Origin of the sequence: Caballeronia sordidicola, assembly GCF_000729995.1 — a bacterium.
Lineage (GTDB): Bacteria > Pseudomonadota > Gammaproteobacteria > Burkholderiales > Burkholderiaceae > Caballeronia > Caballeronia sordidicola_A.
Genome location: NZ_JNFG01000012.1, coordinates 55,513 through 170,855, shown reverse-complemented (window position 1 = coordinate 170,855; position 115,343 = coordinate 55,513). Strand labels below are relative to the sequence as shown.

103 protein-coding genes, 2 pseudogenes and 1 riboswitch (2 of these 106 only partly in view) are annotated in these 115,343 nt (G+C 59.5%); of the genes and pseudogenes, 57 read left to right on the top strand and 48 right to left on the bottom strand.

All coding sequences use genetic code 11. The features are described 5' to 3' along the window. The 3 genes from FH08_RS0114030 to FH08_RS0114020 form a co-directional block, all read left to right on the top strand. Positions 1-169 carry the 3' end of an ABC transporter permease gene (locus FH08_RS0114030; RefSeq protein WP_031358927.1) on the top strand. The gene continues 833 nt to the left of window position 1, outside the view, so only the last 169 of its 1,002 coding nucleotides appear in the window; its start codon lies off the left edge, out of view; it ends in the stop codon at positions 167-169. Between the two features lie 200 nt (positions 170-369). Further along, positions 370-1,302 carry a ribokinase gene (rbsK, locus tag FH08_RS0114025; protein ID WP_031358926.1) on the top strand — a complete coding sequence of 311 codons (933 nt, stop codon included), beginning with the start codon at positions 370-372 and terminating at the stop codon, positions 1,300-1,302. Positions 1,303-1,485: 183 nt separating this feature from the next. Next, complete coding sequence (locus FH08_RS0114020; protein ID WP_031358925.1) at positions 1,486-2,592, top strand: nucleoside hydrolase; 1,107 nt, start codon at positions 1,486-1,488, stop codon at positions 2,590-2,592. A 49-nt stretch (positions 2,593-2,641) separates the two neighbouring features. Here FH08_RS0114020 and FH08_RS0114015 read toward each other — a convergent pair whose 3' ends face one another. From FH08_RS0114015 to mdlC, 5 genes are all read right to left on the bottom strand, one after another. After that, on the bottom strand, positions 2,642-3,778 hold the full coding sequence (locus FH08_RS0114015) for an acyltransferase family protein (protein WP_075583334.1): 1,137 nt from the start codon (positions 3,776-3,778) through the stop codon (positions 2,642-2,644). A gap of 218 nt (positions 3,779-3,996) precedes the next feature. Then, entirely contained in the window at positions 3,997-5,136 is a 1,140-nt protein-coding gene (locus tag FH08_RS0114010) for a porin (RefSeq protein WP_031358923.1), read from the bottom strand. 221 nt (positions 5,137-5,357) lie between these two features. Next, positions 5,358-6,698 (bottom strand): MFS transporter, encoded by a 1,341-nt coding sequence (locus FH08_RS0114005; RefSeq protein ID WP_031358922.1) that lies wholly within the window; start codon positions 6,696-6,698, stop codon positions 5,358-5,360. A 312-nt stretch (positions 6,699-7,010) separates the two neighbouring features. Then, the gene (locus FH08_RS0114000; RefSeq protein ID WP_031358921.1) at positions 7,011-8,462 is read right to left on the bottom strand and encodes an aldehyde dehydrogenase; all 1,452 of its coding nucleotides are present in this window, start codon (positions 8,460-8,462) and stop codon (positions 7,011-7,013) included. Between the two features lie 52 nt (positions 8,463-8,514). Next, complete coding sequence (gene mdlC / locus FH08_RS0113995) at positions 8,515-10,134, bottom strand: benzoylformate decarboxylase (RefSeq protein WP_031358920.1); 1,620 nt, start codon at positions 10,132-10,134, stop codon at positions 8,515-8,517. 686 nt (positions 10,135-10,820) lie between these two features. Here mdlC and FH08_RS0113990 point away from each other — a divergent pair. Continuing rightward, a complete protein-coding gene (locus FH08_RS0113990; protein WP_031358919.1) occupies positions 10,821-11,498 on the top strand; it encodes a ferredoxin reductase in 678 nt (225 codons plus the stop codon). Between the two features lie 119 nt (positions 11,499-11,617). Here the strand turns inward: FH08_RS0113990 and FH08_RS0113985 are convergent, their stop codons facing one another. After that, entirely contained in the window at positions 11,618-12,667 is a 1,050-nt protein-coding gene (locus FH08_RS0113985) for an urea transporter (protein ID WP_235210360.1), read from the bottom strand. Positions 12,668-12,981: 314 nt separating this feature from the next. Here FH08_RS0113985 and FH08_RS0113975 point away from each other — a divergent pair, with 314 nt between their 5' ends. Next, positions 12,982-13,890, top strand: a complete 909-nt coding sequence (locus tag FH08_RS0113975; RefSeq protein ID WP_031358917.1) for a LysR family transcriptional regulator — start codon at positions 12,982-12,984, stop codon at positions 13,888-13,890. Positions 13,891-14,006: 116 nt separating this feature from the next. Here FH08_RS0113975 and FH08_RS0113970 read toward each other — a convergent pair whose 3' ends face one another. The 3 genes from FH08_RS0113970 to FH08_RS0113955 all read right to left on the bottom strand — a co-directional run bounded on the left by FH08_RS0113970 (position 14,007) and on the right by FH08_RS0113955 (position 16,929). Then, positions 14,007-14,771 (bottom strand): DUF4410 domain-containing protein, encoded by a 765-nt coding sequence (locus tag FH08_RS0113970; RefSeq protein WP_031358916.1) that lies wholly within the window; start codon positions 14,769-14,771, stop codon positions 14,007-14,009. A gap of 340 nt (positions 14,772-15,111) precedes the next feature. After that, positions 15,112-16,140 carry a GSU2403 family nucleotidyltransferase fold protein gene (locus FH08_RS0113960; protein WP_031358914.1) on the bottom strand — a complete coding sequence of 343 codons (1,029 nt, stop codon included), beginning with the start codon at positions 16,138-16,140 and terminating at the stop codon, positions 15,112-15,114. A gap of 147 nt (positions 16,141-16,287) precedes the next feature. Continuing rightward, a complete protein-coding gene (locus FH08_RS0113955; protein WP_160172470.1) occupies positions 16,288-16,929 on the bottom strand; it encodes a transporter substrate-binding domain-containing protein in 642 nt (213 codons plus the stop codon). Between FH08_RS0113955 and FH08_RS0113950 the strand changes: the two genes are divergently transcribed. From FH08_RS0113950 to FH08_RS0113935, 4 genes are all read left to right on the top strand, one after another. Continuing rightward, the gene (locus FH08_RS0113950; RefSeq protein WP_051888264.1) at positions 16,837-17,199 is read left to right on the top strand and encodes a LysR family substrate-binding domain-containing protein; all 363 of its coding nucleotides are present in this window, start codon (positions 16,837-16,839) and stop codon (positions 17,197-17,199) included. The genes FH08_RS0113955 and FH08_RS0113950 overlap by 93 nt on opposite strands. A 62-nt stretch (positions 17,200-17,261) precedes the next feature. After that, entirely contained in the window at positions 17,262-17,762 is a 501-nt protein-coding gene (locus tag FH08_RS0113945) for an ester cyclase (RefSeq protein ID WP_031358911.1), read from the top strand. Positions 17,763-18,129: 367 nt separating this feature from the next. Further along, positions 18,130-18,852 (top strand): hypothetical protein, encoded by a 723-nt coding sequence (locus FH08_RS0113940; protein WP_031358910.1) that lies wholly within the window; start codon positions 18,130-18,132, stop codon positions 18,850-18,852. A 362-nt stretch (positions 18,853-19,214) separates the two neighbouring features. Further along, positions 19,215-19,865: a hypothetical protein gene (locus FH08_RS0113935; protein WP_235210359.1), complete on the top strand. Its 651-nt coding sequence runs from the start codon at positions 19,215-19,217 to the stop codon at positions 19,863-19,865. 94 nt (positions 19,866-19,959) lie between these two features. Here the strand turns inward: FH08_RS0113935 and flhC are convergent, their stop codons facing one another. Next, the gene (gene flhC, locus FH08_RS0113930; protein WP_081889468.1) at positions 19,960-20,619 is read right to left on the bottom strand and encodes a flagellar transcriptional regulator FlhC; all 660 of its coding nucleotides are present in this window, start codon (positions 20,617-20,619) and stop codon (positions 19,960-19,962) included. A gap of 798 nt (positions 20,620-21,417) precedes the next feature. Here flhC and FH08_RS49500 point away from each other — a divergent pair. After that, positions 21,418-21,798 carry a hypothetical protein gene (locus FH08_RS49500; RefSeq protein WP_051888263.1) on the top strand — a complete coding sequence of 127 codons (381 nt, stop codon included), beginning with the start codon at positions 21,418-21,420 and terminating at the stop codon, positions 21,796-21,798. Between the two features lie 209 nt (positions 21,799-22,007). Here FH08_RS49500 and FH08_RS0113915 read toward each other — a convergent pair whose 3' ends face one another. The 4 genes from FH08_RS0113915 to FH08_RS0113900 form a co-directional block, all read right to left on the bottom strand. Then, entirely contained in the window at positions 22,008-22,643 is a 636-nt protein-coding gene (locus FH08_RS0113915; protein WP_419178002.1) for a flagellar basal body L-ring protein FlgH, read from the bottom strand. Positions 22,644-22,819: 176 nt separating this feature from the next. Beyond that, positions 22,820-22,966: a DUF6726 family protein gene (locus FH08_RS0113910; protein ID WP_326928957.1), complete on the bottom strand. Its 147-nt coding sequence runs from the start codon at positions 22,964-22,966 to the stop codon at positions 22,820-22,822. 70 nt (positions 22,967-23,036) lie between these two features. Then, positions 23,037-23,228, bottom strand: coding sequence for a hypothetical protein (locus tag FH08_RS0113905; protein WP_152602827.1), 192 nt, complete (start codon positions 23,226-23,228; stop codon positions 23,037-23,039). A 239-nt stretch (positions 23,229-23,467) separates the two neighbouring features. Beyond that, positions 23,468-24,187: a hypothetical protein gene (locus FH08_RS0113900; RefSeq protein ID WP_152602826.1), complete on the bottom strand. Its 720-nt coding sequence runs from the start codon at positions 24,185-24,187 to the stop codon at positions 23,468-23,470. A gap of 451 nt (positions 24,188-24,638) precedes the next feature. Between FH08_RS0113900 and FH08_RS0113890 the strand changes: the two genes are divergently transcribed. Next, entirely contained in the window at positions 24,639-24,839 is a 201-nt protein-coding gene (locus FH08_RS0113890; RefSeq protein WP_031358900.1) for a hypothetical protein, read from the top strand. Between the two features lie 136 nt (positions 24,840-24,975). Here the strand turns inward: FH08_RS0113890 and FH08_RS0113885 are convergent, their stop codons facing one another. The 3 genes from FH08_RS0113885 to FH08_RS0113870 all read right to left on the bottom strand — a co-directional run bounded on the left by FH08_RS0113885 (position 24,976) and on the right by FH08_RS0113870 (position 27,564). Continuing rightward, on the bottom strand, positions 24,976-25,203 hold the full coding sequence (locus tag FH08_RS0113885) for a hypothetical protein (RefSeq protein ID WP_031358899.1): 228 nt from the start codon (positions 25,201-25,203) through the stop codon (positions 24,976-24,978). A gap of 106 nt (positions 25,204-25,309) precedes the next feature. Next, on the bottom strand, positions 25,310-25,744 hold the full coding sequence (locus FH08_RS51370; RefSeq protein WP_031358898.1) for a hypothetical protein: 435 nt from the start codon (positions 25,742-25,744) through the stop codon (positions 25,310-25,312). Between the two features lie 569 nt (positions 25,745-26,313). Next, a complete protein-coding gene (locus tag FH08_RS0113870) occupies positions 26,314-27,564 on the bottom strand; it encodes an HD-GYP domain-containing protein (protein ID WP_031358897.1) in 1,251 nt (416 codons plus the stop codon). Between the two features lie 688 nt (positions 27,565-28,252). Between FH08_RS0113870 and FH08_RS0113865 the strand changes: the two genes are divergently transcribed. After that, positions 28,253-28,807 carry a lysozyme inhibitor LprI family protein gene (locus FH08_RS0113865; protein ID WP_031358896.1) on the top strand — a complete coding sequence of 185 codons (555 nt, stop codon included), beginning with the start codon at positions 28,253-28,255 and terminating at the stop codon, positions 28,805-28,807. 146 nt (positions 28,808-28,953) lie between these two features. Here FH08_RS0113865 and FH08_RS0113860 read toward each other — a convergent pair whose 3' ends face one another. Beyond that, complete coding sequence (locus FH08_RS0113860) at positions 28,954-29,424, bottom strand: hypothetical protein (protein ID WP_031358895.1); 471 nt, start codon at positions 29,422-29,424, stop codon at positions 28,954-28,956. A 317-nt stretch (positions 29,425-29,741) separates the two neighbouring features. Between FH08_RS0113860 and FH08_RS0113855 the strand changes: the two genes are divergently transcribed. From FH08_RS0113855 to FH08_RS0113845, 3 genes are all read left to right on the top strand, one after another. Further along, the gene (locus FH08_RS0113855) at positions 29,742-31,193 is read left to right on the top strand and encodes an NfeD family protein (RefSeq protein WP_081889467.1); all 1,452 of its coding nucleotides are present in this window, start codon (positions 29,742-29,744) and stop codon (positions 31,191-31,193) included. Next, positions 31,193-31,969 carry a slipin family protein gene (locus tag FH08_RS0113850; protein ID WP_031358893.1) on the top strand — a complete coding sequence of 259 codons (777 nt, stop codon included), beginning with the start codon at positions 31,193-31,195 and terminating at the stop codon, positions 31,967-31,969. Before FH08_RS0113855 ends, FH08_RS0113850 begins: the two co-directional genes overlap by 1 nt. Positions 31,970-32,191: 222 nt before the next feature. Continuing rightward, a complete protein-coding gene (locus FH08_RS0113845; RefSeq protein ID WP_031358892.1) occupies positions 32,192-33,526 on the top strand; it encodes a chloride channel protein in 1,335 nt (444 codons plus the stop codon). Between the two features lie 40 nt (positions 33,527-33,566). Here FH08_RS0113845 and FH08_RS0113840 read toward each other — a convergent pair whose 3' ends face one another. Next, complete coding sequence (locus FH08_RS0113840; RefSeq protein WP_031358891.1) at positions 33,567-34,499, bottom strand: LysR family transcriptional regulator; 933 nt, start codon at positions 34,497-34,499, stop codon at positions 33,567-33,569. Positions 34,500-34,604: 105 nt separating this feature from the next. Between FH08_RS0113840 and FH08_RS0113835 the strand changes: the two genes are divergently transcribed. Both FH08_RS0113835 and FH08_RS0113830 read left to right on the top strand, forming a co-directional pair. Further along, on the top strand, positions 34,605-35,753 hold the full coding sequence (locus tag FH08_RS0113835) for an alkene reductase (protein WP_051888270.1): 1,149 nt from the start codon (positions 34,605-34,607) through the stop codon (positions 35,751-35,753). Between the two features lie 65 nt (positions 35,754-35,818). Further along, complete coding sequence (locus FH08_RS0113830; protein WP_031358889.1) at positions 35,819-36,061, top strand: hypothetical protein; 243 nt, start codon at positions 35,819-35,821, stop codon at positions 36,059-36,061. Between the two features lie 231 nt (positions 36,062-36,292). Here the strand turns inward: FH08_RS0113830 and FH08_RS0113825 are convergent, their stop codons facing one another. Together FH08_RS0113825 and FH08_RS0113820 are read right to left on the bottom strand one after the other, a co-directional pair. Further along, positions 36,293-37,654, bottom strand: coding sequence for an MFS transporter (locus FH08_RS0113825; RefSeq protein ID WP_031358888.1), 1,362 nt, complete (start codon positions 37,652-37,654; stop codon positions 36,293-36,295). A gap of 452 nt (positions 37,655-38,106) precedes the next feature. Further along, positions 38,107-39,261, bottom strand: a complete 1,155-nt coding sequence (locus FH08_RS0113820; protein WP_031358887.1) for a peptidyl-alpha-hydroxyglycine alpha-amidating lyase family protein — start codon at positions 39,259-39,261, stop codon at positions 38,107-38,109. A gap of 496 nt (positions 39,262-39,757) precedes the next feature. Here FH08_RS0113820 and FH08_RS0113810 point away from each other — a divergent pair, with 496 nt between their 5' ends. Then, the gene (locus FH08_RS0113810; protein WP_031358885.1) at positions 39,758-40,498 is read left to right on the top strand and encodes a DUF899 family protein; all 741 of its coding nucleotides are present in this window, start codon (positions 39,758-39,760) and stop codon (positions 40,496-40,498) included. Between the two features lie 49 nt (positions 40,499-40,547). Continuing rightward, on the top strand, positions 40,548-41,753 hold the full coding sequence (locus FH08_RS0113805; protein WP_031358884.1) for a multidrug effflux MFS transporter: 1,206 nt from the start codon (positions 40,548-40,550) through the stop codon (positions 41,751-41,753). 63 nt (positions 41,754-41,816) lie between these two features. Here FH08_RS0113805 and FH08_RS0113800 read toward each other — a convergent pair whose 3' ends face one another. Continuing rightward, the gene (locus FH08_RS0113800) at positions 41,817-42,275 is read right to left on the bottom strand and encodes a hypothetical protein (protein WP_235210357.1); all 459 of its coding nucleotides are present in this window, start codon (positions 42,273-42,275) and stop codon (positions 41,817-41,819) included. Between the two features lie 861 nt (positions 42,276-43,136). Here FH08_RS0113800 and glpK point away from each other — a divergent pair. Further along, positions 43,137-44,636 (top strand): glycerol kinase GlpK, encoded by a 1,500-nt coding sequence (glpK, locus tag FH08_RS0113795; RefSeq protein ID WP_031358882.1) that lies wholly within the window; start codon positions 43,137-43,139, stop codon positions 44,634-44,636. A gap of 103 nt (positions 44,637-44,739) precedes the next feature. Further along, the gene (locus FH08_RS0113790) at positions 44,740-45,600 is read left to right on the top strand and encodes an MIP/aquaporin family protein (protein WP_051888262.1); all 861 of its coding nucleotides are present in this window, start codon (positions 44,740-44,742) and stop codon (positions 45,598-45,600) included. Between the two features lie 265 nt (positions 45,601-45,865). Here the strand turns inward: FH08_RS0113790 and FH08_RS0113785 are convergent, their stop codons facing one another. Beyond that, a complete protein-coding gene (locus FH08_RS0113785; protein WP_031358880.1) occupies positions 45,866-46,171 on the bottom strand; it encodes a DUF4148 domain-containing protein in 306 nt (101 codons plus the stop codon). A gap of 278 nt (positions 46,172-46,449) precedes the next feature. Between FH08_RS0113785 and FH08_RS0113780 the strand changes: the two genes are divergently transcribed. Genes FH08_RS0113780 through FH08_RS0113770 form a run of 3 tightly spaced genes read left to right on the top strand, consistent with a single transcriptional unit; the run spans position 46,450 to position 52,312 of the window. Then, on the top strand, positions 46,450-49,641 hold the full coding sequence (locus FH08_RS0113780) for an efflux RND transporter permease subunit (protein ID WP_031358879.1): 3,192 nt from the start codon (positions 46,450-46,452) through the stop codon (positions 49,639-49,641). Positions 49,642-49,682: 41 nt separating this feature from the next. Beyond that, complete coding sequence (locus FH08_RS0113775) at positions 49,683-50,870, top strand: efflux RND transporter periplasmic adaptor subunit (RefSeq protein WP_235210363.1); 1,188 nt, start codon at positions 49,683-49,685, stop codon at positions 50,868-50,870. A gap of 11 nt (positions 50,871-50,881) precedes the next feature. Then, positions 50,882-52,312, top strand: coding sequence for an efflux transporter outer membrane subunit (locus tag FH08_RS0113770; RefSeq protein ID WP_031358877.1), 1,431 nt, complete (start codon positions 50,882-50,884; stop codon positions 52,310-52,312). Positions 52,313-52,668: 356 nt separating this feature from the next. Here FH08_RS0113770 and FH08_RS0113760 read toward each other — a convergent pair whose 3' ends face one another. Beyond that, a complete protein-coding gene (locus FH08_RS0113760) occupies positions 52,669-53,376 on the bottom strand; it encodes an MgtC/SapB family protein (RefSeq protein WP_031358876.1) in 708 nt (235 codons plus the stop codon). 402 nt (positions 53,377-53,778) lie between these two features. Beyond that, positions 53,779-55,254, bottom strand: a complete 1,476-nt coding sequence (locus FH08_RS0113755; RefSeq protein WP_031358875.1) for a PLP-dependent aminotransferase family protein — start codon at positions 55,252-55,254, stop codon at positions 53,779-53,781. 212 nt (positions 55,255-55,466) lie between these two features. On the opposite strand from FH08_RS0113755, the gene FH08_RS49495 reads away from it, so the two are divergent. Beyond that, positions 55,467-55,829 carry a hypothetical protein gene (locus FH08_RS49495; RefSeq protein ID WP_051888261.1) on the top strand — a complete coding sequence of 121 codons (363 nt, stop codon included), beginning with the start codon at positions 55,467-55,469 and terminating at the stop codon, positions 55,827-55,829. 13 nt (positions 55,830-55,842) lie between these two features. Here FH08_RS49495 and FH08_RS0113745 read toward each other — a convergent pair whose 3' ends face one another. The 4 genes and pseudogenes from FH08_RS0113745 to FH08_RS53375 form a co-directional block, all read right to left on the bottom strand. Next, positions 55,843-56,304 (bottom strand): MEKHLA domain-containing protein, encoded by a 462-nt coding sequence (locus FH08_RS0113745; protein WP_031358873.1) that lies wholly within the window; start codon positions 56,302-56,304, stop codon positions 55,843-55,845. Positions 56,305-56,486: 182 nt separating this feature from the next. Beyond that, positions 56,487-57,752, bottom strand: a complete 1,266-nt coding sequence (locus FH08_RS0113740) for a DUF3443 domain-containing protein (RefSeq protein WP_051888260.1) — start codon at positions 57,750-57,752, stop codon at positions 56,487-56,489. An 18-nt stretch (positions 57,753-57,770) separates the two neighbouring features. Further along, positions 57,771-58,310 carry a DUF2844 domain-containing protein gene (locus FH08_RS0113735; RefSeq protein ID WP_419178001.1) on the bottom strand — a complete coding sequence of 180 codons (540 nt, stop codon included), beginning with the start codon at positions 58,308-58,310 and terminating at the stop codon, positions 57,771-57,773. Between the two features lie 29 nt (positions 58,311-58,339). After that, a pseudogene (locus tag FH08_RS53375) lies at positions 58,340-58,756 on the bottom strand (beta-glucosidase); the annotation flags it as partial. A 477-nt stretch (positions 58,757-59,233) separates the two neighbouring features. On the opposite strand from FH08_RS53375, the gene FH08_RS53370 reads away from it, so the two are divergent. The 11 genes from FH08_RS53370 to FH08_RS0113675 all read left to right on the top strand — a co-directional run bounded on the left by FH08_RS53370 (position 59,234) and on the right by FH08_RS0113675 (position 72,587). Next, complete coding sequence (locus FH08_RS53370) at positions 59,234-59,455, top strand: hypothetical protein (protein ID WP_235210356.1); 222 nt, start codon at positions 59,234-59,236, stop codon at positions 59,453-59,455. A gap of 22 nt (positions 59,456-59,477) precedes the next feature. After that, the gene (locus FH08_RS48405) at positions 59,478-60,209 is read left to right on the top strand and encodes a glycerophosphodiester phosphodiesterase family protein (RefSeq protein ID WP_235210355.1); all 732 of its coding nucleotides are present in this window, start codon (positions 59,478-59,480) and stop codon (positions 60,207-60,209) included. A 203-nt stretch (positions 60,210-60,412) separates the two neighbouring features. Next, positions 60,413-60,520, top strand: a riboswitch (guanidine-I (ykkC/yxkD leader). Positions 60,521-60,578: 58 nt separating this feature from the next. Next, entirely contained in the window at positions 60,579-61,649 is a 1,071-nt protein-coding gene (locus FH08_RS0113715) for a putative urea ABC transporter substrate-binding protein (RefSeq protein WP_031358869.1), read from the top strand. A 21-nt stretch (positions 61,650-61,670) separates the two neighbouring features. Further along, positions 61,671-62,486 (top strand): ABC transporter permease, encoded by an 816-nt coding sequence (locus tag FH08_RS0113710; protein ID WP_031358868.1) that lies wholly within the window; start codon positions 61,671-61,673, stop codon positions 62,484-62,486. Continuing rightward, positions 62,483-63,274 carry an ABC transporter ATP-binding protein gene (locus FH08_RS0113705; RefSeq protein WP_031358867.1) on the top strand — a complete coding sequence of 264 codons (792 nt, stop codon included), beginning with the start codon at positions 62,483-62,485 and terminating at the stop codon, positions 63,272-63,274. Before FH08_RS0113710 ends, FH08_RS0113705 begins: the two co-directional genes overlap by 4 nt. A gap of 12 nt (positions 63,275-63,286) precedes the next feature. Further along, on the top strand, positions 63,287-63,991 hold the full coding sequence (locus FH08_RS0113700) for an urea amidolyase associated protein UAAP1 (RefSeq protein ID WP_031358866.1): 705 nt from the start codon (positions 63,287-63,289) through the stop codon (positions 63,989-63,991). A gap of 14 nt (positions 63,992-64,005) precedes the next feature. Next, positions 64,006-64,647 carry an urea amidolyase associated protein UAAP2 gene (locus FH08_RS0113695; RefSeq protein ID WP_031358865.1) on the top strand — a complete coding sequence of 214 codons (642 nt, stop codon included), beginning with the start codon at positions 64,006-64,008 and terminating at the stop codon, positions 64,645-64,647. A 189-nt stretch (positions 64,648-64,836) separates the two neighbouring features. Then, on the top strand, positions 64,837-68,436 hold the full coding sequence (gene uca, locus FH08_RS0113690) for an urea carboxylase (RefSeq protein ID WP_031358864.1): 3,600 nt from the start codon (positions 64,837-64,839) through the stop codon (positions 68,434-68,436). Positions 68,437-68,457: 21 nt separating this feature from the next. Next, a complete protein-coding gene (gene atzF, locus FH08_RS0113685) occupies positions 68,458-70,287 on the top strand; it encodes an allophanate hydrolase (protein ID WP_031358863.1) in 1,830 nt (609 codons plus the stop codon). A 233-nt stretch (positions 70,288-70,520) separates the two neighbouring features. Further along, complete coding sequence (gene trpS, locus FH08_RS0113680; RefSeq protein WP_031358862.1) at positions 70,521-71,558, top strand: tryptophan--tRNA ligase; 1,038 nt, start codon at positions 70,521-70,523, stop codon at positions 71,556-71,558. 219 nt (positions 71,559-71,777) lie between these two features. After that, complete coding sequence (locus FH08_RS0113675; RefSeq protein ID WP_031358861.1) at positions 71,778-72,587, top strand: class II aldolase/adducin family protein; 810 nt, start codon at positions 71,778-71,780, stop codon at positions 72,585-72,587. Between the two features lie 52 nt (positions 72,588-72,639). On the opposite strand, the gene FH08_RS0113670 is transcribed toward FH08_RS0113675, so the two are convergent. Then, positions 72,640-73,641, bottom strand: a complete 1,002-nt coding sequence (locus FH08_RS0113670) for an ABC transporter substrate-binding protein (protein WP_031358860.1) — start codon at positions 73,639-73,641, stop codon at positions 72,640-72,642. A 281-nt stretch (positions 73,642-73,922) separates the two neighbouring features. Here FH08_RS0113670 and FH08_RS0113665 point away from each other — a divergent pair, with 281 nt between their 5' ends. The 5 genes from FH08_RS0113665 (at position 73,923) to FH08_RS0113645 (ending at position 79,241) form a co-directional block, all read left to right on the top strand. Further along, entirely contained in the window at positions 73,923-74,639 is a 717-nt protein-coding gene (locus FH08_RS0113665; RefSeq protein ID WP_031358859.1) for a PadR family transcriptional regulator, read from the top strand. A 23-nt stretch (positions 74,640-74,662) separates the two neighbouring features. Further along, positions 74,663-75,478: a siderophore-interacting protein gene (locus tag FH08_RS0113660; protein WP_031358858.1), complete on the top strand. Its 816-nt coding sequence runs from the start codon at positions 74,663-74,665 to the stop codon at positions 75,476-75,478. Positions 75,479-75,530: 52 nt separating this feature from the next. Continuing rightward, the gene (locus tag FH08_RS0113655) at positions 75,531-76,784 is read left to right on the top strand and encodes an MFS transporter (protein WP_031358857.1); all 1,254 of its coding nucleotides are present in this window, start codon (positions 75,531-75,533) and stop codon (positions 76,782-76,784) included. 93 nt (positions 76,785-76,877) lie between these two features. Then, a complete protein-coding gene (locus FH08_RS0113650) occupies positions 76,878-77,867 on the top strand; it encodes a bifunctional helix-turn-helix transcriptional regulator/GNAT family N-acetyltransferase (protein WP_031358856.1) in 990 nt (329 codons plus the stop codon). 504 nt (positions 77,868-78,371) lie between these two features. After that, a complete protein-coding gene (locus tag FH08_RS0113645; RefSeq protein WP_031358855.1) occupies positions 78,372-79,241 on the top strand; it encodes a DMT family transporter in 870 nt (289 codons plus the stop codon). 116 nt (positions 79,242-79,357) lie between these two features. Here the strand turns inward: FH08_RS0113645 and FH08_RS52950 are convergent. Together FH08_RS52950 and FH08_RS0113640 are read right to left on the bottom strand one after the other, a co-directional pair. After that, positions 79,358-79,466, bottom strand: a pseudogene (locus FH08_RS52950) (IS6 family transposase); the annotation flags it as partial. A 10-nt stretch (positions 79,467-79,476) separates the two neighbouring features. After that, positions 79,477-80,367 carry a hypothetical protein gene (locus FH08_RS0113640; protein ID WP_152602825.1) on the bottom strand — a complete coding sequence of 297 codons (891 nt, stop codon included), beginning with the start codon at positions 80,365-80,367 and terminating at the stop codon, positions 79,477-79,479. Positions 80,368-80,637: 270 nt separating this feature from the next. On the opposite strand from FH08_RS0113640, the gene FH08_RS0113635 reads away from it, so the two are divergent. From FH08_RS0113635 to FH08_RS54360, 4 genes are all read left to right on the top strand, one after another. After that, the gene (locus FH08_RS0113635) at positions 80,638-81,126 is read left to right on the top strand and encodes a YHS domain-containing (seleno)protein (protein ID WP_035566173.1); all 489 of its coding nucleotides are present in this window, start codon (positions 80,638-80,640) and stop codon (positions 81,124-81,126) included. A gap of 197 nt (positions 81,127-81,323) precedes the next feature. Further along, positions 81,324-81,794, top strand: a complete 471-nt coding sequence (locus FH08_RS0113630; RefSeq protein ID WP_035566170.1) for a YybH family protein — start codon at positions 81,324-81,326, stop codon at positions 81,792-81,794. A gap of 1,405 nt (positions 81,795-83,199) precedes the next feature. Further along, the gene (locus tag FH08_RS53365) at positions 83,200-83,430 is read left to right on the top strand and encodes a hypothetical protein (RefSeq protein ID WP_031358851.1); all 231 of its coding nucleotides are present in this window, start codon (positions 83,200-83,202) and stop codon (positions 83,428-83,430) included. 188 nt (positions 83,431-83,618) lie between these two features. After that, entirely contained in the window at positions 83,619-83,987 is a 369-nt protein-coding gene (locus FH08_RS54360) for an amidase family protein (RefSeq protein ID WP_419178000.1), read from the top strand. Here FH08_RS54360 and FH08_RS0113610 read toward each other — a convergent pair. From FH08_RS0113610 to manD, 5 genes are all read right to left on the bottom strand, one after another. Then, on the bottom strand, positions 83,980-84,849 hold the full coding sequence (locus tag FH08_RS0113610) for a GntR family transcriptional regulator (RefSeq protein ID WP_035566168.1): 870 nt from the start codon (positions 84,847-84,849) through the stop codon (positions 83,980-83,982). The genes FH08_RS54360 and FH08_RS0113610 overlap by 8 nt on opposite strands. 526 nt (positions 84,850-85,375) lie before the next feature. Then, positions 85,376-86,671, bottom strand: a complete 1,296-nt coding sequence (locus tag FH08_RS0113605; RefSeq protein WP_031358848.1) for an MFS transporter — start codon at positions 86,669-86,671, stop codon at positions 85,376-85,378. A 61-nt stretch (positions 86,672-86,732) separates the two neighbouring features. Further along, on the bottom strand, positions 86,733-87,770 hold the full coding sequence (locus FH08_RS0113600; RefSeq protein WP_031358847.1) for an L-idonate 5-dehydrogenase: 1,038 nt from the start codon (positions 87,768-87,770) through the stop codon (positions 86,733-86,735). A 46-nt stretch (positions 87,771-87,816) separates the two neighbouring features. After that, positions 87,817-89,187: an MFS transporter gene (locus FH08_RS0113595; RefSeq protein ID WP_031358846.1), complete on the bottom strand. Its 1,371-nt coding sequence runs from the start codon at positions 89,185-89,187 to the stop codon at positions 87,817-87,819. A 44-nt stretch (positions 89,188-89,231) separates the two neighbouring features. After that, positions 89,232-90,440, bottom strand: a complete 1,209-nt coding sequence (gene manD / locus FH08_RS0113590; protein ID WP_031358845.1) for a D-mannonate dehydratase ManD — start codon at positions 90,438-90,440, stop codon at positions 89,232-89,234. A gap of 95 nt (positions 90,441-90,535) precedes the next feature. Between manD and FH08_RS0113585 the strand changes: the two genes are divergently transcribed. After that, a complete protein-coding gene (locus tag FH08_RS0113585) occupies positions 90,536-92,011 on the top strand; it encodes a mannitol dehydrogenase family protein (RefSeq protein WP_031358844.1) in 1,476 nt (491 codons plus the stop codon). Between the two features lie 9 nt (positions 92,012-92,020). On the opposite strand, the gene FH08_RS0113580 is transcribed toward FH08_RS0113585, so the two are convergent. Next, positions 92,021-92,950 (bottom strand): DMT family transporter, encoded by a 930-nt coding sequence (locus FH08_RS0113580; RefSeq protein ID WP_031358843.1) that lies wholly within the window; start codon positions 92,948-92,950, stop codon positions 92,021-92,023. 122 nt (positions 92,951-93,072) lie between these two features. On the opposite strand from FH08_RS0113580, the gene FH08_RS0113575 reads away from it, so the two are divergent. Beyond that, positions 93,073-93,993: a LysR family transcriptional regulator gene (locus tag FH08_RS0113575; protein ID WP_031358842.1), complete on the top strand. Its 921-nt coding sequence runs from the start codon at positions 93,073-93,075 to the stop codon at positions 93,991-93,993. A 59-nt stretch (positions 93,994-94,052) separates the two neighbouring features. Here FH08_RS0113575 and FH08_RS0113570 read toward each other — a convergent pair whose 3' ends face one another. Together FH08_RS0113570 and FH08_RS54355 are read right to left on the bottom strand one after the other, a co-directional pair. Beyond that, complete coding sequence (locus FH08_RS0113570; RefSeq protein ID WP_031358841.1) at positions 94,053-94,703, bottom strand: glutathione S-transferase family protein; 651 nt, start codon at positions 94,701-94,703, stop codon at positions 94,053-94,055. 111 nt (positions 94,704-94,814) lie between these two features. Then, complete coding sequence (locus FH08_RS54355; protein WP_419178003.1) at positions 94,815-95,123, bottom strand: DUF2917 domain-containing protein; 309 nt, start codon at positions 95,121-95,123, stop codon at positions 94,815-94,817. Positions 95,124-95,673: 550 nt separating this feature from the next. On the opposite strand from FH08_RS54355, the gene FH08_RS0113560 reads away from it, so the two are divergent. The 3 genes from FH08_RS0113560 to FH08_RS0113550 all read left to right on the top strand — a co-directional run bounded on the left by FH08_RS0113560 (position 95,674) and on the right by FH08_RS0113550 (position 99,541). Next, positions 95,674-96,576, top strand: coding sequence for a LysR substrate-binding domain-containing protein (locus tag FH08_RS0113560; RefSeq protein WP_031358839.1), 903 nt, complete (start codon positions 95,674-95,676; stop codon positions 96,574-96,576). A 206-nt stretch (positions 96,577-96,782) separates the two neighbouring features. Then, complete coding sequence (locus FH08_RS0113555) at positions 96,783-98,060, top strand: dicarboxylate/amino acid:cation symporter (RefSeq protein ID WP_031358838.1); 1,278 nt, start codon at positions 96,783-96,785, stop codon at positions 98,058-98,060. Further along, positions 98,057-99,541, top strand: coding sequence for an aspartate/glutamate racemase family protein (locus FH08_RS0113550; protein WP_031358837.1), 1,485 nt, complete (start codon positions 98,057-98,059; stop codon positions 99,539-99,541). The genes FH08_RS0113555 and FH08_RS0113550 overlap by 4 nt, the downstream gene beginning before the upstream one ends. Positions 99,542-99,658: 117 nt before the next feature. Here the strand turns inward: FH08_RS0113550 and rbsK (FH08_RS0113545) are convergent, their stop codons facing one another. From rbsK (FH08_RS0113545) to FH08_RS0113525, 5 genes are all read right to left on the bottom strand, one after another. Next, positions 99,659-100,585, bottom strand: a complete 927-nt coding sequence (gene rbsK / locus FH08_RS0113545) for a ribokinase (protein ID WP_031358836.1) — start codon at positions 100,583-100,585, stop codon at positions 99,659-99,661. A gap of 172 nt (positions 100,586-100,757) precedes the next feature. After that, a complete protein-coding gene (locus FH08_RS0113540; RefSeq protein WP_031358835.1) occupies positions 100,758-101,945 on the bottom strand; it encodes an ADP-ribosylglycohydrolase family protein in 1,188 nt (395 codons plus the stop codon). Positions 101,946-102,016: 71 nt separating this feature from the next. Then, complete coding sequence (locus tag FH08_RS0113535) at positions 102,017-103,318, bottom strand: sugar MFS transporter (protein WP_031358834.1); 1,302 nt, start codon at positions 103,316-103,318, stop codon at positions 102,017-102,019. 113 nt (positions 103,319-103,431) lie between these two features. Continuing rightward, on the bottom strand, positions 103,432-104,469 hold the full coding sequence (locus FH08_RS0113530; protein ID WP_035566163.1) for a LacI family DNA-binding transcriptional regulator: 1,038 nt from the start codon (positions 104,467-104,469) through the stop codon (positions 103,432-103,434). A 70-nt stretch (positions 104,470-104,539) separates the two neighbouring features. Beyond that, positions 104,540-105,379 carry a LysR substrate-binding domain-containing protein gene (locus FH08_RS0113525; RefSeq protein WP_031358832.1) on the bottom strand — a complete coding sequence of 280 codons (840 nt, stop codon included), beginning with the start codon at positions 105,377-105,379 and terminating at the stop codon, positions 104,540-104,542. Positions 105,380-105,518: 139 nt separating this feature from the next. Between FH08_RS0113525 and FH08_RS0113520 the strand changes: the two genes are divergently transcribed. After that, the gene (locus FH08_RS0113520) at positions 105,519-106,232 is read left to right on the top strand and encodes a haloacid dehalogenase type II (protein ID WP_031358831.1); all 714 of its coding nucleotides are present in this window, start codon (positions 105,519-105,521) and stop codon (positions 106,230-106,232) included. Between the two features lie 22 nt (positions 106,233-106,254). Next, positions 106,255-107,055: an aldolase gene (locus FH08_RS0113515; protein ID WP_031358830.1), complete on the top strand. Its 801-nt coding sequence runs from the start codon at positions 106,255-106,257 to the stop codon at positions 107,053-107,055. Between the two features lie 141 nt (positions 107,056-107,196). Here FH08_RS0113515 and FH08_RS49485 read toward each other — a convergent pair whose 3' ends face one another. The 3 genes from FH08_RS49485 to FH08_RS0113495 all read right to left on the bottom strand — a co-directional run bounded on the left by FH08_RS49485 (position 107,197) and on the right by FH08_RS0113495 (position 109,146). Further along, a complete protein-coding gene (locus FH08_RS49485) occupies positions 107,197-107,388 on the bottom strand; it encodes a LysR family transcriptional regulator (protein ID WP_031358829.1) in 192 nt (63 codons plus the stop codon). 35 nt (positions 107,389-107,423) lie between these two features. Next, positions 107,424-108,083, bottom strand: coding sequence for a M24 family metallopeptidase (locus FH08_RS0113500; RefSeq protein ID WP_031358828.1), 660 nt, complete (start codon positions 108,081-108,083; stop codon positions 107,424-107,426). 187 nt (positions 108,084-108,270) lie between these two features. Beyond that, on the bottom strand, positions 108,271-109,146 hold the full coding sequence (locus FH08_RS0113495) for a LysR substrate-binding domain-containing protein (RefSeq protein WP_031358827.1): 876 nt from the start codon (positions 109,144-109,146) through the stop codon (positions 108,271-108,273). A gap of 288 nt (positions 109,147-109,434) precedes the next feature. Between FH08_RS0113495 and FH08_RS0113490 the strand changes: the two genes are divergently transcribed. The 5 genes from FH08_RS0113490 to FH08_RS0113470 form a co-directional block, all read left to right on the top strand. Continuing rightward, positions 109,435-111,135, top strand: coding sequence for a 5-guanidino-2-oxopentanoate decarboxylase (locus FH08_RS0113490; protein ID WP_031358826.1), 1,701 nt, complete (start codon positions 109,435-109,437; stop codon positions 111,133-111,135). Continuing rightward, positions 111,132-112,607: an aldehyde dehydrogenase family protein gene (locus FH08_RS0113485; protein ID WP_031358825.1), complete on the top strand. Its 1,476-nt coding sequence runs from the start codon at positions 111,132-111,134 to the stop codon at positions 112,605-112,607. The genes FH08_RS0113490 and FH08_RS0113485 overlap by 4 nt, the downstream gene beginning before the upstream one ends. Positions 112,608-112,630: 23 nt before the next feature. Further along, positions 112,631-113,602, top strand: coding sequence for an agmatinase (speB, locus tag FH08_RS0113480; protein ID WP_031358824.1), 972 nt, complete (start codon positions 112,631-112,633; stop codon positions 113,600-113,602). A 239-nt stretch (positions 113,603-113,841) separates the two neighbouring features. Next, a complete protein-coding gene (locus tag FH08_RS0113475; RefSeq protein ID WP_031358823.1) occupies positions 113,842-114,936 on the top strand; it encodes an ABC transporter substrate-binding protein in 1,095 nt (364 codons plus the stop codon). Continuing rightward, positions 114,933-115,343 carry the beginning of an ABC transporter permease gene (locus tag FH08_RS0113470; protein WP_031358822.1) on the top strand. The gene runs 519 nt beyond the window's last position, so only the first 411 of its 930 coding nucleotides appear in the window; its start codon is at positions 114,933-114,935; its stop codon lies beyond the right edge, outside the window. Before FH08_RS0113475 ends, FH08_RS0113470 begins: the two co-directional genes overlap by 4 nt.

Here is a 115,343-nt window from a genome sequence, read left to right as displayed (position 1 = left end):
TCGAGGCTCTGTCATTAGCACGTTCTTCGGCGTCCTGATCATTTCGGTATTGGCGGCAGGCCTCGCGCAAATCGGCGCGAACGAGCCGACCAAGCGGATTATCACCGGTGCGGTGATTGTGGTTGCGGTCGTGCTGGATACGTACCGCAGCAAACGACGCATCATATAAGCGTAGGCGGCGCTCGTGCAGGCGCGCTTCGGATAGTTGATTCGTCCCAGGCAGGCGCGAATTACGGGTGACTGAAGAAAATGCGTCCCTATTATCGGCGACGTCTGTGGCGCCCGGCTTGGGACCAGTGTGCTTATTGCGCGTACTTAACCAAAGCCCAAGCCCGATAATCGATCCGTTCGCCAGCAGGAGAAATTGAAATGTCCAAAGAAAACAAGCAAGGCTCAGTCCTCATCATGGGGAGCATCAATACCGATCTGGTCGCGCGCTCGCCGCACCTGCCCCGTCCGGGCGAAACGATCAGCGGCCATGAGTTCGCGCAGATCTCCGGCGGCAAGGGCGCCAACCAGGCAGTTGCGGCTGCACGTATCGGCGGCCACGTGACCATGGCCGGATGCGTGGGCGGCGACGCCAACGGCACATTGCGGCTGGCAGATCTCGAAGCGGAAGGGATCGATTGCAGCGCAGTCGAAACCGACGCGTCAGTGCCGACCGGCGTGGCAATCGTTACCGTAGCGGACGACGGTCAGAACACGATCGTGGTCGTGCCCGGTAGCAACGGCCAGGTAACGCCCGAGATGGTCAAGCGCCATGAGGCAGTAATCAAGGCCGCTGACGTGGTCGTTTGTCAACTCGAGACCCCATGGGATTCAGTCTATGCCACGCTTCTCACCGCCCGGAAATTCGGTAAGCTAACCGTATTAAATCCGGCGCCGGCAACCGGTCCGCTGCCGCCCGAGTGGCTGCCGTTGGTCGATTATCTGGTTCCGAACGAAGTCGAAGCCGCGATCCTTGCCGGATTGCCGGTCGAGTCGCAAAGCGGCGCGCGCAGGGCAGCGAAAGAACTTCAGCGAGCGGGAGCGCGTAACGTCATCGTGACGCTTGGATCGCAAGGCGCGTATCTGTTGCCCGAAGCAGGCGAAGGCACGCACTACCCCGCGCCCAAGGTGAGCGCGGTGGACACGACTGCTGCCGGCGATACGTTCATCGGCGTCTTTGCCGCTCAGCTGGCCGCACGCCAACCCATAGAGGCTGCGATCAGCCTTGCGCAGCGAGCCGCTGCCATTTCCGTCACACGCGCCGGCGCACAACCTTCCATTCCGACTCGTCAGGAAGTCGACAGCGCGCCTTAAGCCCCTCTCTGTTCCGGGACTTCTCAAGCGTCCCGGGCATTCGATTTAGTTAATCGATTCAGATTGAAGCGTCGAAACCGTGCTGCCCCGTTGCAGGGGCTGGTCACGTCCTCGTCAAGCTGCTGCATGGCTTCATGTGGCAGTTGATTTTCGTCATCCAACTAATCTCGAATGGGAAAAGCAATGAACTCAAGACCCGCGTTTGTCCTGGTGGCTTCCGTGTTTTTGACGGCTTGCGGTGGAAGCGGAAATTCGAACCCCGGGCCCTTGGCGAATGCGCCAAAGGTCATCATGGATTCAGACTTCAATACGATGGGCGATGACGGCCAGCTTTTTGCAATGACCACGCAATTAATGGCGCAAGGGAAAGTCAATTTGCTTGGCTTGACGGTAGTTACCGGCAATGACTGGCTATTGCAGGAACAATCAGACGCGCTGAAAGCCGTGGAACGGATGGGCGTGCAGAACACCGTTGGGGTCTACGCCGGCGCGGATTACCCGCTGCAATACAATGTCGCGAGTATCCGCGCCCAGCAAGCCGCCAACCCTAACGGATATTTTGGCGCGTGGAGCCGCCCTGAACCCACGCAGGCTTCGCAACTCATTGCCCCGCCGGACGGCTTTGCGACGAGCACGAAATTGCAGGCGGAAAACGCGTCCGATTTCATGATCGATACGATCAAGCGTTATCCGAATCAAGTCTCTATTCTTGAAGTCGGGCCGCCGACTAATCTTGCGCTCGCGTTGCAAAAGGCGCCGGAAATTGCGCCGCTTATCAAGCAGATTGTTTATATGGGCGGCGCGATGGCCGTGCCGGGCAATGCGAATGCCGTGGGCGAACTGAACTGGTGGTTTGATCCGCTAGCCGTGCGCACGGTGTTGCAAACGACCATTCCTCAAACCGTCATTCCCCTTGATGTGACCGATACCGTGCCGCTGACACAGAGTGTCTACGACCAGATCGCCAACAATCCGAGCAAGCAGACCGCCGTCACCAAGATTTACGCGACGACCAATGCCAATGCCTTTAGCACCAACACTGACATCTACGACACGCTGACCATCGCGTATTTTCTCGATCCGACCTACGCGACACAGACGAAGAGCGCGTACCTGGATATCGATACGACCAGTGGCGAGGATCAGGGCCATGTGATGGTCTATCCCGATCAACCGGCCGCCGGTGCTTCGCCGCAGAAAATCACCTATGTCACTCAGTTCGATAACAACCGGTTCTTCAGCCTGTATATCGATTTGCTGACACGGCCGGTTCCGGTGACGCTGCCTTAAGCCGCACGCAGCGTTGTCGGACGTGCTAAGGCAAACGGCGATCTGACACCTAGTGCGCGTGCTCAGGTTGCCGGATCGCACGCGGTGAACGCGAGCGCTTATAGGCTGTGCGAAGGTACGCGCATAAGGGCTTTTCAATCGACAGGAAGCTGAAAATCGACACGGCCGTTAGCACAAGTAAAAACCCCATGAATGGCACGGGAGCCGTGGCGACGCTCGGGAACAGCATCTTTGCGTACCGGAAAAGCGGCACGTGCAGGATGTAGAACGCGAAACTCGCTTCCCCTAGCAGGACCATGGGCTTGCTCCCAAGCCAGTCGCTTAGCAATCCTTTCGCGCGTGCCAGACAGTAAAGAAGCAGGATAAAGGCGGGGAACAGCAACGCCTTAGCCAATACGTGATTCGCAAACACGATGACCGCAACTGCGGCAGCCAAAGCTGCGAAAGCAGCTACATCGAAGACCAATGCTTTAGCCACGCCCTGGCTTAGATAAAGACGCGCCATGCATATCCCGGCGATAAACTCGCCTATCCGAAGCACCGGCATAAAGTTGACCAGTTCTCGCAGCCAGTACGCCTGTCCTAATGACGCTGGCAGGAACGAAAGCGTCAACGTGGGGATCACGGAAAATAACCAGCACGCACCGATCAAACTCAACAGCACGCCAACGCTGCGATTTTTCAGGAAAGCAAACAGGAAGGGAAACGACGCGTAGAAGACCGCTTCCGCAGAGAGCGACCATCCCGGGGTATTCCAGGCGTTCGCGGTGGCCGGCGTCCAGGCTTGTAACAGCGTCAGGGAAATCACCCCGTAAAACGCGAGCCGCGCATATAAACCGGCCGAGTGTCCGTGCAAGGAAGCAAGGTTCGAATACACCAGCGGGGCAAATACGATCCAGCCCAACAAATAGATCGGGTAGATTTTAGCAAACCGGGAAAAATAGAACTGTCGTACGGCAGGCGCCTCAGCGCCGCCCATTTCCGGATGCGTGTAGGTGAGGATAAACCCCGAAAGAATGAAGAACAGCTCGACGGGGTCGCCCGAATTCTCATAGAAATAAAATGGCGAAATCCCTAACGACGCGGCGACATCAGGCGAAAGGTGGTAGAGCGCAACGCTCAACGCTGCCAGGAAGCGAACGCCGGTTAGCGCGGGAATGACTGGCCTTCTTGCAACTATTGTCATCGTTCATTGGGTTCGCCGCGTGCCCCAGCGCGCCTGGCCGCCTTATGGTGCACGTTAAAAAAATGGAAAATTAATGCGAAATGGCGGATTTTCGGGAAAATAAAGCCTTCTCGTGGATAGGGCCAGTAATTAACCGGCCCCAGGACGTTGGCGTCTTTGTCATCGGACACGCGCAACCGCTCAGACGCAGACCAGGTAGCGAGCGAGAGCTCGGGCAACTAGAAACTGTGCCGCAATCCGGCCATTACACCGAGTTGCCCAGCGCCTGCAGCAGGCGTCGTGCCGCCACCACCCTGACTCACCGTGTAGGCGGCTTTCGCGCTGTTCGCCAGATACGCCCCCTGCAAATACACAGCCGTACTCTTCGACAGGAAATAGGTCGTGCGCAGCACCTCGATCGTGCCGCGTGTGTCGTCCTGCCGGTTGACGATCCGGTAGACACCGCCGTCCACCACGAACGCGGGCGTAACCGGATACGCGGCCGTCAGATAGAACTGATCCGAGTTCACGTTGGGCGTGGCGGCCGAAACGGTCTCCACCCTTCGCCCAAGCCAGCCGCCCCCGATCTTCAGTTTTCCGATCGCTCCGTAGCCGTTCAACTGCATGCGGATATCTTTGTCGCCCGGATTGGTCAACGCGAATGGTGGGGTGCCGTCGAACAGGTTCGCCGATGCGCCCGGGCCGCCGCGTTGTTCGTCGTAGGCTGCGGCAGCGCCGAATCCCTTCCAGTCATAACGCAGCATGGCCGACCATTCGCGACAGGTTTGAGGGCTGCCCGGGACCGAGCCGACACACGTGCCCTGCCCCGGTGAATTCCCGGTACCAGCCGAATCACGGCCGAAGGAATAGGTCGCACCCGCGGTCAGGCCGTCGAAGGATCCCTTGTACGCAATCGTGTTGTCGCTGCGCGCGCTGGGCAAATATTGGTCGAAGGAACCCGTGCCGCCATAGATGTCCGGCCCGAGCAGATCAGAGTCGAGGATGGCCCAGTACGTCATGGTGTACTGGCGCCCGAACGTCAGGCTGCCATACGGCCCCGTCAAGCCGACCAACGCTTGCCGGCCGAAAAGGCGGCCTCCCTGGTTCAGCGTTCCGGCTTTGGTATTGAAGCCGCTTTCCAACGTGAAGATGGTCGACCAGCCGCCGCCGAGATCCTCGTTGCCGCGTATGCCCCATCGCGATGGCAGTTCACCCGTCACGCCCGGCATCCGTACCACGCTGTTGCCCGATGCATCGGCATGCGTTACAAACTCGACGCCCGTGTCGATAATTCCGTAAAGCGTCACATTGCTCTGCGCAAAAGATGGCGCCGCGTTGATCGAGAGCAGTGCGCCCAACAATGCTATTTTGTATTTCATGGTCTCCGTTTCCCCTTACCTGCGCTTTGGAATGCAGGTTGAAAATTTCTTGTCCCGATGGCAGTCAAGCGTGTTGCGCACTCGACCCTCCTGGTTTTAATCGTTTTGTTTTTGGCCCCGCATCAATATTTAATAGGTATGCTAATTTATTAATATTTCAAGAAATTCGAATTCCGCTTGAACGACGCATTAGAAGATTTGATGCAAGTATGTCCAGCGTTCTATCGGATCGTACTGGGTATATGTCGACGCACGAGCGCAAGCGCGATCATCACCACGGTCATTGCCGCGCCCAGCATCACCAGGTATGACGACGCGCCGCCCGCGGTAATCACCGCGGCTCCGGCGAACGCGCTGACAATGGCGCCTATCCGTCCGAATGCCAACGCCGACGCTGTTCCGGTCGCACGCACTCCCGTCGGGTAGACATAGGCGCAAAGCGCATACATGGTGGACTGCACAGCATTCACGAACAGGCCGTGTGTAAAAAGTCCGAACATCAGCACGCTCACATGCCGGGAGACATCCACTGTCAGCAGCAGCCACGCGCTGGCAGCAGCGCCAGAACAACAAATGATCAACGGCCAGCGTGAACCGAATCGTGCGATGGTGACCGCACACGCCAACGCCCCGATCGCACCGCCAAGGTTATAGGCCGTCAGCCCGTAGCCGGCAAACTGCATCGACAAACCCTCGTTGGCCAGCATGGTCGGCAGCCAGCTGAACGCGGCGTAGACAGCCAGCAAACACATGAAGAATGCGCACCAGATCGCTACGGTGTCCAACGCGCGGCCGTCCTTGAAAAGCGCGGTGAAACCTACGTGCTTCTCTGAATCGCGCTCGCGGGTGTCGGTGAAGCTCGCATCTTTCGCGACCGGGCGCGACATGCGGCCCAAAAGCGCCGCCAATTCGGCCCAGCGGTGCGGGCGACGCGACAAGAAGCGTGGGGACTCAGGCAGCGCGAACAGCAGTAATACCGCCAGCATCAGCGGCAGCACGCCGCCCGTCAGGAACAACGCGCGCCACCCATAGGACGGCAGGATCACGCTGGCGAACAATCCCGCCACCATGCCTCCCAGCGGCACGCAAAGGATCGTGACCGTGACCGCTATGGTGCGCACTCGCGCGGGCGTATATTCCGCCGTCAACGTGGTAGAGGTCGGCAACGCTCCCCCTATTCCCAGCCCGGCGATGAACCGCAGTGCGGCAATCATCGCAAGGTTCGGGGCAACGCTGATCGCGCAGGTCGCGACGCCAAATACCAGCACACTGCCGATCACGGCCCAGCGCCGGCCGAAACGATCCGCGAACAAACCGGCGCAGGCGCTGCCTATTCCCATGCCGATCAGTCCTGCCGCAACCACCGGCGCAAAGGCGTTGCGAGCTATACCCCACTCCTTGATCAGCACGGGGATGGCGAAGCCGATCAATTGGCTGTCGAAACCATCGACAATGATGGAGAGCGCTGCCAGCAGGACAATGAGCTTCTGGAACGTGGTGAATGGACCGTCGTCCAGCACGCGCCCAATGTCCACTGTCTTGCTCGTGCCCTCCAGCTTCATCGTCTGATCATGTTCCGACTGCGCGGTTCCGGCGAACACAGCGGGAGGTACGTAGCTGGGCATATGACTGTCTCCTGTTTTTGCGCAGGTTCGACCCGCACATCTTTATTTTCTTGAGCGAATTATGTGAGCGAGGTTCGCTCTTTTGATATTGCCAATTAGCGTAAAAGTCATGACCTTCTTGCATGACCTTGTCGACTTTCCACTAGCGGGGGTATCCGCCCTCGCTTGTTTTCGATAATTTTTATGAGGATCGCTTAACGATCTTTACCGTCGGTGGACGACGCGGCCGTACGCGCCACGCGTCCCTCATCAGAACGGATAGTGACGAGGCGTGGTTTGCACAGTGATCCAGCGCAGATCGGTGAATTCCGCGATGCCGGCCTTGCCGCCAAAGTGACCGAATCCGCTGCCCTTGACGCCACCAAAAGGCATCTGGGCCTCGTCGTGCACCGTCGGGCCGTTGATGTGACAGATGCCCGACTCAATGCGCCTGGCAACATTCATCGCGCGCGCGATGTCCCCGCTGAACACCGCTGAAGACAAACCGAATTCGTTGTCGTTGGCGCAGGCTATGGCCTGCTCGTCGCCGTCCACGCGCACGATCGCTTTGACTGGTCCAAACGATTCCTCGTGGTAGATCCGCATGTCGGCGCTGACGTGGTCCAGTAGTGTGGCCGGCATCAGTGTGCTGTCGGCCTTGCCGCCGCACGCGAGCTTTGCGCCTTTCGCGAGCGCATCGTCGATCAACGCATTGCATCGCGCGACGGTAGTCATGTCGACAACCGAGCCAAGCACGACCGGTCCGTTGCGCGGATCGCCCAACGGCAGTTCGACCGCCCGGGCGGCGAACCGGGTGACGAACGCGTCGGCCACCTTGCGATCCACCACGATACGTTCCGTCGACATGCAAATTTGTCCCGAGTTGGCGAACGCACCGAACACGGCCGCATTGACTGCGGCGTCAAGATCGGCATCGTCCAGCACGAGCAGCGGCGCCTTGCCGCCAAGCTCCAGGACCGCTGGTTTGAGGTACTTCGCGCAGCTTGCAGCAATGACCTTGCCGACCCGGGTCGAACCCGTGAAGTTGACGCGCCGCACCTTGGGATGAGCAATCATCGCTTCAACGATCGGGCCGGCGTCCGCTGGTGCGTTTGTCACGAAGTTCACTACGCCCGCGGGCAATCCTGCTTCCTGCAAGGCATCAATGATCAGGCCATGCGTTGCCGGACATATCTCGGACCCTTTAAGGACGACCGTGTTGCCGCACGCGAGCGGCAGCGCGATAGCACGAACCGCCAGGATCACCGGCGCGTTCCACGGCGCGATCCCGAGCACGACACCGGCCGCTTGGCGCACGCCCATTGCAAGGCTGCCAGGTACATCGGATGGAATGATTTCGCCAGCAATTTGCGTGGTAAGCGCTGCTGCCTCCATGAGTCCGGACGAAGCCAGATGCACGTTGAACCCGGACCAGATAGCCGACGCCCCGGTTTCTACCGCCATGGCGGACACAAAGGCGGCGTGCTTTTCTTCGATGACTTGCGCGGCACGCATCAACAGTGCGCGTCGCTCGCCCGGCCCTGTAGCGGACCACGCGGGGAACGCACTCGCGGCGGCATCGACCGCGGCGAGCGCGTCGGCCACTGATGCGGCCGGTGCACGCGTGGCGACCTCGCCATCCAGTGGATTCCTGCGCTCGAAGGTCGCGCCGTTAGCTGCCTGGACTGCTTCGCCGTTGATCAACATGGCAATGGTTTTCATCGTCTGTCTCCTGATAATTTTTATGTAAGCCGTGGTCGTTGCACCACGCGCGCTAAGCCACGATGGTTTCTACCAGCATCGGCCCGGCGGTGTGCAAAGCTTCGTTCAATACGTCTTTCAAGCGCGCGGCCTCCCTGACCGCCGCGCCACGACATCCCATGCCGGCAGCAAGCATCACGAAATCCAAACCCGGGAGGTCGGTTCCCTGTACCGGATCGGTCGGTGCAAAGCCAAACACCGGCGCAAAATCCTGCAATGCCGCGTATCGTGAGTTGTTAAGGATGACGAATGTAATAGGCAGATCAAGCTGAACCGCACTCCATATAGCCTGGATCGAGTACATGCTGGAACCATCGCCAATCAGCGCGATTACCCGGGTACCCGGCTTGGCGAGGGCCACACCCACTGCCGCAGGCATGCCGTATCCAAGGCCACCGCTCTCCATGGTCAGGAACGTGCCGCTGCGGGTGAACGGCAGATAGTCCTGCATGACCGGCCGGGCACTCGGCGCTTCTTCAACCACGACATCGGCCGGGTTGCGTATTTCGGCAAGCGTTTGCAGCACGAATGCCACCGACATCAGTGATGAAGCCTCGGCGCGTGGAGGCGCGCGGCGAACTGGCGGCAGCGGACGTGCCCTGGGCGCGGGCCGCGCCAGCAAGTCCGTGACGCCCAGCCGGATGTTCCCGACCGTCGCCGTGCCGGTCGGGGTCCAGGCGGCCACACCGGGGTCATCGATAAGCTGGAATAGTTGCGCGCCCGGGGGGACGTGCGGACCATTGCCTTCCACGTGGTAGGTGAACGCGGGAGCACCGAGCACGCAGATGAGATCATGGCCGTCCAATATCTCGACGATCTTCTCGCGCATGGCGGGAAGGAAACCGGCGAACAGCCGATGATCCTCAGGAAAGCTGCAGCGTCCCGACATGGGCGCCACAAAAACGCGTGCCTGATGACGTTCGGCGAGGCGCACCACTTCGTCCACCGCGCCCGCGCGGTCCACGCCGCCACCGACGACAAACGCAGGCCGAGCGCATTGATCGAGCGCGTCACCCATGCGCGCCAGCATGACAGGATCGGGCCGCGTCACCGTGCTGACGTCGCTCACCGGCACGTAGTCCGCCGGTTGATCCCAATCATCAGCAGGAATAGAAACGAACACTGGTCCACGCGGCTCCTGCATGGCGATGTGATAAGCGCGCGCGATTGCCAGCGGAACGTCGGCAGCGCGCGCCGGTTCAATACTCCATTTCACGTAAGGCTTGGGTAACTCGGTTGCTTGCGTCGACGCCAGGAAGGGGTCGAATGGAAGGATCGAACGGGCCTGTTGTCCGGCGGTCACGACAATCGGTGACCGGTTACGAAATGCCGTAAAAATATTGCCCATCGCGTTGCCGACACCCGCTGCCGAATGCAGGTTCACCAGCGATGCATTACCCGTTGCCTGCGCATAACCGTCGGCCATTCCGACCACAACGGCTTCCTGAAGCCCAAGTACGTAGCGGAAATCGGCCGGAAAATCGCGGAACATCGGCAACTCGGTCGACCCCGGGTTCGCAAATACCGACGTCATTCCCACGCGTCGCATGAAATCGATCACGGCGTCGCGGACCGAAATGCGCGCGCGTTGATCGCGACTTGAACCAGCTTGCTGTGGGGTGCTGCCTGTCATGCAAATGCCTCCTGAAAATCCAGTGAGTGAGCGCTTAATCCGTTGCATGATTATCCAATCGCGCACACATCGTGAATATTGCCTTTTTAAGAGAAAGGCATTACTTTTTCGCATGACTTTGAATCATGGTTTTCGTGGAGGCGCTTCGCGGCGGAGATTATCAAACGCTACCCACGTCATCAGCTTCGGATAGGGGTACTGGAGCAGATACGCACGAGATTCCCTACTCCCGATCCTTCCGCTTTCCACTTCCTCCACATGTTCAACGATCTTTAGCGCTGCCGCCGTCTCTTGTGCAGAAGCGGAATCGCCGCCCGACAAGCAAGATCGCATTTGCGGTATACCTGCAATTCGTCGCGACACCATATCCCCGAGCGTGACAAACCGCTACATTTGAGGAACAGCACGATCGCTCACGAGTATCTTCCGACCGCTATTTAAAGCGGCGCCAGCGACATTCGCACTCAGATTGCCGACCGTCCGGGCAGTGCTTTCCCGGTACGATTTCCCCGTTGCTTTGCTGTGATTCGTCCCTAAACGGATCGCCCGCTTCACTAGACCCATGCGCTCCCATCCGGCCCCGGAAGCGACCGTGTGCGCTGAGTTATTTACAAAAATTCTTTGGATCTGGATGTAAATGAATTATTAATTCTCGATCGCTAACAATTATTGATTAGGAACACGAAATGGATACGCTTTCTGTTGTTGTTCGGAGGAAATGGGCCGTAGCACAGGACATTGTCGGCCTGGAGTTAGTCGCGGACGCACAAGTCAAGCTCCCCGCATTCGCGGCAGGCGCGTACATTGACGTGCACATCCCTCAGCACAAATGTGCTGAAAGCGTCGTTCGTCAGTATTCGCTTTGCAACGGTCCGGCGGACACGGATGCCTACGTACTGGGGATCAAGGAAGATACCCGGTCCCGGGGAGGGTCAGCCACTATTCATCGAGACGTTCTTGAAGGAGACAAACTGTTCATTGGCCTACCGCGTAACAATTTTCAGTTGTTCGACTCTTCGCAGAAGGCGCTCCTGTTCGCTGCAGGTATTGGAATCACACCGTTGCTAGCGATGGCTCAAGAGCTGGCGTTTAATCAGCGCCCATTTGATTTGCACTATTTCGCGCGATCGACCGAGTGTGCTGCGTTTCAGGACCGCTTGAGCGAAATGGAACACAGCGGACACGTCAATTATCACTATGGGCTCACGCCTGAGGCAACCGACCGTGCGGTGGGCTATGCCGTCGAAGCGGCTCCATCGAATACCCACGCCTACTGTTGCGGGCCGACGGCTTTTATGGACGTCGTCGCCGCTCACTTGCGACAATGGATATACCCTCAAAACATCCATTTGGAATATTTCTAGCCGACCCGGCAACGTCGCGTCGCGCGACGTTCGGCATTCGTTGCCTAAGAGACGGTTCGACAAATCGATTCGATGGAGCTTACGCAGGAGCGCCGGATCCAGATGACGCGATGCGGCGATCAGTTTTGTGCGTGAGCGACATGGGAGTCTTTGTTGTTGGCGCGTGCATTGAAGCGCTGCTCGAGCAACTGCACAGCCCACGAAGCCAGCACGAAAGGCGCGGTCATCGCGGGTATGCCAACCGCTGACGCCGCGAGCTCGATCAGCAAGGTCAAACCAATGGCTGAAAGCGCCGCTTTGACACCGAACCGGCACGTCGCGAGCGCCGCTAGCGCAGGATTGAAGCCGCATGTACCGCTCTGCAGCATGCCCGCGGATGTGCCGACAAACGTATATAGCGCAAGTCCGAGCGCGCTACCACCGAGCGCCCATGCGGCGCGTGACGGCCTCGCCACCAGGAGGCCGACGAGAATCAAAGCCCCCGCAGCAGGCCCCGCGGCAAAAGTGATCGGCGCCAGGCCTGCGACAATATCTTGGAGGCCGGGCCGAAGGAATGCAGGGGCGACGCTAAAAAGTACACTGACAAGGCTGTCCGCGTTTGCCGCGGCAACCACTCGCGCTGTCGCATTTGGGACGGATGGGTCCGCGAATAAAGGTAGCCAAGCCCATGTCACAAGCACTGCGGGACTCGAATAGGCCGGCAAATTCCAACGGCTGAGCGCCCGCGTGAGCCTGTTCGACAAACCGGTGGCTAACACGGCCGCGAGGATTGCGACGGCACTCGCGCGCGAATCGTCATGGATGAAGGTAAACGCAGCAAGTGCCGCGAGCCCTCCATTGAAGCCATGCAAGTCGTTGAGCGTTGTCGGCGAACCATGGTCATCGAAGATATGCGCGAGCACATTGCCCGTCAGCGTGCCGATTAACAATGCGCATGCAAGGCGGGGGCTGAAGCACAATAAAGCGAGGACAAGGATCCCGCCTGTTGCTGCGTTTCTCTGCAGCACGATTTGGCCGATGCTCCGCGCGAAGCTGCGGATCTGGATGGTAGCGTCGGTATCGACTCTGATTGCAATTGTCATTGTGAGCGAGGACAGCTTGACACGCGTGGCGATCGTGAGCGCAACGCAGATGAACCGACCGGCAATCAATCGCCGCTCGAATTTCATGCGTCTTGTCTCCGACTCGATCATGTCGAAGCTAGCGAAACTTATCACCGTCAATAGTTTCAACCCATAGCGAGGAAGCTATGCACGATATATTGTTGCGGCGATAGGTCATGCTTCGGCAGCGTCGAAATCCATTCTTCGAGCACCGGAACACGCCCGTTACGTTGACGTCTATGCCGCGTGACATCCAGCTTCCAGAAAGCGGCCTTCATCGGCAAAACCCACTCTCCGGCACGCGTTTTCGTTTTAGCCTTTATTGTTAAGGGAAATTGCGTTGATCTGCTCTCCTTTTAGCCTTCCGCTCCCAAGCAATCATGACCTTTAGTCTTCAGCAGCTTCATGCGTTCACGACAATTGTCGAAAGCAGCAGCCTCGGTCGCGCGGCGGAGGTTCTTCATGTGACGCAGCCGGCTTTGAGCCGGACGATCAAGCGACTGGAGGAAGAGCTCGGCGCCCCTCTGTTCGAACGTCATTCGAAAGGCATGCAGCTGACAGCGATTGGCGAGGCCCTGCTCCCGCACGCCACCCTGCTGCTGCATGAAGCCGACAATGCGCGCGAAGAGATCGACGCGATCCGCGGTCTTGCCAAGGGCACGATCCGGGTAGGCGCCGTGGCGAGCATTGCAACCCTCGTGCTGCCCTTGGCGGTCAGCGGCGTGCTTGCTCGTTGGCCGAACTTGCGCGTGCAGATCATTGAGGGCGTGTGGGACCGGCTCGCCGACAGCCTGCTTAAGCAGGAGATCGACCTTGCGCTCAGCATGGCCGTGCCCGATACGGAGGAGATTACAGCCATATCCGATTGTTGCTGGGAGGACACGAGCTACGTGGTTGCTGCGCTCGATCATCCGCTGCGTTCGAAAACGGAGCTATGCCTGGCGGATACCCTCGATCAGCAGTGGTGCATCCCGCCTCGGGGCACTGGCCCATTCGAGCACATGCAGCGTGTATTTGCCGAGCATGGGCTGCCCATGCCGGAGATCGCGGTCGAGACGCGGTCCATTACTGTCCTGAAGAGTCTTGTCACGCGTGCGGGGTTTTTAAGCTGGATGGCCGCGCCCATGTACGACACTGAAAGCGCGGCCGGCGTGTTCGATACCCTGCCCATTCCAGGGCTCGTCGCGCGCCGCACGCTAACGGCCTTCCGACGTCGCCAGGGCATCCTGCCGCGCCCCGCCGTCATGCTGCTGGAGCAGCTAAGGCAGTTGACCGCGACCGCTGCATAAGCACTGCAATCAAGCTGGATGCCACCGGTTTGTCCATGTTCTCCGGTGCCCGGCAGCTTGATAAAATTCCTATACTGTTTCGCCGAGTTTGATCCTGGACCGGGCGGCCCGGATCACTAGCCCTTGATCCGGTCAGGCGTCATCCAGCCCTCACTCACGCCGACCTGCGCAACCTGCTTCGCGACGGAATCGGCCAGGCGCTTCGCATCCTCCGACACTCCGGCGTGTTTGGTCTCGGACACAGCATGCAGACCCACGCCTGCCGCTGCCGATGTCGCAACGTGTCCGGCAGCGGCACCAATACCCGCTGTTTCCACCACGCCGGGCGCCTTGCCGCTGTCCGCATTGGCTTCGAAACTCTGTACCAGCCTCGGCGTTTCGCCCGCCGGTTGATACACGAGTTGCACGGACGTGCCGACCTGGCTTTTTCCCGCGCCCAGACCAACCAGCATCCGGCGGCGGCGATTCCCGGCATCGATAGTCTCGAAGCTGCCTTGCACGATCAGGATGTTCCGGTCGGTAGGCGCGGGCGAATCCGCACGTACTGCGCGCAGGCCCATTGACTGGAGTTGCTTGACGATTTCATCGGCCACCTGCTCGCGCACTTCAAGCGCATCGTCGGCTTGCTTCTTCATGGTCGACGCACCGTCGAATTGCGTCTTCACCTTCTGGAGCAGACCACCGTCGAGTTTCACCTGCTCCGGCGTGCTCTCAAACGCGTAGACATAAATGGTCTCCGGCCGCACCTGCGCCGCTGCGGGAAAAGCACTCACGTTGGTAACGCCGCCAGCACAGCCGGTCAACAAAACGGCACAAAAAGCCAAGGCGGACAGTGCGCGAAGCGTGCTTCGTCCGGCTAACATCTTAAGAATATTCAGCATGTTCATCCTCTCATCGACACCATCGTGTCTCGATTATTCAATCACGTCGTCCGATGAGACAAACAAGTTTGGATAGCTGATCATCGGCGCTCTCTGCGTGCGGAAAACGCCTGGTTGAATCTGCGTTAGATCTGCGCGTTCTGGCGTTCCTGCAACGAAGTGAAGTATGAATGAATGACCGCGCGATCTCCATTCAACAATTATGTCGCGGGATGTCACGCGCGGCATGGCGCTCGTTTCATCAGATGATTGACTGAGCGCGCCGCTTGGGGTGGCCGGGCTTCTACCTTCGGCCGAGTTATCACCTTTAATTTAAATAGAGGTGATAACTCTTGGCATTTCATCCAGTCAGACTCGCGAGGAAATCCTCGGCTTCGGGGGAAATATCCAACGTCATGGCCACGGCATTACGTGCTCCCGATGCGGCCCGCTTGCGACCCTTCGAGTCGAGAGCCGCCACGGCATCTTCAAGATCGGTCGGATGCTTTTCCAGCACGGCACTGATGAGCGTCACCGCCTGATGCAAATCCTTTTCATCTTTCAATGCGCTCGTTTTCGAGCGAAGCGTGCTGACGATCAGCTTGTGAATGGCGAACCTCGCCGGACTCGGCACCTTCACCGGCACGACATGATCTCGCCCAAGCACAATGCCTGGCACCTTCTCAGCCATCAGATACTTAAAAAAGGGCAGCCCCATTGCATGCGCCTTCAACGCGGGAATCGGCTTGGACGTGTAGGTATCGTCGCCTGCGACGAGTAGATCCACCTTGAGATCTATTCCCCTCACCTTGAAAGACGTTGCGTGTTTCCGCGGATCGAGGCGAGGCACTTCCAAAAATTGAAGACCGCTATTGCGCAAGACCTCAAGAAAGCTCTTGTCTTCCGGGATCGCGACCGTTATTCCTTGAGTCGTGCCGATGTCGACATCGGCGGTCAGATAGTTTTTAGGCGATCGAATACCGAGGCTGTTGATCAGAGTGCCGTAAGCGTGTGTCCCGACAAGCACACCGCCATGCTCGAAGATGCCGGCGTTGTAGATGGACGCGATCGTGAGCGCCGCCGAATTATCGGCGGCAGCGAAGCCAGCCTTGCGTAGCTGGGATGAGCGATGCATCAGCGTCTTCTGCTCGGCTTGAATCGATTCGAGCTTGACGAGTTTATCGGCAGTGGCGGGAGCGTCGGTCCGCCCGAGCAGTTCCTCTTCACGCCTGCCGGCCTTTGTTCTCCGCCAATACACATAGTCGATACCCTTCACCGTCCGCTCGATCTTCAAACCGGGCGACTCAAGTGGAATGACCGCTTGCGACTGTGCGGTGTCTTCCAATTGCGCGAAAAGCGTTTGAAAAGCGAGTTCGTGAAACGATGGCATGGGCGCTCCGAGTTATCACCTTTAATATGATTGTAGGTGATAACTTGCCGCGCGTCACGATCGCAAGAATAGTTTGACGCTTGGCCGCGCTAACCAGCGCACGCTACTCGCGCAGAGAACAATTTTCCCGTCGACCAAGGCACGATCTTAGTCCATAACAACAGGATCGATCTCCGCAGCAGTGAGCCCATAGCGCTCCATCTTGCTTCGATGATCCGGCGACTCGACGTACTTGCGCAGTTGGATATCGAATTCATTGCGCAGATCCACGTTAGCCTTGGCGAATGAGAACGCGCCTTTGGGGGGCACATATGGCGTTGCCGCCGCGAGATCGTGCGAGACGGCAGACAAGGCCGCATTCCCCATGCGTTGCACAAGCGTGCGGTTTCCAAGCGCCGTGCTCGCGTATACGTCGATGCGGCCCTCCAGCAACGCGTCGATCGCTTCTTGCTGGTGCTCGTACTGGTTTATCCGCAACTCGGGTACACCGAAGCGTCTGGCCGCGTCGTGTTGAACCTGACCCGTGATCACGCCCAGCAGCGCGTCACCGGCCCGCGCCAGCCCCTCATAGCTCGTCAGATGCCCTGCGTGTCCGGTGCGAACCAGGAACCCGTCGTACAAGGCCCAGACAGGCACGCTGAACGCAACAAGCTCGGCTCGCTCCGCCGTCACGAACAAAGGGACATTAATATCCCAATGCCCCGCAGCGACGCCGGGCAGCAGCTCGGAAAACGTCGTTACAATGAGTCCTTTATTGCATATCCGCGGCAGGCGGGCGTAGCCGTACACGAGCAAACGGTGGCGTTATGCGCGAAGCGCGGCTTCGAGCCTTACGTGGTCCAGGAAGCGCAGCAGGCGTCCACGCTGATCGGTCTGACAGCAACCGGCCTGGGGATCGCGCTGGTGCCGGCCACACTGAAGGCCATCGCGATACCGTGCGTAGTGTTCAGGGAACTCGACGACGACGATACCAAGACAACGCTTTATATCGCCCATCGTCATGGCGATGTGAACTCACGCGTTCAGCAGTTCGTGGAACTGGCGCTTGCGCTGAGATAACCACTCAGCCTGCAACCTGCCTGCAACCTGCCTGCAGCCTATTACTCAACGGATTTCATATGATGCCCAATACACTCTTCCTTCGCCGCGCGCTCGCGGCTACTGCACTGCTTGCCATGGTCGTGAGCCATGCCGCCTGCGCGGAAGATAGCGCGATGCCGGCCTATACGGGAACGCGCAATCTCGCCCAGGAGGAGAGCAACCGCGCACTGGTCGTGCGTTTCTACGACACGGTATTCAACCAGCACGATCTGAGCATTGCCAGCACCGTGCTCGCGCCGAATTACATTCAGCACAACCCGCATGTGCCAAGCGGGTCGGCGCCGTTTATCAGCTTCTTTACGGAGCGCTTCAAAGCAAACCCCGAGGCACGCTCGCAAATCGTGCGCAGTGCAGCCGATGGCGATCTCGTGTTTCTTCATGTTCACTCGACCGGCAATCCGCAAGATCGGGGCAATGCTATCGTCGATATCTTCCGCGTCGATCACGGCAAGATTGCCGAACATTGGGATGTGATTGAACCGGTGCCCGAGCACGCGGCTAACGACAACACGATGTTCTAACTAAAAATTGGTAAGCAGCGGAAACAGCTCGTAAGCACTGCGGGAAACCGCGCACTCCTTCTCATATCGCACGCCCAAACCCGGTGCGATGATTCGACACGCAATACGCTTCGCCGCGCATCGTTCACCCGCAAGCCCGGGGCTTCGATGCGTGGCGTCGAATAGAAGTTGGGAATCAATGCGCTACGCGAGGCTTATCATGACCCATCACGGCAATCCAGTATTTGCTGGTTTCTCAAACCGGCTTCATGTGCCCACAACGGCCCAATGCGGTCAATGGCCTTCAGCAACGCCGCAAAGCGTCAGGCTCGAGGAACAAACCACAAGCATGTCATTCGATATGCCTGCGTTGGTGATCAACTGAACCATGAAACCCACCCTTCTTGCCTGCGCACTTGCGCTAGCTGCCGGAGTGCTGTCGCTCACTCCGTTCGTCAACGTTCACGCAGACCCGGTCGCGCACGATGCGAGCAGCGCCAGAAGCCAAGCCGCTGATCAGAAAAGGCGCCTTCAAGATACGCCCTTCGAGTTCCGTGGAATTCCTCTCGGCATCACCCTCGACGAATTCCAGGCAGGAGCGACTGTCAGGGCGACCCCGATCGACAGCGTGCCGGTGTGCGAAACCGATGTGATCGCCGGCTCCCTCGGCATGAGCCTGAAGACACGCGAAAGCCTGACGGTTGCCTGCCGCTGGGCGCATCAACAAGCCAGTGGCTGGGCGATATCACGCGCAGTGGTCGACGGTGCGCCGGCGCAGGACCACATGCTGCGCTTCGCACGAGTCAACGGACAAACCACCTTCAGGCTGTACGAAATGTCGTTCGTCATAGACGAAGGCACCGCCGCCGATCTGCGCCACGCGCTTGCGGACCGCTATGGCGCGCCGCGGGCTGGGGCTCACGCATCGGCCTCCACATCTGCAAGCAACGCGCTACCGGTCTACGAATGGGAAAATGCGGTGAGCTCGATCACCTTGCGTTTCCTCCCGGCTACGCGTAATGCCACGCTCGTCTATCTGCTGAAAGCGCCCGACGCCTGGGTTAAGTCCGTTGTGCAGCAATGGAAAACCAGCAGCGTTGATGCGAGCTGACGCAAGTTGGCAAGTGCTCCTCCCGTGCAAGCTGCATGATTTTTCGACCGCTGCGGAAAGGTTGAGAAAGGGCGTGCGGGAGCCGTCTGTTGCTTGCCGTTTCACCGTCGGCTGAAATACGCGACCATGGAATTGCGGTCAGACGATCCATTGCCTTGCACAAGTCGAATCGCAACAAGCGCCCTCTTCATCCCAGGAAGTCAATCATGCAAGTCAGCAGGAATGTCACTTGTCTTTATCGCGGTCATTTCATCATCAAGAGCGCATTGGGTCGAGTCAGCCTTACCGCAAGCGTGCAAGCTCCACACGAATTGCACCTGCTCGCTACCCGCTGAAGAACGCAAACCAGGAGTGGCAGTGTCATGGTTAGCTCGATCGAATGTAGGGTTGAAGGATGCAGTTCGGCCATTGTCGAACCCGTCATTCGCCTCGGCATGACCGAGGTCTTCAAACCAACCGGCGGCATCGCTTGCCGGGTTAATCGATCTCTGCGTAATGTTTCGCTTATCTGCGCCGCGCTCAGCCCATGCTTGTTATCCGGCTGCGCATTGACCGTGATATCCGCGGTCGATGCAGCCGGCTCGGTCGTACAAGCCGGCCTGAGCATTGCGTCCAATCACGCGTCACCCACCGTTATCAATGGTGATCAGGCATCTCTTCATGCCGTTTGCATCGAGTGGAATTCCCTGGTCCCCGTTGGCGACTTTGTCCCCGCATTGCAATACGCGTTGCATAAACGCGGAGTGGAGTCGACCGTGTATGCGCCAGGGACATCACCGCCCAATTGCGAAGCCACACTCGTCTATAGCGCCGCCACGGATTGGGGGCATCGGACATTCACCGACGGATACACCCAGTACCTTTCCGCCATCAACCTCACGTTGCTCCAACGCGGAAAGATCGTGGTCGCTGCGAGCTACGCGACGAGCGGCGCCAAGCTTGACCGCTTCGCGAGCACGGCGACCAAGGTCACGGCGCTTATCGACAAGATGGTGGTTGCAACGTCGGATTGATTCGAGATTGAAGCGCCAATGCGGCCGGAAAGGCCGCACCATCATCACGAGCGCGGTAACACGCACCCGGGACTCGCAGACTCTATAGCGTGGCTCAGGCAGCCTGCCCGTAGGATGCTTCGTGCTGAGCCCGCTCCGCGTCAGCGCAGGCCGATAGAGTCGAACTCAACTCCTCTACGACCTCTGACTTTACCGTGCTGCATTCACCTGCGGTTTCGTCTTCCGTGATTCGCGGAACGGCCTTGGCGCTCTTGCCCGCCCGTGACGGCGGCTGGCAGCTGCCGCACACCGCGCCGTGAGCCGCGTCTTGCTTGCGCGTGACGAACTTGCCCGTGCAGCTGCAGCATCGGGTCAACTGAAGGATGCCGGCATCGAAGAAACGCACGAGCGTCCACGCGCGCGTGAAGCTCAACATAATGTAGCTGTCGTGACGCTCGCAATGCTCGAGATAAAGCTGATAGCCCTTCGTCAATGCATCGAAATGCGAACAGCCCGCAAGATCCTTGAGGAACCTATAGATGTTGTAGAAAAGCGATGCGTGGATATTCGGTGCCCATGTCAGGAACCAGTCGACCGAGAACGGCAACATGCCCTTCGGCGGAGACACGCCCTTTACTTCCTGATAAAGGCGAATCATGCGGTCACGAGAGAGGTTGACTTCACTTTCCAGCACTTGGATACGTGCACCGAGTTCGATCAGGATGGCCGCCCGCATCACGTCCTGAGCGTCTTCAGTAATGCTTTTCTTCGCCATTGGCGTATTCCTCTTCTTATACAAACTGCTCGACGGGTGCATCGGCCAGCGCAATGGCCCTGAGCCCAGGATTCAAGCCCGGGAACCGGGCACTTGCAAGAACGACTCTGCCCTCCGGGTCCGCGCTTCAGCCCGATTATGCGTAATCAAGGTGCCGTTGAGATCGATCACCCGATCCTCAGACGCCCGAAGTCCCAGGAGGAAAAACATAAGCAGAACCCCGGACATGAAACCTACCGCACCGCCGATTAGCAACATGCTCCCTCCGCGAATTTTACAGAGCCTAAAAAATATCGTCGATGAATTGATCAATTGATCGTTTGACGAAAACCTTAGGAGCAGCGTCACATTGTATTGGTAACAAGCTACCCTAAACCAAATGATGCTCCTTTCCTCTCAAGTAAATTGCGTGGAAAAGACAAGGCTTTGCCCTAAGGCTTACGGAGTATTTCCTTTAATTGCATACTATTTCCTAAACGCATGCACTCTCTTTCCCTAAGCGAATAAACGCGGCGAAATTATTTATAAGATTCAGAAAGGACTTGGCGAACGCGCATGTTGCTCGGCATTTCACCGCTAGCGAAAGTGCGCAATCATAACCCTGCAAATTGACGAAGCAATGTGGAGGAATGACTGGATCGCAATCATGCCTCCGCACTATCCTTCGTCAATACGGATACAAGGCTGTCGCCCGTGAGAATGATCAGCAGTGTTGCGAAGTTTGTGACCTGTCGACGGTGAGGTTGCATTGTCATTTCTTACTCGACTTCCGCTTAAGCGAAGTCCTACTCGATAATCATGAAACAACTTACCCAAACTCTCCTCCTCGCAAGCGTCCTCGCAACCGGTGTCGGCAGCGCATTCGCTCAAAGCGCCTCGCCATCCAATCTGGATGACGGCCGAGTTAGCCGCGAAGGATTCGGAGCGACCCTTGCGGTGGTTAATGATCTCCAGCATTTGCAAAGGCTATATGACCTGAACGGCCGGGAAAGCGAGATGAGGGATGTCTACCACGATGTCCTGCTAAAGACGCAGGTCCCGGCGATCCGCCAATACGTCTACGAAGCACTGGCGCGTAACCTGCTCCGCCCGGCCAACGTGGACCAGGCAATTACGACCATTCGCACGAGCCTGGATGAAGATCTGAGCACGTTGACGAAACATCCATCCGCTCCGTGAAGCACTCCGCGAAGCGAGCGCCCGCCATGCGGGTGCTGAACCGGATGCTGTTTTCGGATATGCCGGGACCGGCGGAAAGATAGCCGGTGGTCTTGCATTTCCGGCCGAAATATTCAGGGGAAAGACACGGGCTTGAAGTGCTCAGATGGGATGCCGGAGTGTCCGGCACTAGTGACCCGGCGCCAACCCCGACCGCGACCCTCGCGGGATCAGAACGTCAGCACGCTAAGAAACATTCGCTGCAGCCAGCCCACCGTGGTTGCATCGGCGAGCATCCCGACACCGGCCTGCTCAATACGGGCGTTGGCAACTTTGCTGGACGATACGTAGTTTCCAACCTCGATGTCCTTGGGATTCACGATACCCGACAGCCGCAGGCGATCGCGGTTCTGGTTCATCGCAATGATCTTGTCCCCCGCGACCACAAGATTCCCGGTCGGCAGCGTGGCGATAACCGACACCGCCAGCGTCCCCGTCATCCCGGTCGTGTTCGTCACGGCCCCCTGCCCTTTGAACGTCGTGCTGGCGGACCCGACGTTGAACAGCTTCGCCAGTCGCGCCGCTGCGCCGCTAGACTTGTCTGCAGCTTCAGCGCTGATCTCGCTCGCCCGGTTAGCTGACGCATCGCCGCTGTTATTAGCCGAATAGGACTCCGAGAGACGAATCGTCAATACGTCGCCCACGTGCTGCGCGCGTGGCGTTTCGTACAAGGCCAGCGTGTTGCCACCCTGGAAGATCGCGCCGCCCGTTTCAATATTCAACGGACTTGAGACCACGACCGGCGCGAACGTCGGCATATCGACGATAGAATTCGAGCCGCCGGAGCATCCAGCTAACGAAACCATACTGCTAGCCAGAATCGCAAACTTTAACGAGTTCATGTTTTTAATGGTTAGCCGGAATAAGGGACTTGGCCACGCGCGGCACGATGAAATAATGGCCGTCGTCTGGATTGCCAACTTGCCGCCAAGCCATAAGTCGTGCTCGCCGCTCGTCATGTCTAGCGGCGAGCCGGTCATTGTCAATCGATTGCATCGGCGCATGTATCGAACGGCGCCGCGGCCGCATGCCCCACGGCCGGCACGATCTTGAGCGTGGCCGACACCAGGCGGCACGGCAGTGCAGCCACCGCGCAACCTTCCATCGGCAATATGACCACAACTGCCATCAGGCATGCCGCCAGCCGCACGCAGCGCTTGTAAGACTGCAAATTGAACATAAATGAGACCACTACCCTTTCAGACGCTGGTATTGATGCGTGTGCCAACCAAGCCGTTCGACGGCAGCGTTGGGGGAGTCGCTTGCTCGATCGGCAACGATGGCGAATCGGTTTTAGCGCTATTGCCGGCTGCGCTGCCTGAGCCGCCGCCGGTCGGGCGCATGGGTGTCGGCGCAATACTTTGTGCGGGGCTATAGTTGTTAACATTCATGATCAGGCTCGCTTTCAATAAGGATGAAGGGATCGAGGCAGCCTCAAGCAAACTTGAATGCATGCCAGGTCGCTAGAACTCTCTTTCGACATTGAATGATCACGCGTAACGGCTAACGTTGATTAATGAAAGATCAGCGCCTTTTCTCGACTCCTTACCAGCACTTACCGCACTGTCTCCGCCGCAATTAATGCAAGTGCCCGACTTGCGGTGCCGATGATCATTCGGCACCGCGAAGCCTAAATCTTTACGTCGACTAGCAGTCCGATCGGATCCCATCTGATGCCCTTCGTCTCTTCGCCCAACCCATCAAGAACATCCGCTAACGACACCTCTCCCGCATTACCGTCAGGTGCTACATAGGATTGCAATGCGTTGTCGAGCGTGCCCACAGCTTCAGAAATTGTGGTGCTGTCGCTCGCACTATCATCACTGCCGGACGTGGACCCCAGCGGGTCGTCGAGCTGCCAGTCCCAGGTGTCGGGCGGACTATCGCGACTTATGGAAGTAGACCGGACAGTCTTCGCAAGCTCTTCTATGGACGAACCGAGATCGACATAGGCTGATGTCACCTGGTCCGCTGCCGTAGCATCGCTCTCTTGCTGGGCGGACGCATTGAGGCCGTGTTGCAAGACAAGCGCCTGATACAGCGCTACCAGAAATTGCTTGCCTGCACTTTTGTTCGTCTCGCCGCGCGCTTGGGACTCGGCAGTAGTGCCCGAGTTTCCCGAAAAGGAATCGGTGTCCGTAGAGCTGTCACTGGCTGGCGTGAACCCGCTTGGGTCTAGCCCCAGGCGTTGCAACGTGAGCTTGAGCGCCGCCATCAAGGTGTCACCGCTTCCTGAAGATGTCGTCGATTGCCGCTCGGGAAGCGCGCTGCCAGGCACACTTGCCGATGGCTTGGCGGTGCTGTTGGGAAAATCCGAAGATGAAATTGACATGCTGGAATCGAGTGCCATGGTGTCTCTCGGTTGGTTGTTCCGTGATGCCGAATCGGCTACATGGAGCAAATTCTCAGTGCTGCGTATGATTGATTTGCGAGTGCACGGATTCATTCGCCCAGACGTCATATCGACCTGGCAAGCATGAATCTGTAGTGTTGGAAAGGCGGGGTAAGAAGCTGACACTGGCTAGCTTGACGGCGGTCTTATGGACTAAGCGATGCGGCCATGTCAATGAAAGATGCGGTAACGCGATCATTACATTCCGCTTAGCCGATAGCTTGCGAAGGGTGCAATTTTTTGTAGATGTTGAATGCAATAAATTCGACCTGGCGATCCGGCTATTGAGGGCTTATGTTCCTAAGCAAATAACGTCCTTTAGTCAATTCTCTTACCGGGTCTTTCGTAACCTAAGGTTGTTCGCACCGCTGACGTTATCACTGAGTATTGAACGTACTTGGAGGATGAAATGAATTTTTCCACGATCGGCGAGATTGCTTGCAAAGTGCGCATCAACCCCATCATGCTGGTTAGCGGTCAAGGTGTAGCAAGCCGTGCAATTCGGTATCGCGGTAAACACACGCTGCGAGCGGTGCTGGGATTTCTCGATAGTCAGCGCGAGGTTCGCGCGCTGGTCTTCAGCCACACATCCGACGGAGATATGTTATAGGTCGACATCCAAACCGGGGAGTTAAGAAGCTTTGAGGAGTGGCGATTCGAAGCGGCATGATCGAATGTATCGAGAAGCCGGCTCCCTGCTATGGCTTCCTGTCAACGGCCTCCCCGCGATCAGCGGGGCACGGCATTCAGGTAATAAACACGATCCGATCTCCCACCGTCGAACCGCATTCCACAAAATAGGCAGTACGTGAGGCTCTCACGTCGAGGAGAACGCGTTCGACGCCTTCAACACCGGGGGTATCATGCAAATGCGTTTTAACAATGACTTTCGAGCTTGGCTTGGCTAACTCGTCACGCCGGACTTCCACGAGATACCTGATGGCGTCTCGTTGGTTCATGAAATACAGAATCATTAACAACGTGTCCTTACCGCAGTTGAAGCGGCGCTAATCGACACTGCCTTGCATCGGCCCGAAACGGCACGAGACGCGAGAAAAGCAGGCAGATGCTGGCGCTCTGTTACCGGGCGGAGACTTCACCCGACATGACGTCGATCCAGACAGGTCCCGCTTCAGCCTGGTGGCTATAGACCAGCGCCCGCACCTGGGGTCCCGCTATTCTCAGGAAGCGCAGTATGTCGCCCCTACGTTGCTTGCCGCGATAGGGGACGCGACATACCTTTTGATCGCATTCCATCAGCAATACAACGTCGTTGCGCTTAAGAAGCCGCTCGATCATTGTTTCGCTCAAACCATGCGAGAGCCCGGTTGTCATTGTTTGCTGCATGCCCGGTATGACGCCGTTATCCGCCAGCGAGTGCAGGGGCTCCGGTAGCGAGTGGAACCGAGTGACATTCCCCAGCACCTGGCTCGCATGCTGGGCGTTGTGCCGCGCGATTGAGGCATTGCGGCGGAGAACGTCGCCAGCGCTTGTGCGCTTCGTGGCACGAGTCATTTACATCCAACCGCACAGACAATGGCCGATACGCCCGCCACGGCGCCGACGATTCCGCCAAGGGCAAACGTTTCTACCGAACTGGCGCAAGCTTGAAGATTGAGGATGCAAAAGAGCATCGCGATGAAAATGCAGCGCCGCAAGATTTTTCTCCCTCAACAGTCGTTGCTGCGGTATGGACCGGCCGGAACGCCGAGGCACCTGACGCAGCTTCGCGTCATGGACCTGATGTGCGTTTGAAGGAGCCAACGCAGAAGACTCCAAGCACGCAGAGAGAGATTAGAGCGCTTGGAAGAGGGGCATTTCGGCAATTACGGGCTGTAGATGCCATCTGCTTACCGGGCATTACCTGGACGGGAGCGCGAACGCAACAGGTCCGCTGGCGCTCTTTTCGCGCCGCGCATGGGCAATCAGCCGTGCGTGGTTCCGAGCCTGACGAGAATGAAATTTCGGCGATACGCAGTCAAGCCGGAATGGCGACGTCCGAATGCTCCGCTTAAGCTAACCCGGGGCAGCCCGGATCTGGCGAGACGACGCAATGCAAAGACCCATGGCGCACCCTGCGTGGCCTACACAAAGGGTCCAGCCTGATTCAACCAAAGGTCGTTTAGCTGTGGAAGGTTCCACTGTTTGGGATCTTCAATAGCCACTATCCGGTCGGCACCCTTTGATTTCTTTAGATCTACTATCTGAGGGAAGACCGGTTGATTCGACTTGCAGGAGAAGAATGTCTTGACGGTCGGTGTGAGGATCGACCCGTTGCCCTGATCGAGCACGACAGCAAGATAGCCGGACTCCAGCCGGACCAGCGAGCCCACCGGATAGATGCCCACCGTGCTGACGAAGGCGGCGAGAATGGTCTTGTCGAACTGCCCTTCCCACGACGCCATGCTGCGAAGCGCCTGAGTCGGATGCCAGGACGATTTGTATGGCCGATCCGACGTGACTGCGTCGTACACATCGCAAACCGCTCCCATGCGTGCCAGAAGGGGTATAGCCTTGTCCTTGAGCCCATGCGGATACCCACGGCCATTGACCTTTTCGTGGTGGTGCAGCGCGACCTCCAGCACCGCGTCACTGACATCGGCTGACTGCAGCATCTGCCAGCCGTCGTAGGAATGTTTCTTCGCGACCTCGAACTCTTCCACACTCAGCTTCCCGGGCTTGTTCAGCACGGCGAGCGGCATGAGCGCCTTGCCGAGGTCATGCAGCAAACCGGCCACGCCGGCCTCCAGCACATCCGCCGCGTCAAGTTCGAGTTCGCGCGCCAGCGCCGTCATCAGCGCACATACGGCAACGGAATGCATATACGTGTAGCCGTCGTGGTGCTTCAGGCGCGCCACGCTGGTCAATGCGTACGGGTTGCGCATAACGGACGCAGCAATGCTCTGCACCAACGGCATCATGCTGGCGCCGGACACGGCTCTCCCCATGCGGGCTTGCTGAAATACCATCTTCATCTCATTGGAAGCCGATTCGAAGAGACGCTTTGCGTGCTCAATTTCCTCGCCCACGGGTCTTCGCGGCAAATGCGTGCGCGCTGTGCCCCCCGTCCCAAGTGGCTGGCCGTCCCCCGTCTGGGTGGTCGAACCGGCGGCATCGAACGGGTCGACCGGTTCGCCAAGGCCGTCCTCAGAGGACGACAGACCTCGATCCGTATCGATCACAATGGATGTAATTCCGCTTGCGACGATCTTCTCGATATCGATAGCGGTGAGCAAAAAAGAGTTCTTCCAGAATGGGTGATCAAGCCAGCGCCGATCCAGACTGTGCAAGAACATGCCAGGACGCAATACAGAGGTTGCGACCGTTTTCAACATATGCCAACTCCGATGAGCCATGTTTTGGAACTAGCGAGGGGAGAAGCCACATCACCTTCAGCTTCGGCCTACACTTACGTGCTCCACCAATGCACTGATCAGATCCTTGATTTCTTTCACCCGGCGTCTCGCTTACCCCGGTGAGCGGCTTAGGCCGTCAGGTTCAATCCGGGGCATTGGCCTTGAGCGCCGTATCCTCGATGATAACGACAACCAGCGCGACTCGCTCCACGCTCCACGCTGACGGCAGCCTGTTGCGTCGTGTGCGCTTCTGCCCGTGGCAGATAGGTGACAACTCGCCAACTTGTCTTCCGACATCGAATGATCGCGCTTAACGGCCTGTGATCATCAGAGAATGACCGCAATATTTTGCCGACCCCTTACCCTGACTTACTGCACATTTAATGCGGTGACCGCACATTTCTGACTAGCAGCCGCGTAGCTAGCGGCCAGAAGGTATCGTAAGCCTTAAGTAAAGCTCTTAACCAGCCCTGATCCTGTCCCTAGCGTACCTCACACCGCTTGTTAAAAAAACACGCTAGCCGGCCATTTACGTGTGCCTTGGACAACAGTTGGGTCAATTGGAAATATTTGGTAAGTACAGACCGAACCCCAGTCCTTTTCTTTGCATTCCAAGCATCGAATCCAGCCGAGTATGGGTGAAAAGCCCATTCTTCCAGCGATAACGATGACACTCTTCAAGACCACCCTGATCTCCGTGATTTTATTAGGCAGTCCGCTCGCGGCGCGCGCCACCAGCTTCGATTGCAACCTTGGTCGCTCAGCAACTGAAAAGCTGATCTGTCACAACCCGGATTTATCGAAGCTCGACGATGAGCTCGGAAAGCTCTATTGGAAAGCGCGCCGCGCAGTTGCGGATAAGCGCTCATTCCGTGCGGACAGCGATACCAAATGGAGTTGGCGAGAAGCGCATTGCACGGATGAAGCGTGCCTCACGACCTGGTATTCCGGCCGTATCGGAGAACTTCAGCAACTGGTCGATGACCTGCAATCCATCTCGAAGCCCTCGCCAGTTCGCACAGCCTCCGAGCGGGTGTTGCCGGAACCCACAATTGCCATAGGTCAATGCACCGTTGCCGAGCCCGGCATGATTTCGCTCGACAACTGCAGGTCGCTGATGAAATCCAATATGCATTGGAAATACGACGCGCATGGAGGCGACTGGTTCTGCGGAGTCGCCGTGCTGGATGAATCGAAATTGCCTAAGGTAGCCCTGCAGTGAGCGAGAGGGTTTCCACGCGGCTTTATACCTTGTTGCAAGGAAATGGATCGCGCGGAAGCCCTTTGTTAGCCGGCTAAGGGATTTGCCGGACGAATTATTTAAAAATTTCAATACCCGTATTTCTCAAGTCAAACTCGAGCGGGTGCCTAGCGCCGGTGGCCTCCCCAGAACGCGTGCATGCCGCCGCCAAATTGCAATGGTCCGCCATGAAAGCCGGAACCCATTGGCGCGCCAACGTGCATATGACCCATTTGATGAAAATGGTCGAAGTGGGAATGGTGATGGAAACGATCGACAAAAATAAAGCTCACGCCCGCGCCAATGAACAGCGGCGGCCCCCAATACCACGGGTCGGGATACGGATAGTACGCGACCGGGTACACAAGCATGCTGCCGTCGGGGCTATCGACCATCTGCCACGTTCCATCGCTTTGCAGACATGCCCGTCCCACGACCTGCTGCGTCGAACCGTCAATATCCGCCTGGCCCGCTACGGCCCGGCAATTGGCTCCAGAGTCGACGCCCGGTCCCACGGAGCCATCGTACATTTGTGCAAGCGCGGGCGCCGCAAAACCCAGTGCGGCAAGCACTATTCCCAACCGAAATAACTGGCGCATCATCGTCTCCTGCGTGGACTCGGACGCACCGGCATCGATTGGCGTTTCACCTTGCTGACGCCGCGTGAGTCGCGCTACATGGATTAAACGATTGAAGCCCTGGAAATATTCCGGCATCGCGCGTAACCAACAACAATCGGGCGCGGGTAAGCGAAGCCTTTGCCAGCGCCTGATGTCGCTAAGCGGCTTGTGCTGCTTTATCGTGGAAATCCTTAGAGCGGTCACGCTTGGTATGTGCTTAATTTGGCATAAGCTTAATATCAGGCAACCCTCGTTGAGCCGGCGTCACCCTGTTCGCAGACGCGGCTCTTATCGTGATGGAACGCTATCCGTTTCGCTTGTTTAACCCGGATGCCGTGCGCGCGCTTTCCGGCACAGCGGGCTTGCTGTTGCGCAAAGCAGTGGCCCTTTTTGCGGGGCTGGTGCTCTGCAGCGCCGCAGCCGCGAGCCCGGTTGTCGTGGTCATTCCGCTTAACGGCGCTGTCGGTCCGGCTAGCGCCGACTTCGTCGTTCGCGCGCTTGCCCGCGCGACTGAAGAACACGCTCAACTGGCCGTTCTCGAGATCGATACCCCCGGCGGACTCGACCAGTCGATGCGCTCGATCATCAAGGCAATCCTCGCTTCGCCCGTTCCCGTTGCAGCGTTCATTGCGCCGGGCGGGGCGCGGGCGGCCAGCGCCGGCACGTACATCGTCTATGCAAGCCACATAGCCGCGATGGCGCCGGGCACCAACCTCGGCGCCGCCACGCCTATTCGTATTGGCGCAGGCGGGTCGACCGAGCCTGAGCCGGGCCAGGCAAAGACGGACACGGGCGCGTCTGCATCTGCATCCGCCGGGATGAGCGCGGCATCCACCGAGACCACCAAGCAAGTGCAGGACGCAGCGGCCTACATACGTGGCCTCGCGCAACTGCGCGGCCGCAATGTGCAGTGGGCCGAACGCGCGGTACGCGAAGCGGTCAGCCTGTCAGCGAGCGAAGCGCTCGCGCAGAACGTGATCGACCTGAACGCGTCCGACGTACCCGACCTGCTCGCGAAACTGAACGGCCGGCATGTGCACACGGTCACGGGCGATCATGTTCTCGCCACGTCCGGCGCTGTCGTCATGACGATCCAGCCCGACTGGCGCAGCCGCTTTCTCGCGACCATTACCGATCCGAGCGTAGCGCTCATTCTCATTACGATCGGCATGTACGGCCTGTTCTTCGAGTTCGCGAATCCCGGCCTCGCGTTACCCGGAGTCGCCGGCGCGATCAGCCTGATGCTGGGCCTGTTTGCATTGCAATTGCTGCCCGTCGACTTTGCCGGCCTGGGCCTGATCCTGCTCGGCATTACCTTTCTCGTTGCCGAGATTTTCCTGCCCACATTCGGCACGCTTGGCTTCGGCGGCATTGTCGCGTTTGCGATGGGTGCGCTCATGCTGTTCCGTACCGATACCCCCGGCTATGGCATTCCCGTGGCGCTCGTGGTCGGCCTGACCATTGCCACCGCGCTGTTCGTGTTCGTCGTGTCGAGCATCGCGCTGCGGGCACGCCGGCGGCCCGTGGTAAGCGGAGCGGAAGCGCTGCTTGGCAGCATCGGCGAGATGCTGGAAGACGTGGCGCCAAGCGACAGCGGCTGGGCTCGCGTGCACGGCGAACGCTGGCGTGTGTGCTGTCACGAGACGCCGGCACTGCTCGCGCGCGGGGAGCGCGTCCGCGTGCTCGGGCGTCATGGCCTGATGCTTAGCGTGGCGCGACTGGATGAAATAAAACAAGGAGAAAAATGATGGTCGGATTCACCTTTGGCTTTAGCGGCGTCTTGCTGGCGCTGATCATTCTTATCGTGTTCTCGTCGATCCGCATTTTTCGCGAATACGAGCGCGGTGTCGTCTTCATGCTTGGCCGCTTCTGGAAGGTCAAGGGGCCGGGCCTTGTCCTCATCATTCCGGCAGTGCAGCAAGTCGTGAGAATGGATCTGCGCACCGTTGTCTTCGACGTGCCGCCGCAAGACGTCATCACCCGCGACAACGTGTCTGTGAAGGTGAACGCCGTGGTCTATTTTCGCGTGGTCGACCCGGAGAAGGCTGTGATCCAGGTCGCCCGTTTCTTCGAAGCAACCAGCCAGTTGTCGCAGACGACCTTGCGCGCGATCCTCGGCAAGCATGAACTCGACGAGCTGCTGGCGGAGCGCGAGCGCCTCAACATGGACATTCAAAAGGTGCTCGATGCGCAGACCGATGCATGGGGCATCAAGGTGTCGAATGTCGAGATCAAGGATGTGGACTTGAACGAGACCATGGTGCGCGCCATCGCCCGGCAAGCTGAAGCCGAGCGCGAACGGCGCGCGAAGATCATCCACGCGGAGGGCGAGTTGCAGGCGTCGGAAAAGCTGCTGCAGGCGGCACAAATGCTCGCCAAAGCGCCACAAGCCATGCAACTGCGCTATCTGCAAACACTAACCACCATAGCCGGCGACAAGAATTCGACCATTGTTTTCCCCATGCCGATCGATCTGATCAGTTCGCTTCTTGAACGACTCAAGGGGCCGGAGCAAAGTGGATAGTGACCAACATGTGCATGCTTAGGGGCTGCATAGGGGACTCCATTAGGGGCTCCAATGAAATCATGCGCAAACTACATTAATGAAAAAAATAAATGAATTTGACGCCTGATTCCTCAAGCGGTAGATTCGGGTTCACGCTAATTGAAGTTTTTTGATTACGCTTAGCCGCTGGGCAAAAGGATGCTCAATCGGCCGCCCCTTTCATATTGCTAACATTCTTCGATGCTCGCTCAACGACCCCATCCCGGCGTTCCCGGCAGCCCACTGATCAGATTCGCGGTGGTCACCGTTCTTACCGGGATCGGCGCCGGCTTGGGCGGCATGGCGTTGGGCCTCCTCCTGCATCTAATTCAGCATCTCGCTTACGGCTACAGCATCACGCAACTGGTCGGGCACGAGAGCTTCTATGAGGGCGTCGTGGCAGCATCGGCCGGCCGCAGGGTCGCCGTGCTCGTGCTCTGCGGTCTCATTGCAGGTTGCGGCTGGTTCGTCATCTATCGCTATGCGCGGCCGTTGGTCAGCATCAAGAAGGCCGTTGCATCCGACGACCCGCGCATGCCTCCCGTCACTACGACCGCACATGCGCTGCTCCAGATCATCACCGTTGCACTGGGGTCGCCGCTCGGCCGCGAAGTTGCGCCCCGCGAGATCGGCTCCCTGCTTGCAGGATGGCTGTCGCATTACGCAGGCCTCACCGTCGAGCAAAGCCGCTTGATGGTGGCTTGCGGAGCGGGCGCCGGGCTCGCCGCCGTGTACAACGTGCCGTTTGGAGGAGCGATCTTTGTTCTTGAAGTATTGCTCCGGTCGTTCGAACTGCGTGTTGTGATTCCCGCGCTGGTCACCTCGGTCATCGCGGCGGTCGTCGCGTGGCTCGGCCTTGGCGATGAATCGCAATACGTCGTGCCGCACTTCGGCTTGACCGCGAACCTCGTGACGTGGTCCATTGTCATGGGTCCGCTATTTGGCGTGGCCGCGTTTGCGTTCGTCCAGTTGACAACGAAAGCCCGCGCGGCCGCACCGAAGGGATGGACGCTGCCGCTTCTCTCGCTCGTCAACTTCGCGATCATCGGCGTGCTCGCCGTGTCGTTCCCGCAGATCCTCGGCAACGGCAAGACACCTGCGCAACTGGGTTTCAGCAATGAACTGACCATCGGCCTTGCAGGAACGCTGCTGGTCATCAAGGTAGCCATAACCACCAGCAGCCTGCGCGCGGGTGCCCAAGGCGGCCTGCTCACTCCCGGCATGTCCAACGGCGCGCTGCTGGCTATCGTGCTGGGCGGGATCTGGACGCTGATGTGGCCGGGTACGCCCATGGGTGCGTTCGCAATTGTCGGGGCCACGGCCTTTCTCGCGTCGTCGATGAAAATGCCGATCACTGCGCTCATTCTCATGGTCGAGTTCACGCGTGTGGACCACGATTTCATCGTGGCCATGTTGTGCGCGGTGGCCGGATCGATCGCGACGAATCGCTTGCTTGAACTCAGGATGCAAGCGCAGCAGGCGCGATCTTCAAGCGCGAGTTCCGAGCTCAAAGGCGCCGCCATATCGCGAGGCTGAAGCGGTTCACCCCTGGCAGGCTCGCGCCCAGGCAACTCCGTCAACGCACCGAATCGAGATACGCTTCCAGGTCACCGGATACCGTATCGAAGCGCTCGATCAGGAAGTCGAGGAGCGCGCGCACGCGTGGCGCCATGTATCGGCTACGTTGATACAGGGCATGCACGGGAACATCGGGAGAACGCCACTCCGGCATCAGGATCTGCAGTCGTCCCGCTCGCAAGTCAGCCCCAATATCCCAGACCGACTTCATCACGATGCCGTGACCGTCGACGGCCCACTCCCTCGCGAGCGCGCCGTCGTTCGTTTCCCGCGCACGTTCAAGAGGAACGGTAAAGGTCTCGACTTCGCTGCCGCGGCTGAATCGCCACTCATTCGCAGACCCGGAGGCGGAGCTGAGCACGATGTAGTCGAAGCGATCGAGATCTCTCGGATGATCAGGAATGCCATGTATTGACAGATAGGCCGGCGACGCGCATAAAACACGCCGGTTCGGAGCCAACCGGCGGGCGACAAGCGAGCTATCTGGCGGCACGCCGAAACGGATGACGAGGTCGATGTCGTCCTCCACCAGGTTCGACAAGGAATCCGACAACGCCAAAGCAAACGTAACCTCAGGATACAAAACGTTGAACTCGTCGAGCCAGCGCTTGAGGACATGACGGCCGAAATCCGACGTCGCCGACACCCTCACCTTCCCGCGAACCACGCTTCGACCCGCCTGCAGCGCTGCACGCGCGTCGTCAAGCGCCTGGATGGCCTGCTGACAATGGGCGAGATACATCCGGCCTTCCTCCGTCAGCCGTAACTGCCGCGTCGTGCGCTCAAAGAGCCGGGCATTCAGGCTCGCCTCCAGCTTCACCAGCCGTGCGCTTGCGGCAGCAGGAGATAGCCCGAGCTTGCGGCCCGCCGCCGACAGCCCACCCAGATTCGCCGCCTCCACAAAAAGCCGGATGTCGCCAAGGGTCTCCACGATATTTCCATTCTTTTTGAAAATGCTTCAAATCGTACACCCGTTATCAAAATGCAGCGGGCTTTGCACAATGGGGCCATCGTCAACCAACCCGGATTCGCAATCATGTCGACCACCACCTCGTCACTCTTCACGCCGACCGTCGTAGCCGGCCACACGCTCGCTCATCGCGTGGTCATGGCCCCCATGACGCGTGCGCGCAGCACCCAGCCCGGTGATATTCCCAATGCAATGAACGCGCGCCATTACGCCCAGCGCGCCAGCGCCGCCCTGATCGTGACCGAGGCCACCCAGATCTCGCCCCAGGGCAAGGGTTACTCCTTCACCCCTGGTATTTATAGTCCCGAGCAGGTCGCCGGATGGCGCCTCACGACCGATGCAGTTCACGCAGCCGGCGGCCGGATCTTCGCGCAGCTCTGGCATGTGGGGCGCATGTCCCACCCGGACTTTCACGATGGTCAACTGCCGGTGGCACCGTCCGCCGTTGCCTTCGACGGCCAGATCTGGAAGGTCGATCCAGACACCGGCATAGGCGCGATGGTCGCCAGCCCGACTCCGCGCGCGCTTGCCCTCGAGGAGATCGCGGGAGTGATCGCAGATTTTCGCCGGGCTGCACGTAATGCGATGGAGGCAGGCTTCGACGGTGTTGAAATCCACGGCGCCAATGGTTACCTCATCGACCAGTTCCTGCGTACGACGTCCAACCTTCGCACCGACGAATACGGCGGTTCGCGTGAGAACCGCCTGCGCTTTCTCAAGGAAGTCGTCAATGAGATAGCGAACGAGATCGGCGCTGATCGCACCGCCATTCGCCTCGCCCCGTTCCTGACGGCGCGAGGCATGGACTGCCCCGACATCCTGCCGACGATTCTCGAGGCCGCTGAATTTCTTCAGGCGCGCGGGATTGCTTATCTCCATCTGGTTGAAGCAGACTGGGAGGATGCACCGCAGTTCACCGAGGCATTCCGTCAGGCCATTCGTGCCCGTTACACGCGGCCGATCATTGTTGCGGGTAAATACGACAAGGCACGCGCCGAGTGGGTGCTGTCCAAAGGCTACGCGGACCTGGTTGCCTTCGCACGGCCCTTCGTCGCCAATCCCGACTTTGTGCGCCGGCTCGCCGAGGGCCTGCCACTGGCCGCCTTCGATGCAAGCACGCTGTTTGGCGGCGATGAGCGCGGTTATACCGACTATCCGGCCTTGCCGAAAGCAGAAACCCCGGTCGAAGTCAGTGACGCCGCCGATGTTTTCTGAACGCGCATGCGGTTACTCCCCCGTTCGCGACGTGAATACACATCCACTGTTATAGGGAGCGGGACATGTTTGGTTATCGAGGCTCAACCGTCCTCGACGGGGTATCGACCGAGGTGTCACCCAAAGACATGGATAGTTCGGAATCCGTAGTTAAAAAAACACTCGAAGCCTTCGATCGCAAGAAAGCCGTCGCCTACCCGGGGCGCCCAAGCGTACGAATGGCGACCTGGTTGTCGCGATTGCTTCCTCGCGCGCTTGTCGTCCGCATCGCGGCGATGGCTTCGGGAAAAATGGGGCTCCACGGCTGAACGGCGCCGTAAAGCTAATGCGCAACTCGCCCGTATTGATACAGATCCTTACGCAAGTCTCTGCTCAAGACGTCCGGAATAAATTGGTAAGAAACAGGAGATATGGGGAAAGACCTGTTTCAAACAAAAACGCTTATGCTAGGTCTCGTTCTCGCCGGGTCCCCCTCGTCCCGGCGAGAACGCTCCGTAAGCTTTTACCCGCGCCTTCGAGAGAGGCGCGGGTTTTTTCGTCTAGTGCGATATGGTTCCTATGTCGCTTACCTTGACGGATTCAGCCCGTGGTTGAACGGCTTGTTTGATCAGCAGTGCAATGCATGCCACTACTCCGGCCACCGCCACCACAGCAAAGATGTTTTCGAAACTGAAGTGCTGCCGGGTCAGTTCGGCAACCAGGAACGAGCCCGCGATCCCACCGAACCGGCCGATACCGAGCATCCATGCAACGCCGGTACCGCGCCCCTGGGTTGGATAGAACGCAGCCGCCAGCGCGGGCATCGACGACTGCGCCGTGTTCATCAGCACGCCTGCCACGAACACGACGAGTATCAGCATGCTGATGTTGCCGGCGGAGTGACCAATGCAATACACGCTGACGGCGGTCAACGCATAGCACGCCGCAATAATCCGGTTCGGATTAAATCGATCCATCAGGACGCCGCACAGCACGGCGCCCACGCCGCCAAGCGGGAACAGCGCGGAAATCAACGTAGCGCGCTGCGGGCTCAGGCCTGCCTCCTTCAGCAGTATCGGCATCCAGTTGATCGATGCGTAGAAGATGACGAGTCCCATGAAATAAGTCAGCCAAAGCATCACCGACCCAACGATGTATTCCCGCGACAGCACCAGCCGGATACCGCTTTTTCCCGGCACGGCCTGAGCCTGTTCCGTCATGACGAACGAAGTGGCGTCGGCGGCGCTGCGACCAATACGGCTAAGCGTTGCCCGAATCTTGTCGACGGGATGCGCATGAGCGACCCGGTAACGCACCGACTCCGGAAGCGCGATGAGCAGCAAGACCGCCAGCAACAGTGGCGTTGTTCCGCCGAGCACCAGGACGCTGCGCCATCCGAAAGCGGGAATCATCCATGCCGCGAGAAAACCGCCGAACGCGGCTCCTAGCGGGAAGCCGCAGAACATCAGGTTGATCAGGGTTGCGCGTCGGCGATCCGGACAGAACTCGCTCATGATCGTCACCGCATTCGGCATGGCCGCGCCCAGTCCGAGTCCCGTGATGAACCGCAGTATCGTCAAGTGCGTCAGGTCGCCGGAGAAAGCGGAAGCAAGGCACGCGACGCCGAAAATCACGACCGACGTAATAAGAAGCACGCGCCGTCCCAGGCGGTCGGAAAGCGGACCCGCGAGGAGCGCACCGAACGCCAGTCCGAACAGCGCGGCGCTCAGCACCGGAGCCAGCGCAGGCCTGCTGATATTCCACTCGGTGATCAGCGACGGGGCGATGAACCCGATAGCGGCTGTGTCGAATCCGTCCAGCAGGACGATGACAAAGCACATTGCAAAAATCAGCCACTGAAAACCGCCGAACGGGTGTTCATTGATGAAGGTCTGAACGTCGACTGACGGACTCCTGCTCATGTCTCTTCCTTATATTTTTGTTAGGTCGTCACCGGGCGTGCGATTCTTCCAGTTTATACATACCGCGCTTCTGCGGCGGGGATACTAGTGGCGCGATACCGGCGTCGACTATGCGGGGCAACCCCTAGGTTCTGGGGGGCGCGTCCGGAGCATCGCCGTTGATCCGCTTGGCATAACGCTTCTCAAGCACTATTCAGGATTTGTATAGTGGATATCGCTGGGCGCGGGATAAGTTTGCTGAGGGCCGGCAATTCTTTAAAGCAGCTAGAGGCACCTTGAGAAAGTAAGTAGATAAGAAGCCCTAAGACCTAAGCGAATCAGATCAACTTCGCCCTACGATCGCTAACGCATGTTCCCGATTAGCACAAAGTCCCGAAGAGCAGTCATCGATAAAGTGGCGAGCGTCAGCCCGCCACTTCGGTGAGTCAATCACATCGGTTTCACAGCAAGCGTCACGCGTGCAACACCAGTTTCTGTACACGCCAGTTCAGGAGTTCTGCAACAAACAGCACATTCTCCGACGGACAAGCCATCTGGTGAATCCAGCCGAACTGCTTCAGTTGCTTGCCTGATTCGCCGAGTACGCCCAGCACCTCGCCCTCGAGCGACAGTTTGTAGATGCGCCCGGGGAATGCATCTGAGCTGTACAGCACCTGGTTCGGCCCCGGCGAGATGCAGATGGCCCACGGCGAGCCGGGTGCAAAGGTGCCGGCGGCAATGGCTGCCTCATCTGGCGCATAACCAATGGCCGGCCGTGCTCCGGGAGGCACCGGCACGTCGATAGTGAACTGGAGCTGGAAGTTGCCTTCGCCGTCGAACACCTGGATGCGACGGTTGCTTCGGTCGGCTACATAAACACTCCCCTTGGCATCAAGCGCAATGCTATGCGGCGTGTGGAACTGACCGGGGCCGGTGCCACGCTCGCCCCATGACTTCAGCCAGTTACCGTTCTTGTCGACCTTGGCCACGCGCGAGTTGATATACCCGTCGCTGATGTAGCTGTTGCCGGCGGCGTCCCAGGCCACGTCGGTCACTTGGCGGAAGCGGCCCGGCTCGGCGGGAAGCGGCGGATTCGGATGCTTGAGCGGGCCGGTCTCCTCGTCGGCCGCCTCCTGCTTGCGGCCGAAGACCATCGCTACGCGGCCGTCGGGCGTGAACTTGACTACCATGTCCGAGCCCTTGTCGGTGACCCAGATATTATCCTCGCGATCCACCTTGACCATATGCGCGAAAGACCAGGCATAGAGGTTGTGGCCGATCTCGCGGACAAAGCGGCCGTCGGGTGCGAACTCAAGGAGCTGAGCGGCAGCGGCACCGTAGGCCGGGCCCGTGGTGTTGCCCCGCGACAGCACGAAGATATGGCCTTTGGAGTTCAGCGCGACGCCCGAACATTCACCGAAATAGGTATCACGCGGCAAATGCACTGGATCAGGAACCGAGTCGTAGGCGATGGTGCGGATCGTATCGGTGTCAGCGTAGGCGGAATGCGGTAGCCACGCGAGTGCAGCGGCGCCCTCGGCTGCTAGGGCCAGGAAACGGCGCCGTGTAAGCACGCGGGTGGCTGGATCGCCGCAGCATGGGCAGGATAGTGGATGGGCCTGGATCATTGAATCTCGCTCCTTGTTGTTCTTGTCGATGGCGTTGGACGCCATGTTTATTGAACGGGACCCGAAGGCGAGGTCATGCATCGATGTGATGCATGACAAGGACCTTCCGGTCGTCCCCTGCGTTGGCGCATAGTCTCCTGGTCATCTGAGCGCACCAGCGTGGATTTCACTATAGTGCAGATGATGAACGGCAGATGCGGCGTTCGCGTCCGCTTGACACCGTGATCTCTGACCCGCGCCCTTATGTGACTTCGTTGCTTTTCTCCGCTGCACCCGCCTTCACACCGCCCGACTCCCTTCCGATATGTAAGCCTCGCGTCGCGGCGTGCGTCCTGGTGAATATCGAAATACTTGAAGCAGGCGATGTCGATTTCTCAACGCGTCGTTCGTCATGCATGTAGGGCCGCAATCCGGCAATGCGCCTTTCGACGCGCCGCATCGCGCCCCGATTTCCGCTCATCCCGGTCACTCCCCTTTAACCACGAGGAGATCACTCATGACTTCCGTAAATGGATCTGCACAGACATTGCAGCCGGCCGCAGCGCTGGCTCGGTCACCGCGCCGGTTCCCGGGCGAAAGTACGCAGTACCGCACCGCACGCAACGCGCTGCTGGCAGAGGAAATTGAGTTGCGCCGCCACATCGAGCGGGTGGCCGCGCAGCGCCGGGCGCTTCCAGCCGGCGGCGAGGCGCCACAGGATTACCGCTTCGAGGGCGAGCATGGACCGGCCACGCTTTTCCAAATGTTCGGCGATCATGACACCCTGATTACCTACAACTGGATGTTCGGTCCCAAGCGCGAACGGTCTTGCCCGATGTGCACGTCATTGCTCAGCGCCCTTGACGGAGAGATGCCCGACATCCTGCAACGCGTGGCCTTTGCTGTGATCGCCCGAGGGCCGATCGAGCGGCTGGTGGCGTTCAAGAAGGAGCGCGGCTGGCGCCACCTGCGGTTATATTCGTCGGGCGGCAACAGCTTCAATCGTGATTATGCCAACGAAGATCCGGATGCCGGCGACAACGCCGCGTTCAACGTTTTTACGCGCTCAAGCAATCGCTCAGGCAGCATCTTGCGCCACTTCTGGGGCGACGAGATGGGCCCGCAAACGGCCGACCCGGGCCAGGACCCTCGCGGCGCGCCGGACCCCATGCCGCTATGGCTCATGCTAGACCTGACGCCCGGCGGCCGCAGCACGGACTGGTATCCAAAACTGGAATACGCCGTCATGCGCACGTGACCGGCATGATTTCGATTACCATGCCGCCACTCTTTCCTACCGATAAATGATGACACGACGCTTTCTTCAACTTGCCATTGTGCTGGGCCTGATTACCGCCGTGGGGCCGTTTGCCATCGACATGTACCTGCCCGCACTGCCGTCCATCGGAGGGGCCCTGCACGCCACCCCGGCCGAAGTGCAGATGAGCCTGATGGTGTTTTTTATCACGCTTGGTGTCTGCCAGCTTGTGTACGGCCCGCTCTCGGATATCTTCGGCCGCAAGATGCCGATCTATGTCGGCCTCGCGATTTTTACCATCGGCAGCGTGGGCTGCGCCTTTGCACCGGACATCCACGTGCTGATCGGCTTCCGCGTGCTCCAGGCGTTGGGCGCGTGCGCCGGCATGGTCGTTCCGCGAGCGATCGTACGGGACCTCTTCACCGGTCACGACGCCACCCGGCTCATGTCGCTGCTTATGCTTGTTGTGAGCGTCTCTCCGCTACTGGCGCCGCTGACCGGCAGCTTCATCATTGCGGCATTCGGCTGGCGTGGTGTCTTCTGGGCGCTGACGGTGGCGGGCGGACTTGCCCTCGTGCTGGCAGCTACGCAGTTGAAGGAGACGCGGGAAATCCATCATCGCGCCGACAGCTCGTGGGCGAGTGCGTTCGCGGGTTATCGCAAGTTACTTAGTGATCCGATGTTCCTTGGTCTCACGTTTACCGGTGCGTTCGGCGTCTCGTCGTTTTTTATCTACCTGGCAAGCGCCTCGTTCGTGATCATCAACCACTATGGCTTGTCGCCCACTATGTTCAGCCTGTGCTTCGCACTTAACGCCGCGGCGTTTTTCGGCTTCAGCCAGTTGACAGCACGGCTCACTGCCAGATACGGCCTGCCGCGCGTCATTCGCGTGGCGGTGACCGGCTTCGCGATTTCGATGAGCATCGTCGCGGTGCTGTTTCTGGCGGGCGCCGACAGCCTCGCGCTGATGATGGTTTTCCTGTTTATCGGCTACGGTTTCCTGGGGCTTGTCTTGCCGACTTCCGCGGTGTTGTCGCTTGAAAATCATGGGGCAATCGCGGGTACAGCTTCGGCGTTAATGGGTGCATTGCAGTTTGTCGTGGGCGCTGCGGTGATGGCCGTATCCGGCTTGTTCGCCGGTGGCGCGCCAAAGCCGATGGTCGTCGGAATCGCACTCTCCGCGTTGGTGGCGTTTGCCATCGCCCGCCTCACTCTGCGTGACGAAAACGCAAGGCTGCCAGCGGCGGCAGAGTAAAGTACCTGCATGGCATTGAGTGGCAGCAGACGTCGCAACTTGCACATAGCAGGCGTTGTGACGTCAATGGGCCTTACAAAGAATCGCCGTCATCACCGGTGTGACTTCGTGAACGATAGCGTCGCTGCCTATTTGATGCAGGCGGTCCCTGACGTCGTCCGACGCGCCTGTCACCACGACGCCGTAAGCCCAGTCCCCAACGGGGTCTCCCTTGCCCGGCTTGAAGAGCGGATCGTCCTTCTCATAGCCGAGCACCACGAAGACCGGAAAATCGAACGCCGTCAACTTCACGCCATGGGCGGGCCGGAACGCGTTGATTGAGTTCTTCTCGACATGCATGGGCTTGGACTGTATTTCACCACTGTTCATCAGCGCGCTGATGAACACATGGCCCGTCGATTTGCAATCAAGCTGCTCTTCCACCGCGCTTGCGTGTGCAAGTGTCGACAACAAACCGAGGGGCGCGAGCGCGGCCACGGCAACGATCCGAATAAGCTTGGTGACCTGCCTCGTAACCCGCATGGTTGGCCTCTATTTTTCTCGACATTGCATCAACCGCGCCCAATTTTTCGTCGCGGAGTCTAACTCTACCTGCACCGGTAAATTATTGCCGGGTTGCCCCAATGCCCCTGAACCCCTTACAAACAATCGTGATTCGGTAGCAGACCTGCAGACCGGCACTCGCTTGAATTCCATGAACCGGGCCGTCAGCACGTCCAAACCTTCGCTTGCAGAGTCACCCCTATTGCGGACGCTATTGATTGACGTGTCCGTTCTCTTGCGAACTTTCAAAAATCTTTACCGCCATCGTTTCGAGGTTTTCTACTAACCCCGATGCATCTGACTGCGCGCATGCCAGCGATAAAAATGAGTCTTTACATTTTCGATTTTGTTCACTAGCATTCGAATTCGAACATTATCGATTCGATAGGTTTTCTTAATTGACATGTGCAAATGACGTGAATCAGGACGGGATGGCTTATCTGCTGGTAATTTAACGAAGCATTGACCAGCACAGCATCATGCGCAAAATCGCGCAATTCGCTTTTCACGGTGTTCTTTTTCGAACAAGATGAGTTCGTTTGCAGGCGAAATGGGAACGACAGCGAATCGCTGCGTGGAAATCCTGCTGCATAGGTGAAGCATCAGGCATTCAATGAAATTGCGCGGTGGTTTGCGGATGAAACCACCCCTTCATCCCACCTGTTGGCGGCCCTTACCTCAACCGCATGAAGCGGCTAGCTGGATCTAACGGCGTAATAAAAACGTAATATTTGTAGAAGCACCCGTCTCACCGAAGCCGCAGTCAAAATAAGAAGTCAGCAACGTCGCGAGGCATCATGCACGAAGCGGCGATCCATTTAAAAACCAGTGGAGAAGACAATGCAGGAGCAATACATCCTCGCGCTCGATCAGGGCACGACAAGTTCACGCGCAATGGTGTTCGATCGCCAGGGCAACGTAGTGTCGGTGGCGCAGAAAGAATTTGGCCAGATCTACCCGCAACCAGGCTGGGTTGAGCACGACCCTCAGGAAATCTGGTCGACCCAGGCCGGCGTCGCCGCCGAAGCCGTCACCCGCGCGGGCCTGAACGGTGCATCTATTGCCGCTATCGGCATTACCAACCAGCGCGAGACCACCATTGTCTGGGATCGTGAAACCGGCCAACCGATCTACAACGCCATTGTCTGGCAGGACCGACGCACCGCCGACTTCTGCGACCAGTTGAAGGCGCAGGGCTTGGAAGAAAAGGTCCGTGCCAAGACGGGCTTGCCTATAGATTCCTACTTCTCCGCGACCAAGATCCGCTGGATCCTTGACAACGTGGAAGGCGCGCGCGAGAAAGCGAAACAAGGACGCCTTGCGTTCGGTACGGTCGATAGCTGGCTGGTGTGGAACTTCACGAAACACGGCCTGCATATCACCGACGTCACCAACGCGTCGCGCACCATGCTCTTTAATATCCACACGCTCAAGTGGGACGACGAGCTCCTGGACGCGCTCGACATTCCGCGCAGCATGCTGCCCGAAGTGCGTGCCTCGTCGGATGTGTACGGCCCGACCAAGACCACGGTATTCGCGTCCAAGATTCCGATTGCCGGCATTGCAGGCGACCAGCACGCCGCCCTCTTCGGCCAGATGTGCACGAAGTCCGGCATGGTGAAAAACACCTACGGCACCGGTTGTTTCCTCGTCATGAACACGGGCGACAAGCCCATCGAATCGCGCAACAACCTTGTCACCACCATTGCGTGGCAGATCGGCGACCAAGTCAACTACGCGCTGGAAGGCAGCATCTTTATTGGTGGCGCCGTCGTGCAATGGGTTCGTGACGGACTTGGCATCATCAAGAGCGCGAATGAGATCGAAGCGCTTGCGCGCAGCGTGCCGCATAGCGACGGCGTCTATATGGTGCCCGCTTTCGCCGGCCTGGGTGCGCCGCACTGGAATGCACGCGCACGCGGCACGCTGTTTGGCGTGACACGTGGCACGACCTCCGGCCACATCGCACGGGCGGCACTGGAAAGCATCGCGTTTCAATCAATCGATGTGCTGAAGGCGATGGAAGCCGATTCCGGCATCCGCATTGGCGAATTGCGCGTGGACGGCGGTGCGGTCGCCAACAACCTGCTGATGCAATTCCAGGCCGACATGCTGGGCGTGGATGTGGTGCGTCCGCAGATCAGCGAGACCACTGCGCTAGGCGCGGCGTATCTCGCCGGGCTGGCAGTCGGCTACTGGAAAGATGTGAATGAACTGCAAAGCCAATGGAAGCTGGACCGCCGTTTCTCGCCGGATGTTGCGCCTGACGAGGTCAAGCGCCAGATGCACGGCTGGCAACGCGCGGTGAATGCCGCCAAGGCGTGGGCTGACGCCACCTGAGCTCAGGTTGAACTCACGTTGAACCTGCGTTCAACGTGAGCCTTGGTCACGTCATCCTGGTCTTCATTGCCGCAACGCAGATCTTCTTTTAGGAATCCTCCGTATGTCATCAACTATTGCAAAACCTACCAGCAGGCAATTTGTCGGCGAACTCATATCCGAGGCCATCGCTGTCCTGATCATCATCGCGTTCGGTGATTCAGTGGCATGCATGTACGTGCTATACGATCCCAGCCCGTATGTGAATGCCTACTGGGGAGTCTGCATGTCCTGGGGGCTGGCCGTGACGCTCGCCATCTATGTCACCGGCTCCATTTCCGGCACGCATGCCAATCCTGCAGTGACACTGGCCCTTGCGTTGTTCCGCGGCTTCTCGTGGAAGAAAGTGTTGCCCTACTGGGTGGCTCAACTCGTTGGCGGAATACTGGGCGCCGTCATTGTTTACGCGCTGTTCGGGCCGGTGATCGATCACTACAACCTGGTTCATCATCTGTCACGGGCAGACGGCGGCGCAGCGGGCGTGTTCTTCACGCACCCGGGCCTGGCCATCACCCCGATGCACGCGTTCTCCGATGAAGTGATCCTGACGGCGTTTCTTTTATTCGGGATTTTCGCCATCACCGAGCAGTTCAACGAAATGGCGCCTCAAGCGAATGCGGGTGCGCTCATGATCGGGTTTCTGGTGGCAATCCTTGGGTCGTCGATGGGCTATCTGGAAGCCTGGGCAATGAATCCGGCTCGCGATCTGGGTCCGCGTTTGTTTGCGTACTTTGCAGGCTGGGGTTCGTCCGCACTGCCTTCACCGGACAACTACTGGTGGATTCCGGTGGTCGCTCCGTTGATAGGCGGCGTGATTGGCGGCGGCGCTTACCAACTGCTGATCCATCCATTCCTGCCGGCGCGCGTGCGCGCATTGCAAGCGGAGGCTAATGGCGAGGACTGCGAGCAGGGACAGCGCGTCTGATAAATTGGTAGGCTGACTTGGAGTCAAGGTGATTCAGCGGTTAAGCGCCGGACGTTGATCGGTCCGGTGCTTAATCGCTCAATACTGCGCTCAATGCTGTCATCTCCGCCGTTGCTTCTGTCAGCGGCAGCACCCTCCCTCATTCGCGAGGGTGCCCGCTTAGCGGCACTACGCGATCCGGCCAGCACGCACCGGAACAATCGTTTCTCAGGAACACCACGGCTCACCAAGCCGCCCGCCAGCCGGTCCTACACCACCATTCAAATCACTGCCCTTTGTACACCGGGGCCCCTACGGGTCCGCTCGTCGGCGACTGCGACATCGACGTTCCATTCTCCGTGGTTCCACCGTAACCGGTGGTGGTGTCGCCCGAATGCACGCGTGCTTCAGCAGCCTGAATATCATTCGGATAGAAAGCTTCCTGCGAGTCCGGGCGCCATCCCGCGTTCTCGAGCTGGACGAGATCGGCGCGTACCTGGGCACGCGTGACGGGCTGATCCGTGGTTTGGGCGAACGACACGGCGGGGGCAGCCAGGACCAGCGCAAGTGTTGTGCAGATCAGTGCTTTCATGATGAGTAGCCTCTTTGTAAAGTGGCTTCACTCTCAATGAATGAAGCTCATGCTCCATCGTCCGGTAAGCGACGGTAAGCAGCTTCATTCTGCGCGACAGGCACTGACTCGAAGCTGACGCCCAGATGACAAGATCGCCATATTGCGCACCCCGGCATTCGAAGATGACAACTTTGTAACCTTGCGGTCAGTACCGGGTAAAGACCGGTTCGTCACACTGGCCGCACGTTACGAACGTGTTCGCTTTTCAAGCGCAGCTCATCTTCCGGGAATGTCCAATGTGGATTGTCAGACTGGCCCTGCGCAGGCCCTATACCTTCATTGTGCTTGCGATCCTGCTGTTCCTGATCGGACCGCTTGCCATCATGCGCACCCCTACGGATATTTTCCCGAACATTAATATTCCGGTGGTAAGCATTGTCTGGTCGTATAACGGTTTCTCCGCGCAAGACATGGCGGACCGGATCACGTCGAACTATGAACGCGCGCTGACTTCGGATGTTGAAGACATCGAACACATTGAATCGCAGTCGCTGAACGGCGTCTCGGTGATCAAGATATTCTTTCACCCCGGCGCCGACATCAATCGCGCCATCGCCGAAGCCGGTTCGAACTCCGAATCCATCCTGCGCGTGCTGCCGCCGGGCACGTTGCCGCCGAACATCATTACGTACAACGCGTCGACTGTTCCTATCCTGCAACTGGGGCTGTCGAGCAATACGCTGCCCGAGCAAACGCTCTACGACCTCGGCAATAGCTTCATTCGTACGCAGCTTGCTACGGTGCAGGGCGCGGCCGTCCCGCTGCCCTTCGGCGGCAAGATCCGCCAGATCATGATCGACATCGATCCACGCGCGTTGCAGGCCAAAGGCTTGTCGCCCAGCGACGTGGTCAACGCCGTCAACGCGCAGAACCTGATCCTGCCCGGTGGCACGGCCAAGATCGGCGCACGCGAATACAACGTGCAGATGAACGGCAGCACAGACAGCGTCGCGGCGCTCAACAACCTGCCGATCAAGACCGTCAAAGGCGGCGTGGTGTATGTACGGGACGTCGCGCAGGTGCGCGACGGGTATGCGCCGCAAACCAACATCGTGCGCAGCGACGGCAAGCGCGCCGCGCTGCTCACGGTGGAAAAGACCGGCAGCACGTCGACGCTGACCATCATCGGGCAGATCAAGTCCATGTTGCCGAAGATCGCGGCAGGACTGCCGAAGGCGCTGCACATCACGGCGCTTTCCGATCAGTCGGTATTCGTGAAGTCCGCCGTGACCGGCGTGGTGCGGGAAGCGTTGATCGCGGCATGCCTGACTGCGTTGATGATCCTGCTGTTCCTCGGCAGTTGGCGCGCAACCCTGATCATTGCCGTCACCATTCCGCTTTCGGTACTGACCTCGCTGATCGCGCTGTCCGCGCTCGGGCAGACCATCAATATCATGACCCTCGGAGGGCTGGCCCTAGCGGTCGGGATCCTGGTTGATGATGCAACTGTCGCTATCGAAAACATCACGCATCATCTGGAACGGGGCGCGCCGCTACACGATGCCATTCTCAACGGTTCGGGGGAGATCGCGGTCCCGACCTTCGTCTCGACGCTCTCTATCTGCATTGTGTTCGTGCCGATGTTCCTGCTATCAGGGGTGGCGCGTTATCTGTTCGTACCGCTGGCTGAAGCAGTGGTGTTTGCGATGTGCGCGTCTTACTTCTTCTCGCGTACGCTGATTCCAACGCTCGCGATGTACCTGATGAAAACGCCGTCGAAAGACGGCAAGCCGGCACGCGGACCGTTCGCTTTCCTGATGCGATTCCAGGCCGGGTTCGAACGTCGCTTCGAAACATTGCGGCACGGCTACAAGGCGACGCTCAGCCGCGCCATTGACAATCGCCGCCGCTTCCTGCCGGTGTTCATGCTGCTCTGCGTGGGGTCATTCGCGCTCGTGCCCTTCACAGGCCGGGACTTTTTCCCCGCCGTCGATACCGGCGAAATCCGCCTGCACATGCGCGCCCCCACGGGCACCCGGATCGAGCAGACCGCCCGTCTCGTGGACGAAGTCGAAGCGAAGATCCGCACCGTCATTCCGAAGTCGGACGAGGCCGCGTTACTCGACAACATCGGCGTGCCGGTGAGCGGCATCAACCTGACCTATGACTCGTCGGCGCCGGTCGGATCCGCAGACGCGGACATCATGATCACGTTGAAGAAAGGACACGCCCCCACGGCGGACTACGTCGCGAGATTGCGCAACGTATTGACTGCGTCATTCCCCGGCACCACCTTCGCATTCCTCCCGGCGGATATCGTCAGCCAGATCCTGAATTTCGGCCTCCCTGCGCCAATCGACATCCAGATCGTCGGCAACAAGCTCGACCAGAACCGCGTGGTGGCGAACAACTTGCTGACCAGGCTGAGGACCGTACGTGGCCTGGTCGATGCCCGTATCCAGCAGCCCGGCGATGAACCCGCGATCAACGTCAACGTAGACCGGACCAAAGCGATGCAAGCCGGTCTCACGCAACGCGATGTTGCGCAGAACCTGCTGATCGCGCTGTCGGGCAGCTCGCAGACCACGCCGAACTTCTGGCTCGATCCGAAGAACGGCGTGAGTTATCCGTTGATGACTGAAGTACCGCAATACGATATTCATTCGCTGCAGACGCTGGCGAACGTGCCGCTGACGAAGGACGTCACCACCTCGTCGCCGCAAAGCTTGTTGGGTTCGTTGGGCACGATGTCGCGCGGCACACAGCAAGCCGTAGTCTCGCACTACAACGTGCAGCCCGTGCTCGATATCTTCGCTTCAGCGCAAGGACGGGATCTCGGCGGCGTGGCGTCGGACGTGACCCGGCTCGTGGACCAGGCACAGGCACAGTTGCCCGCCGGCTCTTCGATCGTCATCCGCGGGCAGGTGCAATCGATGAACGAATCGTTTAGCGGCCTGGGACTGGGACTCGTATTCGCCATTGCGCTGGTCTACCTGCTCATGGTCGTGAACTTCCAGTCGTGGATCGATCCGCTGATCATCATCAGTGGTTTGCCGGCGTCACTGGCGGGGATCGCGTGGATGCTCTTCGCCACGCACACCACGCTAAGCGTGCCGGCGCTGACAGGCACCATCCTGTGCATCGGCATTGCAACGGCCAACAGCATTCTTGTCATCAACACAGCGCGAGAGATGTTGCAAGGCGGCGCGGCGCCGCTGACCGCTGCCCTTGAAGCCGGCTTTAACCGCTTCCGGCCCGTGCTGATGACCGCGCTCGCGATGCTGATCGGCATGTTGCCGATGGCGCTCGGTCTGGGTGACGGCGGCGAACAAAATGCGCCGCTTGGGCGTGCCGTCATCGGCGGCCTGGCTATCGGAACTGTCTCCACCCTTCTTTTCGTCCCGGTCGTATTCGGTATGGTCCACGCATGGATCGAAAAGCGTCGCTTAAGGAAAGCGGCGGCGCAAGCCACCCCGTCCCTTCAATGACCGCCTTTAAACGAGCCTAGACCATGAACCATCACAACGATATGCACGAACTACCGGCGTCGGCCAGTGAGACGGCCACCAAGCGTTCAACGCGGCGACGCTTCATGATGCCGCTGGCATTCGGCGCTATTGCTGCCGCGTTGCTTGTTATCGGCATTGTTCCGAGACTGCACGCCAGCACCGCGCTGACCTCGCAAGCCGCTGCGCAACATGCGCTCAGTGTTTCGGTCATCAAGCCGCACAGTGCGCCTGCGGTCCAGGAACTCCTGCTGCCCGGCTCGGTGATGCCCTACGCCGATGCCTCGATCTACGCCCGCACGAGCGGTTATCTCGAGCACTGGTACGCCGACATTGGCGCCAGGGTGAAGGCAGGGCAAACGCTGGCCGTCATCCAGACACCGGAGCTCGATGCACAGCTTCGCCAGGCCCGTGCCGACGCAGCGACGGCGCAAGCCAATTTCAACTACGCCCGAGTCAGCGCGCAACGCTGGCAGGACATGCTGAAGACACAGTCGGTCTCGCAACAGGACACCGACACAAAGGTCAGCGACATGCAGGCAAAGCTCGCCATGCTGCAGTCCGCGCAGGCCAATGTGCAACGTCTCTCAGAGCTTGTGTCATACGAGAAGGTGAGCGCACCCTTCGACGGCGTGGTGACGGCGCGCAACGTGGACGTGGGTGCGCTGGTCACGGCGGGCGGTTCGCCTGGTCTGGCCGCCATGCCCGGTGAACTCTTTCATGTGGAGCAGACAGACACGTTGCGAGTGTTCGTCGATGTGCCGCAAAACGATGCGCCCTATGTCACACCGGGCACCGAGGTTTATCTGAGCGTCCAGCAATATCCAGGCAGGCGCTTCGCCGCGAAAGTCGCGCGCAGTGCCGGTGCGATTGATCCGGTCAGCCGCACCCTGCACGTGGAAGTGGATGTCGACAACCGCGACAGCTCGCTCATGCCCGGCGCCTACGCGCAGGTCCATCTGGCCTTGCAGAACGCCAGCCCCGCACTCGACCTGCCGGTGAGTGCACTTCTATTCAGACCCAATGGCGTGACCGTTGCAGTTGTCGACAGCACGGGTAAAACCGCGCTTAAGACGGTGAGCGTCGGACGGGATTTCGGCACCCACGTGGAAGTCACGACCGGGCTCACGGCCACCGATCGCGTCATCGACAATCCGGGCGACGCTATCACCCCGGGCGAGCCGGTGCAGATCGTTTCGTCCGCTTCCTGAGGATCGTGCTCATGCTCATGTCGCCCTCCGCCCTCGCCCGCAAGACCTTGGTCATTTGTTTGGGCGTTGCACTTAGCGCTTGCTCCACCTTGCCTGCGTACCAGAAGCCGGACATCTCCGTACCGGCGCACTATGCCGGCGCCGCAGGCTGGGCGCTCGCCACGCCTGCCGATACCCAGCCGCGCGGCCCATGGTGGACCGTCTTCGGCGACCCGCAGTTGAACGAACTCGAAAGCCGTATCGATGTCTCGAACCAGACCGTAAAGAAAGCGGTCGCGCAATTGCAGCAGGCACGTGCGTTGGTCGACTATCAGCGCGCCGGCTTCTTCCCGACCGTGACCGCGGGCGCGTCCGAGAGCCGGTTCCGTACATCGCAGAACGTGCAGGGCCATTCGCTGGCGGGCAAGACCATTCCCGACTACTCAACCGGCTTGAGCGCTTCGTGGGAGCCCGATCTGTTTGGCCGTGTAAAAGATGCGACCGTCAACGCGCAAGCGAACGCGGCTGCAAGCGAGGCCGATCTTGAAGCGGTGCGCCTCTCGATGACCAGCGACCTGGCCGTCGACTACTTCGACCTGCGTTCACTCGATACGCAAAAGAAACTCCTCGACGACACCGTGAACGCCTATGCCGACGCGCTGCGTATCCTCAACCAGCAACTGAAGAATGGGGCGATCGATGCATCGGCGGTCGCGCTGGCCTCGACGCAACTGGAAAGTACGCGGACACAGGACACGGATATCGATGTTCAACGCGCACAGCTTCAGCACGCGATTGCTACGTTGATCGGCGAACCCGCATCGACGTTCTCCATTGCGGCCAAGCCGCAATCCTTCGTTGTACCCTCTATTCCTCCCAGCCTGCCCTCGCAGCTTCTCGAACGCCGCCCCGATATCGCCGCTGCCGAACGACGCGTATTTGCGGCCAATGCACAAATCGGCGAAGCGCATGCCGCGTTTTTTCCCGATCTCGCGCTGTCGGCGAGCGCCGGACTCGAAAGCACGTTCTTTGCGCCGTGGCTGAGCGCCCCCAGTCTCTTCTGGTCGATCGGTCCGCAACTGGTCGGCACTTTGTTCGACGGCGGCAAACGCGAGGCCTCGTTGAAAAGCGCCAACTCGCAGTACGACGGCTCGGTCGCCGATTACCGGCAGACTGTGCTCGTGGCGTTTCAACAGGTCGAGGACAATTTGTCGGCACTGCAGTCACTTCAGAGCGAAGCCGCCAGCCAGCAACGCGCGACGTCCGCTGCCGGGCTTGCATTGAAGCTGACGACCAACCGGTTTCAGGCGGGTGCAGTGAGCTACCTCGATGTGGTGACCGCACAGACTATCGCGTTGACGAACCAGCGTACTGCCGACCAGATAGATGCCCGTAGGCTTGATGCAAGCGTGTTGTTATTGAAGGCGCTTGGCGGCGGTTGGCAAGGGCTTACATCAGGATGAACGTCTTGCGCCGCGGGTGCGGGTATTTACTGCCTGGGTTTATCGCCCGCTGAATGGGCGTGCTTATTGTGCTTGTCCTCGTGCTCGTGCTCGTGCTCTTGCGATTCGCGCCGGGAATGCTTCAGCGCGTCGAATATTCCCCAGATTGCAATCGCTAGTCCTGTCCCGAACCCGCAAGCCAACAACACATAAGTACTCATCTGCTACCTTTAATGGGGTGAAGCGATGCATCGATGATGCGAGCACCCGCTCATCGCGCGCTTGTATGGGTACGCACAAGCATCGCTGCCCCGGATACTACCGATGCATCCTTTCAAAACCCATGCCATGCCCCACACGTGTGGGCATGCGCCGCATCAATCAGGGTCGGGCACGGTATCGAGCGCGGCCCAGCTAACGCTCGATACGCCCTTGTCCATGCTGAGCCGGCTCGCAACGGCCTCGACCTTTGATTGATACTTCGGATGCGTTTCGAGCGTTGCGATCACTTCCACTCGCCCCGAATCGTCGTCGACATCCGTGCTGCTCAGTCCCTGGAACGACAGCGGTGCAGAGACCATCGAGTTGGTGATCAACGCCCGGATATTCACTTCATCTTCCGCGCGGCAGACTACCGTCAGCACGTATTTGCGCACGAGGTCGGCGGACGCCACCGGCGCAGTATTGATTGCGCGCCCGATCTCACGCAGCACGGTGTTGGTGAACAGGATCACCAGGGTCCCCGCGATGGCGGGCCCATAGTGTTCCGCCCCGCAAAGAACGCCAACGGCCGCCGAGCACCACAAGGTGGCCGCCGTATTGATCCCCTGAATTGCGCCCTGCTCGCGCATGATGACGCCGCCACCCAGGAAGCCGACGCCGGACACCACATAGGCCGCGATTTGCGTCACGCTCGTGGTTCCGTTGCCGGTCATGGCGCCGAGGATCACGAACAGGCAGGCGCCACTGGTCACCAGCGTGATGGTGCGCAGGCCGGCCGTTCGCTGCCGCATCTGTCTTTCCAGACCGATGGCGATACCGCACGACAAAGCGGCTATCAAAGGAAGGATGTACTCGTAGATCATGAAGCAATTCTTTGATTTGTAATGTTCGCATGCGTTGCCTGACGATGACCGCTCAAGCACTCTCAATGGCCGCGCCGGCGCAATGCCGGCGCGGCCAACCGTATTGTCTGCGTGTGACAGTCAGATGACAGTGGTCAAACTACTCTGTTGGACAGGTGCCGGCGGCACGGCTCCGCTCAGGCACAGACAACTGCTGCGGCTGATTGGCGCTATTAGAGATGCACGGGAAAAGTACTGCGACGCGCACCGCCTGCCTGCTGGCAAGACGGCGGCTAGGAATTCAAGCGCGGGGTCCTGCCGGTCAGACAGCTAAACAATCCGAAGGTTGACGACTACAAGTGTCCAAGGCATTCACCCGATTTATGACAATGACCGAATTTTAGACAGCGGCTAAATCACAAGTCAAGACGATTCGCTAGCCAGCCTTCCAAGCTGCTGCAATGCATCGTCCAGGTTTTGATCGAATGGCTGCGGACAGCTCAAACGGATGAACGAAGCAAAGCGCTGTGAATTGGAAAATATGGTCCCAGGCGCAATGCGAATGCCCTGCGTCAGCGCCTCTTCGAAAAGCCGGCCCGAATCCGTACCGGGCGGCAGCTCAACCCAAAGCAGTACGCCGCCAACTGGCACGCTAAGCCGCGTGCCCGTTGGGAAATAACGCGCGATAGCATTGGCGGTAGCTTCCCGCTGCGTTCGCAATCGCTCCCGCAACTGAAAGAGATGCCGGTCGTACGCTCCGGACCCCATGAATTCCGCGGCAACGAGCTGAGGCAGGCTTTCGTTGTTGCGGCTCTGTGCAAACTTAAGCATCTTGACGCGCTCGTGCCATCGCCCCGACGCCATCCAGCCTAGCCTCAAACCTGGCGCCAGGACTTTATTCAACGATGCACAATGAATCACGCCGCCATCGCGGTCCCATGCCTTAAGAGGCTTGTTCTGTGCAGCGTCATCAAGCAGTTCCCTATACGGCTCGTCCTCGATCAACGCAACCCTATGCCGCGCGCAAAGCCGGACGAGCCCGGCCTTCCGTTCATCGGGCATCACGCTGCCCAGTGGATTCTGCAAATGCGGCACGACCACCACGGCCTTGATATTCCCATAAGCGAGCAGCGCCATTTCCAGCGCTTCGAGCGACATCCCGGTTGTCGGGCTAGTGGAAATCTCGAGCGCACGCAAACCGAGGCTTTCGATAATCTGCAATAAGCCAAAGAACGCCGGGGATTCAATTGCGACTGTATCGCCTGCCTGAGTGACCGCACGCAGCGCCAGGTTAACCGCCTCCACCCCGCCTGTCGTAGCAATCACTTCATCGGGCGAAAGCATCATGTCCGCTGAAAGAGCGCGTTTTGCAATGGCTTGTCGAAACACCGCCCCAGCTGTTTCTCCTCCGGCTTCCGTGAGCAGCGTCGGCTGGTGCCGCAGGATTCTTATGGTCAGCGCTTGCAGCCGCGCAGTCGGATAAAGCGATGCCGCGGCCGTTGCTCCACCCAGGTTCAGCGCTTCGGGAAACCGCTGCGCTTGCGAAATCACCTTCGAAATGGATTCGTGCAGACCGACGAACTGCGCTTGCATTGGAGCTGATGTGTTCTCCGGTTCATCGACACCGGGCAAGGCCGGCGCCGTCCGTCGGCGAACGAAATATCCGGAGCGTGGTTTAGCTTGCAGCCAGCCCGCATCTTCGAGTCGCCGGAAGACCTGCAGCGCCGTCGAGAGACTCACCTGATGCCTAAGCATCAACGCCCTGACGGACGGCATGCGATCGCCCGGCACGAGCGTCCCTGAGGCAATCACGCGGCGGTAGTGCTCGGCCAGGCGCTCATATAGCGGCTCGCCCGCCATGGGCAGGTCGCGCGGCGGCGTTTCAATGGACATGGTCATTGTGCAGATGCTGCGGGTAACCCGTCGCTCGCGCCAGATACAGACGCCGGCAAATTGGACGGAAACAGATGGGTAATAGCGGATCTGTTGCGCAACAGATTGTACAGCCCTGAATCTGTCGCCAAGCGAAGTGCATCACTAAGCTTGAGCCGTGATTAAGCCCGTTCGTGGAGGGCTTGACGAAAATCCAGACAGACGGAGAAGGTGCCCTCATGCAAGCGATCAGGCAATGTTTCTACCCCGGTCAATTTAGCGGCCGATATCGGCGTGCTGGAACGCAGCTTGTCGCCATCGATGGCGTGCTTCGATTGACTTACCGTGATCCGGCTTTGAACTGGCTTTTGAACCTGACGTCTCCCGTAGCGGTCGACTTAGAGGAAGGCGAATGCCATGTGCTGCCTTACGACACGTTCGTGGAAATCCAGGCGGTAGGATCTTCGGTGGTCAACGGGATTGTTAGCGTACCCGTGCAGCGATATGCCCTGATTGCGGCGATCGGAAGAGGGATCGCGTGGATTGGATCTTATGTACGTGCTAACGGTCAAAGATCGGCCAAGCAGAAAATACAGGGCTAATGCCGGGACCCGCTTAAACGTCCTTCCACTGCCGATAAGTCGCGGCCTGCCCGCAATAGGTTCCTTCACGATCGACGAGATTCCAGACCGTCACGTTCTCGATCCAGAAGCGCCGTCCCGACTTGGCTATACGCAGGCCACGGTATCCGCTTGCATAGCCCTTGGTTCGCACCGATTCAAGCAAACCGTCGCGTTCCTCACGATTAGGATGTTCCGCGGATAAGCGGGAGCGCAGCGCCGTCATTTCGTCCCAGCTATATTCGAAACATTGCTGCGCCGCCCGGTTTGCATAGACAAACCGCGGGTCGGCGTCCGTGTTGTGCGCGACTACACAAAACGGCGCATCTTCGTATAACCATCGTGCGGCATCGGCCTGCAAGACTTGCCGATCGAGCAACGGTGCACCGACCACCCGGAGGTGGCTGTCCGTCAGCAGATTGCAGAACTTGGGGTCGAGTGCGAGTGACATCGTCATGGGGCGAGTCTTAAGAGATCTGGATTCAGGCACCGATGTTACCGCACCGGACAAATCTCATCTCTGCGCCACTAAGACGAAATCCGGTTTTGTCGCGGTAAGGATCGACACTCGGGCGGCGCCGCAGTCATTCATGGCGTTCCGCACATCATGTGCGGAACGCCCTATTGCAACAGAGCCGCTTAAAACGCCACGTACGGCGAATTTGACGCAGTCGCAAAGCCGACGTACACATGCCGTCCGAAGAAGAACGGCAACCCGAGGTCGAACAGCGTGGGGGACGAACTGAGACTTCCCGCCAGTCCGTTAAGCGCGTAGTCCGTGCCGCCGGCCGCGAGCGCCTGCGCATTGTTCACCGTGAAATTCACCGTGCCCGTGGTGCCGCTCAGCCCGCTGATCGTGGCAGACAGTGCTTGAGGGCTCGCAGGGCAGTAAAAGGTCGACGCACAGGCTGGCAACGAGCTATCGGTAAAGTACAGGCCGTTCGAACCCGAGTCGACGATAGTCGTGACTGCCGCGCCCTTGTAAGTGCCGGTTAGATCGCCGAATTCAGTCGAGCTGAACAATGTCGCGTCCGTCAGTGCGTTATTGCCCTGTGTGCCTATGCCAAACACCAGCGTGCCCGTCACAGACGCCGCGGCAGTCGCCACCGGTGGCAATTGCACGATCACACCATTGTTGTCCACGGCGAACTTTGTGACCGGATTCACGACTTGATCGGCGAGCGCCACTGCAATGGCCGTGCAGTTAGTGCCAGCCGTGCACGAATAGTAGTTGCTGGTCGCGACGTTCGTACACGTCACGCCGCAGTCGGTCGGCGCAACGCCCACGCCGAGAATCCCGTTCGCGCCAATTTGCCGCGAGGTGTTCTCGCTGCTGCCGTTAATGCAGTCGTTAGCTGGCACCGTCGAGTCGGCTAGATCACCCACCACTTGTATCGGAATGCCGCTGGCTGTTTCACCACCGATCTTCACGTCGGCGCTACGCACAGTACCCCAGGTGAAGCCACTAGCGAATTGCGTGCATTCCGCTAATTGGCGGCCGTTCGTCGACGCGTTTATCGGCAAGCTGCCGACAATCTGCGCCGCCGCGTCGCTGGCAAGCCGCAAGCCGTAAGAACCTGTATCAACCTGAATGTTGTCGATAGTTTGGCAGTTGCTAGTGCCGGGCGCGCACACGGTGACGGTCACATTCGGGATATTGACGAAGTTCTGCGCCCCGGATCCGACCGTGATGGGGACCGTGTTCGACGCAGTGGCTGCAATCGGCTGCGCGCCGGACGTACTGCCGGAACTGCCGCTGATGAGGGAACTGCTGACGGAACCGCTGTCGGAACCGCTGCTTCCATCGCCACAGGCGGCAAGCAAAATTGAAAGGCTTATCGCGGCGAGCCAGCGGGGCAGGCCCGAACGCAGGGATGAACGCGACGAGGAAACGGTCGGACGCATAGTAAAAGTCTCCATCCGTTATTTGATATCGCTGGGGCTGACGCCGACGGGCAACGCCGGTGGCAGATAAGCCTGACCGGCGAACGAGCCCATGTGACCGCCGGAGCGGACCACCAAAGCGCTGCCCGTTACGCTCACGGGGCCGCGGCCGCCGCCATTGGCGCGCTGATTCTGGATGCCTTGCACGTATTGCGGAAAATAGCTGTCGAGCAGCTTCGGTAGATCGGGGATCCTCGGGCCCTGCCACGCAACGCCGAACACCACGCCGTCCGCGCCGACATACTCGTTCACCACCGTGCCGACGGGGAGCGTCGAGGTGGAAACGGTATAGGAACTCGCCGATGCAGCCGATGCCGACGCGGCTGCGGGTGTCGCTGCGGGTGTCGCTGCATGCGTGACGGCGTTGCTGACGGTGGCGCCGGTGGGCGGCGTCATGGGCGCGCCACCGAGCGCCGCGTGTGCCGGCGATACGGGAAGCAGGCTAAATGCCAGTCCTGCGGCCAAGCTGCCGAGCGCGCTTACGGGCCGCAAGCCCGATGCAATGATCCAAGTGTTCACTTCGCTTCTCCGTTCCGATTTTTTCAGGCGATCGCGCCGAACGCATCGTTCGGGTCGTCGTACAGCTCGTACCAGTTGGCGCCGACCACGTTGCAGGTGGCTTTGGCTGCGACGAGCTCCGCGATGGTCTTCGTGATGTACGTCTGCTGCGCCGCCGTGCTTTGGTCCGGACTGGAGCCGATTTCGGTGAAAATAATCGGCACGTTGTACGTGGACTTCAGCTTCGCGATCACGTTGTAAGTGCCAGACGTGCCAATGGCGATCTCGAAGTCACCGCCGTCCTGATACCAATGTCACTGGATGACATGGGGCCAGATCTTCGGATGACCCTTGCTGCCGTCCGGCTGCATGCCGATCATCCGACCCGCGAGGAAGCCAAAATGCAGCCAGCCCGAGGTCGCGTTCGCAATTACCTTGGTGACGTGACCGGTATCGACCGAGCGCCAGGCAAAGGCGGCCGGAACAGGCAAAGGAACGCTATTGCGCCGAGCGGGGCGCTAAGTGATCCTTATTAGTTGAGTCACTACGCGATAAACGGACCTGTTCGAAGAGCTTGCACGCAAACAATTAATACTCCAACGACTCGATTTGATGTTACATCGATGAAACATTTTTTGTCAGTAGCAGTTGCATCGGAACGCGTAACAGTTTGTGATAGGCGAGTAGTATTTGCGCTTTTGTTGAATTGATGCGGCCATTTTCAACAATACTTTGATCCATCGAAAAAAATTACCGATATAAATCATATGATTATTAAATCATCAGACTAATAACCACGATGCTTATCAAATTTGCACCAAAAGCAGTAAGAAGCGGACGCGTCCTGGGTGAGCCAGGGAAGCAAGCAAGTTTTTGCGCCGGCTCAATACAGCAATTCATGCCATATATAAAGTCACTTCCTTTGGACTACGGATGACAAAATAATGACACGAGCAACCCATGCTGATTTTAAGCCGACGGGAATAACACCTCTTCGGTCGATCCGAATTGCGCGGCCTGCGTGCTTGGGCGTCGCCACGCTTGCACTGGCGATCGTCACCGCGCTCCCGCTGTCGCCTGCGCTTGCCGCGCCGTTTATCGTCGCGCATCGGGGCGGCACCGGGGACACACCGGAAAATACGCTACAAGCGTTCCACGGCACTTGAGAATGGCGCTGACGCGCTCTGGATGACTGTCCAGGTCACTAAGGATGGTGTTCCCGTGCTCTATCGCCCGGCGGATTTGAGCTCGCTGACAGAAGGACAGGGCCACCTTGACGAGATCACGCTCAACGACCTTCGAAAACTCAACGCGGGTTATTCATTCAGCCGCAAGGACGCCTCGGGACAACTCATCTACCCGTACCGTGCCAAGCCTCTACGAATCCCCACGTTGCGTGAAGCACTGGACACGGTGCCGCGTAATGTACCAATCATGCTCGACATGAAGCAGACACCCGCCGCACCACTGGTCGAAGCGGTCGCCCGGGTTCTGGATGACGCGAACGCATGGTCCCGCGTGCGCCTGTATTCCACCGACTCCGAAGCCATCCAGTTGATGAAGGCGCACCGCCAGGCACAGGTGTTCGAGACGCGCGATGCGACGCGTGATCGTCTGGTCGATCTCTCGCTCGGCGGAACCTGCGACAACCCGCCTCCTGCTGGAAGCTGGGTGGGGATCGAGCTGCATCGTCAGGTTGAAGTGATCGAGCACTTCACACTGGGGACCGGCGTGTCGAAAGTGGATGCGCGGTGGTGGACGCCAGCGGCCGTCAAATGCTTCAAGACCAACGGGGACGTGAAGATCGTCGCGTTCGGAGTCGACTCGGCCGACGCGTACGCAGCCGCCTCCGAGCTCGGCATTGACGCAGTGATGACGGACTCGCCACGCGCCATGCGCCTCGAAAAGAAATCGCAGTAAAGAAATAACGCTGCCTGTATACGGCGCTACCCATGCACGAGCATTGTGCGTGAGGTGCTTTAGTGCGGTGCACCAAGGCCCAAACTTGAGCACATGTGTAAAGCCAGGTCTTTGACAAACAAGCGCTCGGGCTGATGGCACGCTTATCGCTTAGTAGAAAATGCAAGGAGCCGGCGCAGCATCCGGTCAAAGCACACAATCTGGAAATGGATGACTAGGGTTCCGGCCTGCTTGGCTTAGTCAAGCGGGTGCTGGTCCGAGAGTTGTCGACCTCAGGCGAGGTTACACGGCGGGATAAAAGCCCGGGAGAGAACGCGATATTCGCGCTGCTCCTGGCCGTCCGCTAACCGTCCCCTCGAGGTCACACTCATGCGTAAGCTTGTTCGCTTTTTCGGCATCGCCGCCGTCTCTCTCGTCACCCTCGCCTCCACCCCCTCATTCGCCGCCGGCCGCACGGACTTCAAGGTCTGCTGGACTATCTATGCAGGCTGGATGCCGTGGGGTGAAGCCAAGACCCAGGGCATTGTCTCCAAATGGGCCAAGAAATACGGCATCAATGTGGATGTCGTTCAGCTTAACGACTACGTCGAATCCATCAATCAATACACCGCGGGCAAGTTCGACGGCTGCGCGATGACGAACATGGATGCGCTGACCATTCCCGCATCGGGCGGCGTTGATTCCACTGCGCTGATCGTCAGCGATTATTCGAACGGCAACGACGGCGTGCTCATCAAGGGCAAGGGCAAGAAGCTCACGGACCTCAAGGGCCAGCAGATCAACCTGGTCCAGTTCTCCGTCTCGCATTACTTGCTCGCACGCGCACTCGAAAGCGCCCACATGAGCGAGCGCGACCTCAAGGTCGTGAACACCTCAGACGCGGATATCTCGGCGGCATTCGCCACACCCACAGTCCAGCAGGCCGTGACCTGGAACCCGATGCTCGCCGACCTCAAGGCTCAGCCGAACGTCACTGAAGTCTTCGATTCCAGCAAGATCCCCGGCGAAATCATGGACATGATGGTCGTCAACACGAAGACGCTGCAGGAGAACCCGGCGCTCGGCAAGGCGCTCACCGGCGCGTGGTTCGAGATGGTTGCGCTGATGCACGCAAACAGCCCCGGCAGCACGGCGGCGCTGAGCGCGATGGCCAAGTCATCCGGCACCGATCTCGCGGGCTTCAAGGGCCAGCTCTCCACCACCGCCCTCTTCTACACGCCGCAAGCCGCACTCGATTTTGTCAACAGCCCGAACCTGCCAGTGATCATGACGCGCGTCGCCAAATTCTCGTTCGATCACGGCCTGCTGGGTCAGGGCGCACCAAGCGCGGATGCGGTCGGCATGGCGTTCGACAAAGGTGTCGTGATCGGCAGCAAGAGCAACGTGAAGCTGCGCTTCGATCCGACGTATGTCGCGATGGCGGCCGCAGGCAAGCTCTAAACTTTAATCAAGGCGCGCGCTATGCGACTGATCAATCGACATCCCAGCCGAAGCGGCGGCCTCATGCTGCTGTTGCTGCCGTTCATCGTGCTGGTAGCGATCTATTTCACCGGATCGTCGCTGCGGCTAAAGGTCAATCCCGACGACAAGCTGTTGCCCAGCGCGACGCAAATGAGCGATGCCATCAAACAGGTCGCGTTCATGGAAGACAAGCGCACCGGCGAATACCTGTTGTGGGACGACACGGTGTCGAGCCTCAGGCGGCTGGGTATCGGACTCGCGGTCAGCGCGGCTATTGCGCTGGTCGCGGGGATCGCAACAGGCGCGCTTCCGCTGGTGGGCGCGACGTTCTCGCCGTTCATTACGGTGCTGTCCATGATCCCGCCACTCGCGGTGCTGCCCATCCTGTTCATCGTGTTCGGACTGGATGAGTTGTCGAAGGTCGTGCTGATCGTGATCGGCATCACGCCGATGATCATTCGCGACCTGCAGTCACGCACCCGCGAGATTCCGGCCGAGCTGTGGGTGAAAGCGCAGACACTTGGAGCGACGAGCTGGACTTTGATCCTGCGCGTGATCCTGCCGCAGTTGCTGCCGCGTCTCCTGGTCGCCATGAGGCTGTCGCTTTGCTCCGCGTGGCTGTTTCTCATTGCGGCTGAAGCCATTGCTTCAACCGATGGCCTCGGCTATCGCATCTTCCTGGTACGCCGCTATCTGGCGATGGATGTGATCCTCCCGTACGTAATGTGGATCACGCTGCTCGCATGGCTGATGGACGAAGCGCTGAGACGCCTGACGCACTGGATGTTCCCGTGGTACGGCGGAGGCGCGCGATGATCGAAGTCCGCAACGTATGGAAAAACTACGGCGACCAGGTCGTACTGGAGCGGCTGAACCTGAGCATTGCCGAAGGCGAATTCTGTTCGATGGTCGGGGCGTCCGGTTGCGGCAAGTCCACGTTCCTGCGCCTCCTGCTGGGCCAGGAAAAGGCGACACGCGGCGAGATCCTGCTCGACGGACTGCTCTTGCCCGCCGAGCCGGATGAACATCGCGGCGTGGTGTTCCAGCGCTACTCGGTATTTGAACATTTGAGCGTGGTACGCAATGTCCTGCTCGGGCTGGAACTACCCCAGGCGAAGTTCACCGGCAGGCTGTTCGGTGCGCGCCGCCGCGCGGCGCTGGACGAAGCGGTCGCCATGCTCGAACGCGTCGGCCTTGGCTCTGCGCTGGACAAGTACCCGCAGCAACTCTCGGGCGGCATGCAGCAGCGTCTGGCAATCGCACAAGCGCTGGTGATGAAACCACGCGTGCTCTTGCTCGATGAACCTTTCGGTGCACTCGACCCCGGTATCCGCCGGGACATGCACGAACTGCTGCTAGGCCTCTGGCGCGAATCCAACCTGACGATCTTCATGGTCACGCACGATCTGAAAGAAGGCTTCACGCTCGGCAGCCGTGTGCTCGTATTCGACAAGGTACGCGTCGATCCTCATGCACCGGGTGCATACGGCGCCCGTATCACCTACAACATTCCACTCGATCACAGCCGCGATTCAGCGTCGTCCCTTCACGTGGCGCAAGCCGCTGTGCAAGGCGCTTTGCGCGCGGACGTGATCCCGGTTTAAAGGAAACCCAAGATGGATTGGCTACTGGAAGAAACCGTCCCAGGCGGCGGGCATGCTTCGCTGATCGTGAAACGCGGTCAATGCCTGCGTCTTACCGACTTGCGTGGCGAAGCTAACGTCAGTCTCATGCTCATCAACGCGACAGAGAAAAGCGAACGGCTGAATCTCCCGGATACGTTGAAGTGCCAGCACACCGCGAAGCTGACCGCCGGCCACTGCCTGTACTCCGATATGGGCCGCGTGCTCGCCGCCATCGTCGCCGACACATGCGGCTGGCACGACGCCCTGGGCGGTGTCTCCAACGCCGACGAGGTGAACAATCAATACGGCGTGGGCCGCTATCAGGAACTACGTAACGCGTTTTATCGCAATGGCACGGACAACCTGCTGGTTGAACTCGGCAAATGGGGACTCTCCATCTCCGACCTGCTGATGACGCTCAACCTCTTCAGCCGTGTCGATGTCACAGGCGAAGGCGCGCTGAATTTCGTCCCGGGCAATTCCAAGGCTGGCGACTATGTCGAACTCTATGCCCCGATGAACACGCTCTTCGTGCTGACGGCGATCCAACATCCGCTCGACCCGAATCCCGACTATGCGCCCAAGCCGGTCAAGCTTTCGCTCGCACAGGCGGATCGACAGGTCGCCGAATTCTGCCGTACCTCGTGTGAAGAAAACGTGCGTGGTTTTATCAACACCGATCGGTTCTTTCTCTAAGCGGACCTGACACCATGACTACATCGCTTACAGTCAGCGACAAACTTCCCGAACACGCTGTCTTCCGTGAAACGCTTGCAGCCGGGGAACCGTGGCTTCACGAAGTGAAAGCCGGCCAGACTCTGCGCATCCTGGATCTTGAAGGCAATCAAGCGGTCGATACGTTGTTCTATAGCCTCGCCGATCCGCGTGAACGCTTCGATCCGCAACGCACGCTGCGGCGCCAGCAGAGCCTGTATCTCACCACGGGAACCGTGCTCTATTCAAACCTCGGCAATCCAATGCTCACCCTTGTCGCGGACACCTGCGGCCGTCACGACACGCTCGGCGGCGCGTGCGCCCAGGAGAGCAACACGGTGCGTTATGCGCTGGAAAAACGCTACATGCATAGCTGCCGCGACAACTACCTGCGAGCCTGTGCGCACGACGGACGTCTGTCGAAACAGGACATTGGCGCGAACATCAATTTCTTCATGAACGTGCCGGTTACGTCCGAAGGCGGCCTCAGCTTCGAAGACGGTATATCGGCGCCGGGTAAATACGTGGAACTGCGCGCGGAGATGGATGTGATCGTGCTGATCTCCAACTGCCCGCAACTGAACAACCCTTGCAACGCCTACAACCCCACGCCCGCGGAGTTGCTGATATGGAACTGACGAAGTGGCGAGACTTGCTCTATTTCGTTTTGCTCGTGCGCTCGGGTCGCTGCTGCACTCGCACGCGAGAAGAACTTGGGTTCAAGTAAAAGCTTGCTTTGACGACGCGCTGAACGCGTTTTGCCGCGGACGACCGCGGCATGCATTTCCCCGTGGCGGGACGGCCCGCCCACGTATCCGCCATCCCTCATGTTCGATAAAGTCCTTATCGCTAATCGCGGCGCCATAGCGTGCCGCATCCTTCGAACCCTTCGCGCTCTCGATGTGGAAGGTGTCGCGGTCTATGCCGAGGCGGATCGTGCCAGCCTGCATGTCAGCGAGGCAACGATTGCTCGCGGTCTCGGCGACGGGCCGGCATCGGCCACCTATCTGGACGCAGCCAAGATCCTCGACATCGCGCGCCGCGAGAACGTGCAAGCGATCCATCCAGGCTACGGTTTTCTCTCGGAGAACGCGGAGTTCGGTGAAGCGTGCGAAGCAGCGGGCATTGCGTTTATCGGACCCACGCCGGCGCAACTTCGCGCCTTCGGCTTGAAGCACACGGCCCGCGCGATCGCAGCGGAACAAGGCGTACCGATGCTCGAAGGCACGGGTCTTCTCGAAGACGTGAACGCTGCGCTGCAGGCCGCCGGCAAGATCGGCTACCCGGTCATGCTTAAAAGCACCGCGGGCGGTGGCGGCATCGGCATGCGTGTCTGCTGGAACGCCACTGAACTCGGTGCGAATTTCGATGTGGTGAAGCGCCTCGGCCAGAACAACTTCAGTGATGCGGGCGTGTTCATCGAGAAGTACATCGAGCGGGCACGGCATCTCGAAGTCCAGGTGTTCGGCGATGGCCGCGGCAACGCGATAGCGCTCGGCGTACGCGACTGCTCCGTGCAGCGGCGTAACCAGAAGGTGCTGGAGGAAACACCCGCGCCATGTCTGCCGGACGGCATGTCGGAAGCGCTTTGCGAAGCCGCGATCAAACTCGCCAAAGCGGTGGAGTACCGCTCGGCGGGCACGGTCGAATTTGTCTACGACAGCGCCGCGCAACAGTTCTATTTCCTCGAAGTGAACACGCGCTTGCAGGTCGAGCATGGCGTCACCGAACAGGTCTGGGGAGTTGACCTGGTGCGCTGGATGATCGAACTGGCGGCGGGCACGCTTGCCCCCTTGGCTGATCTGGCCGCGGCACTCAAGCCTGCCGGCCACGCGATCCAGGCGCGTGTTTATGCAGAAGACCCGGGCCGCGATTTCAAGCCGAGCCCGGGCCTCCTGACCGACGTTGTGTTCCCTCCTGCCGACGGCCGTTCGCTACGCATCGATACGTGGATTGAAGCGGGTTGCGAAGTGCCGCCTTATTTCGACCCGATGCTGGCGAAGGTCATCGCGTGGTCCCCGACGCGTGATGCAGCCCGCCGTGCTCTCGCCAATGCGTTGCATGACACGCGCCTCTATGGCGTGGAGACGAACCGCGACTACCTGCGCCAGATTATCGATGACACGCCGTTCGCTTCCGGACAACCGTGGACACGCTGCCTTGAAGGACTGCGGTATCGCGCGAGCACGATAGAGGTGGTGAGCGGCGGCACGCAAACCACCGTACAGGATCATCCGGGGCGGCTCGGCTACTGGGCGGTCGGCATTCCGCCATCGGGACCAATGGATGATCGCGCGCTGCGGCTCGGCAACCGCTTGCTGGGGAACGATACTGACGCTGCCGCGCTTGAGATCACCATGAGCGGTCCGGCCTTGCGCTTCAACACCGACGCCGTTGTCGCCGTCACGGGTGCGAGCTTGTCCGTATTGCTCGATGACGTCGAACAGCCGATGCATACCACGCTATTCATTCCCGCCGGTTCGACCCTTGCGCTGGGCACGATTCGCGGCGCGGGCGCGCGGGCTTACCTGTGCGTGCGCGGCGGCTTCGATGTGGCAATGTATCTCGGCAGCCGCAGCACGTTTACACTCGGCCAGTTCGGCGGTCACGGCGGCCGCGCGCTTCGTGCAGGCGACGTGCTCCATCTCAATCCCCTGACCGATGTCAGCGCAGGCGCCGCCCTGCCCTTCGTGCCTCAACTGGCTTCCGTGCGCACGCTGCGTGTTATCTACGGACCCCACGGCGCGCCTGAATACTTCAGCCCGCGTTATATCGCGCAGTTCCTCGCGACCGAATGGGAAATCCATTTCAATTCGAGCCGCACCGGCGTGCGGCTGATCGGGCCGAAGCCGGAATGGGCGCGCGAGGACGGTGGCGAAGCGGGGCTGCATCCATCGAATATTCACGATAACCCGTACGCGGTCGGTGCGATCGATTTCACTGGGGACATGCCTGTGATTCTCGGACCGGATGGTCCGAGCCTGGGCGGTTTCGTTTGTCCGGTCACGATCATCGAGGCGGATCTCTGGCAGATCGGGCAACTCAAAGCCGGCGATAAAGTGCGCTTCGTACCCGTGCAGATCGACGCGGCCCGTGAGGCCGCAGCCGCCCGGCTGCATGAACTGGAGACGCTGGAAGTCCAGCATGTGGTGGACCACTCTCCGCACGAACCGCTCACGTCACCCATCGTTCTCGACACCGGAACCGACGCCGCGCGGCTGGTCGCAAGGCTCTCAGGCGACACGCATTTGCTGCTCGAAATCGGGCCGCCCGAACTCGATCTCGTACTGCGTTTTCGCGGCCATGCGTTGATGCAGTCGCTTGAAGCACTCGCGTTGCCGGGCGTGATCGACCTGACGCCGGGCATTCGTTCCCTGCAGATTCACTACCAGCCCGAACGCCTGCCGCTTGAGCGCTTGATCGCCGAGATCGAGAAAACATGGCAAGAGGTACTGCTGCAAAAGGATCTGCGCGCACCATCACGCGTCGTGCATCTGCCGCTCTCGTGGGACGATCCCGCGTGCCGGCTCGCTATCGATAAATACATGACGACCGTGCGCCGGGACGCGCCGTGGTGCCCAAGCAATCTCGAGTTCATCCGTCGAATGAACGACCTCGATTCTATCGAAGCGGTAAAGCAAATCGTGTTCGACGCGAGTTATCTGGTGATGGGTCTCGGCGATGTCTACCTGGGTGCACCGGTCGCCACGCCGCTCGATCCGCGCCATCGGCTGGTGACGACCAAATACAACCCCGCGCGGACGTGGACCGCGGAGAACTCGGTGGGGATCGGCGGAGCGTACCTATGCGTATATGGTATGGAGGGGCCCGGCGGTTACCAGTTCGTCGGCCGCACATTGCAGATGTGGAATCGCTATCGCGAGATCAGGGATTTCGCTGGGCGCCCCTACCTGCTGCGTTTCTTCGACCAGATTCGCTTCTACGAAGTCACTGCGGACGAACTCATGCGCATCCGCGCAGATTTTCCGCTGGGGCGGTATCCGTTGAAGATCGAAGAGACAGAGTTGTCTCTTGCCGGTTATCAGGAATTCTTGACCCGCGAGGCAGATGGCATAGCGCACTTCCGCGAGCGCCAGCAAGCGGCCTTCCAGGCCGAGCGCGAGCGTTGGCGTGAAGCCGGTGCGTCAGAGGAAAGCCTCGAAGCGCCGGTACCCGAGAGCACCGAAATTGCGCCGCTGGAAGACGGTCAGGTGGCGGTCGACAGCGAGATCGCCGGCAATCTATGGCAGGTTCGCGTGACGCCTGGCGAGACCGTTTCAGCGGGGGACGTACTGCTTATCATCGAGTCGATGAAGATGGAAATATCGGTATGCGCGCCGTGTGCGGGGACGGTGGGCGATGTGTATGTGTCCCCGGGTTCGCCCGTGCGTGCGGGTCAGCGGGTGGCAATCATCGAACGGTCTTAACCAGTCAGATCAGGAAAAACAATGTCTTCATTCGACCTGCGCATGTCAACGCTGCGCGCCGCTTATCGTGCAAAAGAAACCACGCCTCGCAAACTGATTGCCGGACTGCTCGCGAAAGCCGCCGCTCTCGATCCCGAGTTTCATCTGTTCATTCATTTACTGAGCGAAGCCGAAATTGCGCCTTATCTGGATGCACTGGAAACGCGGGATATCGACGCGCTTCCGCTCTATGGCATCCCCTTCGCGATCAAGGACAACATTGATCTCGCCGGAATCCCGACCACTGCCGCGTGCCCCGCGTTCGCCTATATCCCCGCCGAATCGGCTACGCTCGTTGCCCAGTTGATTGCGCTTGGCGCTGTGCCCATCGGCAAGACCAATCTCGATCAGTTCGCCACCGGCCTCAACGGCACGCGCTCGCCTTATGGCAAGTGCCGTAACAGCGTGCATCCGGATTTCCCCGCGGGCGGATCGAGCGCGGGCTCGTCGCTGGCGGTGGCCTTAGGCGTGGCAAGTTTCGCCCTGGGAACCGATACCGCAGGCTCCGGCCGCGTACCCGCCGCATTGAACAATCTCGTCGGCCTGAAGGGAACGAAGGGCCTGCTGTCGACAGCAGGTGTGGTGCCAGCTTGCCGGACGCTCGATTGCGTGACCTACCTCACCGCAACCGCGCGAGAAGCCAGCGAACTGCTGGCGCTCACGGCGAGGCCGGATCCACGCGACGCCTATAGCCGCACCAACCCGCAGTTCAATGACGCAAGTGCGTTTGGTGAGGTACCCGCATTTCGATTCGGCATACCCTTGGCGCTTGAATTTGCGGGATGCGCTGAAAGTCCCGCGCTTTTCGAACAAGCCCGCAAGGCGCTGGAAGCCGCTGGGGGAACCGCCGTTGAAATAGACTTCGCGCCGTTTGCCGAAGCCGCCAGGCTGCTTTATGAAGGCCCGTGGGTCGCAGAGCGTTACAGCGTCGCGGGAGAGTTGATGGAGACCCAGCCCGACACCGTATTGCCCGTGATTCGTGACGTACTCGCCAAAGCGCCCGGCACGACCGCCGTCGATGCATTTCGCGCGCAGTACAAGCTTCAGGCGCTCAAGCAAGTCTGCGACGCCGTCATCGGAGGGCTGGACTTCGTCCTGACGCCGAGCGTTCCTCGCCCCGTTACGCTGGCTGAACTGGAGGCGGACCCTATCGGCCCCAACTCCTTGCTGGGGTACTACACCAACTTCATCAATCTTCTGGACTATGCGGCTGTAGCGGTTCCGGCTGGATTCATGGCGAATAAACTGCCCTGGGGCGTCACGGTCTTCGGACGCCCGTTCACCGATCAATATTTACTCAGCGTAGCTGATCGATTGCAACGGAGTTATGGATTGCCTGTTGTGGGAGGCAGTGCTCCCGATCTGACGCCACTACCACGACAGGCTCATGCCGATCGTGCGCGGATCGTAGTCTGCGGTGCGCATATGGACGGACTCGCCTTGAACTGGCAGTTGCTTCACCGCGGCGGCCGGCTCGTTGAACGCACGTTGAGCGCGCCTCGCTACCGCTTGTTTGCGATCGAAGGCGCAGTGGCGCGGCCCGGGATGACCCGCGTTTCCGATGGGAACGGCTCCGCTATCGAGGTCGAGGTGTGGGAACTCCCCAGCGCGGAACTAGGGTCGTTCCTGACTGGCATTCCCGCACCTCTCGGGCTCGGCAAAGTCGAACTCTCTGACGGCCGCTGGGAGACCGGCTTCATCTGCGATACCTTCGGGCTGGAAGGTGCCCGCGAGATTACCTCGTTCGGCGGATGGAGGCGGTGGATGGCCAACACCGCTTCTGTCGCTGCGGGCGTTGCGCTCGCCAGGTAGCGTGTTCGGGCGTGGGGCGTTGTCAGCAATCCCTGCTCTATGGCATTCTTACGCCATGTCCGCGCTCAACTCCGCTACTGCTCATACCTGGTGCCGCTCCTGAAGGAGCGGCATTGTCACGCCTTTTTTAATGACCATGACCGCCGCAGTCCGGCCGACATGGTTTCATTTCCCGGTTCGCTCGTGCTGCGGTGGTTCTCCAAGAGAATCCGACTATGCGCGAATCGCACGATATGCACGACGCCCCGTCATCCGCACCGCGGCTCACTGTCCTGACCGGTGACCGCCCTACCGGCCCGCTCCATCTGGGCCATTACGTTGGCTCACTGAAGACCCGGCTCGAGCTTCAGGAAACGCACACGCAATACCTCCTCGTCGCCGATACCCAGGCCATGACCGACAACGCTCATGACCCGGGCAAGGTGCGCCGCAATGTACTGGAAGTGGCGCTGGACTATCTGGCTGTTGGTATCGATCCGGACAAGACTACCCTCTCCGTCCAGTCGGCCCTGCCGGCTCTTGCCGAATTGACCCTGCTTTACATGAACTTCGTCACCGTCGCGCGCCTCGAACGCAATCCCACGATCAAGGAAGAGATCCAGGCCCGTGGTTTTGGGCGCGACATTCCAGCGGGCTTTTTATGCTACCCCGTAGCGCAGGCCGCCGATATCACCGGATTCAAGGCTCACTTCGTTCCAGTAGGAGAGGATCAGGCTCCGCTGATCGAACAGACCAACGAGATCGTTCGCCGCATCAACCGGCAAGCGGGCATCGACGTCCTGCCGGAGGCCCAGGCATTGATCCCGACGATGGGCCGCCTCCCCGGCGTCGACGGCAAAGCCAAGATGAGCAAATCGCAAAACAACTCGATCGCGCTTTCGTCCTCGCCCGACGTCATACGCGAAGCCGTGAAACGCATGTACACCGATCCGATTCATCTGCGTGCATCTGACCCGGGAACCGTGGAGGGCAACATGGTCTTTACGTACCTGGACGTATTCGATGACGACCGCGCCGAAGTGGAACGCCTGAAGGCGGCGTATCGCGCAGGAGGGCTTGGCGACATGGCCCTCAAACACCGGTTGGAAGACAAGCTGCAGGCGCTGATCGCCCCTATACGGGAACGGCGCGAACGATTCGCCCAGGACCCGGGATACGTCTTTAGCGTGCTTAGGGAGGGAACGCAACGCGCCAAGGCGGTCACGCAGCAAACGCTTGATGAAGTACGGACGGCGCTAGGGACGTTTTCGTTTGAATCGATAAGCGCTTAGGAGGCGCCGCCCATGCACGATCGATATGGTTATCTTCATTTGATATTTAAGCTTTGCGGGCCCGGGTGCTAGCCTTTGAGACTGTTTACCGGTGTCGATCGATTGAACCCTCAACCCGTTCGCACCGGGGATACTCGCCGGACTAGCCTTGGCCGCTGGCGGCACAAGCTCATCGGGGCGAGTCAGAACGCCGTTTGAACGCCAAAGGACATCAAGACAATGAGCACCCTCACCGACGCGCCCGGCCTCACCCTGCACGCCACGCCCGTCCGCAAATTCTGGTTCGACGAAGTCCCGGCTCCGGCAACACCCGCAGCCGAACGCAGGCATCGCCTGGAGCGGCTTGCCGGTGCATTTCGCCTGTTCGCCCGTCACGGTTTCGATCAAGGCCTGGCCGGACATATCACTGCGCGCGATCCTGAATGGCCCGATCATTTCTGGGTCAATCCGCTTGGGCGGCACTTCGCACGCATGCGGGTGTCCGACTTGCTGCTGGTGAACAGCAACGGCGAGATCGTCGTTGGCAAGGGGCCGGTCAATCAGGCCGCGTTTGCGATTCACGCGGCCATTCACGAGGCTCGTCCGGATATTGTTGCTGCGGCGCATACGCATTCGCTGTATGGAAAAGCGTGGTCGACCCTGGGTCGCAAGCTCGATCCGCTCACGCAGGACTCTTGCTCGTTCTATGAGGATCACGAACTATTCGACGATTTCCAGGGTGTGGTGCTCGACACGAAGGAAGGCGCGCGTATTGCCGAGGCGCTGGGTTCGAGCAAAGCGGTGATCCTGAAGAATCACGGCATCCTGACCGCGGGTCCGACGGTCGAAGCGGCTGTTTCGTGGTATCTCGCGCTGGATAACGCGTGCCACACGCAACTGCTCGCCGAAGCCGCCGGTACGCCTCAGCGCATTCCACATGATGTGGCAGCGTTGACGCACGAGCGCGTCGGACGCCCGGGAGGCGCGCTGTTTTCGTTCGAGAGTTTGTATGAAGGCCTGGTCGAAGCCGAACCCGATCTGCTTGATTGACTTGAACCGGCACTGAGTGGTTAAGGCGGAGCATTGAGCACCGCCTTCATCATCAGCCCTTGGCGATCTGCGTATCCGAGATGGCACGCACATCGATCCGTCTTGGCAGGATCGCATCGCGGAAAGCGATATCCGCAACCCGCTGCAACGCGACAATATCGTTGTCCGCGACAAAGCGTTGTTTCAACGCGGATCGCGCGGTAATGGTCCTGGCGGCATCGAAAGGAAGGCGCGTTAGTGACGAATAGACACGCGCGTAAGCGTCGGGATTGGCGAGCGCCCAATCGCCCGCGCGCTGCAACCGCTGCAGCACATCTGCTATAGCGAGGCGCTTCAGGGGATCGGCCGCCGCGGTGCCGGACGCCGTCACAAAACCCAGACCGCTATTGATCCCGGTGCCATCCCTCAGCACGCGCGCACCCTTTTGAACCGCGGTCCCGAAGTACGGATCGAAGGTCGCCCATACATCGATACTTCCCGATTCAAACGCGGTGAACGCGTCGACCGGCAATACAAACCGTACCGACACATCATTGCGCGAGAGGCCGGCTTCAGCCAGCGCGCCGTAGAGCTGGAACTGCGAAATGCTGCCGCGTGCAGACGAAACGAACACCGTACGTCCCTTGAGATCCGCCACGCTGCGCAGCTTCGAATCCGCCGCGACAAGGATGCCCAACTGCGCGCCGGAGCCCACGCGCGTCGCGACTATCTTGAGCGTCGGGTCGCCAACGGCGGCGGCCAGCACCGGCAAATCACCGGCAGGCGCCAGGTCGACGGCGCCCGCGCGCTGCGCTTCAAAGAGCGGCGCTGCACCCTGGAAATTAGCCCACTTGAAGGCATACGGCGTGCCGTCGAACACCTTGGCCGCCTCGGCCAGCGCGCGCGTGCCGCCCGCCTGATCGCCCAGCACCAGCGTGACGGAACCGAGCGCAGCATCCGCCGCCCTGGCCTCCTGTGACGCGAAACCGCCAAGCGCGGCGGCAGCCGGCGCGGCACTCAGCAAGCGCAACACGCGCCGCCGTCCAGCGGAAACATCGGAACCATCCATCTGCATAAATCCTCGCGGGCGAAATCAGCGCCCAGAGTAGCGACGCCGCGCCCCCGTGAGAATTATTCAATTCCGATATGGTTATGACCGCCGGATACTTAAGCATTGCAGGTTTCGCCACCGCCGCTCGAAGCCCGTGGAGCACGCGTGGGCGAGGAGCTGTCCGCTAGAACACGACCTCGCTGGCCGCCCTGTACGCAGCAACCTCCACTCCCAAAAAAATATTGACAACGTATCTTAAGATATATATCTTAAGATCTGTTTTACGATAACCACGGAGTTGCACGATGAGACATCACCGAAATCGCGAGTTCGCTCGCCCCCAAGCTGAATTTGAATCTTCAGACCGTTTTTCCATGCATGCACTGTGGCATGCAATCGGCCGCCACCACCGCCATGACGACGATGGCCGTTTCCCGGGCGGTCCGGGCGGCCCGGGAGGATTCGGCGGCCGCGGTGACGACGGCATGCCCCGCGGCCGCAAGTTCACCTCCGACGACCTCCAATTGCTTCTACTCGCCTTTTTGGCAGAAGCACCGCGTCATGGCTACGAGTTGATCAAGGCATTGGAAGTTCGCTCTAACGGTTTTTACAGCCCGAGTCCGGGCATGGTCTATCCCGCCCTGACTTACCTGGAAGAACTGGGCTACGCAACGGTTGAAGTGGAAGGCAATCGCAAGCGTTATGCGTTAGCCGAATCCGGACGCAATTACCTGGCGACTAACCGTGAACGCGTTGACCTGATGCTGGCCAAGCTAAGCCATTTCGCCCGCAAGATGGATTCAGTGCGCCGCGCTTTTGCAGGCGAATCACCCGAGGAAAACGCAGACGCTAACGGCGATAGCAACGCCTGGCTGCCCGAGTTCATCCAGGCCCGCCGCGCCCTGAAGCACGCGCTGCTGATGCGAACCGACGCGCCCGCTAGCGAGCAACGCCGCATCGCCGCCATCCTTGCGCGTGCGACTGCCGAGATCGAAGGGAAGACCGCCGGCGATCCGGCATGAATCAACTCTCAAGAGAACACTCAATGCAAAACAGACCCGATCTGGCGGTCGGCCGCGTCCGCCATCAACTTAAATTCCGCCTGGCTCAAGTCAAGCGCGTTCAATCGCTTACGCCCCACCTCGTGCGCATTACGTTAAGCGGCGACGAACTTCACGACTTTGAATCCGCCTCCTTCGACGATCACATCAAGGTCTTCTTTCCACTACCCGGAGCCGACAAGCCGGTTATGCCCACGGCCGGTCCGAATGGCCCGGTGTTCCCGGACGACCAGCCGCGGCCAATCGCACGCGACTTCACCCCGCGCCGATACGATCGCGAGGCATGCGAGCTCGATATCGAGTTTGCGCTGCATGAGGCAGGACCTGCTGCAACGTGGGCGGCGCAAGCGAAGGTAGGACAGTATCTGGGAATCGGCGGCCCGCGCGGCTCATTTACGATCCCCACGGGTTTCGACTGGCATCTGCTGATCGGCGACGAGACCGCGCTGCCTGCCATTGCACGCCGCCTGGAAGAGCTGCCACCGGGAACCCGCGTGGCCGCGCTGATCGAAGTGGAAGATCCGTCGGCACGTATCGACTTCACGACGCAGACCGACCTGTACGCCGAATGGCGCTACCGCAGCGAATCGGACTTCCCCGGCGGGGCCTTGTTGCTGGCGTTGCGTGAAATGTATCTGCCGACCGGTGAGGGTTATGTCTGGGCCGCCGGCGAAGCCACGATCATGCGTGCCGTACGCCAGCACCTGTGCACGGAACGCGGTGTCGACAAAACCCGGATTCGCGCGGCAAGCTACTGGAAACGCGGTGCAGAAGCGGTTCACGAGAACATCGACGATTGACTCGTGCCTTCTTCGCTCCGGCCGCTAGAATAAAATTAATAAGGATGGCTATATGTATAGTTTAGATGCGAGCCGCGAGCGGCGCCTTCTCTGGCTGCTTGCGCTTACGCAATTCACCGTCATCATGGATTTCATGGTGATGATGCCGCTCGGCCCGCAGATCATGCGGAGCTTTCAGATCTCACCGGCCGCGTTCGCCACCGCTGTTTCAGCCTACTCGTGGTGTTCGGGCCTCTCAGGGCTGCTTGCCGCCACTTACATCGACCGCTTCGATCGCCGTCGCCTCATGTTGGCAGTCTATGCGCTGTTCGCGCTGTCGAACCTCGCGTGCGCCTGTGCCACCAGCTTTCCCATGCTGCTGATCGCACGCGCTTTCGCGGGCATCACCGGCGGCGTGCTGGGATCGGTCGTCATGGCGATTGTCAGCGACGTTATTCCCGCCGCCCGCCGCGGCGCCGCGACCGGCACGATCATGACGGCCTTTTCGCTTGCCGCAGTGGCGGGCGTCCCGGCCGGTGTCTTGCTAGGCGCGCACTTCGGCTGGTTCACGCCGTTCATCTTGCTCGCGGGTTTGTCGGTGGTGATCTGGCTGGCCGGAATGCAGGTCGTGCCTTCGCTCACCGAGCATCTAAGCCGTACGCAACCTCCGTTAGGCAGCGTGCTGCCTACGCTGTGGCGGCTGGTGTCGAAGCCGCGTAACGCCAACGCATTCGCGCTTACGTTCATTGTGATGGTGTCGCAAATGCTGGTGATCCCGTTCATCTCGCCCGTGCTTGTCGCTAACCACGGCGTGGCCCCTGCACAGTTGTCATGGTTATACATGGCAGGCGGCGCCGCGACATTCTTCACGGCACGGCTTGTCGGCAGGCTCTCGGACCGCTACGGCAGTCGCAGGATGTTCCGCCTGATGGCACTGCTGTCCCTGTTGCCGGTGCTGTTCATCACGCACCTGCCGAGCGTGCCGTTCATCGCGATGGTGCTCCTGTTCCCGGTGTTCATGGTGATCGTGTCCGGCCGCATGGTGCCGATGCAGGCGTTGCTGACGACCGTTCCCGAACCGTCCAACCGCGGCGCTTTCCTCAGCACGAACAGCGCGCTGCAAGCACTCGGTGCCGGTTGCGGCGCTTGGCTCGGCGGACTGTTCCTGTCGTTCGATGCGCATGGCTATATCCGGGGTTATGGCGTCAACGGCCTGCTGGCTGTCGCGCTCGTGTCATTCGCGGCGATCTGGGTCGGCCGTGTGAAAGCGGCGTCGGAGAGAGCTGTTGCACCGCCCATTTCCGCAGAGCCGATTGGGGAAGCGTAGTCGTTTCATCAGGATTCGGCCGGGCTTGACGGGCTTGAATAAGTTGCGCCTCGCAAGTATATTGGTTGCGAGGCGCAACTTATTGGAGCAGCCATGGACTATTTCGAATTGCCTGAGAAATCGCGGGACCGCACTATCCTCGAGCTTCGCGACTTTTCGCGAAAGCTGGTACGCGAGCTTGGTTTCATGCGCAATACACTGGCCGACAGCGACCTCGCGCCGTCGGCCGTTCACGCCGTAATTGAAATTGGCCTCGCGCCGGGGCTTCAGGCGCGCGACCTGGCCGACACGCTGCGGTTCGACAAGTCGAACACCAGCCGGCAGTTGGCAAAGCTCGAATCATTGGGACTGGTAATGCGGGAAACAGCGAGCGACGACGGCCGGTCGTCACGGCTATTCCTGACGGCAGCCGGGAAGAAGTTGCGGCAAAAGATCGACCGGTTTGCAACCGATCAGGTTTCCAATGCGCTTCGGCGGCTAGTGCCCGCAGACCAGCAAACGCTGGTCCGTTCTCTGGCGCTTTACGCGGATGCCTTGGCGCAGGACAACGTCAACAAGACACCGCGAGTGGTTGCATCGATCGATGAAAAAATCCTGGAGGGCTATCAACCAGGATGCATTGGCGACATAGCAAGCCTGCATGCACGCTTTTATTCCCAGGCTGCGGGCTTCGGTGTCTTCTTCGAAAAGAAAGTCGCCACTGAGTTGGCGGAGTTCGCCACGGTCTTGCCCTCTCCCGGCAAGGCGCTTTGGCTCTACGTCGAAAACGGCCGGTCGCTCGCTTCGATCGCGATAGACGCAGAAACAGACAACGTCAATCACCGGCTGGCGCATTTGCGATGGTTTATTGTCGACGAGTCCTTGCGTGGCTCAGGTGTCGGGCGGCGCTTGCTCTCCAAGGCACTGGATTTTGTCGATCGGGAATTCGATGAAACCTATCTTTGGACCTTTAAGAGCCTTGATGCGGCGCGGCATCTGTACGAATCATCAGGCTTTCAATTGACTGAGGAAGCAGAAGGTTCGCAGTGGGGCACTCATGTAATCGAGCAGAAATTTATCCGTCGTTCAGGCGTGTTGTCTTAGCAAAACACGTTCGATAAAGACTGATGCCAAGCGATCCGGCAGGCGCATCGTGCGCGGCGAGCCAAGGGCAAGCGTGTTGTCCCGGCGGATCGCCTTGGACCGGCTAAGCACGATAACGAACAGCTCTATACAGCCAAGCCTCGCCTAAGCGTTGCGCAACCGGCGACTAAGCGGTAATCTCCACCCTTAGCACGCGACTCTATTTAATCTGCTTTCCATGACGAACCTTGCGCACATTCGCCTTGCCGCTATCGAGCCCGACTCGAAGGCTGGTCATACGCGCTTTAACGGTTCTAAGGGTTGTGGTTTCTCTGTTTCCCCACCTGTCGTTTCTCCCCCGAACACCGTCCCGGCTGGTGCAGTTGCGCCGCCGCGCGCGGGCGTTCCTGGCTGATTTCACGCCCTTCAAGTCTTAGGCTTCCGGCCTGACCGCAGCACCTGTTGGTGCCTGGCGGCTTGACCGAGCTTGCCCGAGTTCTTTATTCCCTCGACAGGTGAATACTCATGGCTTTTGTAAAAACCGCCGTCGCCGCATATGGTTCGACGGCACTCTTTGTCTTCCTGTGGAGCAGCGGTGCAATCGTTTCAAGACTGGGACTCGATCACGCCCCGGCCTTCGCTTTCCTCGTCCTGCGTTTTGCGCTGGCGTCGAGCGTCCTCGCGGTGCTGGGCCTATGGCGCGGGCGCTGGTTACCAGCGTCCGGGACACGCCTGCAAGTCGCAATCACCGGTGCCTTGCTGACCGGTGGTTATCCGATTTGCTATCTGCTGGCGCTCGATCGTGGATTGACGCCCGGTATTCTCGCAACGCTTCTGGGTGCACAGCCCATCCTCACGCTTGTGCTGGTAGAGCGTCGCTTGACCGCAGCACGCTTCGGAGGCCTATTGCTTGCGTTGGGCGGTTTGTCCCTCGTTGTATTCGCAGCCGGCAACGCCGAGCGCTTTCCTCTGGCGGGAGTACTCCTCGGTTCTGCCGCTCTTGCGTGCATGACGATCGGCGCCATCCTGCAAAAACGCCTGAAGCAGCAACCGACCGATGTCCTGCCGCTCCAGAACGTTGTCGGCCTCGTGCTCGCCATGATGTTCGTACCGTTCGAGCCCATCACATTCGTCCCCAGCGTGGACTTTCTTATACCGCTGCTGTGGCTCGGCATTGTGATATCGGTTTTCGCGCAGTTGCTGTTTTACCGGCTGATGCAGGCCGGAAACCTGGTCAACGTGACGAGCCTCTTTTATCTCGTGCCTGTGGTCACCGCTGTCATGGACTATCTCGTGCTGGGAAACCGTCTGGCGCCTCTTGGCGTGGCTGGCATGGTGTCGATCCTCGCGGGCCTGATGCTGGTATTTCGCACCGCGCCCGCAAGGAAACGCTAAGCGCTAACGCTTCGTTACCGGCTCGAATACCCGGTTCCTTGTCCGGGTATTCGAGCCGAACCGGCAACTAGCCAATGCGCGCCTGATCGTCGAGCGACGCATATGCTACGTATTGCTTATGAATCGAGCGAATGGAACTGCTGCGCAGCGGACAGCGGGGTTCCCCGAGCACTTCATCTGCCCTTTCTTGATCATGTGCATGACTTCGATGCCGCTCAAAATGACAGGCCAACTATTACGGTGCTACTGCGTTGCCTGTCACGATCGCATAGGCCTCATTGTGAAGATGCATGCCAATGGCGATACTGCGATCATAGCTCGCCCAGAGGCGTGGCAAGATTTCGACAGCATTGCCGCCAACGATATGAAGTTGAACAAGACCGTTTTCGTGTGCAGCGGATAACAGCTTGCGAACGTGGGTCCGAGATACACCGAAGCGCTCCGCGATAGAAGAATACGAAATTCGCACATACTGGCTCTCAGGCTCGCAGAGGGCTGCTTGCAACAGCGCCGCCAATATCAGTTGCCCCGCGGCAAAATCGAAAAACAGAAGCATGTCCGGGACTGTTGCCATCAATTGCGCCACCATGGGCAAAATTCGCACAGACGTCTTGCTAATCGCAATTTGGAAGTCCGGATCGCCGCGCATGGCCAGACTGTAGTCGTTCTGCGGGCACAGAATGGTCAACGGCACATAGTGAGCGACAAGCCAGGCCCGATCATGCGCAAGCATTTTTTCCGTTGGCTTCAGGATCCGCACCCTTCTGTCCTGCGCAGTCGGGACCTGTTCGAGAAAGTCGACCGAGATCAACCGCTGAACGAGGTGATCGATTTGCCGCTCACTTGCAAATCCAAATTGCTGCATTTCCAGTTTGAGGCGCCCGATTGTAAGCCACGTATCGGGGAGGCCATCTTCCTGCGCCGCATTGAGCAGGATGATTAGCTTGTGGACAAAGAATCGTCCGGATTCGATCAAAAGCCGGGCAAGGAACGGCTCGTCGTACACCGCCAAAAAGCTGTCGATGTAGTGCTTGCGGGCTTCTGAAAACTGCGGATGGACAATGATTTGATCGAGCGAGAGGGAGGGCCATTCGCGGACCAAGGTTTGACTAGACGGATTTTCCAAGTCCCGCTCCCCTAGAGATAATCGTCAAATGAAAGCCGAAAGAAAATTTGATTTGTCTCGCTCGACATGCGACTGGTTGGCGCACGCCTTGGAGCGGTCAGGATAATTGAAATTCTACGCAAAGTGTTCCGCCGTCGCGTTAGCCGCCCCTCTTCCACCTTGCATTTCCCCTCTGTACCATTTCTCTGCGGGCACAAACTCAACGCATCGGCCTTGGATGCGCTGGGCACCGGGATAGCTCTTTTTTGGACCCATGGAGCGGAGACAGGGATGATCCGAACGCAGCTACCTATACAAATGATCGGCCAGATTGTGGTGATGACATTGCTGACGTCGCCTGGCTTCGCAGGGCAACAATTCGTCGACGGCGCGGCACTGTCTGGTTACGATGCCGTTGCATATCAAGATGAGCGCGCGGCGGTCCGCGGCGAGACGACGATCACGACCGATTGGAACGGTGCTACGTGGCGTTTCGCGACCCCGGCGCATCTGGCGCAGTTTCGTGCGGATCCGGCGCGCTATGCCCCCGCTTATGACGGCCATTGCGCCTACGCGGTGTCCGAGGGCCGTAAAAGCGGAGGCATGCCGGAGTTGTGGCAGGTCGCCGGAGAGCGGCTGTATCTCCTATGCTCGAAGTCGGCATTTGATAAGTGGACGTCGGAGTTCGACACGCGGTTGGCACGGGCAAATGCGAACTGGTTGGAACTGGAACCGTTGCCGGCTGCCCGTCCCAAACCGCCACCACCGGCCAACCCCTAGTGGAAAGATCTGACGATTGGGGCCAGTACTGCAGGCGGCAGTGGGCGCGCTCCGGGCCAACCGTCGCCGTAGTTTCTTGTGCTAACGGGGCATTCCGTGTGTGACTGAATCAGAGTCAACGAAGCAACATTGCTGCACTGACAAAAGCGGATGACCAGGATGGTTGCGGTGGATTTTCCATAACGATGAGGAAGGTCATGAGTGAAGAATTTGCCCTGCCAATCGCCGATCCGGTAACCAGTCAGTCGATCTTCGAATGGCTTCAACAGTTCGCCGCCTGCGTGAGGGAAGTCGACTATGCCGCCGCTCGTCCGTTCTGGCATCCAGACATCATCGTGTTTGGCACTTATCAGGAACTCGTCCATGGCTGCTCACGCTGGACAGAGACGCAATGGGACTACATCTGGCCCCGCACGGCAGATTTTGCTTTCGACCTGGAGAATACGGCAGTGCTAACCAGCCCCGACGGAGCAATGGCGACAGTGATCACGCCTTGGACGAGCACTGGCTTCCACGCTGACGGCAGTCGCTTCGATAGGCCAGGGCGCGCGACGATCATTCTCGCGCGTCACCCCGACGGGCACTGGCTGGGAGTTCATTCGCACATGTCGCTGCAGCGCGGCGTGCCGCAGGACAGTCATGGCAACCGTCCCGTCAAGGCTCGTTAGTTTTTCGGTATTGATTGATTGATCCACGCGTGGTTCGTCTTCGCGCATCGTTCAATCGTGTCAAGGTGACCAAATACGCGATTCCGGAAAAAGTCGAGATCGCCGACGGGTTGCCTTAGGGGGCGACCGGCAAGATATTGAAAACGGAATTGCGGAAGCGCTATTTGACAGTGGGACCGGTTGGAATTTAACTAGTCATCCTTAGCAATCCCGTTTCCGAGCGTGCGATGAACGCGCGATCGTTAATTTCGCAGCGGAACGCTGATAAGACGATGGGCTGCTGCGCTTTCTCTCAATCGAGCTCGCATTCTTTCGTGCCGGTTGCCTGTCGTATGTAAGATTATTTTAGGATAACTAATATGTCAAAATTTTTCGTAAAAATTGCAGCAGGTTGCCTCTTGGCTGCGGCAACGGGGAGTGCGCTTGCGCAGCAGAAAACCGTTCAGTTCGGGTGCGACGCTGGTGGAAACGACACATGCCATTTTAGTATTAGAGACTCATCCGGAGGCACCCGAAATTTTACGATGCGTGCTCGAGAAAGAGACAGCATCAGTGGCGTATTTCCAGGAAGAGATTTGTACATGGTATCGATAAATCAATCACCGCCGAATGATCCGAACAACTGCGGAGCAACGTACTGGTGCAAGAGCGAGATGGTAAAGACGGGTTATAACAATTGATACGGATCTCGCAAGCTAATCATGTCCAGTCAGATCAAGTTGTGTCAGCGTTGGAAAGAGAACAAGGCTGATCCGGTTTTCCGTGATGCGCGAGAGCTTCGAGGGGTATGGGAAAGTCCTGCATCGTGAGAATGAATTCCTAGCCCTCAGCGATTTTCAGATGCTTGACGTTCCTTGTCAGAAAAATCCGGCAAATATTTTGGCATCGAATATATGAATGATGTCCCTTTATCTTTTCGAGCGCCGCCTATCGCGAGGCAGAGCGCCAATCAATGTTCGTTATCCGGTAAATCGACCGACGGCCTCGGGGCCGACATGCGACGGTGGCTTGTCGCTAACGTGCTTTGTTTTTCGTTTTCTCAAGCGAACCCGTTTACGCAGCATGCGGGGAACTCTCTCATTTAACTAACCCGTTGGGTTTACTTCGATAAGGAGGTTTTCGATGATTCACAATGTCGACGTCCGAGCGATTCAATACCCTAATTCCGAAAATTTCAAAGCACGCAGGTTTGCTTTTCTATGTATCGGCGCGGCGGCCCTGCTGTTAGAGTCCTCAAGTCTCTATGCTTTTTGTGAGGCAGAAGCGAGGTCGGCCTGCGCGGCGAACGACCAGCAATGCATTGACAATGCTGGCACGATGGCGACTAACGCCGTCCGGGATTGCAAAGTTTCTGTGGGCAGAACAGGCAACGCGCAGCTGTGGATTGCGACGCAGAACTTCTTTGATGGCCAACCTCAAGAGAAGCAATATTGGCGATGCGTTGCAACCGCTTGCGCTAGCGCGTCAGTGCCATAACCACGCCGAACAACCAGGCCGAAACGTGACAATGCCGTTTGCCGGGCTGCCGGAGTCGCCGTTTTATTCGATGTCGTTTTGCGCCATCGTCGAGGAGGTCCAGCCCTTGACGCGAGCGGCAGAGGCGTTATTGAATCTGCTTCTGGAGGCGCGCCGGTGAGGGAGTTGTACTGCCGCACTCCTTCTGCCCTGATTTCGTGCGATCCACCGAATCGATCGCCAGGAACTAGTGCACACGCTACTTCCCGAATTCCGCTCACCATCCCTCGCCATTGTTTTTAAAAGCCGACACTCTCCTGGCACGGTTCACGCATAAGCACTCCGGTCCTACCGGTAGGAGTGCACCGCATGAGCATGTCGAATTTCCTTGCGCAAACACTCCAGCAACGCATTCTTTCAGGCGTATACGCGCCCGGTGAAGTCCTGCCCGGACAGCGCAACTTCCGCGCACCAGCAAGCCATTGCGGCCTCATTGGCTTGCGGCCGACCCACGCGCGCGTATCGCTCGACGGCTGCATGCCGCTGTCGCCGGGATTCGACACCTGCGGCCGGTTCACGCGCGACATCGAAACATTCGCACGCGTGGGGGCGTTGAACACAACTTCGTCAATGCCAGCGACCATGAGGTTGTGTTCGTCTAAATCGAGATCATCCAGGAGCAGAGCGGAGCGCGGAGCGGAGCGGCGCGGCGCGGCGCGGCGCCGACAGGCTAATTAGCGAGGTGAACGCGCTCGCCTTCATCGGGTTCAAACCAGTCCGGGTTGCGTTCGGCGACTGGTTTTAGCGACACCAGGATTTCACGCAAATGGGCGCGCATGGCTTCTTCGGCGCCATCGGCATCATGCGCTTTCAGTGCGCTCACAATTCGTGCGTGTTGCTTGATCAGCAATTCAAGCGGCGAGACTTCCGGCAGGCTCAGATAACGCACGCGGTCCATTTGAGCCTTGATGTCCTGGATGGTGTCCCATGCCGCGACGCAGTCAATAGATTGTGCTATCAGAAAATGAAAACGCTCGTCTAGCGCAAGGAACGACGTGGTGTCGTTCACCTTTGCCGCAGTCTTCTGGTCGCGCAGATTTTCGGCGAGGTCGGCAAGCTGCTCCGTCGTGATTTCGAGCGCGGCCTTGCGAGCCACTGCGGCTTCGATCGCTTCCCGGATGAACCTGCCTTCGCGAACGCGTCGCGGAGAAATCTTCTTAACGAAGGTCCCTCTTTGCGGCAGCACTTGCAGCACGCCTGACTCCACGAGCTTGATAAACGCTTCGCGAACTGGTTGCCGGGAAACCTGGAACATTTCCGAAACTTCGGTTTCGGACAGTGGCGTGCCGGGTACCAATGCACCCGAAAAAATGGCTTCGCGCAGGGCGCGAAAGATTTGCTTGCCGATGGGTTCGTGCGATTCAACATGAAGCTGACCGCGCAGGTTAGGCAGTGCTACACGCGGTTCGGTCGCACGAGCGCGACCACGGGCAAGCACGGCCGGCGGCGTGGAAGAAGCCGTTCCCTCATTGCGGTCAACGTTTTCTGACGAAGACGCGTCGCGCCGCAGTGGCGCCGGCAAGACGTTTTTCGTGACCATGACCCGCACCTGATCGAGGAGTAAAGAGAGGACAAAGAAAAAGCCCGAGCTTGATCTTGTCACCTACCATACTACCACGCCGCCGAGGTCAAATTGGGCGTTGAAGGCTGAGGGTATGTTGGAGGGAGGTTGTCCGCGGATAGCGCGGGGTGCCCCTTGGGCGGGTTCAGTCACTGGTGGCGAAGCGTGTGGGTATCCGTGTTCGGAGAAAGAGGGTTTCACACAACGGTGGCTCTGGCGAGCACCGTGCTTTTGGGGTGCCAAAAACGTGGAAACTGCACGCTAGGTCAACTTATGAGCCCTCGTTCTGAAAGCGTTTTCTTTGCTTCGTTTCTTTGTCGCTTTGGACAAAGAAATGACGCGCCGCCACGCGCAGTGGCTAATAGTGATAAAGAGATTAGCAAACCTAAGTAGACCACTAACGCCGAAAGCAGCAACCCAGCAATAACTCCGACCGCTACCGCATGAACCTGGCAACCCGGCATCAACCCCGACCACCCCCGTCCACCGGCGCGAGCGAACCCTCCTAGACCAGTAAGCCTCTCGCCTTGACCTTACCCCCGCGCGGTTCGCGAATCCATATCAACGAACAAAGCGCTCCTAGCACTGCAACCGCTCCAGCAAGCACAAACGCACTTCCATACGCCCCATGCGTCGCTTGCACGATAAACCCTGTCACCGCCGGTCCGATCACCCCGGCAAGGTTCGCCAACAAATGCACGAAGCCACCAACGCCCCCCACATTCTCGCGCCGAACGGTGTCCTGAATCACGGCCCAATACACCGCCCCCGTGACATAAAGAAAGAAGATTGACACCGACATCAGCGCGACCGCCCCCTCCATGCTTTCAACGCGCCCAGCAAATCCCACACATACGGCTGCCACGCCGAGGCATACCGACAGCACGATCCGGCGCGCGAGCAACGGCTTACCAGTAATCCGCAGAATCAAGTCAGTGACGAAACCGCCCGCAGCAAGACCAATACTCCCGAGCACCCAGGGAATCACAGTCGCAATACTCATGTCATGAAGCGACATATGATGCGCTTCGGTCAAGTACGTCGGAAACCATGAAAGAAAGAAAAACAGCACATAGTTATAAGCAAAAAAGGCGAACGCCGTGGCAAGGATAATCGGCTGCTTCAGGTAAAATTTCAGCCCTACCTTTTCGCCTTCGGGCGCATGCTCCATCGACGAAGCCTGCTGCTGGCCGGCGACAATCAACGCAAGCTCCTCGGGTTTCACGCGCTTGTCCTGCTGCGGTTGTTCAGTCGTGGTCAGGGTCCACATCACGAGCCACAACAGCCCAAGCACCATAATCGCGACGAACGCCCAACGCCAGCCAAAGCGGATCGCCATGTATCCGACAACCGGTCCAGCAAGCGCGCCACCCAACGGTGTACCGGAACTGATCACACCAATGGCGCTGGCCACCTCGCGTCGCGGAAACCAGTTGTTGACCATCTTGCTGTTCGATGAACTGAACGGACCCTCGCCCATGCCGAACAGAACCCGCAGCACAATCAACGAAACGAGGCTGCTGGCCAGCGCGGTCGCTCCGCAGAATATCGACCAGATGCCCATCGACGCGCCGAACACTTTCTTCGCCCCGATCTTGTCCGACAGCACGCCGCCGACAAAATTGAACAGCGCATAGCCGATGAAAAAGCTGCTGAACACGATGCCCATCTGCGCATGGGAAAAATCGAGATCCTTCTGGATCAAGGGGGCCGCAATCGAGAGCGCAGCGCGATCAAGATAGTTGATCACGCCGGCAAGAAATAGCAAACCGACCACGAACCAGCGCTGGCTTCTGAACATGAATGTCTCCTGGAATACGCCTCTTTGTGATCGGACGTTCGGGCAATGCAATGATAGGGATTCAGTCGAACTGCAGATGCACCTTCATCGACTGGTTACGGTCATGCGCCACTTCGAACGCATGGTTCGCATCCGCGAGCGGAAAGACATGCGTCATCAACGGGCTCAGGTCGATCTTCCCGGTGGCGATTTCTTCAGCGGCGACCGCGTATTCATCAGTGAAACGGAACGATCCCTGATAACGCAATTCCTTCGCCATCACGAGATTGGCCGCGACCGGCGACTGCCCTGCCGGCAAGTTTCCCACCTGGATCACGGTGGCCCCTGCACGCGCAGCACGAAGTGCGGTATCGAGCCCGGCGGGGCTGCCGGATGCTTCGATGACGACGTCAAAGGTGCCGCGCGACTGGGACCACGCTTCGACCTGCGCCTGGTCCGTGGCGAGTACGGTCTGATCAGCGCCGAGCGTGACGGCCATCTGCAATGCTTTGTCGGCGAGGTCGAGCGCAACGAGACGATGCGCCCCGGCACGCCGCGCGACCGCTAGCAAAATACAGCCGATAGGTCCGCAGCCGATCACCAGTACCTGGGCGCCGACCAGCGATCCCGCGTGCCGCAGCGCGTGCAATGCAACGGCGAGGGGTTCGGCCATCGACGCCTGCGCGAAGTCGAGTGCATCAGGCACTGGCACGCATTGGCGCGCGGCAACCGCAATGTATTGGCGGAACATGCCCTGCATGTGAGGGAACGTCGAGGCGCTGCCCATGAAGCGCATGTTCAGGCAATGATTGGTCATGCCCTTCACGCAAAACCGGCACTCGCCGCAGTTCAGTCCAGGGTTCACGGCAACACGCTGGCCAACGCGCAAACCGCTTACACCCTCGCCGAGCGCGGCGATTTCACCCGCGACTTCATGACCGAGGACGAACGGTTCCCGGACCGCGAAATCGCCGCTCTTGCCCTTGAAGTAATACGACAGGTCCGACCCGCAGATACCGCCTGCGCGCACGCGGATCTGAACCTGACCCGGCTTTGGCTGAGGCGCATCGATTTCGTCGATACTCAGGCGCTTCGGTTCGTGAAGGACGGCTGCAAGCATGAGAAGCTCCGTTGAATAGTGTGCGTGCCGAAGCACAACGCTTGGGCTAGTGGCGCGCAGCAAAAACAGGGGATGAATGCGCTTCGCGGGGAGACGTCGCGAGTGCCGGCGTACCCCAGTCGTGAAGATCACCGCCGCGACGCAAAGGTGCGGTTTCGGGCAAAAGATAAATACACAGCGTCGAAACAATGCCAAGTGCCATCACGTAGACAATCAGCCCGACGGAGCTGCCGCCCGTCATCTGAAGCATCTTTACGGCGACGAGTCCAAGTACGCCGCTGCCGATCAGCGAGCCGATCTGCCAGATCAGCGCGATACCGCTGCAACGCACACGCGCCGGAAAGAGCTCGGGAAAGAGCGACGCCTGCGGCGCATAGCAAAGACTGTGGCCAACGGTAATCGCGAGAATCATCACTGTCTGGATCGCAAGACGATTGCCGCTGTCGAGGGCATGAAACAGCGGCACGACCAGCAGCACTTGCAGCAGGCTGCCTGCAATAAACGTGGCGCGGCGGCCGATCCGATCCGACAACGCGCCGGCAAGCGGAATCGCGATCAGTTCGAGCGTCACCGCGACGATGATCGTCTGCAGCAACAGGCTCTCACTGATACCGTGCACGCGGCCGTAGGCCAGTACGATCATCGTGTACATCGCGAACGTACAGGCCTCGATCAGCTTCGCGCCGACACCCTTCAGGATCGTGGGCCCGAATTGCCGGACGACTTCCACGACCGGCCGCGACTCGACCGCCTGCGTCTTGCGAATCTCCGCGAAGACCGGTGACTCCTCCGTGCGCAACCGGATATACAAACCCACGACGACCAGCACGATGCTACCGAGGAACGGCAGCCGCCAGCCCCAGTCGAGCAGTTGTTCGTGCGTGAGCGTTGCGGTAAGGATGGCGAAGATGCCTGCCGGAATCAGGAACCCGGCGGGGGCGCCGAGCTGGACAAGGCTAGCGAAGAAACCCCGCTTCGGCGGCGGCGCATATTCGGCGGTCAGCAACACAGCACCCGCTTGCTCGCCGCCAACACCGAAACCTTGCAGCACACGAATCAGGATCAGTGCAGCCGGCGCCCAGATGCCGATCTGCGAATAATCAGGCAGCAAGCCAATCAGGAACGTACCCAGGCCCACGATCAATATGGTGACGATCAGCGCCTTCTTGCGGCCAATGCGATCGCCAAAGTGCCCGAACACAATGCCGCCTAGCGGTCGCGCGATAAAGCCTACAGCGTAGGTCGCAAATGCAGCGAGCGTCCCGATCAACGGGTCGCTGCTAGGGAAAAATTTCGCACCGAACACGAGCACTGCAGCCGTGCCATAGACGAAGAAATCGTAGTACTCGGCAGCGGTGCCGATCGTCGATGCAAAGGCGACGCGCCGTAACATCGCGCTGTTGTTCTGATCTGCCATTGCCTGTCTCCTTGTTGTTCTGCCGAGCGGTTAAACGCCGCCGCTCACCAGTTCCAGAGTGTGCCGTCTTCGAGCCGCGCGACCGGCAAGTAAGCCGGGTCGTACGGATAGCGCGCCGCGAGTTCTTCGTCGATATCCACGCCGTGACCGGGCGCCTCGCCCGGATGCATCGTGCCCCGATCGAAGGTCCACGCATGCGGGAAAACATCGAGCGCTTCCTTCGGGAAACCCATGTATTCCTGCACGCCGAAATTCGGCACCCACAAGTCGAAATGAAGCGCTGCGCCCATGCAGACCGGCGACAGATCCGAGGGGCCGTGGCAACCCGTACGAACCTGATAGAGCGAGGCAAAATCGGCAATGCGCTTCAGATGCGTGATACCGCCCGCATGCGTGAGCGTGGCGCGAATGTAGTCGATCAACTGCTCTTCAATCAGTTGCTTGCAATCCCAGATGCTATTGAATACTTCGCCCACCGCGATCGGCGTCACGGTGTGTTGGCGAATGAGCCGAAAACCGGCCTGATTTTCGGCGGGCGTGGGGTCTTCCATCCAGAACAAGCGGTACGGCTCGACTGATTTACCCAGGCGTGCAGCCTCTATAGGCGTCAGACGGTGATGCACGTCGTGGAGCAGATGGGTACCGAATCCGAACTTGTCGCGCACCGCTTCGAAGAGTTTCGGCACGAAGTCGAGGTACTTTTCCGACGACCATGTCTGCTCTTCCACCGCGCCCTTGGTAGCCGGTTCATACATGCCCGACCCCTTCGATACCCCATACACCGAGCGCATGTTGGGCACGCCACATTGAACGCGGATAGCCTGATACCCCTCCTCCACATGCTCCGCGTAGCGGTCGAGGGCTTCAGGAATGTCACGTCCGGTCGCATGCCCGTAGACCATCACGCTCTCACGCGACGCGCCGCCGAGCAGCTTGTACAACGGCAGATTTGCGACCTTGCCCAGGATGTCCCACAGCGCCATGTCGACGGCGGCGATGGCAGTCATGGTGACGGGGCCACGACGCCAGTAGGCGCCCTTGTAGAGAAACTGCCAGATGTCTTCAATGCGCCCCGGATCGCGGCCCACGAGCAACGGGCACACGTGATCCTTCAGATACGAGGCGACTGCAAGCTCTCGGCCATTGAGGGTGGCGTCGCCAATGCCGTACACCCCTTCGTCGGTCACCACTTTCAACGTGACGAAGTTGCGTCCCGGACAACTGACGATGACATCGGCGCGGACGATTTTCATGGGGATTTCCTTGAGGTGCAATCAATGGAATTGATGCTACCATACAAGTAGACTCAGTCGTCAATCAAGGGTTTTCCCGCTCCAGGCTATTTAAAATGTCCGATAAATCCGTGCTTTGCCGCAAAACGCTCCCATTGATCGAAGCTCATTTGCTGGCGCCCGAGTGGCGCGATCCGCGTATTGGCATTGTTCATTTGGGCATCGGGAATTTTCATCGGGCGCACGAAGCGGTCTATACGGAACAGGCCATGCTTGCCGCGGGTGGCGAATGGGCGATCTGCGGCGTCACGCTTCAGGGTGATGTGACGAAACGCGATGCGTTGATGGCGCAGGATGGCCTGTATAGCGTCGTGGAACGCGGGCCGCAAGGTGTGAAGACAACAGTGATTCGCGCGCTGCGTGAAGTGCTCGCGCTGCCGCACGACCGCGTACGCCTGTTCGATTTGCTCGCCGACGCGAATGTGCCGATCGTCTCGTTGACGGTCACCGAGAAAGGCTATTGCCGCGATACGAAGACGGGCGACGTCGACCTCAACCATCCAGGAATCGCACATGATCTGGAGCATCCCGGCGAGCCCGGCACGGTGCCGGGGATCCTCGTCGCCGCCTTGAAGACGCGCCGCGATGCCGGCATCGCGCCGTTCACCGTGCTCTCTTGCGACAACCTCTCGCACAACGGCGCAGCATTGCGCCAGGTGGTCTGCTCCCACGCTCGTGCGCTCGATGGAGCGCTCGCAACCTGGATCGACCGCGAAGTCGCGTTCCCGTCAACGATGGTGGATCGCATTGTCCCTTCGACGACCGACGCCGACCGTGATGCCGCGGCCGCTGCGCTTGGGCTTCGCGATGTGGCGCCGGTTCCGTGCGAACCGTTTCGTCAATGGGTGATCGAAGACCGTTTTCCCGCCGGACGGCCCGCGTGGGAACGCGTGGGCGCGCAACTCGTGGACGACGTGATGCCGTTCGAACTCGCCAAGCTGCGCATGCTGAACGGCACACATTCGACGCTCGCTTACTTGTCGATGCTGGGAGGATTTGCGACCATCGATGAAGCAATTTCCTTCGCGCCGCTGCGTGCACTGATCCATTCGATGATGACCCACGAGATCGCACCGACCTTGAGTGTTCCGGCGTCGTTCGACTTGATGTCGTATCGAGATGCATTGCTCGAACGCTATGCAAACCCGGCGCTGAAACATCGCTGCGCGCAGATTGCCATGGACGGCAGTCAGAAGATTCCGCCGCGCCTTCTCGGGACCATTGCGGCGCGTCTGGAACGCGGCCAGTCGATCTCGAGACTGGCGCTCGGCGTTGCGGCGTGGTTCGTTTTCTTGCGCGGACGCGCGGACGACGGCACGACTTTCGCTATCAGCGATCCGCTTGCCTCGAAGCTGACTGCGCTGGCGACCAACGCAGACGATGCGCCCGCAAGCCTTGTCGATGCGATGCTCGGATGTCGCGATGTCTTCAGTCTCGAACTTGCTTCGAACGAGGTGTTCCGGCGAGCGCTAATTGAAGCGGTCACGCAGCTAAAGGCCGGGGCAAGAGCGGCGATCGAAAACGCCGCTTGAGGTGCTGCGTCAGGGCAGTACCTCTGAAGCACGAGGGACTACAACCGTTACTGCCTTGCGCCAGCGCACCGTCGCCAGCATGGACGCCGCGACAATCAAACCGCCGCCGACCCATGCAATAAGCGATATCTTCTCGCCCAGCCAAAACCATGCGAACAGCGCGCCGAAAGCGGGTTCGCTCCCCATCAGCAATGCGACGCGGGTTGGACTGCTGCGCTTGATCGCATAGTTCTGCGCGAAGAATGCGAACAGCGTGCATGCAAAAACCAGATAAAACACGCTGCCCCAAAACGGCTGGTGCCCAATGAACGACGGCACGTGCTGCCACTGCCCCGGCGCAAACACGAGCGCTACGGCAGCGCTGCCGAACGCGACCACACCGGACTGCACGGCTGTCACTGACAAAGGCGGCAGCGTCGAGTCACGCATCACGCGTTTCGTCACACAGACATTCAGCGCACGCAGCAAGGCGGCCAACAGGATCAGCGCATCGCCTGGATTCAATACGACCGCGCCGTCACCGGCAAGCAGCCATGCGCCTAACAGCGAGAGCGCCACTGCCGCCCATTCAATCCGCCCGGGCCTGCGCTTGAGCAGCACCCACTCGACCAGCGGCGTCAGCACCACGCACAGGCTGATCAGGAACGCCGCATTGGCGGCGCGCGTCAGCAGCACGCCAAAGGTTTCGCTTAGGAAAATACCCAGCAGCAGCACCCCGGCAATGAATACGCCGCGCAACGTACGCGCGTCGGCATGACGCAAACTGCGCAACGCGGGGGACAACATGACAAACGTAATGCCGAATCGCAGCGTCAGCAGGCCCAGCACCGGATAGAAAACGAGCGCGCTCTTGACGACTCCATAACTGGTGCCCCAGACAACAGCGACCACGAGCAGCATCAGGTCGGACAGCAGGAGCAGGCGGTCTTGCTTGGACATGGTCGGACCTCAGTAGTTGAGTCCGTATTGTCGAGCGTTGCACATGCGACGATAATCGGGTCGATGCGCAAAGCCTTTATGTCGCAGATGCATTAATCCTGCGCCCACTCCTCGACCGTCCGATGAATCCAACAGAACTCTTTGCATTGCTGCCCGACATGGCCGTATTCGCCCGTGTCGTCGATGCCGGCAACTTTTCGGTGGCGGCCCGCCAGCTCGGCAGCACGCCGTCGACGGTCAGCCGCCAGATCAAGCGTCTTGAAGAGGCGCTGGCCACGCGGCTGCTCGAGCGATCGACGCGCAAGGTGAAGGTGACCGAATCGGGCGAGCAGGTGGTTCGCTTCTGTCGCGAGATTGTGAGCGCAGCGTCGGGCGCCGTGGATGCAGCCGGTTCACTGGTCGGCCGGCCGCAGGGGAAAGTCAGTCTGAGCGCGCCAACGGCCTTTGCGAAAACGGTGATTCATCCGCTCGTGCCGGGCTTCTTGCGCGCGTATGAGGAGGTCGATCTGCAGTTGCTTTACGCGGATCATGAATTCGATCCGCTCGAGAACGATCTCGACCTTGTAATCCGGCTAACCGATCATCCGCCTCCTGGTCTGGCGGGACGGCGGCTTGGATCGGTACGCTGGGTGCTGTGCGCGTCGCCAGAGTATCTGCGTGCGCGCGGCACGCCCAAGCACCCGCGTGATCTCGCCGAGCACGACTGCCTATATCTGGGCGAAACCGCCGACGACAACCGCTGGCGTTTTCGGCGCGGCACGGAGATGCACACCGTGGAGGTGAGCGGGCGATATATAGCGAATCATGCCGGCGCCCGGCTCGAAGCGGCGCAACAGGATTTCGGCATTGCGAACCTGCCGGAATTCACGGCTAGCAGAGCATTAAAGAGTGGCGAACTCGTACAAGTGCTCGCCGACTGGGACCTCGAAGCGCGCGCTTATGTAGGCTCGGTGTGGCTGCTCTATCCGCCGAATCGTTTTCTTCCACCCAAAGTACGGGCGTTGATCGACTATCTGGTCGAGCATATACACGAGCGCAAGTGACATCGGCTTGGCGTGTTACCTGGATGCTTAAGCATGCGTTCTTAGCTTGTTAGCTCATGCTAGAACGTGAGCCGTCCGAACAACTCATCGAACGGGACCATTACGTGCTCGCGGAAAGCCGGTCGAAGCTTAAGCCGTTCATACCAGGCTTCTACATTGGGAACGTCAGGCCGCTTGATATCCAGTTCGAAATAACGGTAAAGGTTTGAGCCTGCCGCAATATCGCCCAGGCTCAAACTGTCTCCCGCAATGAAGGGCCGCTCGGCCAGCACCCGGTCGAGGAGCTGGAAATACTGCGCGCAACGATTAAGGCTCTCCTCAATGCTCTTCGCATTGCGTAAAGCTTCCGGCGTTCGGTAGAAGCCCCAGAACACCCCGGTCAGGAAGGCTGGCTGCAAAGTGCTCTGAGACCAGTCCATCCAGCGGTCCGCCTGAGACCGCTGACCTGCGTCGTCACTCCAGAAACGCGGGCTGCCATAACGCGCCGCGAGGTATCGCAAGATGCTGTGCGACTCCCACACAATCGTACCGTCGCTGTCTTTAATCACCGGCACGCGCCCGTGCGGATTCATGGCCAGGAAGTCGGGGCTTTGCGTCAGGCCGAAGCTCCCTCCGGCGGGAATATGCTCATGCGGTAAATCAAGCTCGCCGATCAGCCACATGACCTTCTGAACGTTAGATGAGTTGCGTCGTCCCCAAACCTGAAGCATGCAATGTCCCCTGAAGTTTAATGCGGCTGACCTTAGCGATTCATTTTCCGCTCGTTCCTTATTTGGCGGCCAGAATGAGACCCGCCGCCAACTCACTCACCCGATAAGCGACTAGCGAGATCGCAATAGGGAAATATCAGCGAGGCAATCTCTTAGCCGCTCGATCCACTTGAATAGCGGTCTGTGTGCAACAGCATACGCGCTGGTCAGCGAAATCTCCGCAGCTATGTTCGCGTCGGTGCTTAACCAGATGCGCTCGCCTCGCGACACGCGAAGGACATCACCCGTTTGCAACCAGTAGTCGTAGGGCGAGAAAACGCGTGTGACCCAGACCCTTGCCGTTCCCACGCGCAACTCGGAATCCGACCGCACGCGCCATGAGGCGGTGTGGCCTGGTTGCACAACAAAACGAATCACCATCTCGGGCGATAGCGCATGCGCTGACGCCGAGGTTTCGGGTGCCGCTCGAAAAACAAACCGCTCGCTTGATCCAACCATCATCTTCTCCGTCGATTAAAACCGAAAGACGGAGGCACCACAAAAAAAAGGCCCAACCGTTTTTCGGTAGGGCCTGGTGTTTGCGCAATTTAAGCTATTTCCAATGCAAACACGTCCCCGATGAAGCGCCCCAATGGGCGTTCAATCGATTAATAACCACTACGGACGTGAGCTTTTGCATGGTGTTGAGTGTCAGAGATCGCTTAGCGCTTGTCAACAAATTTTCAGCTTTGGGTTTAAATTCAAGCAACAACGCATGGTGCTCCTAAGTGCCCTAAGCGTGCTCAAGACGCGCTAGCCATTGGCGCACGGCGGTAAGTTGTATTGGCCTCGCATACAATCGTCGAGACTGGAACAACTTGCCTGAACTCGTCTAGCTCGCTTGGCCGAGCCTTGCCATTCATGGCATAGCCAGTAAACTCACCCGACATGCACACACTCGCTTCTCCTTGAGAAGCCCGAAGGGAGCGGTATGGAGATCAAATGGATCGAGGACTTTGTTGCTCTTGCCCAGTACCAGAGTTTCTCGCGTGCCGCCGAGGTTCGCAACGTCACACAGTCCGGTTTCAGCCGGCGGATTCAGGCGCTCGAACAATGGGTGGGAGCGGACCTGATCGACCGCAGCAGTTACCCGCCCACACTGACACCCGCTGGACGTCTTTTCAGGGAAACTGCCGACGACATTCTCAACCGTCTGTTCGACACCCGGGCCATCATTCGTACGGAACAGCGAATGCCCGGCACCGGACTGCAGATTGCAGCGGGTCACACCATTGCGCTCAGTTTTCTTCCGGCCTGGCTCAACGCGCTTACCGCACAATTTCGCGATGTCCGGGCGCGCGTCATTCCCACCAACGTCCATGATTCCATCCTGATGCTGGTGAACGGCAACTGCGAACTGATGTTTGCGTATCACCACCCCGACCTGCCGCTTCATCTCGATCCCACGCGCTACGAGTACCTGACGGTCGGCATCGACACCTTCATGCCCGTCTGCAAGCCGAATCAAAAGTCAGGGCCTTCCCTGCGTTTGCCCGGCACGGTGAGCCGCCCTTTGCCGCTTATCTCGTACACCGAGACCAGCTATTTTGGCCGCTGCCTGGCCTTGCTGCTTCGGCGCGCCAAGACGCAACCGGCACTGCGCCCGCACTACGAATCGGATATGGCCGAAGTGCTCAAGAAGATGGTGCTGGAGGGCGAAGGAATTGCGTGGCTGCCGAAAAGCTCGATTCAAACCGAACTGCAGAACGGCGACCTCGTTCCGGCTGGCGGCAAGGAATGGACTCTCGAAGTCGAGTTGCGCGTGTACCGCGACGCGTCAAACAGAAACGAGTTCATTGACACCCTGTGGCGATATCTGCGCTCGTCCGCGTGAACTCATTGTCCTAGCGTTTACCCTAGTTATGCGACACACGCATAACGACATGCTGAACCCGCATCGCGGATTTTTTGTCCGCTTCTACTATCCCTCCAGAGACAGAAAAGGCCCTTGACTCAAGCCACGCCAAGGCACTTTTCGTCAAACCCATCGCACGGTCGCCCGCGCCCATTCTCGTGCGAGACACCTCTGGAAGGATTGAAATGAAAAATCGCTTAACGCTTTATATAGTCGTCGGCATGGCGCTCGGTGTCGTGATCGGCTACGTCTGTCACCGGAGCGCCGCGGATTCGAACGCAGCAAAAGAAGTGGCCGGGTACTTCTCCATCATCACTGACATCTTTCTGCGGCTCATCAAGATGATCATTGCACCGCTGGTATTTGCCACGCTGGTGTCGGGTCTTGCCGGAATGGATGGAACGAGCGACGTGCGTCGCATTGGCATTCGATCAGTTGGCTGGTTCGTCTGTGCCTCGCTCATATCGCTTGCCCTTGGTCTCTGTCTCGCCAACCTCCTGCAGCCGGGTTCGGGCCTTCATATGGTCCAGACAAGCTCCGACGTAAGCACCGGCCTGAATACCGCCGGACTCAACTTCAAGGACTTTGTCACGCATGCATTTCCAACCAGCATTCTCGACGCCATGGCGCGCAACGACATCCTGCAAATCCTGGTGTTCTCCGTGCTCTTCGGTGTTGTGTTGGGTGCGATCAAGTCGGACCCACGGGTGACGCCACTCGTACAAGCGATCGACGCCCTTGTTCCCGCCATGCTCAAGCTCACCGACTACGTCATGCGCCTTGCACCCGTGGGCGTATTCGGCGCAATTGCAGCGGCTGTGACCTTGCATGGTCTCGATGTTTTGATGACGTACGGCAAGCTGATCGGCAGCTTCTATGTGGGACTGGCACTGCTTTGGGTGGTCCTGATCGGCGCCGGTTACGCGTTCCTTGGCAACGCCATCTGGTCGTTGCTCAAAGCAGTACGCGAGCCCGCCATGCTGGCGTTTTCAACCGCAAGCAGCGAAGCAGCGTATCCGCGCCTGACGGAGAAACTGGAAGAGTTCGGCGTGGACAAGAAGGTCGTCGGTTTTACGCTGCCCCTGGGATACGCATTCAATCTCGATGGCTCGATGATGTACCAAGCGTTCGCCGCCATCTTCATTGCGCAGGCCTTTGGTATCGATATGCCCGTAGGCACGCAGATCCTGATGCTGCTCGTGCTCATGATCAGCAGCAAGGGCATGGCCGGCGTGGCGCGAGGCTCGGTCGTGGTGGTCGCCGCCGTTGCGCCGATGTTCCATCTGCCTCCGTCCGGCGTCGTGCTGATCCTCGCGATCGACCAGATACTCGACATGGGCCGGACAGCGACCAACGTCATCGGCAACAGCATTGCAACGGCCGTGATCGCAAAGTGGGAGACTGCTCGGGTCACGCGAACAGAAGCCGTGACCTTCGATCAGTTGCAAGGCGAAGCGAAATGAGGGAGAAGCACAAGCAGGGACGCCGCTCTTTTGGCGTCATTGGCGGCCTTGGCCCACTCGCCAGCGCCGACCTATTTTTCAAGCTCGTCAAATCGACGCCCGCAACCGGCGACGCGGATCACTTCGACATTGTCTTCGAGCAGCATCCGTTTCGCGGCGCCGGCGCCACAAGCGCCGCGACGGTGGAACGCAAGCTCTACATCTTCGACCTCATCCGTGCATTCGAGAAACGCGGTATAGAGACCGTCGTGCTGCCCTGCTTCCTGAGCCACACCTTCATGGACGAGTTGAAAGCCAACTCGCCTCTGCAGATCGTGGACATGATCGAGGCGTTGCGACATCACGTGCGGACCAAGTTCCCTTCCGTACGTCGCATTGGCGTGCTGGCATCGGACTACACGCGGCACAACGGCCTCTTCGAGCGCTATTTTTCGGCGCCTGAATTCGACGTCATTCATCCTCGCATCGATGGCGGCACGGACCTGGTTACGCGCGCCGTGTATGGGAAAAATGGGATCAAGTCCGGCCACCTGGTGGGTCAGCCGGTTGCGCTGCTAAAAGCCGCTTGCGACGATCTCATTGCGCAAGGCGCGGAGATCATCGTGCCTGGCCTGACCGAGATCGCGCTCGTTGCAGATGAGCTCGGCGCGCTGAATGTCCCGCTGATCGACTCGAATCTTGCGTATGCCCAATACGTTGTGTCGGGCCAGTATGAGTCGCCGGCCAAGCTGTTCAAGGTCGGCGTGGTGGGCGGAGTCGGCCCCGCGGCGACCGTCGATTTCATGCAGAAGATCGTCAGCAACACACCGGCGAAGCGCGATCAGGATCACATCAAGCTGCTGGTCGAGCAGAATCCGCAGATCCCCGATCGCACCGACAACCTAATCGGCGATGGCCCGGACCCCACCCTCTCGTTGTACGCCACGTGCAAGAAACTCGAGGGCGGCGACGCCGACATCATCGCGATTCCGTGCAACACGGCGCACGCGTTTGTGCATCGAATCCAGCCGTATCTCAGCATCCCGATTGTCAACATGCTGAGCGTGACGGTCGAGATGCTCCGCGATTCGTTTCCGTCGCTTCGCGACGTCGGGCTCCTTGCTACATCAGGGACGGTCGCAAGCGGAGTGTACCGGCAAGCCCTGGAAGCGCAAGGATTGCGGCAAGTCCTGCCAAGTCCGGCATTGCAGGCAAGCGTGATGAATGCGATCTATGGCGAGGAGGGAGTGAAGGCGGGTTTCGTCAATGGACAGTGTATGGACGACATCTGCGCGGCACTGGAAGGCCTGTCCGACGAAGGCGTGGAAGTCGTGATCCTTGGATGTACGGAATTGCCGTTGCTGCTTCCCGGCGCTCAATGGGTAAGCGCTCGCGGACGGACGATCACGCTGGTGGATCCGACCGATATCCTGGCAAAACGCTGCGTGGCGTACGCCATGGCGGCAGCAGAACTCGGGGTGGAGTCGGAAGCACCGCACTAAGACGGCGTGCCGCGCGCCGCCAAGCCTTGGCCGCAATGGCTCCGTGCTTCCCGGTACGCGGCAAATCATCGAACGCGTTTGCGACCAAAGCGAGTTGTTCGTTTCCCCAAGATGAAATCAGTCGTCCACTTCGTCACGCGTCGGAATCGACGTTTGCCCACCGTGACGAGTAACCGAGATCGCCGCAGCCCGTTGTCCGCGCTCGATTGACTTTTCGATCGTTTGACGAGATGCCAACTGCGCAGCAAGTACTCCGATGAATGTATCACCCGCCGCGGTCGTATCGACCGCTTCCACGCGAGGAGCCGAAAAATGCCTGCCATGTCCCCCTTCTTGCAGCAAATAGGCGCCCCGCGCGCCGAGCGTCACGATCACATTACCTGCGCCTTGGCGCTGCAATTGCCTCGCGGCGAGTCCCATGTCACTTTCCGATGCAAAGGGAATATCTGACAGAATCAATGCTTCTACTTCATTGACGACCAGATAGTCTGTCAGCGAAAGCCACTCTGGCGGCAATGGATCAATCGCGGGCGCGGGGTTAAGTATGGTTATTTTTCCAAGGTGCCGAGCGAGCTTTAACGACGCATAGGCGGTTTCCCGCGGCGTTTCAAGCTGACAAACAACCACATCTGAATCGCTAAACAATGTCTCCTGGCACCACACGTCAACGGGCTTCAATTCGCCGTTGCTACCGTCAACAACGACAACGGTGTTCTGCCCCCCATCTGACACAGTAATCAATGCAAGGCCGGTTGGCTGTTCGCGTGTAACGGTAATACCCGAGCAATCTATCCCCTCTGAATTGAGATCATCTAAGCGCTGCCCTCCGTTTTCATCGTCGCCAACGCGGCCAACCATCGCGACGAGCGCCCCGAACCTGGCAGCGGCAATCGCTTGATTGGCGCCTTTGCCTCCGCCGGCTTGTGAGAATCGCACGCTGCCAAGCGTCTCGCCGGGAAACGGCAGATGCGTTGTCTGTGCAACAAGATCAGTATTGATACTTCCAACCACAACTACACGCCCCTGGTGTGTTTCTTTGGACACGTCAAGTCTCCCTCAAAATTAATAGCCCATACTTCGTTATCCCGACGACCAGGCGTGTCAAGTTTATTTAAATTTAGTAAAACTAACTGCACCCAGGCCAACGATGCTGGGCAAAAACCTTCTACTACACAGCGCAACGCCTTCTCCCTCGCGCCGCGGGATGCCGAGACATCTATCGCGCCAGTTGCGCGTCCAGCGCTAGTTTGTCGCGCACGCGGCTCTTCCACGCGTCGCGGGCACGATCCGCGTCGTGGATGGCTCGCACCGTCTGCGTGAAATGATCTGCGGCGTTTAGCAGATTCATCCGGTTCGTTTGGTCGAGCTTGTCGCAAACTCCGGCGTCGATCACCTTGGCGCCGTGCATGGCACCCAGCACCGCGCCTGCCATCACGCCAATTGAGCCGGTGTCGCGTCCCGAATTGATCCCGTCTTCAATCGTGCGATTGAAGTCGCCGTCATTGATCAACGCGAATCCCAGCGCCAAGGGCAATTCCTCGATCGAGAGGCGCCGCGACGGCCGATAGCCATCGATCGCAACAGCGGTCTTTCCCTCGGTGAGTTGCACGTCGTCGCCCATTGGCGAAAAGCGCGAGATAATCCAGTGAAATTCCGCAACGATCCTGTCATAACGCTCGCCACGCAAACGGATTGCGGCGTCCGCGATCGCGGCAATGGCGGCCCGGGTGCCGTCCTTCGCCACGCTGATGGCTGCCTCGATCACCTGCTCGATCGTTGTTCCGGGTATCAAAGCCGCGGCAATCGCACTGGCGAACACCCCGGCTGCTTCCAGCCCATAGCTCTCCTGATGACCGCTGGCAAAAGCGATCGCTTCTTCATAAGCACCATGCGGATCTCCCGCATTCACGACCCCCACCGGCGCGATATACATCGCCGCGCCACAATTGACCATGTTGCCTATTCCGCCCTGACGCGGATCACAGGAGGTGAGTTGATGACGCTGAAAAATCCACCTCTGCGGATGGAACAGCCGCTCCATGAGCATTGTTTCCCGCTGCAGTTCAGGCACCCATCTCGGCGTCCAGGCAATCTGGCGCACCATGCCGCTTGCCATATCCCACGCGTCAAGGTGCCGGCCCGTTTCGTTGTAGACCGTCATCAGGCAAAGCACCATGAGCGTGTCATCGGTGACAATGCCGTTCCCGCGTATGCATCCCTTACCATCGTTTTCGCCCCAAGCCATTCGATGCGACTCGGTATCGAGTGAGCTGACCCGGCCATAAAGCTCCCGGATTTCCTGCGCAGAAAGCTGCTCGACTGTTGACCCAAGGGCGTCGCCGTAGGCGATCCCATACAGGAGTCCTCGAACGCGATCCTGCAATGTCTGGTGGTTGCTACTCACAGGTTATATCCTCATGCTTGGTTTGCATCGCTGCTGCGTGCACCGCTTCTATGTGCATCACGCTGCGATAGTTAGGGAACTTTTATCATCGACGCACGCGTGCCCACTGCATGACCGTGCAAGCCGTAGTACACGATGTACGCGTAGCAGCAGACGGTTATCGCCATGTAGACCAGCTGGAAGTCGTATATTTTCTTCAGGTGTGCAAAGAGTTGCGGCATCACGGCGCCGCCAACAATACCCATGATCAGGAACGCAGCGCCCGCTTCGGTGAATCGGCCAAGCCCTTTGATGGCGAGCGGGAAGACGGCCGGCCACATCATGGCGTGGGCGAAACCGAGCGCTGCAATGCACGCGATCGCGCCATAGCCGTGGGAAACATAGCTGGCAACGCTGAGCAATGCAGCCAGAAGCGCCGAGATGACCAGGTAGCGCTGTTGTGACACAACCCGGGGAACCAGCGATCGACCGACCGTGTAACCGACAAGCATGGCGAATATCGTGTAGGACGTGAAATGCTTGGCCTCGTCGATCGGCAGATGCAGACTTTGACCGTAAAGCCCGATTACCCCTCCAGCCAGCACCTCCGCGCCCACATACACAAAAATGCATAGGACGCCGAGCCAAAGATGGGGAAATGAAAAGAGGCTCCACGCAGGCTCTGCGCTACGCGTGGTGGCGTTGGCGGACGAGCACGTGATGTCCGGCAACGACGAGCGTGCAACGCACACGGCCATGACAACCAGGACGGCCGCGAGCGTGAGATACGGCCAATACAATCGCGAGGCAAATTCGTGAAGGAGTGCCTGGGCAATAATCGGCGTTGGCGCGCCTTCAACCCGCTTAACGAACTCCCCGAGGCCGCCCATGATCAATGCACTGAATGCGAACGGCGCCAGGACGCCCCCAGTCTTATTGCAGATGCCCATGGCGGCCACGCGCCGGGCAGCACTATCAATAGGTCCCAGGATGCTGATGTACGGGTTGTAGGCGGTCTGCATCAGCGACAGGCCCGCTCCGATCGCGAGCAGGCTGCCGAGTATGCCGGGGTAGCTGTGCATCCCGGAGAACTGACTGAACGCCAGCGCTCCGATCGACATCACGCCGAGGCCCGCGGCCATGCCTCGTTTCATCCCGATCCGCTTCAGTAAGAACGCGTAGGGCAGCGCCAGGATGAAATACGGAACATAGAAGACAACCGTGATCAGAAGCGCCCGTATGTCGTCGAGCCGAAACGCCAGTTTGACGAAGACCGTCAGCGGTCCGTTAAGCCAGCTGAGCGCTCCGGTCGTGAAGTACAGCATGCCGATGATTATCATCGGGCGCCGGTACAACCCCCGTGGCGCCTCGACAACCGGTCGAGTAGTAAGCATGATCCAATCTTCTTTCAGTATTTTTGAAAACGTCCCCTGTTTATGGGAACGTTCCCAAACTACGCTGAAAAATTATTCGCCGCAATCTTTTCAGGTGTTTTACTGCCCCCTGTCTACGCGATTCGTCGCGCGGATGCACCGCAAAGGTTTGCGAGCGATCCTCGTTCGACCAGAGTGCACGGAAGATATAGCCGCTTGCCTCTGTTCGCGTCAGCGTTGCCGTCGAGCAACCACTCAACCGCTTGCGCTCCAATCTGCCGGGCGGGTTTCTCGATAGTCGTCAGCCCGGGCCAGGCGAATGCACCCGCCTGAATACCGTCGAAGCCGAGAATGGAAACGTCTTCGGGGCATCGCAAGCCCGCCTCCCGCACCGCGCTCATCGCCCCGAGCGCCATGAGGTCGTTGGCGGCCATGACGCACAGGTGGCCACGACGGCGCGCAAGCAGGCGATGCATGGCGAGGCGGCCACCTTCGGCCGTGTAGTCCGCATCCTCAATCGATAACGCAGCCGGGTCAATGCCGTGCTCGGCGCAATGTTCATGGACCGCGCGCAGGAAGCGCGCATGAGCAAGCCGTACCTTCTGCCCGAGGATCAACGCCGGACGTTCATGACCCATGGAGAGCAGGTAGTCCATGCCGAGCCGCACTCCCTGCTCGATGTCGGAACCGACCGAACAGGCGTCAGGAAACCGCTCCGCGCTCGATCCAATCAAAATGCAAGGCAGCCCGAAACGATCGAGGTCACCGAGACTATCCGTCACTGCATTGAGGATCGCGCCGTCGACGCGCGCGCGCATCAGCGTGTTCAAGTGCATCAGCTCCTTTCGCGCGCACCAGTTCGACGAGAAAATCAGAATGGACGTGTCTGCATCGGCAGCCCGATCCTGCGCGCCACGCGCGACTTCGCCCCAGAAAGGATTTGCAATATCGGGTAAGACAAGTCCCAACATGCCGCTGCGGCCCGAACGCATGCTGACTGCCAGCGCATTGCGGGTATAGCCAAGCGCATCAGCCGCGAGCAGCACCTGCTTCCGCGCTGAATCGGAAATGTTTGGTGCGCCCGCCAACGCACGCGCGGCAGTGCTTTTGGAAACGCCTGCGCGCTTCGCCACGTCGATGATCGTCGGCCTGTGGCCGGAAAGCGTCTCCATAGTTGCTCTCTTGGTATTGGGGTAGTTGTTTTGCGAACGATATCACCAATCGAAGACACGCTAAACAGTGCTAAACCTTGATCTCTGCACGCAGGAATTCGATCAACGCCTGCTGGACCGCATTGAGCGCGCCGCCCGTGCTTACCAACGCAAGCTCGGTTGGCGGCAAGTCGGGTAGACCCGTACAAATACGATGTTCAGGAAGCACGGCGGTCGTAGGCAAGACCGACACGCCAAGCCCCGATGAAACAGCCGCCTGGATGCCGGTCAGGCTATGACTCCCGAACGCTACTCGCCAGCGCCGGCGCGCTTTGTCGAGACCACGGATCGCGCGTTGCCGGTACACACACCCTTGCGGAAACAACGCCAGCGGGACCGGTTCATCCGTCAGCTCAACGCCTTCACCCTTTACCCAGACGAGGGATTCGGGCCAGGATGCCAGGCACTCACCGCTGCCCGGTTCGCGCTTGAGCAACGCAATCTCGAGCTCGCCTGCAGAAAGCTTACGCTGGAGATCGACACTCATGCCGCTTACCGTTTCAAGCCGTACGCCGGGTTTCATCTTCACAAATCCCGACAGCATGGCTGACATGCGGCGCGCATCGAAATCCTCGGGTACGCCAATGCGCACCGGTTCGAGCGCCACGTCGCTGGTCAACGCATCCTGCGCCTCCGTTGATAACGCCAGCAGCCGCCGCGCATAGTGCGCAAGCAGCTCTCCATGCTCGGTAGCGCTCACTTGATTGCCGGTCCGATCGCGCAGCAAGAGCGTGCGGCCAACCGCTGCCTCCAGCTTGCGGATCTGCTGGCTCACCGTCGACTGGGTCCGGTGGACGCGTTCACCGGCGCGCGTGAAGCTGCCTTCATCGACCACGCAAACCAACGTGTTCAACAACTCGAGATCTAGCACAAGCCACCGCCGCGTTATTTGAATTTCGATTGACCTTTAGAGTTTAATTTAATTTCCAAATATCGATCAATACTTTTACGCTTGCGGCATGCATTCAACTTCATCGCTCAACTAACTCACTCAACTAAGCAAACAAATCATGGCTCTTAACGCGCTTGAACACAGCCGCCGTCCGCAATGGCTTACCTTCGATTGCTACGGCACCTTGATCCAGTGGGATGAAGGTTTGCAAGCCGCGGTCCGCAAGATCTTGTCCGCCAAGCAAACAGAGGCGATCGATCCGGCCCGGTTCATCGGCATTTATGATCGGCATGAACATGCGCTTGAGCAAACCTCGCCGCATCGATCGTTTCGCAGCGTGAGCGCGGATGCATTACGGCTCGCGCTCGATGAGCTAGGCTTGCACAGCGACGCAGACGACGCCCGCGTGCTAACGGACAGTATCTCCGCCATGCCGCCGTTTCCCGAAGTGACCGGTGCTTTGGAGCGGCTTAAAGGGGCGGGGTATCGTCTGTGTATTGTGTCGAATACGGATGACGAGATCATCGCCGGCAATGTTGCGCAACTTGGTGGGTTGGTCGATCGAGTCGTCACGGCGCAGCAGGCCGGAGCTTACAAACCATCGAGGAAAATATTCGATTATGCTTTCGACTCGCTTGGCGTGACGAAGGACGACGTGGTTCATATCTGCGCCAGTCCGCACCTCGATCATGCGGCCGCGCACGAGGTCGGCTTTCGCTGCGTGTGGATCGATCGTGGTACCGGCCGCACGGTGCTGCCGGATTACACACCCGACGCCACGCTTGCAACGCTCGATCAAGTACCTGTGCTATTCAGTAGACTCGGCTGGTAAATTTTCAGGGTAATCACTCATCATGGCTCACTCGCTTTCAGTCGGCAGCGCCGCTGCTCCCTCGCGTATCTCGCGGCTCGATTCCGGGCTTGATTCCGACGCCGTCATGCAGGCGCGCATCGAACTTGCCGCGTGCTTTCAGCTTGCTGCGCAACGGGGTTACGAGGAAGGGGTTTGCAATCATTTCTCTGCAGTCGTGCCCGGACACGACGATCTGTTTCTCGTCAATCCATACGGTTATGCGTTTAGCGAGATCACTGCGTCGCGCCTGCTCGTTTGCGATTTCGAAGGGCATGTCATCGCAGGCGTTGGTCAGCCGGAAGCCACCGCGTTTTATATCCACGCGCGGTTGCATCGATCGAAACCGCGGGTGAAAGCGGCTTTCCACACGCATATGCCGAATGCAACGGCGCTGTGCCTGATCGAAGGGCCGCCGCTTTTGTGGCTCGGGCAGACGGCGTTGAAGTTCTATGGCCGCACCGCCGTCGATGAGAACTACAACGGCCTGGCGCTGGATGAGTCAGAGGGAGATCGTATTGCCGACGCCATGGGCGATGCCGACATCCTGTTCCTGAAGAACCACGGCGTGATGGTGGCGGGCGCCAGCATTGCGGAGGCTTGGGACGATCTCTATTATCTGGAGCGCGCCGCAGAGGTTCAGCTCAAGGCCATGAGTAGCAACCAGCCGCTCAAGCCCGTGGCGCACGAAGTAGCACAGCGCACGTATGAACAAATGCGCTTGGGCGATGCAGAAAGCGCCCGTGCGCATCTCGACAGCTCGATACGCATATTGCGCAATCAGGGGAATGGGTTCGAACAATAGGGGTGAATCTGCGCTTATCCGGAAGCGACAACGCGTTGCCGCTTCCGGGCTGCGATGTCATGACCATCGCTCCGGCCATCGCCGACCACGCACCACGTTATTGAACAGGAATGCAATAACCAACAACAGCCAAGCACACGTTCACCGTCCTCCGTCCTCCGTAAAGCCTACGAAGCGACGCGTCCGCTCGACAATAACCAGCCCCAGTTCCGCCTCGAGCTTACGGATGGCCGACGACAGCGCGGGTTGGGAAACGTGACAGGCCTCTGCCGCTCGCGCGAAATGTTTTTCACGCGCCAACGTGACGAGGTACTCGAGGTGCCGAATGAACATTGCGTCCTTTGTTAGCTTGTCTTCGCCGACACGACTCAGCCAAGCAGGTCTTCGTAGAACGATCCGAACGGCCTCGTAGGATGAGCAAGCTGAATCTCCAGGATCCAGAGCCCGGCATCCGGATGCGGCTCGAAATTCCCGAGATTGCCTGCCTTGAATATCGCGTGCGGGAAATCGCTCACGCGATGCCCCTTGATGTCGAGGTTCAGTTTCCACCCAAGCGCTGACGCACGCCCCGTCGCGAAGTCGTACAACGCCGCGCCGCCGGCTCCCGTCGTTCGCCAATGATGCTCGACCTCATCGAAGACGGTCTTTGCCGCCTCCGCGCACGCTTTCATCTCCGGGTCTGCACCGACCACGAACGTCGCGCCCGCATCGCCTTCATGTCCTTTCCATACGACGCCGAGATCGACAAAAAAAATGTCGTCGTCTTTCAGGCGCGGATCTCCCTCGGAACGTTGCTTGAACGTGCGCAAGGTGTTTTCTCCGAACCGGATCAGGATGGGATGCCAGATGCGCTCCATCCCGAGTTCCTGCAGAACTTGCTTGCACTCGGTCACCGCTTCCGACTCGAGCATGCCGGGCTGAATCCGCACCGCCACCTGTTCGACGACTTCCCACGTTTTGTCGCGCGCGTAGTGCATCGATTCGAGGACGAATTTTTCGCCCACTGCTTGTTGCGTGTCAGTGCTCACCCAATCTCTCCAGCTTCGTTATATTCGGTTAAATATATCGATGACCACTAGGAAAGTCCATTTTCGTGCCTCTAAGCGGACGGGAACGGTATGATTCCTTGCGGCATCCTGGTCATATTCTACGCGGGGCCGGCTAGCGTCCTGATTGACCGGGCCTGCGCACTCTGATCACTGAGACCTCGAGTCGTCAGCCCTCTCCATTCGCCCCGAGCCACTCGCGAAACAGGTTCACCTTGGGCTGGTGCGCGAGGCAATTCGGGTAGACGAAGTAATAGCGGGCGCCCGTCGTGAGCACAATATCGAACGGTCTCGTGAGGCGCTTCGACGCAACATCTTCGCTCACGAGCGAGCAGTCGCTGATCGCGACGCCGAAGCCTTGCGCCGCCGCATTCGTGGCCAGGTCGAGCGTTTCGAAACTCTGCCCAAGGTCGGCATTGATCTCGGGCGCATCGGCATGGGCGAGCCACATCTTCCAGTCGCGATGGTCGCGCGTTGGATGCAGCAGTGTATGCCGGGCAAGATCGGCCACGTTATCGAGCGATTTTTTCTCCAGCAACGAAGGCGCGCACACCGGCGTCAGTTGCTCCTCGAAAAGCGCAATCGAATGAACGTCCACGCCCGGGGACGAACCATAAATGATCGCGGCGTCGAACGGCTCGACCTGGAAATCGACGTCGTGCTGCCAGGTGGTCGTGAGTTGCAACTGGATCTCAGGGTACTCCGCCTGGAAGCGCATGATCTTCGGCAGGATCCAGCGCATCAGGCAGGTGGGTACCTTCAGCGCGAGGTCGGTACGCTGCCGGGTCAGCCGCAGTGAAATCTCCTCGATCCGCGAGAAGCTCTCTTTCACGGTCGGCAATAGCTGCTCGCCTTCGTTCGTCAGCGCGAGTCCCTTCGAGTGCCGCGTGAACAGCGGAAAACCGTAGTACTCCTCCAGCGTCAGGATCTGGCGGCTCACGGCACCTTGCGTCAGACAAAGGTGATCGGCAGCACGCGTGAAACTGCGGTGGCGCGCGACCGTTTCGAAGATTTGCAGCGCATTCAGCGGCGGCAGGCGGCGCATTCTCGTTCCCTTCCTGCATTTGAAAAAGTCATGGCGACCGGGTGTGCATTCCGGCCAGAGGTTTGATAGATGCACGGGTCTAACGCTGCATATATACACCGAATTTAACGCCTCGCGTCGCCTGAAAGCACTGCTCCCCTGAATAAGCCCATGAGCCAAAAACATGGCGCGCATGCAAATTCATCGATTGCCGTTCACGTGCCATCCACCAAGAATGCATCAACACGCAAACTCCGGAGAAAGGCATGTACCGGCAACGGATCAAACGGATCACTCCGCAGGAATCTCATGAATTCGCCTGAAAATATCTCGCTCTTCGGTCACGCGAGCGGACACTGCGCTCCCCGTCCAGTCGACACGCAGACCTGTGGCGAAGCGCTCGTGAGGCTGCTCGAGCACTACGGCGTTGAACTGGTGTTCGGCATTCCCGGCGTCCATACCGTCGAGCTGTATCGTGGACTGGCAACGTCGACGCTGCGCCACATCACCCCTCGCCACGAGCAGGGCGCGGGCTTCATGGCGGACGGCTATGCGCGTGTTACGGGAAAACCCGGTGTGTGCTTCATCATTACCGGACCGGGCATGACGAATATCGCGACCGCGATGGCGCAGGCTTATGCCGATTCGATCCCCATGCTCGTGATCTCCAGCGTGAACACCACGCGCCAGCTCGGCGGAGGAACGGGACGCCTGCACGAGCTGCCGTCGCAGCGCAACGTATTCGCCGGGCTCACCGCGTTCTCCCACACGTTGCTCGATGCTGACGAACTACCGCAGGTCCTGGCGCGCGCGTTCGCGGTGTTCGCCGCCGCGCGCCCGCGACCGGTTCACATCGAGATTCCGCTCGATGTGATCGTCGCCCCTGCTCGCGACGCGACATCCCGTTGGGTAGTGCTGCCCGCGAAGGCGGCCGGCGCGCCGGCTGCCCTCGACGAGGCGAGCGCCCTGCTCGCCGCCGCGCGCCGACCGCTGATCCTGGCCGGTGGCGGTGCTGTGGCGGCGGCGCCCGAATTGCGCGCACTGGCCGAACGCCTGCAGGCGCCGGTGGCGCTCACGATCAACGCGAAGGGCCTGTTGCCGCGCGGCCATGAGTTGTCGATCGGCTCGACCCAGTCGCTCGCCGCGACGCGCGCGCTGGTGCGTGAGGCCGATGTCGTGCTTGCGGTCGGCACCGAACTGGGCGAGACGGACTACGACGTGGTGTTCGACAACGGCTTTGCGATCGACGGCAAGCTGATCAGGATCGACATCGACGCTCAGCAGGTCATGCGTAATTTCCGGCCTGACGTGGCGATTGCAGCCGACGCGAAGCTCGTGCTCGCCGCGCTGGACCAGAGGCTTGCCACACGCCCGTTGCCACCACGCGATGCCGATTGGGGCGCCCCGCGCGTAGGCACTGCGCGAGCTGCGGTCAATGCCGGTTACGACGCGCCGATCCGCTCGCAGGCGGTGCTCTTCGATACCGTATTGAGCGCCCTGCCCGATGCAATCGTCGTGGGCGATTCAACGCGCCCCGTGTATGCAGGCAATTTCGTCTTCGAAGCGTTATCGCCCAGGTCGTGGTTCAACTCATCGACTGGCTACGGCACGCTGGGCTATGGCTTGCCGGCTGCGATCGGCGCTCGGCTCGCGTCGGGCAAGCGGCCCGTGATCTGCCTGATCGGCGACGGCGGCTTGCAGTTCACGCTGCCTGAACTGGCGAGCGCTGTTGAAGCGGCTGTACCGGTCATCGTGCTGCTCTGGAACAACCGGGGTTATGCCGAAATCAAGAAATACATGGTTGAGCGCGATATCGAACCGATCGGCGTCGACATCTATACCCCGGACTTCCTTGCGCTGGCACGCGGTTTTGGCTGCTGCGCCGCGTCTGCCCATACGCCTGCCGCGCTGGCGGACGAACTGAAGCAGGCCGCGGGGCGCCGTGTGCCCACGTTGATCGAAATCGACGAACAGAAGTGGTTCGCCCACGTCCCGGGAGACCTGACATGAACGCTCCGTACGACACTCAATTCCTGACGCAGCTTTATATAGATGGCCGCTGGGTCGACGGCGCACTAGGCCGCACGATTGCCGTGGTTAACCCTTCGACCGGGACCCACCTGGCCGACGTGGCCGCGGGCACCCTGGCCGACGTGGACCTGGCCGTGACGTGCGCGGCTCGCGCGTTTCGCACCTGGCGGCACACGACCGGCGCCGAGCGTGCAGGCTACCTGCGCGCAATCGCGGCGGAAGTGGAAGTGCGGCGCGACCGTCTCGTGATGCTGCAATCGCTTAACAACGGCAAGCCGCAAGCAGAAGCGCACATGGACGTCGACGATGTGATCGCGACCTTCAGCTACTACGCTCAACTGGCTGAGCAACTGGACGACGCAAGCGGTGCAGAAGTCAGCATCCCCAGCATCGGGCACCGTGCGCGGATTCTCCGCGAGCCCGCCGGCGTGGCCGCGCTGATCGTGCCCTGGAATTTCCCGATGGTAACCACGGCATGGAAGCTCGCCCCGGCGCTCGCGGCCGGCTGCACGGTCGTGCTCAAACCCTCTGAAATCACGCCGCTGCCCGAACTCGAACTGGTCTCGGTGATCGCTTCGGCCGGCTTGCCAGCGGGTGTTTTCAACGCGGTGACGGGTACCGGTGCGGACGTAGGCGCGCCGCTTGTCGCCCACGCCGGGGTTGCGAAAGTATCGTTTACCGGTAGCACGAGTGTCGGCCAGACCGTGATGAAGACCGCCACCGACACGCTGAAAGGCGTGAGTCTCGAACTCGGCGGCAAGTCGTCGATCATCGTGTTCGACGATGCGGACCTCGACATGGCGGTCGACCTCGTCGAAGCAGGCGGCTTTTTCAACAGCGGCCAGATGTGTTCGGCGACGAGCCGCGTGCTGGTCGCGCGCGAACTCGCGCCCACCTTGCTGGCGAGGCTTGTCGAGCGCGTGGAACGGATTGTCGTCGGCGACCCGTTCGCGCTTGACGTGCGGATGGGGCCGCTCGTGAGCCGTGCCCAATTCGACCGGGTGCGTGGCCATATCGAACAAGGGATTGCCGACGGAGCGCGGCTCGTCACGGGTGGCGGCCGGCCAGCCCGTGCACCGGAGCAGGGCTTTTTCATCGCGCCGACAATTTTCACCGATGTACCGCCGACAAGCGCCTTATGGCATGAAGAGATCTTCGGCCCGGTCCTGTGCGTGCGCGCGTTCGACACTGAAGAGCAAGCCGTCGGCATGGCCAATGACAGCGAGTACGGACTGGTGGCGACCGTCGTCACAGAAGACGAGGCGCGCGGCGAACGGGTCGCTCGTGCGCTTGAGGCCGGCGTGGTGTGGGTCAACACGCCGCAACTGATCTATCCGCAGACGTCGTGGGGCGGTTACAAGCGCAGCAGTATCGGGCGGGAACTGGGTCCGTTCGGACTCGCCGCCTTCCAGGAAATCAAGCAGGTGCTGACGCATCGTCAGTCCAGCTAGCCCGTCTATCAAAAGGATTTGCGATGAACCACGATAACCCATCCGACAACCCTTTCAACCAGCCGCTCGGCGGTAACCAGATGCCGCGCTTCGCGGGGCCGGCAACGATGATGCGCCTGCCGAGCGCAACCTCGGCCGAGGGGCTCGATGCCTGTTTCGTCGGCGTGCCGCTCGACATCGGCACGTCGAACCGGGCGGGCGCGCGCTTCGGCCCGCGCGCGATCCGGGCCGAGTCGTGCCTGCTGCGCCCGTACAACATGGCGACCCGCGCGGCGCCGTACGACAGCATCCAGGTGGCTGACATCGGCGACGTCGCGATCAACACGTTCAATCTGCAGAAGAGCATGGACATCGTCACTGAAGCGTATGACGAAATCATCGGGCATGGCTGCGTGCCGCTCACCATGGGCGGCGACCACACGATCGTGCTGCCCATCCTGCGCGCGATGAAGAAGAAATACGGCGCGGTTGGCGTGGTTCATGTCGATGCGCATGCGGATGTAAACGACACCATGTTCGGCGAGAAGATCGCTCACGGCACGCCGTTTCGACGGGCGATTGAAGAAGGTCTGATCGACGGCAACCGCGTCACGCAGATTGGCCTGCGCGGCACCGGCTACACGGCGGAGGATTTCGACTGGTCGAGGTCGCACGGCATACGGGTCGTGCAGGCCGAGGAGTGCTGGTACAAATCGGTCGCGCCGATCATGGACGAGGTGCGCGCGAAACTGGGCGATGGCCCGGTGTACCTGAGCTTCGATATCGACGGACTGGACCCGAGTTTCGCGCCCGGCACCGGCACGCCGGAAATTGGCGGGCTGACGATCTGGCAAGCGCTTGAAATTATTCGCGGCTGCCGTGGGCTGGATATCGTGGGATGCGATCTGGTGGAAATTTCACCGCCGTACGACCCGTCCGGCAATACCGCGCTGGTCGGCGCGAACCTGCTGTACGAGATGTTGTGCGTGCTGCCGAAGGTGAAGTACAGGGTGTAGGCAGTTCGTTGGATTAAAGGTCCGCGACCTGCCATGCACATTTGGCATGCCACGACCTGTAAAAACCAGCCATAAACCGCCTGAGCCATGTGCTTTGATCATGGCAGACATGACGATATATCGATTGTGATGGCTATTTTGCGATCCTAACATTTTCATGCACGGGCAACAGCGGACGGATACGACCGTTCGCCCGGCGCGTAGATCAGACATCTCACTTAACCATCACGGAGTCGGCGATGAAAAAATTCAGCACGGGACGGCGGCAAGCCGTAAAGACGATCGGCGCAGCGCTCGCGGCGTCCGCGTTGCCGGCGCCGTTTCTTAATCTCAGAGCACAGGAACACAATTTCTCGGGCAAGACGCTACGTCTGCTGACCTGGTCAGACGATACGGGAACTGCCGCGCTGCACAATATCGCCGCGACCTTCTCGGCGAAAACCGGCGCGAAGGTGATTGCGGACCGCGCGGATGGCACCTCCGGCATGGTCGCCAAGGTGAAGGCCGCGGGCGACCGCCCTACCTATGACGTCATCACGCTCGCGGGCGTAGGCGCCTCGGGTCTCGGCGATGCGGGCCTGCTCGTCAAGCCCGACCTCGACAAGCTGCCCAATCTCAAGGAAGTGGCGGCGCGGTATAGAACCGGCGCGGATGGTTTTGGTGTCGGCTACCTGCTGTGGTCCGATGGCCTGATCTACAACACATCGACCGTCAAGACGCCGCCCGGGTCGTACGAAGCGCTGTGGGATCCCAAGTACGCCGGCCGCCTGTTCCTGCCGCCGCCCGAGTTTGCCGAGGCGGTCGACTTGGCGATCATCGCTGCAAAAATGTCGGGCGGTTCGCAGCAGAACATCGATCCGGGCTTCAAGAAGCTTACCGAACTGAAGGACCGCGTGATGACGCTCGGCGAGAATCCGAATCAGGTCGCGGACCTGTTTCGCACGGGCTCGCTCGATATCGGCGGCATCTATTCGCCCGCGTTCTTTCCCGACCAGATCAGGAAGCCCGAATACAAAATGGGCGTGACGTACGGCATGAAGGAAGGCTTCGCCACGCAACTGATGTTCACGGTGATTCCGAAATCGCACCCTGGCGACCTCGACCTGATTCACGCGTTCATCAACCATTCGCTCGATGCCGGCGTGCAAGGCAAGATGGCCGCCGACGTGCTGAACGGCCCGGTGAATTCGAAGGCCATCATTCCCGCCGAGAGCCTCAGGTTTGTGCCGAGCCCGAAGCAGATCGCGGAGAAGTCCGTCCTGCACGATGACAAGTCACTCGCCGTGGTACAGGCTGCGTGGATCAAGCGCTACACCGAGATTTTCTCGGCATGACCACGATGGCTGAACTCTCTTCGCAGCGCGCCGGACCGGGGGCGCCGGACCAGCCGGTAGCCCCCGTATCGGCAACCGCGCTCGCCCGCGCGCGGCCGTGGCTACTGCTCGCCCCGATCCTCGCGTTTCTCGCGGTGCTCGCGGCGGCGGCCCTCGTGGTCCTGCGCATGAGCTTCGGTGCGCAGGGCGACGAGTGGCACGGGTTCACGCTGCAAAACTACGCGAACCTGGCCGATTCGTATTTCCTGAAGGCGCTGTGGCTCACGCTGCGGCTCGCGTTCCAGAGCATGGTGTGCGCGGTGCTGCTGGCGATTCCGGTCGCGCTTGCGATGGCGCGTACCGAGTCGCGGCTGGCGCGGCGCCTGCTGCTGGCGGGCGTGCTGTTGCCGCTGCTCGTCAACCTGCTG

Coding starts and splice junctions, on each gene's coding strand:
- FH08_RS0113550 (WP_031358837.1), top strand. CDS start 98,057: ATGAGGGAGAAGCACAAGCAGGGACGCCGCTCTTTTGGCGTCATTGGC.
- FH08_RS0113645 (WP_031358855.1), top strand. CDS start 78,372: ATGGCTTTTGTAAAAACCGCCGTCGCCGCATATGGTTCGACGGCACTC.
- FH08_RS49495 (WP_051888261.1), top strand. CDS start 55,467: ATGCAAGCGATCAGGCAATGTTTCTACCCCGGTCAATTTAGCGGCCGA.
- atzF (WP_031358863.1), top strand. CDS start 68,458: ATGTCTTCATTCGACCTGCGCATGTCAACGCTGCGCGCCGCTTATCGT.
- FH08_RS0113600 (WP_031358847.1), bottom strand. CDS start 87,770: ATGCTTGCAGCCGTCCTTCACGAACCGAAGCGCCTGAGTATCGACGAA.
- FH08_RS0113560 (WP_031358839.1), top strand. CDS start 95,674: ATGGAGATCAAATGGATCGAGGACTTTGTTGCTCTTGCCCAGTACCAG.
- FH08_RS0113650 (WP_031358856.1), top strand. CDS start 76,878: ATGGACTATTTCGAATTGCCTGAGAAATCGCGGGACCGCACTATCCTC.
- FH08_RS0113580 (WP_031358843.1), bottom strand. CDS start 92,950: ATGTCCAAGCAAGACCGCCTGCTCCTGCTGTCCGACCTGATGCTGCTC.
- uca (WP_031358864.1), top strand. CDS start 64,837: ATGTTCGATAAAGTCCTTATCGCTAATCGCGGCGCCATAGCGTGCCGC.
- FH08_RS0113845 (WP_031358892.1), top strand. CDS start 32,192: ATGCTCGCTCAACGACCCCATCCCGGCGTTCCCGGCAGCCCACTGATC.
- FH08_RS0113530 (WP_035566163.1), bottom strand. CDS start 104,469: ATGGAGACGCTTTCCGGCCACAGGCCGACGATCATCGACGTGGCGAAG.
- FH08_RS0114020 (WP_031358925.1), top strand. CDS start 1,486: ATGAACTCAAGACCCGCGTTTGTCCTGGTGGCTTCCGTGTTTTTGACG.
- FH08_RS0113520 (WP_031358831.1), top strand. CDS start 105,519: ATGGCTCTTAACGCGCTTGAACACAGCCGCCGTCCGCAATGGCTTACC.
- FH08_RS0113585 (WP_031358844.1), top strand. CDS start 90,536: ATGTCCGATAAATCCGTGCTTTGCCGCAAAACGCTCCCATTGATCGAA.
- FH08_RS0113935 (WP_235210359.1), top strand. CDS start 19,215: ATGGTTAGCTCGATCGAATGTAGGGTTGAAGGATGCAGTTCGGCCATT.
- FH08_RS0113745 (WP_031358873.1), bottom strand. CDS start 56,304: ATGACGATGTCACTCGCACTCGACCCCAAGTTCTGCAATCTGCTGACG.
- FH08_RS0113610 (WP_035566168.1), bottom strand. CDS start 84,849: ATGGTCACGAAAAACGTCTTGCCGGCGCCACTGCGGCGCGACGCGTCT.
- FH08_RS0113775 (WP_235210363.1), top strand. CDS start 49,683: ATGCACGAACTACCGGCGTCGGCCAGTGAGACGGCCACCAAGCGTTCA.
- FH08_RS0113535 (WP_031358834.1), bottom strand. CDS start 103,318: ATGCTTACTACTCGACCGGTTGTCGAGGCGCCACGGGGGTTGTACCGG.
- FH08_RS0113595 (WP_031358846.1), bottom strand. CDS start 89,187: ATGGCAGATCAGAACAACAGCGCGATGTTACGGCGCGTCGCCTTTGCA.
- FH08_RS0113755 (WP_031358875.1), bottom strand. CDS start 55,254: ATGACCATGTCCATTGAAACGCCGCCGCGCGACCTGCCCATGGCGGGC.
- FH08_RS0113970 (WP_031358916.1), bottom strand. CDS start 14,771: ATGCTGAATATTCTTAAGATGTTAGCCGGACGAAGCACGCTTCGCGCA.
- FH08_RS0113850 (WP_031358893.1), top strand. CDS start 31,193: ATGGTCGGATTCACCTTTGGCTTTAGCGGCGTCTTGCTGGCGCTGATC.
- FH08_RS0113800 (WP_235210357.1), bottom strand. CDS start 42,275: ATGCGGGTTACGAGGCAGGTCACCAAGCTTATTCGGATCGTTGCCGTG.
- FH08_RS0113825 (WP_031358888.1), bottom strand. CDS start 37,654: ATGAGCAGGAGTCCGTCAGTCGACGTTCAGACCTTCATCAATGAACAC.
- FH08_RS0113490 (WP_031358826.1), top strand. CDS start 109,435: ATGAATTCGCCTGAAAATATCTCGCTCTTCGGTCACGCGAGCGGACAC.
- FH08_RS0113915 (WP_419178002.1), bottom strand. CDS start 22,643: ATGGTTTCGTTAGCTGGATGCTCCGGCGGCTCGAATTCTATCGTCGAT.
- FH08_RS0113660 (WP_031358858.1), top strand. CDS start 74,663: ATGCAAAACAGACCCGATCTGGCGGTCGGCCGCGTCCGCCATCAACTT.
- FH08_RS0113705 (WP_031358867.1), top strand. CDS start 62,483: ATGATCGAAGTCCGCAACGTATGGAAAAACTACGGCGACCAGGTCGTA.
- FH08_RS0113740 (WP_051888260.1), bottom strand. CDS start 57,752: ATGCGTCCGACCGTTTCCTCGTCGCGTTCATCCCTGCGTTCGGGCCTG.
- rbsK (WP_031358926.1), top strand. CDS start 370: ATGTCCAAAGAAAACAAGCAAGGCTCAGTCCTCATCATGGGGAGCATC.
- glpK (WP_031358882.1), top strand. CDS start 43,137: ATGCAGGAGCAATACATCCTCGCGCTCGATCAGGGCACGACAAGTTCA.
- FH08_RS53370 (WP_235210356.1), top strand. CDS start 59,234: ATGACACGAGCAACCCATGCTGATTTTAAGCCGACGGGAATAACACCT.
- FH08_RS0113900 (WP_152602826.1), bottom strand. CDS start 24,187: ATGGCACTCGATTCCAGCATGTCAATTTCATCTTCGGATTTTCCCAAC.
- FH08_RS48405 (WP_235210355.1), top strand. CDS start 59,478: ATGACTGTCCAGGTCACTAAGGATGGTGTTCCCGTGCTCTATCGCCCG.
- FH08_RS0113780 (WP_031358879.1), top strand. CDS start 46,450: ATGTGGATTGTCAGACTGGCCCTGCGCAGGCCCTATACCTTCATTGTG.
- FH08_RS0113770 (WP_031358877.1), top strand. CDS start 50,882: ATGCTCATGTCGCCCTCCGCCCTCGCCCGCAAGACCTTGGTCATTTGT.
- FH08_RS0113475 (WP_031358823.1), top strand. CDS start 113,842: ATGAAAAAATTCAGCACGGGACGGCGGCAAGCCGTAAAGACGATCGGC.
- FH08_RS0113790 (WP_051888262.1), top strand. CDS start 44,740: ATGTCATCAACTATTGCAAAACCTACCAGCAGGCAATTTGTCGGCGAA.
- FH08_RS0113485 (WP_031358825.1), top strand. CDS start 111,132: ATGAACGCTCCGTACGACACTCAATTCCTGACGCAGCTTTATATAGAT.
- FH08_RS0113885 (WP_031358899.1), bottom strand. CDS start 25,203: ATGATTCTGTATTTCATGAACCAACGAGACGCCATCAGGTATCTCGTG.
- FH08_RS0113760 (WP_031358876.1), bottom strand. CDS start 53,376: ATGATCTACGAGTACATCCTTCCTTTGATAGCCGCTTTGTCGTGCGGT.
- FH08_RS0113555 (WP_031358838.1), top strand. CDS start 96,783: ATGAAAAATCGCTTAACGCTTTATATAGTCGTCGGCATGGCGCTCGGT.
- FH08_RS0113785 (WP_031358880.1), bottom strand. CDS start 46,171: ATGAAAGCACTGATCTGCACAACACTTGCGCTGGTCCTGGCTGCCCCC.
- FH08_RS0113985 (WP_235210360.1), bottom strand. CDS start 12,667: ATGAAATTCGAGCGGCGATTGATTGCCGGTCGGTTCATCTGCGTTGCG.
- FH08_RS0113630 (WP_035566170.1), top strand. CDS start 81,324: ATGAGTGAAGAATTTGCCCTGCCAATCGCCGATCCGGTAACCAGTCAG.
- FH08_RS0113975 (WP_031358917.1), top strand. CDS start 12,982: ATGACCTTTAGTCTTCAGCAGCTTCATGCGTTCACGACAATTGTCGAA.
- FH08_RS0113830 (WP_031358889.1), top strand. CDS start 35,819: ATGTTTGGTTATCGAGGCTCAACCGTCCTCGACGGGGTATCGACCGAG.
- FH08_RS0113570 (WP_031358841.1), bottom strand. CDS start 94,703: ATGCTTCAGGTTTGGGGACGACGCAACTCATCTAACGTTCAGAAGGTC.
- FH08_RS0113960 (WP_031358914.1), bottom strand. CDS start 16,140: ATGCCATCGTTTCACGAACTCGCTTTTCAAACGCTTTTCGCGCAATTG.
- trpS (WP_031358862.1), top strand. CDS start 70,521: ATGCACGACGCCCCGTCATCCGCACCGCGGCTCACTGTCCTGACCGGT.
- FH08_RS0113890 (WP_031358900.1), top strand. CDS start 24,639: ATGAATTTTTCCACGATCGGCGAGATTGCTTGCAAAGTGCGCATCAAC.
- FH08_RS0113665 (WP_031358859.1), top strand. CDS start 73,923: ATGAGACATCACCGAAATCGCGAGTTCGCTCGCCCCCAAGCTGAATTT.
- FH08_RS0113700 (WP_031358866.1), top strand. CDS start 63,287: ATGGATTGGCTACTGGAAGAAACCGTCCCAGGCGGCGGGCATGCTTCG.
- FH08_RS0114010 (WP_031358923.1), bottom strand. CDS start 5,136: ATGAAATACAAAATAGCATTGTTGGGCGCACTGCTCTCGATCAACGCG.
- FH08_RS0113605 (WP_031358848.1), bottom strand. CDS start 86,671: ATGTTCAGAAGCCAGCGCTGGTTCGTGGTCGGTTTGCTATTTCTTGCC.
- FH08_RS0113575 (WP_031358842.1), top strand. CDS start 93,073: ATGAATCCAACAGAACTCTTTGCATTGCTGCCCGACATGGCCGTATTC.
- FH08_RS0113670 (WP_031358860.1), bottom strand. CDS start 73,641: ATGCAGATGGATGGTTCCGATGTTTCCGCTGGACGGCGGCGCGTGTTG.
- FH08_RS51370 (WP_031358898.1), bottom strand. CDS start 25,744: ATGACTCGTGCCACGAAGCGCACAAGCGCTGGCGACGTTCTCCGCCGC.
- speB (WP_031358824.1), top strand. CDS start 112,631: ATGAACCACGATAACCCATCCGACAACCCTTTCAACCAGCCGCTCGGC.
- FH08_RS0113835 (WP_051888270.1), top strand. CDS start 34,605: ATGTCGACCACCACCTCGTCACTCTTCACGCCGACCGTCGTAGCCGGC.
- FH08_RS0113805 (WP_031358884.1), top strand. CDS start 40,548: ATGACACGACGCTTTCTTCAACTTGCCATTGTGCTGGGCCTGATTACC.
- FH08_RS49485 (WP_031358829.1), bottom strand. CDS start 107,388: ATGTTCATTCGGCACCTCGAGTACCTCGTCACGTTGGCGCGTGAAAAA.
- FH08_RS0113905 (WP_152602827.1), bottom strand. CDS start 23,228: ATGAATGTTAACAACTATAGCCCCGCACAAAGTATTGCGCCGACACCC.
- FH08_RS0113695 (WP_031358865.1), top strand. CDS start 64,006: ATGACTACATCGCTTACAGTCAGCGACAAACTTCCCGAACACGCTGTC.
- FH08_RS0113820 (WP_031358887.1), bottom strand. CDS start 39,261: ATGATCCAGGCCCATCCACTATCCTGCCCATGCTGCGGCGATCCAGCC.
- FH08_RS0114015 (WP_075583334.1), bottom strand. CDS start 3,778: ATGACAATAGTTGCAAGAAGGCCAGTCATTCCCGCGCTAACCGGCGTT.
- FH08_RS0113675 (WP_031358861.1), top strand. CDS start 71,778: ATGAGCACCCTCACCGACGCGCCCGGCCTCACCCTGCACGCCACGCCC.
- FH08_RS0113865 (WP_031358896.1), top strand. CDS start 28,253: ATGACACTCTTCAAGACCACCCTGATCTCCGTGATTTTATTAGGCAGT.
- FH08_RS0113515 (WP_031358830.1), top strand. CDS start 106,255: ATGGCTCACTCGCTTTCAGTCGGCAGCGCCGCTGCTCCCTCGCGTATC.
- FH08_RS0114005 (WP_031358922.1), bottom strand. CDS start 6,698: ATGAAGCTGGAGGGCACGAGCAAGACAGTGGACATTGGGCGCGTGCTG.
- flhC (WP_081889468.1), bottom strand. CDS start 20,619: ATGGCGAAGAAAAGCATTACTGAAGACGCTCAGGACGTGATGCGGGCG.
- FH08_RS0113945 (WP_031358911.1), top strand. CDS start 17,262: ATGCCCAATACACTCTTCCTTCGCCGCGCGCTCGCGGCTACTGCACTG.
- FH08_RS0113855 (WP_081889467.1), top strand. CDS start 29,742: ATGGAACGCTATCCGTTTCGCTTGTTTAACCCGGATGCCGTGCGCGCG.
- FH08_RS0113860 (WP_031358895.1), bottom strand. CDS start 29,424: ATGCGCCAGTTATTTCGGTTGGGAATAGTGCTTGCCGCACTGGGTTTT.
- FH08_RS0113950 (WP_051888264.1), top strand. CDS start 16,837: ATGCCCCGCAGCGACGCCGGGCAGCAGCTCGGAAAACGTCGTTACAAT.
- FH08_RS0113495 (WP_031358827.1), bottom strand. CDS start 109,146: ATGCGCCGCCTGCCGCCGCTGAATGCGCTGCAAATCTTCGAAACGGTC.
- FH08_RS0113810 (WP_031358885.1), top strand. CDS start 39,758: ATGACTTCCGTAAATGGATCTGCACAGACATTGCAGCCGGCCGCAGCG.
- FH08_RS0113910 (WP_326928957.1), bottom strand. CDS start 22,966: ATGGCAGTTGTGGTCATATTGCCGATGGAAGGTTGCGCGGTGGCTGCA.
- FH08_RS53365 (WP_031358851.1), top strand. CDS start 83,200: ATGGCCAACCTCAAGAGAAGCAATATTGGCGATGCGTTGCAACCGCTT.
- FH08_RS0114000 (WP_031358921.1), bottom strand. CDS start 8,462: ATGAAAACCATTGCCATGTTGATCAACGGCGAAGCAGTCCAGGCAGCT.
- FH08_RS0113710 (WP_031358868.1), top strand. CDS start 61,671: ATGCGACTGATCAATCGACATCCCAGCCGAAGCGGCGGCCTCATGCTG.
- FH08_RS0113870 (WP_031358897.1), bottom strand. CDS start 27,564: ATGTTGAAAACGGTCGCAACCTCTGTATTGCGTCCTGGCATGTTCTTG.
- FH08_RS0113990 (WP_031358919.1), top strand. CDS start 10,821: ATGGATACGCTTTCTGTTGTTGTTCGGAGGAAATGGGCCGTAGCACAG.
- FH08_RS0113655 (WP_031358857.1), top strand. CDS start 75,531: ATGTATAGTTTAGATGCGAGCCGCGAGCGGCGCCTTCTCTGGCTGCTT.
- FH08_RS0113940 (WP_031358910.1), top strand. CDS start 18,130: ATGAAACCCACCCTTCTTGCCTGCGCACTTGCGCTAGCTGCCGGAGTG.
- FH08_RS54360 (WP_419178000.1), top strand. CDS start 83,619: ATGAGCATGTCGAATTTCCTTGCGCAAACACTCCAGCAACGCATTCTT.
- FH08_RS54355 (WP_419178003.1), bottom strand. CDS start 95,123: ATGGTGATTCGTTTTGTTGTGCAACCAGGCCACACCGCCTCATGGCGC.
- FH08_RS0113715 (WP_031358869.1), top strand. CDS start 60,579: ATGCGTAAGCTTGTTCGCTTTTTCGGCATCGCCGCCGTCTCTCTCGTC.
- FH08_RS0113635 (WP_035566173.1), top strand. CDS start 80,638: ATGATCCGAACGCAGCTACCTATACAAATGATCGGCCAGATTGTGGTG.
- manD (WP_031358845.1), bottom strand. CDS start 90,440: ATGAAAATCGTCCGCGCCGATGTCATCGTCAGTTGTCCGGGACGCAAC.
- mdlC (WP_031358920.1), bottom strand. CDS start 10,134: ATGACAGGCAGCACCCCACAGCAAGCTGGTTCAAGTCGCGATCAACGC.
- FH08_RS49500 (WP_051888263.1), top strand. CDS start 21,418: ATGAAACAACTTACCCAAACTCTCCTCCTCGCAAGCGTCCTCGCAACC.